Source organism: Candidatus Gracilibacteria bacterium (genome assembly GCA_041660965.1).
Lineage (GTDB): Bacteria > Patescibacteriota > Gracilibacteria > BD1-5 > JAGOOR01 > JAGOOR01.
Genome location: JBAZVH010000001.1, coordinates 538,359 through 653,701, shown reverse-complemented (window position 1 = coordinate 653,701; position 115,343 = coordinate 538,359). Strand labels below are relative to the sequence as shown.

Sequence of the window (115,343 nt, the reverse complement as noted above, 5' to 3'; positions counted from 1 at the left end):
ACGGGAAACCATTCGTCAGATAAATGAGGCCGATCATCACAAAGAACCCCACAAAAAGAGATTTTATAATCGTAAAGACTTCTTCGAGAATCCCCATCATTCGGTCGATAGCATACAGGCGTTGAAAAGCAAAGATGATTCCGATAATACCATAACTCACGATAGCAAGTCATAATAAATATGGTGTCTCCAGAGATCGTGCTGGGAGCTGAACGCCAGGAATAAGGTCAGTAGAGATACGAATTGTCCGAGCAATCCAAAACGCCAAAACGACAATGCTAAGTTCCAGAGGTATACGGACGAGTCAAAAGAAAAATTCGTGACGATGCATAAAAATAGTGTAAGGAAATATTTGACATATCAACCCCTAATATGATATGATGCAGCTATGACAGAAAAAAGCCCATATATGATGGCCGCCCTCCTCGGAAGCATGATGCTCATGATGAGTGCTTCGCTCGTCTTTTATGTGCCAAAAAATGCGGCAGATGCTGGTGTGATGAGTAGTTTTTTTGCGATGAATCTACAAAGAAAAAATATCTGAGATGATATACATACTCTCCCTTCAACAAATTATCCATACTTCACGACGGAACTTGGACGATAAAAAAATGACTGTAAGACTATTTCTGAATATCTGCCTGCAGTATTTGGAGTCGACGACGTATTTCAAGGGCTTTATCTGGATCATTGACAGTCTCTAAAAGTTCCTGCTTCAGGTTTTTGATTTCTTGTTCACGACTCACGATAACTTCTCGAGATGTTTGAGTATCCAGCGATTGAATCGCTGGTACTCCTGAATCTGTCTCATCAGTACGAATACTTTGTGAGGAGAGGGATTGTATATTATTTGATCGGGAGAAGAGTATGCCAGCAAAAACTCCGACAACAATCACAATAACAAAAATCAGTATGGAGGATTTCATTTTCATAAAAATATTATAAGGAATAGAAAAAAAATGCAAATCTATCGTATGACCACAAATTCAGTCCGAGAAATTTCTTTCCAACGAGGATCTTTTGCTTGGAGCAAGGCAAGTACCCCTGCATAATGCATAGCTCCATAGTGAATATAGATTTTTTGCGATGGTGTCGATTCGATAGTGCTCACTATATTTTTATTTCTTTCTCAGAGAATCACAGAAAATACAGGAATTTGCATCTCAAGTTGTGCGATGAGATCAGGACGCTCATAGACACGAAGAAGGATATTCATCGCTGCTCGTGAAAAAGCTTGAGCGATATATTTTTGCGATGAGTTCATGCGAGGATAATACAGCTCGAGTTGATGAAAGAGGTCTGTTTGAGAGGTCGTCGGTACCGAGATATTGGTACTTTCTGCAATACGGACAATGTCATCCGTTGAGATATCGACATTGGTACTCGGGAGAATAGCGGTAAACGCTTCCGGCGTCTGAGAAACCAGTCCAGCTACTTTCCCAATAGTGTCATACATTTCTGGAGAAATATCGGTACCGAGAAGTGTCCCGAGTTTTTCCAGATTCTCTGTCGTCCCAGGGCGCACTCCTTCATAAAAAAAGACATAGTCTTGACCTACTAACCGCTGCATATCTGCACGAATATCAGCATAAAAAGTCGGCGAAGCGATATGCATCATCGATTGAAAAATAACCGTTTTGTCACCGTTTGAAATAGTAATACGGGGGAGAGTCGCTGGAGCCCATTGATTGGTTCCAAGAACAATACCAAATATTCACCAGGGCAATAGCCAAATAACACATATGAGCCAGGCCCATCCACGGACAAATCATATCCAAAATCGCTTCATATAACTCTGTTCATATTTCCTCCCTATCAAAACATTTACCAATCCTACAGCAACTCCACCTCCGATCACAAGAACCGCTACGACAGGAATACTAATAAGAAATACGACAACACCAGCCCATGCTCCGAGTACCCAGCTGAGCCAGATATTTGCGAGAAGTGCGATCAGGAGTAGAAGAGTAAGAAACATAGTACTATAGTAAGGAGAAATCCCATTTTGCAAGAAAAGACACCTTTCAAAACAACATCTATTTTTTGAGATCCAGTACTCGATCGTCTTCCATTTTGGCACCATTCAGATAGATATCGACACTCCCCTCTCGACGAATATTGATTTTGGTTTTGAGTTGTTCGAGATAGACCCGCGGGGTTATGGAAGGATTTTTTTCAATGCTCGAAATAAAAGATTTTTGAAAATACATGCCACATACAAATGCTGCGAAAATACAAAAAGTCACCAGAAGAGAGGACCTTATTGTTTTCATTGGAGTGAATGAGCCAGGAGCGTATTTGCGAGGAGCATCGCGATAGTCATCGGTCCAACTCATCCAGGGACAGGGGTGATATCAGCTTTTGGAGCTATATTCTGAGTATCACAATCCCCAAAAAGATATCGTCTATCATCCATCTCTTCCACACAAATACCCACATCGATAACAAGGGATTTTTCATGGATCATATCGGCCGTGATAAGATGTTTCTTCCCGACAGCTGAGATCACGATATCCGCCTGAAGAGTATGCTCTTTGAGGTCTTTTGTGCGACTATGACACACGGTCACGGTAGCGCCAGCATTGAGGAGCATCATAGCGAGTGGTTTGCCAACGATAGTACTCTTTCCGATGACGACAGCTTTCTTCCCCGCCAAAACATTTCCTTCATTGTGTATTTTGTCCTTTGTATTTTGTATTGAAGTAAGGTACCATTCTATGATTTTTATAATTCCTTTTGGTGTGCATGGCACGAGACCACTCTCGTCGCCAGAATAGAGTTGAGTGATATTGGCAGCAGAAAAACCATCCACATCTTTGAGTGGATGAATATGATTAAAAACTTCTTGTGCATCAATATGCTGAGGAAGTGGTGATTGTACGAGAATGCCTGTCACAGAACTATCATTATTGAGTGTTTGGATTTCTTGAATAAGAGCATCCTCGGAAATAGTATTTTCAAAATGCAGGACCTCTCACTGCATTCCAGCGTCTGCACATCTTCGTATCTTATTACGCACATAGACAGCGCTCGCAGGATCATCTCCTACTACGATGACGATGAGTCGTGGTTGTGTTTGCAGTTTTTTCACATCTCAGGCAATGTCTGCGATAAGACTGTGAGCAAAAGATGCAATATCAAGAATCATACGTTAGTATTGTATAAGTTTTATCAAAAAAGGTATGCCGAGCGTCGCTATTACATCCAAAAGAAGAATAAGAATAATCGGAGTAATGTCGATAATGCCGATGGTAGTTGGGAGAATTTTACGGACAACAGCATAGAGCGGTTGTGTGATACTCACGAGCGGACCGATGATAACTCGTACACCGAGGATAGAAAGCCAACTCAAAAGAACATCGATGATAATACACCAATACAATACTCTTAAAAAGAAAGCCAGTCCAGAAATGATATAGAGAAATATGCTCGCCATAACTATACGAGATGCTTATCAACTAAGCTAACAAGATCCCCTTCTGATTGAAGCCCCACGACCTTTTCGACGAGTTGGCCTTCTTTAAAGAGGAGAACGGTTGGGATACTCATAATCCCATATCTTTGAGCGATACTCCCTGATACATCGACATCGAGTTTGCAAATATTTGCACGCCCCTCATACATTTTAGCGAGATCATCAATAATAGGAATCAGCCGCTGACATGGACCACACCAATCAGCATAAAAATCAACCAAAGTCACCCCGGAAGCAATCGTGCTATCAAAATCACTCGATGTAAGTACGTGCGCCATAAGAAAAATAATAAAGAATAAATACGAGGACGAGTATAATGCTCTTTCTCGAAAATGCAAACTATTTGGCACGTAAATTGGTTAGGTGCTAATATTTATTTCATTTTTGCTTTTTCGAAAAAAATTATTACCCTCGGATAATAACACTTTTATGAAAATCATATTTGTGACAGGAGGAATAATATCTGGTCTCGGAAAATGAGTGACGGCCTCATCGATAGGTCGTCTTTTCAAATCCTCTGGATATTCCGTCAATATGATGAAGATAGACCCCTATCTCCAGGTCGATGCAGGGACGATGTCTCCCTACGAGCATGGCGAAGTCTATGTGACGGAAGATGGTGCAGAGACCGATCTCGATGTCGGAAATTACGAACGATTTGTCGATATCAATCTCGATAAGGGATGCAACCCCACGACAGGAAAAATCTATCTGACCGTCATAGAAAAAGAACGTCGCGGGGATTATCTGGGGAAAACCGTGCAAGTTATCCCTCATATTACGGATGAGATCAAGAGAAGGATTCGTGAGCAAGCAGAAAAAGCAGAAATCCTGATTGTCGAAATTGGCGGCCTCGTCGGCGATGCTGAGAGCCCTGTTTTTATCGAGGCAATTCGTCAGATGCGAAAAGATATTGGCAAAGAAAATGTCTGCTATGTTCACGTCGTCCCTCTCCTCTATATGGAGGCATCTGGAGAATTTAAAACCAAGGCCATTCAGCTCTCCACACGACAACTGCGTGAAGCCGGTATCCAACCAAATATCCTCGTGACTCGTTGCTCAAAACCGATGCCACAAGAATTGAAGCCAAAGATTTCTCTCTACACCGATGTCGAAGAATCCGATATTATAGAAGCCCTCGATGCGAGAACTATTTATGAAGTCCCTCTTCTTTTTGAAAAACAAGGCCTCAAAGAAAAAATAGAAACCGTGCTCAATCTCCCAAAAACAACCACCAATCTCACAACCTGGAAACAATTTGTGGATAATATCATCACGCCAAAACAAGAAGTCCATATCGCTATCATCGGAAAATACGCCGAGCTGGAAGACGCCTATATGAGTGTCCGGGAAGCTCTCGTCCATGCAGGCGCCTATCACGCCACCAAAGTCCACCGACATTGGGTGAATTCTGAAGATATCGAAAAAGATGAGAATGTTCTCAAACAATTACAGCAAGAAGGAAAAATAGATGGACTGATTATCCCAGGTGGTTTTGGTTCACGAGGTATCGAAGGAAAAATCACAGCAATCAAGTTTGCACGAGAAAATAATATTCCCTTCCTCGGTATCTGCCTCGGACTTCAGCTCGCTGTGATAGAATTTGCGAGAAATGTCTGTGGTGTAAAAGATGCAACGTCCTCGGAATTTCTCCAACCCTGTGGAACCAATTTTATCGAATACTTGCCAGATCAAAATGATACAATCGATAAATGAGGTACCCTCCGTCTCGGACATCAGGAGGCAGAAGTAGCAGAAGGAAGTCTGATATATGCACTGTATGAGAAAGCAGGTCAATTAAAAAAATCAGATAGTGCCCCCTTGATAAAGGGGGAATCAAAGGGGGATTGAGAATGAAAAATGGGGGGTTCTGAGAGTGGGGAAACCCCCCCTACCCCCCCTTCTCAGGGGGGAATAATCTCAGACCGCCATCGTCATCGCTACGAAGTCTCACCAGATAAACACGATATCCTCCGTCAAAATGGTCTCGTCCTCTCTGGCACATCACATAATAGCAGACTTATCGAATATATCGAACTTCCTACTCATCCCTATTTTGTGGCAACACAGGCCCATCCAGAATTTAAGAGTCGACCAGAGAAACCACATCCCCTCTTTCGGGGGCTGATTGAGGCGGTGCTAAAACAGTCAATTAAATAATCTATGTTGGATCAAATTTATTCATACAGAGAAATGTGCGATCTTGAGAATGTTCAAACCTTGCAACGAGGAATGAACTTCAGAATGAATCCAAGATATTCAGTTATTCTGATGTCTCGGAGATCCAACGCGCCATATTCTGATAGCATTTCTGATGATGGCATCACTATTGAATATGAAGGCCATGATGAACCAAAAACATCATATGAAATGAATTGCAAATTGCTTGATCAACCCGAAAGAACCAGGAATGGCACTCTAACCCAAAATGGGAAATTTATTGCTGCAATCGCAAAATTCAAAAAATGATTATCTAATCCTGAGATTGTAAAAGTATATGAAAAAATCTTGCCAGGCGTATGGTCATTGAAAGGTTTATTTGATTTAATAGACCTCAAAGTTAAACATGATGGAAACAGAAATGTCTTTGTCTTTATCTTGAAATTATCAGACGAACAGGATCTAACAACAAACGAACATATTGACTTATCTCATACAAGACTAATCCCAAGTGAAGTAAAAAAAGAAGTTTGGAAAAGAGATAACGGTAAATGTGTATTGTGCAGTTCAACAAAAAACCTACATTTTGATCATGACTTACCATTTTCAAGAGGAGGTACTAGCTTAACTAGCAAAAATATAAGATTACTTTGTGCTAAATGTAACTTATCTAAATCAGATAAAATAGAATAAATCTTTCTCGTGACAAAACCTACTTTTCACTACCCTTGGTATCGATGATTTTGATGATACTTCGCTAGGAGAGCAAAGAGGATAGCTATACCCGAAACGCCCATAATTTGTTCTCCAGCAAACTTTTCTAGTGGTATAATTTGCTCAATAGTTTCGTGAGTTTTAGCAATTGCAAGTCCAAGTGCCATCGACAAAACCCCCATCCCTAAAATCACATTACCCGCTTGTTCAATTTCTGGTGAAGATTTTGGTGGCATAAAATAAAAATTAGCTATAATCCATCTATCATTTTATACGCGAAAAATAAATGTCAACCAACGACGATATTCAAGCTTTTTGAGAAGTTTCTCGTACCGTCTTTAATAGTCTTATTTACTTTTATTTCTTTCGATAAACCCACACTCATGTAATGCCCATCGTAAAAGTGACACGGTCGAGACACCCGCTCAAAGAGTGTTCAAAATTTCAGAATTTATATGTCATAATACTGCTTCCGCATTATCATTTTGAGCCAATTGTGAGAGGAGTATTCCTGCTACCAAAGTTGCCACGTAGAGAGCATATTCACGATTTGTTGGACGATATGGTGATCTCGATGGCTTCATGTCGGGTTTTGAAGGAAGGGGGATACGATAAGCATTATCACTTACTATATCATTATCACTTTCTTCACCAGAGAGTTGTTCTCATCGGGATTTCATTAAAGCAAGTCAAGCTCAGAACCACATTATCATAGATGAATATAAAAAATTAGATGTTGCCTCATGCAAAAAATGTGTACACTCTATCTACTGACTCCTATAATTTATAGATTAAAAAGAAATGTCAAGTGATGCTGAAAATATATCTGCTTTTTGAGAAGTCTCTCGTGCCCTCTTTGATGGCCACGATGAGGCAGTGTATTCAAATGAGTTTGAGTATGGGGTTTCTGAATCAGTCGTACGAAAAATCTGGGAACAAAATAAAGAGCCAGAGTGGATGCTCGAGAAACGCCTCGCAAGTTTGAAAGTATTTCAAGAAAAATCTCTCCCAACCTGGGGACCAGACCTCAGTAAATTGGACTTGTCTAAAATCTGCTACTATGCTCGGCCAGAAGGGGCCTCAAATGCTCTCTCATGGGATGATGTCCCAGATACGATAAAAAACACGTTTGAGCGCCTCTGAATACCCGAAGCAGAGCGCACGATGCTGGCTGGTGTCGGTGCACAGTATGATAGCGAGGTCGTGTATCACAATCTCAAGCAATCACTCCGAGACCAGGGCGTGATATTTGAGGATATGTCTGTCGCCGTGCATGAACATACAGAGTTGGTACAAAAGTATTTTATGAAATTGATTCCAGCGAATGACCACATCTTTGCCGCTCTCCACGGAGCCGTGTGGTCAGGAGGAACTTTTCTCTATGTACCAAAGGGGGTGAAAATATCTGAACCATTGCAAGCGTATTTCCGTATGAATGTAAAGTCTGGAGGACAATTTGAACACACGCTGATGATCGTCGAAGACGATGCAACGGCTCACTATATCGAGGGTTGCAGCGCACCAAAATATAATACGCCGAGCTTACACGCTGGTATGGTCGAGATATTTGTCGGCAAGCGTGCGACGATGCGATATACCTCGGTCGAGAACTGGTCGCTTGATACCTATAATCTCAATACAAAACGGGCGGTCGTCGAAGAAGAGGGTTATATGGAATGGGTAGGAGGAAATTTCTGAAGTGGTGTCACGATGCTCTATCCATGCAGTATCTTGAAAGGAAAAAAATCTCGCTGTGATCACCTCGGTATCGCTTTTGCCAATGCTGGTATGGAAGTCGATGGTGGTGCCAAGGTTATCCATATCGGAGAAGATACGTCGTCCAATGTGATTATGAAATCCCTCTCAAAGTGAGGAGGACTTTCCACCTATCGAGGGCTTCTCGATATCCTCCCTTCCGCACATAATGCTGTGAGTCGGATAGATTGTGATGCTCTTATTCTTGATAGTCTGTCAAAAAATGATACTATTCCTGATATCCGCGTCAAAAATACGTCAGCGATTTGCGCCCACGAGGCGAGCGCGGGGAAAATCAGTGAAGAACAGATGTACTACTTGCGCAGTCGAGGCATCGCCGAAGACGCTGCCAAAGCGATGATTATCAATGGATTTATTTCTCCGATAGTCAAAGAACTTCCTCTCGAATACGCCGCAGAATTGAACGCGCTGATTGCACTGGAAATGGAGGGAAGCGTGGGGTAGGGGAAAAGTTTAGTAGATTGTTACAAGTGCTTGAGTATGTATGTGTGTAAGTGCTTATGTAAGTTGAGGTATGGTTTTCCGAACCAATAACCTGTTCGCCGTGGCGAATTCCTACCTATGACTATAACTATCACTATTCTTTAATTGGTTACCAAAAAATCCTTTCTCTATCTTCTGCTCTAGCTCTATCTCTTTTACTAAATGTCCTCCTTCGATACCATCTTCCGCTGAAAAAAGAAACCTCCTGGTGGCAAAGAGACGGCTCATGAAATACTCAAAAAAAATACAGGAGGGAAAATTCATCGAGATATACAAGCAAAAAGACAAGAAATCATACTCACCGAAAAACACAGACACACGAAAAATCTCCGAAAAATAACAACTGGCGAAAAGATTTTCCGACTCCAGGAACACATCAAAAAATTCTGAAATTCTCTGGAGAAAAGACATATAGGAGTTATAGTATTACTCGTATTTTTGAGCTTTATCGTGTATGGTGTCTGATTCGTGATACGAACAGAGACAACCATAAAACTGATACAGTCCTCTCCAGGAAAATATATCAACATTGATATGCTCCAAAAAACTGTGCACGGACTCTGGCGAGATTATCAGATTTTATGACTCGTGGCTGATAATTCTCCGATTCCTCTCGAACCCTTGACGAGCTATGGGCAGATACTCAAAAATACGCGTCTCCTCATCTATCAGAGTGACTGAATCAGACAAATGATTCAGACTATGATCGGGTGGAAAAAAAAATCACAGCAGGAAAGTATTTTCCCACTGCTAGAAACATTATGGGTGATATCAAGTGATGGTATCAAAAATATAAAAACATTGATGAATTCTGCGGCAAAAATTGCACCTCTCGAGAGCTGATTTCAAAAAAAATACACACACTATATAAATTCTGTAGAGGCATTTCTGAAATACAAAAAGGTATGGTATGCGATCCTCGGAGAAGAACATCCGACTAAAATCCTGATACTCAATCAAAACAATGATGAGCTCAGAGCAGGAGGATGATTTCCTGGAACAGTGTTTCTCGTAGAATTTGAGAAATGAAAAATAACCAATATATCCTTTCATGATATCTATCAAATCGATCATACAATCACAGGATACACCCCTTCTCCAGAATGAATTAATCAATTAAAATCAAAAACATTTCCCGGAAAACCAATCGAGTTTCGCGTCAGAGATGCCAATTATTTCCCTACTTTCGCAGAAAGTGCCGAAGAGATAAATACGCTCCTAAAAACAACAGACATCGGAGAAGTCGCTCTCGTGATCGGCATCAATACATGACTTTTGACTGATATTATGAATCTGGTCGGACCGATGCAAGTAACCGGAATACCAGTCAAGCTCAATCAGAGCAATATCTCCCTCATACTCTCTATGCTCGTAGAGGCAAAAGAAAAAATCAGCTCAACACCAAAGGGAGTGATTCATATGTTATGATGAGCTCTTATCGATACTATTATCCAACAAGGCAAAACAGCGGATGTAGCAAAGATTCTCTGGAGACATATCGAAGATGGAGAGATCCTTCTCGCTTCTCCGGATAAAAAAACTCAGCAAGCCATAGATGATCTCCACCTCTTCGATACCTGGAAAGAGTATCAATGAGACTTCATCTACCCGATATTTACTTCAATCAGTAATAATAAAACAGACAGGATGATGCAACGAACATTTATCGTCAAACAAATCAACAGCTGTACACGCGAAGTCACACTCACACAAAAACATGGCTGGAATGTAGCAATAGAAGCTTCGGTCAAAAAAATGGCACATGATCTCGGTATCACTGAGAAACTCCCTGCGCTCTTGCCGATACAAGGCAGCGGGGACAATAAGCAATATATCAGATTTATACTCCCTGCATGAGCCACTCTTAGCTCTCGAGGGAAAATACGTCTTGAAAACGTGCAAACCAGATATCCTCACACCATTCTTGGTGGCTATATCACGACCCGACCAGGGGGAAATTCGACACTCAAGTTTCAGTACACGCTGCCAAAAGATCAGTGCAACACGCAGACAAAGTTCTTTAAACAAGCAGGACTCAAAGACACCATATTCCGCATAGAAAAAGATGGCAAAGTCCTCTCCGAACAATTTTACCAATAAACAAAAGTATGTTTTATTATACCCTCTTTGACACCCCTAAAATACTGACAAAAAAATATATCCAAAGTGTCTGAAGAGCACTCGAAGAAGTTACCAAGATCCCACAAAAAGGATCTATCAACATCATCGCAGTATCGCTTGAAGAGATCACTCGCCTCAATACTCAATATCGTGGGAAAAAATGAGCAACAGATATTCTGACTTTCCCCTACCTGGAAAGTGTGCAAACGGAAAAAGATATCGCAGGGGAGATCTATCTCTGTCTAGAAAAAATAAAGCTCTATGCGTCAGAGCGATGAACGACCTATAAGGAACAACTACAATACATCATCATACACTGAATGGTCCATATGATGGGGTATGACCATGAGAGGGAGAAAGACGCTCAAAAAATGGAGGAAGTGGAACAAAAGATACACACCATTCTCATGGAGAAGGGACTATAGTGGTGAGCAAAAAATCGTCTCCCTCTCTTGAAAATTCCTACAGAAAATATTTGACAAAGTGTAATAATTACTACTATTCATAGTGTCCACTTCGATTTATTTGCCATTGGTATATTTTTTGAAAGAACGCTCTATTTTTTATCATTTTTTATGATACACACTGCAAAGAATGCCATCGTTTTCGCTGTTATTCTTCTGACCGTTGGTATTTCTTTTGGTATATCCCAAACTGATAGAGATGGTGGTAATGCTAATAAAAATACTTTTGTTTGCAACAAAAACAAGGATAAAGAAACACGGGAATATCAGAAGAATCTCAAGGAGCAAAAACGTCTCGGAGACATACAGACACGTCTTCTCTCTGATCCCAATGTAGCCAATGATACTTGTAAGAAACTCAAGAAGAAAGAACAAGGCAAATGTCAGCAAGATGTGGCAAAATTACGCGATGTCACTCGTGACCTCGTAAAAACCAATCAAAGAATCAGTGAATATGAACTGTGTTATCTCACACCAAAGTGTGGAAGTGCTACCAAGGATGTATTTATTGCTCCCCCGTCGGAAAATCTCTGTGCTTCAGGAAGTGTCGTGATGGGCGTCACATTTGACCCAACAACTCTTGGATCAAATGGAGAAGGTATGTGGAAATGGAGATGTGGAATCGTCGGTTCATCAACAGGAGAAACATGCTATGCACAGAGCATTATGGTGTATGGATGGATAATCGGTGAATGGGGAACATGCTCAAATAGTATACAATATCGTACCACTCAATGTATAGAAACTTACTCTGGTCAGCCAGTCGATATATCCTATTGTGGTATACCAAATGAGTCTTCTCGTCCATGTGTTGTAACGAGTAAGACACAGATGCAATCCTCTCTCTTTGAGAATAATCCTATGGATGCAGCTAATGCACTTGCTAATATTGGTATTATCGCGAGTCATTTTGATACGCCTGAAAATTATGGACTCGATGAGGCAATCACTCGACAAGAATATCTCAAAATCATGCTCACTGCTATGAAATTATTACCAGCGAGGGGTTATCAATGCCAAAATATTTTTAGTGATATCTCAGAACCATGGGTTTGTGCCATAGCTGAAACCGCCCTTGCAAATGGGCTTATCTCACGACAAACCAATGAACAAGGGAAAACTCTATTTTGAGGAACAAACGCGCTCTCAGTGTATGAAATTCTCGTTCTCAATCTCAAGTCACAATGTATCGGGCTCTATGATAGTTCACTCGCTGGAGTTCGTGCTCTTATTAAAAGTCTCGGCATCATAAATGCTGACACGCTCATTATGACTTGAGGAGCGACTCGAGGAGATACCTATCTTTCTCTTGCGACATTTCACAATTATTTTAATCAGAGCATCACGACTGATCCGACTCTCCTTGATGCAAGTATTGTGAGCTGCTCTAAACGAATCAATGTGGTTATAGAAGATCCTTTCTGTATGCTCTTCCCAGATTTGTGTCAATAAATTCCCATATAAGAAAAGACTCCCAGAAATGGGGGGTTTTTCTGAGTCAAAGCTCCCATAATTGATGCATCTTAAGTCCTGGACTTATAAAAACTCACACAAATATATTGACAGGGTAAACATAGTCGTATAATATATGTGTTAGTTCGTGAGATAACCACTCTCTTGAGTATGAAACTCGCTGCCAACACATCAGTTCGTGAGCCAAACAAATCAATTCAGCCAAAAAAGACCGGAGCATTTATATGAGGAAAACTCAGCCAACTCAAGTCAACCGCTATAGCAGCTGTTGCAGCACTTGGATTGGCGAGTTCGGCGGAGGGGTGAGTAATAAAAAATATCACCTGAGCCCCAAACAGCACCGTCTCCACACCAACACTTGACCAATCTGTAAGTGGCGTGAGTGAGTTACACAGTACTACACCATGAATCAGTCAGATATTTGTAAATAATAATAGTCTTGACGGTATTTACAGTTCTACTATCCAAGTAGGGCTCAACGCTGGAGACGTCGGACCAAATGGTGGAGTACTCACTGTAAGTGGTTTTTACCAGATAGTAGCCAGCAGTGGAGCTCCAAGTGTTACTAATGATGCTAATGGTCGATTTGCTTATCATATAGTTGGAGGATCTTCAAATGATATTGTCACATTTGATGGTACCGAATCAATGAATAATGCGACTCCTACAATGACAGTAGCAATTAATTCCGGTTCTATTCCTTTCTCTTACGATATCCCTATTAGTGCTGGTGCTCAAACTGTCAATCTGATAAACTATGCCGATGCGACACGTGTATGAAATGCACAATTTGCTGTCTCGGGAGATGGCCCCACTCTCAATGAGGGGCTTCATTTTTCGTACACACCAAATACCATGCCTCCAAATCCTGATCTCAATGCTAACAGTATTCCAGATAAATGGGAATATGATAACTTCGGTATGCTGACTCCAGCCGATGGTGATCCTGATAAGGATGGGATGAGTAATTTCGCAGAGTATTGATTTCGTACTAACCCAACTGTTGCAAACAAAAGCCCTATTGTTTGCGAATTTGAAATCATAAATGGTGCACGGTATCTGTGTGTTACTTTCCCAAAGAATCCAGAAGCTACCAATCTCAACTATATAGTAGAATCATCCCCTGATTTACAAACATGGAAGAGTGATACGGTAACGGTTGCTCAGAGTGCTATAGAGGAAAAGGTACGCAGTATCATACCAGTAAATAATGCTCCACGATGATTTCTCCGAGTAAAAATAGAAACCAAATAATCTATACAATAAATATTTGACAGGTAAAATATATAATTATACTGTACTTGTCAGTAGTTTTACTTTATTTCTTTATCCTATGATAAATACACTTGAAAATAATTCAGAAACATCAAAAAAAGTAAGCGCTATCTCAGGATTGAGTGCAAAAATCGTTACAGCTCTTGCTGCTCTCGGTATTGCAACTTCTGCTGAAAAAGTGGAAGGGGCAACGGTACTTATTGGTGGTACACTTCCGAACAGTACCGTCTCCACACCAACACTCGATCAATCCGTAAGTGGCGTAAGTGAATTACACAGTACTACTCCATGAATTAGTCAGATATTTATCAACAACAATAGTCTTGACGGTATTTACAGTTCTACTATCCAAGTAGGGCTCAACGCTGGAGACGTCGGACCAAATGGTGGGGTACTTACCGTAAGTGGTTTTTACCAGATGGTAGCCAGTAGTGGAGCTCCGAGTGTTACTAATGACGCGAATGGTCGATTTGCATATCAGATAGTTGGCGGGTCATGAGCTGACATTATCGCTTTTGATGGTACTGAATCAATGAATAATGCAACTCCTACAATGACATTGGCAATTAATTCTGGTGACCTTCCCTTTTCTTATAATATCCCAGTGAATGCGGGAGCACAAACTATCAATTTTACCAACTACGCTGATGCAACACGTGTGTGAAATGCGCAATTTGCTGTCGCAGGAGATACACATCTCAATGAAGGACTTCATTTTGCATACGCGCCAAATACGATTCCAGAACCAGGAGTTGGGATCCTTGCTGGGGTGGCTGGCACACTCGCTCTTTTACGCAGAAAGAGACAAAATTAAGAGTCCAAGTAAGTTCAAAAATAATTGTAATATATAATTCACGCAAAAAATCCTTAGAGTCTCTAAGGATTTTTTGTTAGTTAATCAATCAATCCATTCTCAAGATCGTCTATATTTATTAACGCATCACAGCTTCATAAATCATAGTCATTGATAGAGTTTAAAACTCACGAAGCATTTTGAAGTGGGTCATCAGTATATTTGATAATATTTGAAGTGGATTCAAATTTAGTCCTAAGGATATATCAACCATTATTACACGGAGCATAATAATATCAACAGAAATCTTGGGTTGTAGCGTCAAAAAGACAAACCTCCCTGTTAACGCTATTTACTGTATCATACAAGGGGTCTCGGATAAGTTTTTCATTATTTGTGCTCGTAATACTGGCAATAAGAGTACTCAGATCAGGAGCATTCCCACTAACTGTTAAAGATGCTTGTATAATAGTTTCTATAGCTCTCAAATCTTCGATTCGTGTCGCATCCCTCGCTTTCTTCAAATACCCAGTATACGCTGAGAGACCAGCAGTCGCCAGGATAGCAATGATTGCCATCACGACCATGAGCTCTATCAATGTAAAACCAGACTGCTTGCGCATAACTTTTTATAAAAAGAAAAGAGAAAGAAGAAAAAATAAAAGAGCAGGATTTTTTGATTCTTTTATAAGAAAAAACAGTTCCTTTCTCGCTCTTTTGCTCTATCTCTATCTCTACCATCTAGGGGACTTTTTACGTCTTCCTATAAATTTTACTTATATTCCGAGAGAAGCAATACTTTTTTCTATTTTTCTTGGATGTATGGGCTTTTCTCGTGGTAAGAAAATTGTGATTTTTGAGTTGAGGTTGAGAGAGTGACGTAGATATGATGATACGATAAGAATCATCAGAAAAAGAAAAATAATTTTGACAGACTGGGTCTTTTTTCTACAATGCAAACGCGTTATAAATGCAGCAGAAATGAATTGTTATAAGAAAGTAATCCTTTCTATGCACTTTTATACTATGCCTATGCACTTTTTTGGAGGGATGGCAGAGCGGTTTAATGCAACAGTCTTGAAAACTGTCGTGGCGCAAGTCACCCTGAGTTCGAATCTCAGTCCCTCCGCCAAAATATATCGTAACTCACCTATCGTAGGTGGGTTTTTTTATTGAGAAAATACAGCATTCTCTTATTTCGTTTGGTAAAATGTTCAAAATCTCATATACTCATCAACAGCTTGAGGACACTAGTATTTCTCAAGATATAATTTCAATGATTTAATGGAATAGCTATGAGCCAAATCAAAACAAAATTTTCAAAAATAAAAATAGACTATTCGTGGTCTTTTTCTGATAAGACACGCAAAGATACAGCTTATGCCACACACGGATATCATCGTTATCCCGCAAAATTTATTCCTCAAATAGTTTCTCGCTTGGCTGATAAATATACAAAAGAGGGGGATTTAATTGTTGATCCTTTTGGTGGTTGTGGGACTACGCTCGTTGAGTCAAAAATTAAGGGAAGATGTTCAGCAGGGGTTGATATAAATCCTGTTGCAGTCTTAATCACAAAAGCAAAAATTACCCCAATTGATCCAAGTAGACTTGAAGAAGCATTTGCCTCCTTAAAGGTAAAACTGGATACATATAGTGAAGATACAAAGGTAAAAGCACCCGAACATAAAAGGATTGATTATTGGTTCAAACCTGAAGAAAAAAGAAAACTCGCTTTCATTTTTGCAGAGATTTCAAAGCTTGATGATCAAGATATGAGAGATTTTTTCTTCTGCGGATTTTCAAATATTTTAAAGAACTGTTCTATATGGCTTCAAAAGAGCAACAAGCCAACAAGAGATATGGATAAAAAACCTTCTGAACCAATTTCAACCTTTTACAAACAAATAAAAATGATGATGAGAGGGAATGTAAAACTTTACCAACTATTAAAGGAGAATGATTATCTGCAAGTACAGAGCAAAATTTATTGTACAGATGCTCGGACAATTCCTATAAAAAATAATTCTGCGAACTTGATCATTACTTCACCGCCTTATGTTACCTCTTATGAGTATGCAGATTTACACCAATTAACCGCTTTGTGGTTAGAATATACAAAAGACTTGAGCCATTTTCGTAAAAGATTTATTGGGACATCATATCATAATAAAAAAGATTTGGTCTTGAACAGTGAACTTGCTGAAAATATAAGAAGCGAACTCCAAAAGAAAGATAAAAAAACCGCCGAAGAAGTTTCGACCTATTTTAGTGAAATGAATCAGGTTTTTTCTGAAATGAAAAGGATCTTAAAGAAAGGTGGGAAAACCTGCATAGTTATCGGTAATACGAGCCTAAAAGGCGTAGAGATATTGAATGCTGAAGTTTTCACTGAACAATTACAAAATCTCGGTTTCAAAATATCGGATGTTATCAAGAGAGAGATTCCGTCCAAAAATCTACCATCAGTGAGAGATGAGAAGACAGGAAAATTTGCAAAAATAACAGATAATAACAAAATATCGGCATATCCGACCGAATTTATTTTAATAATGGAAAAAATATGACTATAAACGATCTCATTGTGATTTACGACTCGAAAAAGAAAAAATATGGCATTGAGGCATACAGACATATTTCCAATGTCTTAATGGAAGCAAAAGAACAACACAAAATAGATTTCACAGGCGGTGACCATGAGCAATCTTGGCGAGCTTTCAAGGGAAAAAATCTTGAAAAACTTATAGAATATATCATCACAGACGAGGTGAATGCTTTGGGGTTGCGAGTTGTAAATGGAAATAGTCTCGAAAGAACCAATGGATCAAATCTCCCGAAAGAATTGAGTTTAGTAAAAAGAAACTTGATTGTTGATTATGGAGAATTTGGCTCACACTTACCTGATGTTGATTTGATAATTTTTAATCCACAAACGAGTAAAGTTATCGCTGTTTTATCAAGCAAAGTTACTTTGCGAGAAAGAATCGCTCAAACAGGATATTGGAAAATCAAACTTGCTTCTGACGAAGCGACAAAACATATCAAAGTCTATTTTGTAACACCTGACGAGGATGGGACGCTTACAGTTAGAAAACCATCGAAGAAAGGCAGGGCGATTGTTGAGATAGATACCGATGGGAGTTATGTTTTGAGCGAAACGAATATTGAAGAAAGTAATAAAGTGAAAATGTTTGATAAGTTTATCGATGATCTTAAAAAATTATTGCATTAATTTAAAAATATGCCAAATTTTAACTTAAATGAATTAAGACGAGATACTGTAAACAATAATCGCTATGAAAGGCGTTTGGCTAAACTTGTCTCAATGAATCAAGAAGTAGACAGAATTAAGGCTGTTGTAGAAAGTGCCGTTGAGAATACCCAAAAAGGACAAAAATCTTTTGTTATTTATGGCGAACCGCAAAGCGGAAAGACAGAAATGATGATTGCTTTAACAGCAAAACTCCTTGATGTTGGTTTTAAGATTGTAATTGCCTTACTTAATGATAGTGTCCAACTTTTGGGACAAAATCTCGAGCGCTTTCAAATATCAGGTCTTTCTCCTTCTCCAAAAAAGTTTAGTGAAATTCTACCGCCCGAAGTAAAAATTGGAGACCATCAGTGGGTTATTTTTTGTAAGAAAAATTCAAAAGACTTACATAAACTTATTCAAAAGCTAGATGGACACTCTAATAGAGTAGTAATTGATGATGAAGCTGATTATGCGACACCAAACTCAAAAATAAACAAAAAAGAGAAGAGTAAAATAAATGAACTAACAGAAAAATTGATTGGTTCGGAAGGTACTTATATCGGTGTTACAGCAACACCCGCTCGTCTTGATTTAAACAAAACTCATCAAAATCAAAATGAATTTTGGATTGATTTTCAGCCACATTCAAATTATACAGGGCAGGACATATTCTTCCCTGTTTCTACAGAAGATTTGCCATATAGACTAACTTTTTTACCGGACGCGGGCGATTACCCAAAACATTTACGAGAAGCATTATTTAGCTTCATAGTAAATGTGGGATATTTAAACTCTGTTGTTAATGACCCAGAAAAGAATTACTCCATGCTTGTTCATACAAGTAGCAAGAAAGCTGACCATACGGTTGACTATAAACAAATTGTTAAAACTTTTGAAGTATTGAAGGACGATAAAGATTCAAACCACGAGGCATACTTTAAAAGAATATGGGAAATTGCCAGTGCAAGATACCCAGAACATGCGAACGAAATAACAAAATACGCCATTGGCCACATAGACAGAAATAACATTGTTGTAATGAACAGTGATAAAGAAGTAAACGCGGCGGACAATCGGACGGCGACTGACCCCACCGCACCCTTTACTGTGGTTATTGGTGGAAATATTATTTCCCGAGGAGTTACCTTTAATAATCTTTTGTCTATGTTTTTTACAAGAGATGTAAAACATAAATTACAACAAGATACTTATATTCAACGAGCTAGAATGTTTGGCTCGCGAAATGATTACTTAAAATACTTTGAGTTGATAATTCCTAAATCGCTTTATTTAGATTGGCAAAAATGTTTCATTTTTCATAGATTATCTCTTGAATCAAGAAAACAAGACAAGCGAACACCTGTATGGCTTGACGGCGAAAGAATTACTGCTGTTTCGGCGGCAAGTATTGATAAAACGAATGTTGTCGTAGATAAAGGTGAAATGAGTTTTGAGCTTTTTAATTTTGATACTGAAAATATTGAAGAAATTTTAAAGCAAAATATAAAGCCAATTCAAAAAGTAAAAGCACTTTCTGAACTATTTGGGAAAAACTGTTTACCTGATTATCTGATTAGTTACATAGAAGGATTTTGCCCGCTTGGGGATGAATCACTAGCAGTTCACTCTCCGAAAAGTATATCCGGATATACAGAAAAAGAGGGAGAAATGGACAAAAATACTATTACACGTGCAAAATGATTTATTGGTGACAGGGAAATGGAATTGATAAAGTATCCTAATGCAATTCACCATATAAATATTCTTTATAACGAATTGGGGAAAGCTCGTATTTTCTATAGATATAGAGGTAATATCCGTTTTCTAAAAACTTCCAAACATGATTAAAGAATTTGAATTTTACCATGGAGCTGTTTTAGCAAAATTGCTTCATGAATCAGATCAGAGTATAACAATCGAACCCTTTCCGAGTGAAAGCAATGCTTCTTATGTTGTGAACAAAAACATAGGTCTTTTTATTAAGCATTCAGCTAAAAGGATGTCTCCTTGGAGATTTAGTTTCGCCCAAGAACACCAAAACGAGATTCTGGAAATGAAAAATAAGTTGGATGAAGTTTTTTTGTTATTGGTTTGTGGAGAGGATGGGATTGTATCATTAAGTTTTAACGAACTGAAAAGTCTTCTTAACGAGACACATGAGCCAGTAGAGTGGATAAGTGTTGCTAGAAATAAAAAGACACACTACACAGTAAAGGGTTCTGACGGTGCTCTTGGATATAAAATTAGCCACAAGGATTTTCCAAGAAAACTGTTTGAAGTAGAAACAAAAAACATCTAGGAATCGAGCAACACATTTTCCTGATTTTTAAAAATTGTATGATATGCAAATTGAATCAACAACACTCTGGGATTTTCCTCGTCAAAATTATGGCGAAAAACCTCATGGAAACAACAAATACAATGGTGTAACGCCCGCCTTTGTCATTTGGAATTTGCTCCAAAGGTACACAAAAGAGGGTGATTTGGTCGTTGATCCAATGTGTGGCAGTGGGACAACGATTGATGTAGCTAAAGAATTAAATAGACGAGTAATCGGTTATGACCTAAATATTGTTCGCCCAGACATTATCAAAAACGATGCCAGAAAAATTCCACTTGAAGATAATTCAGTTGACTTCTTTTTTATCGATTCTCCTTATTCCGATAATATTAGATATTCTGAGGATGGGCGATGTATTGGCAAAATTTCTTGTGAGAATATTGAATTTTATGATGAACTTGAAAAAGTGGCATCCGAAGGCGCAAGAATTTTAAAACCAGGGAAAGTGATAGCATGGGTAATCGCAGATCAATGGATTAAAAAAAAGTTTACTGCAACAGGTTTTCTTATGTGGCAGAGATTAGAAAAATATTTTGAGTCAATTGATATTGTCTGTCTGACGAGACACAACCAGACATCAAATACTTGACTTTGGCACAATAGAGCGAGACAATACAATTTTTATTTACGGGGTTTTAAATATTTATTTATAATGAGAAAGCCTAAGATTCTAAACAGATAGCAACTAAAATGAAAACCTTGGACCGAAAAACACCGCCAAAATATATAAAAAACTCATCCTAGATGATTTTTTTATTTCTTTGAAAAATATAGAGACACCGTGTCTGCCCTGCGAGCTCGTATTGGTAGACAGTTTCGAGGATCAATCACAATTTTCTCGCCATCTGCTCCCCATCTTTTTGTTCTTCTTCAGAGTAGATTTTATAGAGAATGATCTTCCCATTTCTTTTCAAAAAAGGCATTGACCAAGGCAAGATATCGCTCATATACGCTGTCGCTCGCGAGACCACATAATCATATTTTCCCGCATAGTCCCTATTTTTTGCGAGGATTTCCGCTCGCTCCTGAAGAGCTGAGATATGCTGTAATCCCAGTTCCTGCACAAAATAATTCATCGCTTTTACCTTTTTCCCGACACTATCGAGCAGTGTCATCTGGAGTGAAGGTTGGATAATCTTGAGAGGAATACCGGGGAATCAACCACCTGATCAGATATCGAGTATTTTTCATTCTACATTCACAGCGCGAAGAACGGCTAGAGAATCTATAAAATGCTTTATGATAATCCCCTCCTCATCACGAATAGCGGAGAGATTCGTATGAGAATTATATGCGATAAAGAGTGTAAGAAATCGTCGAAACAGGGCTTCTTCTGAGACAGAGAGTGTCCAGTTATAGGAAGCAAAAAGTGCATGGAGATCCATACAGACACTCTATGTATTTTGGAGGAAAGACAACTATTTTTTCTTTTTGAGAAGATCACGGATCTGAGTCAATAATTCCTCCTGTGTCGGTCATTTTGGTGCTGGTTTTTCTTTTTTCTTGAGCTTATTCATCGCCTTGATAACGAGAAATATACAAAATGCGACAATGAGAAAATCGAGAATTACCTGAAGAAAAGTACCATAATTCAGGGTAACAGGGGGACGAGCCAAGGCGCCATCAGTAGTAGCCAATAATCATTCTCTGAGAATGATTTTATAATCTGTAAAATTCACTCCCCCCGTAAGAACCCCGATCAAAGGCATAATAACATCCGTGACTAAAGAAGTTACTATTTTACCAAACGCTGAACCAATAATGACTCAGACAGCGAGATCGACGACATTGCCACGCATAGCAAATTCTTTGAACTCTTTTATTATAGACATAGAAAAAATTAAGAAGAGAGACGTATTGTATCCTTGCAAAAAGAAAAATCAAGACAGAAAACCGTTGATTATAAAAATAAAACTATACACTAGAATAAAACTCCTTAATTGATTTTTGAATGATAAATAAGAAGCTCATTTCTTTTGTTTTACCTGTCTACAATGAAGAAAAAAATATTCCTTATGTGTACGCCGATTTACTGGAAGTTCTGAGTAGGGTATCAGAGAACTATGAGTATGAGATTATTTTCGTCAATGATGGAAGTCGAGATAAGAGTTGGGAAATAATCCATCAAATTGGGTTGCAAGATAAAAAAGTAAAATGACTCAACCTGTCACGAAATTTTGGGAAAGAATTGGCTCTCAGTGCTTGAATTGATGCAGCAGGAGGTGATAGTGTCATCACGATGGATGCTGATGGTCAACACCCTGTGGAAAATATACATGATTTTTTGCGATTCTGGGAAGAAGGGTACGAGATCGTATACAATATACGACCAGAAAATAAAGGTGCTTCCTGGATAAAGAAATTATCATCAGTTCTTTTTTATAAAATCTTCAATTCATTCTCAGAGTTTAAACTTGAGCCAGGGGCAACAGATTTCAGGCTGCTCGACAGAATAGTCGTCGATGCGTACAAGCAATGCGGAGAAAAAAATCGTATGTATCGATGACTGATTGATTGGCTTGGTTTTAAGAGGAAAGGTGTGGTATTTTCGAGCACAAAACGGCTCACCTGAGAAGCGAGCTATAATTATAGAAGACTGTTAAAATTAGCCGTGAATAATCTCACATCATTTTCTTTTTTTCCCTTGAAATTTGTATGATTTATAGGTGTACTTATAACGTGTTCTTCTAGTATATTACTCGTATTCCAGGCACTTGATAAGATAGGGGTTATACATATGCAATTCAGCAATCTCGGGATCGTCATAGTCATAAATACGATGATGATGGGTATCGTGATGATATCGCTGGGATTACTCGGGCTCTATATAGCCAATATCAATGAAGAATCAATTCATAGACCTATTTATATCGTGAGAGAAAAAATAAACTAAAATACTTGATTTTTTTCAGCAAAGACCGTAAAAAGAAAAGATAATCTTTTTGACTTATCGGGTATCTTTTTTACAATACAGGGGCTTTGTTGGGGATTCGCCAAGTGGTAAGGCATCGGACTCTGACTCCGACACCGGGGGTTCGAATCCCTCATCCCCAACCAATTCACCTTTTGAGGGATTCTCACCAAGGATCGAATTACTCGCTATGCCATTCAAGGCATAGCTCCCATCCCCAACCAATTTATACACTAATACTCTCTTATGAATGACGAAACAAATGAAATAAAATCTCCCTGAGATGAAAAAAGTGCTGGTTTTTATGGTATCAAAAGTGATCTCGTAAACGTCTCTACATACTGAAAAGAAAAAATTACCTTCAATCCAGAGCGAGGAGGCATCGTATTCTTTTGCCATGATTGCAATGCTATCGTCGAAACAGAACGGCTCGATGCAAAAAAAATGAAATTTACCTGTAAGGTATGTAAAGGAAAAAAGATATCGTATGGCACAGAAGAAAGTCTCAAGGAACACTATAAAAGACTCCTTTCAAGGAGATAGAAGGACACAGGACATCGAGAAAGAATGATGGTTATCAACTTTTTACCGAAATATAAACTTTCTGTAAAAAAGATTTGCTTTTATAAATTTGCTCGATACAATGGGTGTACTAATTAATTCTATTAGTACATTTAATTTTTAATATTTTCTATGAACGAAGATAAAAAGGCAGCTCTCCAGGCCGCGCTCAAAATGATCGAAAAACAATATGGCGCTGGAGCCGTGATGGTAATGGGTGAAAAAGTCCATATACCTATCGAGATGATATCGAGTGGGAGTCTGAAATTGGATGAGGCCCTCGGTGGCTGATATCCAAAGGGGCGTATCGTCGAAATATTTGGACCAGAATCCTCTGGTAAGACAACGCTTGCACTCCATGCGATTGCAGAGGTACAGAAAGCAGGAGGAACAGCGGCATTTATCGATGCTGAACACGCACTCGATCCACAGTATGCTGCGAAGCTTGGTGTGGATATTAAGGCACTTATTATCTCTCAGCCAGACTATGGTGAACAAGCACTCGAAATCGTCGACGCTTTGATTCATTCAAATGCCGTCGATATTATCGTCATCGACTCTGTCGCAGCATTGACGCCAAAAGCAGAGCTCGAAGGATCTATGGGTGACTCTCATATGGGTCTCCAGGCACGTCTGATGTCTCAGGCGCTTCGAAAAATAACAGGGGCTATTAGTAAATCTGGCTGCACATTAATTGCTATCAACCAACTTCGTATGAAGATAGGGGTGATGTTTGGTAATCCTGAGACCACAACTGGTGGTAACTCTCTCAAGTTTTATGCTTCTCAACGAGTTGATATCAGAAAACGTGCGGCTATCGAGGAAGGAACAGGCGATGATAAGAAGATCCTTGGAAATATCGCTCGAGTCAAAGTCGTGAAAAATAAGATAGCTCCTCCATTTCGTGAAGCGGAGATAGAGATTATGTACAACGAGGGTATCAGTAAACTATGAGAAATTATCGATCTCGCCGTCGAAAAAGGACTTATCAAAAAATCTGGAGCATTCTACACACATGGAGAGACAAAGCTCGGTCAATGACGAGAGAATGTGAAGCAATACCTCAGAGAAAACCCTAAACTCATGACTGAACTCGAGAAAGCCATCCGATCTGGGAAAGTAACGGAAATAAAGGTGACTAAAGAGGGAAAATAAAGAAAAAATATGAATTCCGACCAAAAGATTGAAATCTGCAAAAAAACGAGAGAGTACGCTCAAGAATCTTTATTTAAGGTGCTTCAGGAAATTCTAAAAAACAATCTATTACTGTCAGAAGCTGAAATTCGAGATAGATGGATTTTTGAACTACGGAAAAATAATGACATTTTCAAAGAGGGTTGGTATTCTCCACCACCTTATGGAATTGGTATCTTGATTGGAACCGATGAAGATGGAGAAAAAAGTCGTCTCAACTATCAGAGTCTCAGGTCAGAAGATAAATGGCCGCGAAAAAATATTCAACTCAATACTAACAATGGTATCATGTATGCCTACGCTTCTCCCATAGATAGAGAAACGGGTATAATTGGGGATTTTGGGATTACGATTTACTTTGGAGAAAAACAAGAAATCATCAATCATCTGATTGTATGTCATGAGATTGTTAGACAAGTATTTGATTACGTGGAACCAGGGCTTACATTTTCTGAAATTGCGCAATATATGAAGGGGTTAATCACTTCGCATCATCTTAACAATGAAATCGAGTGCAAAACTAGTCCCTCAACTGCAGATGATGTAGGGCACACGATTCCTTTCATTATGGAAGATATGACCGAACAAGAACAAAAAATACTCAAACGTGGGGATCATGATGAGATACAAAAAATGATAAGTGAAAAAAGGATATATATACGAGCTTCCGAAGACCAAATCGTAAAAAACGGCATGGCCTTCACTATAGAACCAAGGCCAAGAGTCATGAATAATTCCAATATTCCCATGGTGTCCTTTCATTCAATATGTGCAATACATAAAAACGGCACAAAAGAACTGATTACAAATTTCGATACAATCTTTAATTTGATTGGAATGAAATATATTAAATAAATAGAATTATGAAATAAATTATCGAGTGAATTATATTGCATAAATAATGAAAAGTCATAGACTATTTTCATTCTTGAACACGAAATCATGAAAAAACTATTATTTTTAATGCCAGTTATCGCAGCCGGATTTTTATTGACGGGGTGTACTCATGCTAACACCGATAGTAACTACCTTGGAAGCGAATACAATGGAAATTATGTTTGGGGCTGAGCAATGAACTTAGCTTGGAATGAGCTCAATGAAAATATTTTACATGAAAAACTACAACTGAATACTGACGATAAGATTGCCTTAAAAATGGCAGAAAAGTTTAATAATCCAATATTCACTAAAAATGATTTGGACGATAAAAGCTACTATATAAAAAGCGGATACGGCCAAACAACCGTTGATACTATCAACAAAGAATCTAGGAAAAAATTCCCCAGCAAAAGTTTTAAGGATTTAGAAATACAGTTATTCCCATTGGACATTATTTCTTATGCATACTTCTTGAAAGAAGTGCAATACAAAATACCTTTTACGAAAAAAGATGTATTATTTGAGAACCAAAAAGTAAGCGGATTTCATTTAGGGAGTAGGGATCAATACGAGAATTTAAGAATTATTAATTATGATAATGATGACAAATTCATCATCGCATTAACACTAAAAGATGCTAATGACCAGCTCATTTTAGCGAAATGATATGATATGACCGATCCAGATGCGATAGCTCTTGCAATAAAAAAAGGTGATTTTACATCATTTTATGAAAATTATTATATAAATTCCTTTGAGGCTCCAAAATTAACACTCGATTATCATAGAGATTATGAAGAATTTTTACATAAATTATTGAGGAATAATGGATTTGAGGGGTATGAGATATCTCAAATGTTTGAAAATATCAAATTTAATATGGATGAAAGGGGTGCAAAAGTGGAAAATGAAGCAGTAATAATAGGTCTAGAAGTAAGCGCAGGCCCACGGGGAAAAACACCACAACCCGCTAATTTTTTACTCAATAAACCTTATTGGGTGATTATGAAAAGGGCAGATTCGGATAATCCTTATTTTATGCTCGGTATCAAAAATACGGAATTAATGGAAAAACAATAAAACCTTGTCGAACCTCCTGGCTGTATTTTCCCAGAAGCTCTGTTCTCACAATCCTACAACTCTTTCTTCATCCATTTTACTACTTAATACTTCCCATGTCCTCCTCCTCTGTCAAAGATATTCTCTCAAAAACAAGTCAACAATTTGGCTTGTTGGATGATGACCGGAAAATGGCCTTCGCTCGTGAAATGAGTGGATGGAAAGGATGGAGAATGGCTTTTACTGGCAAACTTAAGGTCGCCGATTTCCGCACAATCGTAGAAGGAAAACGTCTCATCTATCAGCAACAAGAGAAAAAATAAATCTAAAGATTATTTTTCTCTATTTTTGCACCAATGCTTCGTAGCCCTGCTGCAAAACTTTCGTATCCACGTTCGATATGAGAGACATTTTCGAGTATAGTCTCTCCTTCTGCGATCATGCCTGCTATGAGCATCGCTGCACCGGAACGTAAATCCCAGCTTGATACCTGTGTTCCACGAAGCGGAGTCTTCCCAAAAACGAGTGCCTCGTGTGGATTGAGAAGAGCAATATGTCATCGCATTTTTTCGAGTTCAACGAGCCAATTCAGTCGGCCTTCAAAAAGTACTTCATGAATACGGCTCATCCCATCTGCCTGCGTCATGAGAATGCTCGCGGGAGACTGGAGATCAGTCGGAAAACCAGGATAGATGTTTGTCTGCAATTCAGTTGATTTCAATGTTTTTGTTCGATACACACGTAGTGTCTCTCAGATAACTTCATATCGGACACCCATTTTAGCGATAACAAAAAGAAATGCTGTGAGATCAGCGATACGAGCCCGATGAATATCGATATAGTCTCGTGCTGTCAGAGCTCCGATAACTGCCAAAGTACCTGAAACAATATAATCCCCTACGACTTCTCATGACATCTGCGAAGCAAGCGGTGCAGGTGTGATAATGATAGTATGATCATATCGGAGAGCAATATGCGCCCCCGCGAGACGCAAGACATCGATTATATTCATCACATGTGGTTCATAGGCAGCCAGCTGAATGGTGGTTGTCTGAGTACGAGCGAGAGCTGAGAGAAGAAGGACGATAGTGCTTCCCACAGAAAAATACGCATTAACCGCTATTGCTTCTCCATTATCATGCCCTGAAAACGAGAGCATATCATCAATCTGTGAATTTTCGTATCAAAATTTTCTGAGTCCTTGGACGATGCCATCAATCGGTCGTTTTCCGATGCTACACCCCCCAGGATATCGGAGTGAAACATTTCCAAAACGCGCTAAAAGTGGAGGGATAAGATAGTAGGTCGCACGAGCTGTTTTAAAAAGTTCTCGGTTAAGACCTTCAAGAGAGAGATTCGTATTATCAATGGTCAAAATATGATCAGAAAAAGATACCTTTGATCATAAGCTTTTCAAAATTTCACACAGGAGATGGACATCAGAAATATCCGGGACATTCGTCAGTTCGGCATGTTCAAAAAAGAGCGTAGAGGCAATCATTGGTAAGGCAGCGTTTTTTGAGCCACTTACCGCGATTTCTCCTGAGAGATCAACTCACCCTGTAATAGTATAGGTACTCATAGTGTTTGGTGCTATGATAATAAGATTTTTTGGCAATATGCAACCACTAGAGTTCTGAAAAGATAGAACCTTCTCCTGTATCTTTTTGAAGAATAAACTTTTTATGGAGTTCTTGAACACTATTTTTGATAGCCGCAATACGATCTTTTTCAGTCTCCAAAAAAACATGTGGAAGTGTATGAAGATTTTTTTCAAGGAGTATATACTCAGAATGTGGTTGTTCTTCTATAGGATGAATAAGATGAGGACTTTGTGCAATGAGCTCAGTCAAGCCCACTTCAAGATGATCCAGCATCCGCTTCATCAGTATAATCAGTGAATGCTCCACATCCTCACGATCTTCCAAGATCACAAAAGAATGCATGTGTTCATCGGGAATATCAAATATTTTCTCGACCAGTCAGAGAATAATATCAATAATAACTCCCTGCTCTTCATTCGTTTTATCACGTATTTCACCAGTCTTTATCACATCCAAGAGACCATCTTGCAGAGTCCCCCAATTTTGAAAATAGAGATTTTCATGTCCAAAAAGTATGATTTTGAGACGTGATTTATAGTCGCGATGAAGAGAGCTTTTTTCTACCACATCCAGCACTTCTCGGATTTCCCGATCAATCACCTTCTTTTCGATAAGGAGTTCGAGAAAATAATCTTCGAGGGCATTGTCAGATCCTGTCTTATTTTTGACAAATGTGTTCATATGTATAGTCTATCAAATAAAGTACTGAATTGCAAATATTTATGCCGGAAACTCCCCTTATTACACATCTCACACCAGTACTACAGAATTTTCTCAAAAGTATGAAAATCTCTTGAGAAAAACGCTCAGTGCCAAATATATCCTGGAGTACAGCGCAAGGAATTCTGCAAAATATGGAAGGAATAGATATAAAAAATATCCTGGAAATAGGCCCAGCAAATGGTTTTTCGACGATGATATTCGCTCTGTGACACCCGAAATCCCATATCACGAGTGTGGAATTTTCTCGCCATGCATTCGAAGAATTGCGCTACAATCTTGCTACATTCTCCAAACTACAAAACCAGGAAATTCAAGAAGGAATTCCAGCCGATTTTGGACGAAAAGTCACTTCCGATATTTTTCAAGAGACAATCGGAAGTTTCTCAGTGTATTTTTGAGATGCAAGAGAAGTCCTTCCCTATTTTCAGACAGGAAATCCAGAAGCACAGTGCAAAAAACCAAAAAGCACGCTCAACATCCCAAAAAAAACATTCGAAGTCATCTTTATCGATGGGGCCTTTCGTATGACACGAGAATTTTATGATCTCTCAGTACCACTCCTCAGTCCTGGAGGGATCATCATCATCGATGATGTCATCAAATATCGCTGGAAAATGGATGGTTTTTATGAATATCTGGATTCACTGTGCGTAAAGTATGAAGTGATTCAGACCGATCCGGATGATGGGATAATGGTGATAAAGACATAGTGGTCCAATGCCCCCCATCAACACAAACAGAAAAGGGTTTTTAGGACAGCAACTGTCTGAGCGGGATGAATCAAGTATATTCTTGAATTCAGTCTATAGCGAGTTTTGCTGTCTTAAATGCTTTTGGTACTTTTGGCACCAAAAGTACAAAGTGCAGCCAGGAATTGGAATAGTTTTATGATCTGGATCCTGAAACAGTCCGTCTAGGCGGACAGGATGACGAAAGATTCCACCTCGCGTCCCGATATATCGGGACTTGGCTGGAATGACGGAATCAGTGTTATATCACAAACTGCCCCTTCTCATAAATAATTTTCTGGGAACCATCTAGGAGAGTAGCTGTGACAGTGCGATCGGTCGTACTCATAATGTCTGTATGAACGACACTATCGTTGTATCCTCGATCAATCCATTCTTCTTTTGAAGTATTGGCAATATCACCTGTAAATGCGTCCTTGTACGCCATTCAGAGAGCAAGGTGCGTATTACCAAATGGTCACCCAACATTTTCATCATACAGTGTCTCACCCATAAATTTGGTAATTCTAGATAATCTGGAATCCGTAAGAGAAAATTCCCCTGCTTTATTCGCATCTTTTTGAGCAATCATCTGTTTGAGGAGGGCTTCATTTTCAGTTGCCTTCGACTCAATCACGAGTCCATCCTGAAATCGTAATTCTATACCACGGATAATACTGCCTTGATACGAAAGTGGCATATTAAATCGTATCCACCCATTCGTACCACGCCAGTCAGGACTGGTGAAGACTTCAAAACTCGGGATATTGCATCCACGACCTGCGAGCCACTTTCGATCACTACCAACTTTTACCGTAAGATCCACATCCTCACCCAGGACATGCACGGATTGAATTTGAAGAAGATTGAGTTTTTCTGTGAGCATATGAAGTGTCTCAGTGACTTCTTGCCAGCGCTGAATAGGATGCTCATCGTCCAAGAAACAAGCATAAATAATCTGATCCCAGTATTCCTCTAAGCTCATACCCGCAAAAGCTGCCATCGCCTGTGTTCCGTACATCCCCAGCGTCCATGTGAGCTTCCCTTGATTTTCTTTATTATTCAGAGCTTCACGATAGGGTTTAATCGTGGCAAATCGTTTCATTATATGCTCTCCATCAATACCGAAAAGCTCATATTTTTCTTCCTCGGCTATGATAAAGAGACGGTGATCGATATCTTCTACGGTACCGAGTAATCTCTTCATCGGACGGTAGAGAAGCTGTGATACATTCGCATGCTGAAAAAACGAACGTTGCAGCCCATCAGGCACAATCTCTACCACAGGATGCCCCCCTGCCTGCAAAACAGTGTCATGGAGGGGTTTGAGAATCGAACGTGCACATTCGGGCACAGAAAGGAGTACGACATCACCTGGCTTGATTCCGGTACCATTACCGAGAGCAAAATTTATGAGGACATCAGCATAACGCTCGAGAATAAGAGAAGAAGGAGACATAAAAAATTATTTATAGATTTCAAATACCACTGGCAATGCTTTTCTGCTCCCAAAATTCAGCTCAGGATGATCTGGGTTGCGGTGTGCCACCGAACTTCCCCCATCGAGATTAAAGACAGTAAGAGTGTCATATTCACCACGGAAACGAGACTCTCGGAGCACAGTATCGCGTACTTCAGCGAGTGTTTCTGGTTTTATGAGGGTGAGGAACCAGAGGTTTTGTATTCCATTTTTCTCAAATAACACCATAATGGTACGATTATGAGGACTTCCCATATACGTTCTCGATTCGAGATGTTGTTCGATGATCCCCTCTCGAGACGAATAAATCATCGGGCCTCCTTGAAAAGCGAGTTCACAAGTATTGAGAAGACCATCAAAGTAGACACTATTCAACCAAAAAGAAATTTGCTGTTTCGTATCAAGGCAAACTATATGGGTAATGTGACTGTCATCATAGATCATATCCGACCAAAGCACACCACCGATCCAGAGGAGTCCAGAATGATATTTGGTATCCTCTTGACGAGAAAAATAAGAACCATTTACGAGTGTATTTTTTGTACCGGAAGCGAGCGAACCAATTGTAGGTGTAGAGATAGGATTGTAGAGAATTCCAAACCCCTTTGGTGCATGGGTCCAGATAGCCCCCACTCCATCATCAAATATCGCCTCTGATGTGTCAAAAGAGTCAGTGAATAATTGTCTCCGAACAGATTCGTAGAGTGCATTTTTTTGAAGTGATTCTGCAGTATTTGAGGATATCATCACATTTTGTAGTTCTACCAATTTCGTATGAACAAGGAGTTTGAGTTTTTCGGCACGATCCGTCGGGAACGTAGCCAATTTTCTCTCAATAAGTTGTGTAAATCGTATCGCTTGTTGGGTTGTAGTAGCATCAGTCGTGTATCCAAACACACTTCAAAAAGTACACAATATACAATACAGAGCACAAAGACAAAACAATCGGTGTGATAAAAAGATTTTTTTGAGATGAAACAACATGCTCTGATAGTATAGAAATACACCAAGAAAACAACTTTTTTGCAAAAAAATACCCTTCCAAAAATGGAAGAGTATATATCAAACATGCTTTATACTAAACAGAAACTGCATCAACAGTCACAAAGGTGGAACGCACTTGCTTTCCGTCAAATCGAGTGCGTCCTTTTTCATAAAAACGAACGACACCTTCTGCAGTTGCTTGGAGCGTGAAATCTTTGCCTTGGAGAACGCCAACACCAGGAAATACTTTATTGCCTTTTTGACGAACGATGATATTACCAGGGATAACCTTGGTACCTGCGTATACTTTTATACCACGTCGCTTTGATTGTGAATCGCGACCGTTATTTGTGGAGGATACTGCCTTTTTATGTGCCATATATGATTAATGAAGAATGAGAAATGATTTTATTTTTTATTACCAGGAGTGTTCATACGAGCAAAACGAGCATTCACTTTATTTGCGTCAGCATTTTTGTAGACATCCATTTTCTTTTTGAAAGCAATACCAGTTTCTTGAGAAGCATCAATAAGCTCGAGAGCAAGAGCTTTCGCAAATGGAGTACCCTTTTTAGACTGCGCTGATTCCTTGATCCATTTTGAGGCGAGGAAGAGCTGACGGCGAGGAGCGACATCTCCAGGAACCTGGAAGATAGCACCACCGATACGTCGTGGTCGAACCTCGATATGAGGCATCACGTTTTCAAATGCTTTGTCAAAGATAGCTTCAGGATCCTTATTCCCTTTTTCCTTGATAAGAGAAAAAGCGTCTTCGAGAAGCTGCTGAGCAAGCTTCTTTTTTCCACCTTGCATGATGTAATTAACGAATTTTTGTTTCTGAGTGAGTAACATAAGAGAAAGAATTATTTTTTAGGCCGTTTAGCACCGTAATTACTGCGTGATTGTTTGCGGTTAGCAACTCATTGGGTATCGAGTACTCATCGGACGATATGATATCGCACACCCGGAAGATCCTTTACACGGCCTCCACGGATCATCACTACTGAGTGTTCTTGGAGGTTGTGTCCTTCACCACCGATGTAAGCGATAACCTCATAACCATTCGTCAGACGTACTTTTGCGACTTTACGAAGAGCCGAGTTTGGCTTTTTTGGCGTCATCGTGTAGACCTTTGTACAGACTCCTCGTCTCTGAGGACCAGCGATAGGAACATAGACTCGTTTGAGGTTGTTTTTGATAATCATCAAGGCAGGAGATTTACTCTTGCGAACCTTCGTGACACGAGGTTTTCGGATAAGTTGTTGAATGGTAGGCATGGGAAAAGTTTAATACGTTTAATGAGTTTTATTTGTTTAATTGGTTTATCGTTTAGACCATTGAATAGCTTTACGAGCTTTATGGAGGCCTGGCTTCTTACGCTCAACCTTTCGAGCATCACGAGTGAGGAGACCATGTTCACGAAGCGCTGTCTTGCATGTCTCATCGATGAGAACGAGGGCTCGAGAGATACCATGAGCGATAGCTTGGGCTTGAGCACTTTCACCAGAGCCACGGACAATCACAGAAAAATGATAATCCCCAGCACCTGCGACCTTGAAAGGGGTGTGAACCAAAGAAACGAGATCAGTACGAGAGATATACTCCTTGAGTGGACGATCATTCACGGTTGACTCACCTTTTCCAGGAAAAAGACGAACCTGTGCAGTTGCTGTTTTACGACGACCTATGCTATACGTGTATTCCATAATCTGATTAAAAAGAAGTAGGTGTTATATTTTCTGGAGTCTGCGCCTCATGACTATGCTCTGCTCCTTGAAATTGTTTGAGACGAAGAAGTATATCTTCTTTATGACTATTTTTTGGGAGCATACCAGCGACAGCGAGACGAAGTGGTTCAAAAGGTTTTTTAGTCTTGAGATCACCAAGAGAAATAGTCTTAAGCCCACCCATATATTGAGAATGAGTATAGTACAGCTTTGATTGATCTTTACGACCTGTTGTGACGATCTTATCAATATTTGTCACGATGACATAATCACCATTATCAATATGGGCAGAGTACGTATGTTTTTCTTTGCCAGTGAGTTTTCGTGCAATAAACTGTGCCAGACGACCAAGTGTCAGTCATTCAGCATTTATGAGATACCATTTGCGTTCGATTGTATTTGGGAAAAGTGTTTTCATAGAGAGATATTTATACGACGAGTTCGAGGGTTACGAGCATACTCGCATCACCTGCACGATATTTCAGTGGGGTCATTCTGGTAAATCCAGACGTTCTTTGCGCGCTTTTTGCGACTTCGAGAGCCGCCTTGCATGCCTGTTCTGTGTAGAGAGACTCCTGAAGACCACGGATAGCATTCATCAGATCTTTTTCTTGTCCAAGTCGAATAAGCTTGTGGATAAGAGGAACAACTGCTTGTGCTCGTTTTTTTGTCGTAGCCACTTTTTTGTGGATAAAAAAGCTGCCAGCAATATTTCGAAGTACTGCATCACGATGATTCGCGTCGCGTCCATTGAACTTCAGATGTTTTTTTGATCGGTGTCGCATAGGGAGAAAAGTTTAATAGGTCTAATAAGTTGTTATTTTGTACTTTGTCTTTTGTATTTTGTATTAATATTAGTCGTCTCAAAGAAGTTTTTTACCCTCTTTTGCAAGAGCTGCTCTGACTTCGTCCATAGCTTTTTTCCCAAATCCTTTGATAGATGAGAGCTTGGCTTCTGTACATTTTTCGAGTTGTTCGACAGAGAGGATATTACCATTCACGAGTGCATTGAGTGTACGAGGCGAGAGTGCGAGGAAATCAATATGCGTAAAGTTTTCTTTGTCTTCTGTTGCCTGAGCATCTTTGCGTTCTTTGTCACGGAGGAGTCGAGAATCGCTCATAAATGAGCTCTCGATCAACACTTCTGTATCACAGAAAGAGTCAAAATACGAACGAAGCATTTGAGAACCAAATTTGAAAGCGCTTTCTGGAGAAATAGTTCCATTTGTTTTGACAGTGATACTGAGCTTATCGAGGTCAGTCATATCTCCAAAACGTTCACTCGTTACTTCTGTGCTCACGTTGAGGACAGGAGAAAAGTTTGCGTCGATCAAGAGAATCATCACATCATCATCCTCTTTTTTGAGAATTTCGATAGATTTGTAGCCCACATTCTTTTCGACACGAATCTGGATATCGAGGTCAAACCCATCTCGATCAATTTCTGTAATGTAGAGATCTTTATTGAGAATCTCGACACCACCAGATGTTTTGATGTCTGCTGCTGTGACTTTCCCTGCTTTGTTCTTTTTGAGATTGACCCATACGATACCTTCATCTGATTTTTCGAGAATGAGATTTTTGAGATTGAGCATAATATCTAAGATGCTATCTCGTACGCCAGGAAGCGTCGTATATTCGTGGCTGATACCACCTACCTTGATACCCGTGACACGAGTGCCAGGGATAGACGAGAGGATCACACGACGAAGCGCGTGTCCGAGAGTCATACCATACCCTCGTGGAAGAGGGGCAATATCAAAGATGGACTCCTGTGAAAATTGCGCTTCTGAAATTTTTTGTTCAGAAACACGAGGAAGACCGATGATAGTGTGGAGAGTGTGCATGAGAAAAAAATAAAAAGAGAAAAACTACTTAGAATAAAATTCGATAATTTTCTTCATATCAAGAGCGATGCTCTGATCAAAGTCTGTGGTCTCTGGAAGACGTGTAACAGTGATTTTGAATTGTTTTGGGTCTGCGTCTATCCAATCAACAGATGATACTTTTCCTGATTGGTTTTTTGTGAGAAATTCTTGTGATTCAATCTGAAGAGTTTTGTAAATAACCGTGTCTTTGAGTTTTTCACGAACGGTGATAACATCACCTGTCGCCACTTGGTACGATGGGATATCGACCTTGTGACCATTGACCGTAAAATGAGCATGATTCACAAATTGGCGAGATTGCATGATTGTACGAGCAAAGTTTGCCTTGAGTACGACGACATCGAGGCGAGTCTCGAGAAGCTTTTGCATATTCTCGAGAGTATTTCCTTTCATTCGAGATGCTTTTTTAAAGTAATTCGCAAATTGTTTCTCAGAAACACCGAACATACGCTTTGTTGCTTGTTTTGCACGGAGCTGTTGACCGTAGAGATTCATACGACCAGTATTCTTCCCCAGCATTTTTCGCTTAGAATCATTCAAGGCATATTTTTCACTCCCGAAGAGGTTTTTACCTTCTCGGCGACAGAGTTTCTTTTTTGGACCAGTATAACGCATAGAATAAATTAAAGTTTACGAATTTTCTTTTTCTTGGTCCCATTATAAGGAACCGGTGTCTCATCGACGATGCTATCGATCTCGACTCCAGCAGCAATAATCGCTCGAAGAGCATTATCACGACCAGAACCGACACCTTTTACCTTGACATGCGCTCGTTTAAGACCGTAGAGACGGAGCGTTTCTTCGAGACATTTTTCCATAGCCATAGTCGCAGCGTACGGAGTTGCTTCACGAGCACCCTTAAAACCTGCACGACCACCACTATGCCATGTGAGGACATTGCCATCTGTGTCAGACACGCTGATATGTGTATTGTTATAAAGTGCAGAAACACAGATAACACCCTGTTCTACAGTGCGTTTGGTTTTCTTTGATCGACGAAGTGTTTGAGCCATAGAGAGAAATTAATTAAGCGGCAACTTTTTTGTTAGCAACAGTATTCTTCTTGCCTCGTTTTGTACGAGCGTTTGTTTTCGTTCTTTGCCCGCGAACAGGAAGTCATTTTTTATGACGAACTCCTCGGTAACAGTTCATATCTTGAAGCGTCTTGATATTCGTCATAATCTCGCGTCGGAGATCTCCTTCGAGTGTATGTTTTTTGAGCTCATCTCGGATAACACCGAGTTCTTCTTCTGAGAGTGTTTCTACTTTACGTGATGCATCGATTTTTACCGCTGCAAGAAGCGCACGAGAACGAGTAACACCGACTCCATATATAGAGGTGAGTGCTACCCAGAGGTGTTTATGATTTGGAATGTTGACTCCGAGAATACGTACCATAAGAAAAAGAATATAAATTAGCCCTGTCTTTGATTAAAACGACGATTTTTTTTGTTAATAATACGGACATACCTTTTGGTATGGCTTTTATTCCACCGTACGACTATGACGTCATTACGTGGATCTCGTTTTTTTATTGATGGACGAACTTTCATACAGATGAAACATTATGACGATAAATAATTCGACCTTTTGTCGTATCATAGGGCGTAATCTCGATATCGACGATGTCTCAATTGAGAATCGAGATACGACACTTACGCATATGACCAGAAATATAGCCGGTAACTATCATAGTATTTTCTCCCAATTCTTGGCCAGCAAGAGAGTCAATCTGTACTCGATAATCACCATTTGGGAGAGACTCCAGCACGGTACCTCGGGCAGCGATTTTTTCTTCTTTTACCATGAGTTAGGAAAACATTTTATGATATGTGGCGGCATTGTATAAAAAAAGCTTTACTTTGCAAATTTTTTTTATCAAAAAATAAAAAAACAATTCTGGAAGAGAGAAAGTATCCTGTAGAACGTAAGGTAATATCCTGATTGTCAAAATACTCTCTTCTTCTCGAAGTGCCTTTTCTTTTCCAGAATTGTAGGATTGAACAATTTTCTTATTCAACATCAGGAACCAGCGCATGCGTCGAATGCACTTCTGTCACATCAGAGACATTTCCTTCATAGTATTGCTCATCGACCTCGAGATTGTTATTGAAGTATTGGAGCGTAGGAATACGGCGACCGACGATAACGTTGGATTTGATATCTTGAAGCGGATCGATACGCTTTTTAGAAGAAGCATCGACGAGGACTTTGACAGTTTCCTGGAATGACGCTGCAGAGAGCCATGATTCTGAATGAAGCGATACTTTCGCAATACCGAGAATCAATCTCTGCCCAACTGCCTGACGTTTGTGCTGTGTAACCAGTATCTTATTAACATCATTGAAGGCGCCAATATCCACCGTATCTCCCTGGAAATATTCACTATCTCCTGGCTCTATAATAGTGACTTTTGAGAACATCTGGCGGACGATACAGCTGACATGTTTTGCATTGACGGTCTGACCTTGAGAAGCATAGATTTCTTTGACGGCTGCGACGATATAGTCTTGTGCTCTCGCAGGACCTGCGATAGCCATGAGTTCATCGACATCGATATCACCTTCGCAGAGCTTGTCTCACTTGTGGACAATATCACCCTTTTCGACAGAGAGTTTTCGTCCAAAAGGAATAGAATATTCGAGCGTTTGTGCTTCGACGTCTGAGATAGAGATGATACCATTTTCGATTTTCGAGACGACACCACTGAGACTCGCAAGAATCTTGTGTTTTGTCTCGAGATTCACTGCAAGAATTTGTTTAACTTTGATGGCATCACCTGTTTTTACACGTTGCTCAGAATCATGAGGGATATAATACTCCCGAGTTTCTGGATGAAATGCCTTGATAAAAACAGTTGAAGAAGTTTTGGTGTGTTCTACTTTGATAACGTCTCCATCGATATGGCTCACTTTCGCGAGGTATTTTGGTGTACGCGCTTCAAGGAGCTCTTCAACTCGTGTCAAACCAGTCGTGATATCACCTCCTTCTTTTGCGACTCATCCTGTATGAAACGTACGCATCGTCAGCTGTGTCCCTGGCTCTCCGATGGATTGAGCCGCGACGATACCGACAGGAGCTCCTATCTCCACAAGACTGTTGCGGGCGAGGTCCATACCATAACATTGCTGACAAACTCCTTCATGCGTTTCACAGTTCAGCATGCTACGAACCGGTATAATAGAAACATCTGAAGCGAGAATAACCTTGAGAAGTGTCTGATCGATGATAGCACTTTTCTTTCCAACAACTGTTCCTTTTTTATCGAGAAGGTCCTTTGAAAGAATCTTACCATAGATACGTTCTTCAAAATTTTCTCCGAAAATACCTTCTGGTTTTGCTCGGTCTACTTCTTCAAAATGGAGCGTTCCACAATCATTTTCACGAACGAGGATATTTTGTGCTGCATCGACGAGACGACGGGTCATATATCCAGACTGAGCTGTTTTAAGAGCCGTATCTGCCTTACCTTTTCGTCATCCGTGTGTCGCAATAAAGTATTCCAATGACGAAAGTCCTTCTTTAAAGTTTGATTTGATAGGCAGTTCTATCGTCTTGCCTGATGGAGAAGCGACGAGCCCCTTCATCCCACAGAGTTGTGTCACATTTCCCCAACTTCCTCGAGCTCCCGAATCGATAAAATGATAGATATGATTTTCTTTGGGAAAGACTTTTTTCATGGCAGTCTCGATATCATTTTTTGCTTGGCTCCAAACACGGATAGACTGTCCGTATCGCTCTTCACCTGTTAAGAATCACTCATACGCCATCTTTTGGATCTCACGAACCTTGATCGTCGCAGAAGCAATAAGCTCCGATTTTGAACCTGGCGTGAGCATGTCGCTTTCAGAGATAGACAGTCCACTCATCGTCGCATATTTAAATCCGATATTTTTGATTTCATTGGCTACTTTCGCGGTCACGGTCGTTCCATACGTCTCAAAGATATCTCCGAGAAGTTTTGAGAGCTGCTTCTTATTCATCGTCACATTTTGGAATGGATATTCCGCCGGAAGTGCATGATGAAAGACAATGCGCCCATAGGTCGTCGTCGGACCGTCTGCTATCAGAGGTACCCATCCACGCACACGAAGTGGTGTATGAAGTGTGATATTCCCCTGTTGATAGGCAATACACGCATCATCATAGGAGGCGAGCACTTTTACTGCAGCGCCATGTGAATCTTCTTTTGTGAGATAATAACATCCGAGAATCATATCCTGTGTTGGAGAGACGATTGGTTCTCCATTACTTGGATTGAGCATATTTTCTGATGTTGCCATCAGTTCTCGTGCTTCTTTTTGTGCTTCTGGTGTGAGTGGGAGATGGATAGCCATCTGATCTCCATCAAAGTCCGCATTAAACGCCACACAAGTAAGAGGATGGAGCTGAATCGCTTTTCCTTCTATCAAAACTGGCTGAAATGCTTGGATACCAAGTCGGTGAAGCGTCGGAGCACGATTCAAAAGAACATACTTTCCTTCGATCACTTCTTCGAGAGCGTCCCACACTTCTTTTTCATTATCTTCGATAATTTTTTCAGCATGTTTGACGTTAAACGCATATTCTCGCTCGATCAATTTACCGATAACAAATGGTCGGAAGAGAGTAAGCGCAATAGTCTTTGGAAGACCACATTGATCCATCTGAAGTTTTGGACCGACGACGATAACCGAACGAGCAGAATAGTCCACACGTTTACCGAGAAGATTTTGTCGGAATCGACCTTGCTTACCCTTGAGCACATCTGTGAGTGACTTAAGTTTTCGCTTATTCGCCATCGCATATCCTGAGCGAGAGCTTCGAACAGATCAACTAATGAGCGCATCAACTGACTCTTGGAGCATTCGTTTTTCATTCTTCAAGATGACATCTGGTGCGCCGAGCTGAATCAATTTTTTGAGACGATTATTACGATTGATGACACGACGATAGAGATCGTTCAAGTCTGAACTCGCCATACGTCCACCATCGAGCTGAATCATCGGACGGAGATCGGGAGGCAGGATTTGAAGCGCTTCCATAATAAAGTCTCGTGGATGCTGTTCACTCGAAAAGAGATCGATAGAGAGACGAAGCTTTTGGAGCAATTTTCTTTCTTTTGATTTTGGCGCTGATTTTATTTCCTTTTGGAGTGACTGAATCATAGTGGCCAGCTCGATGCGGTCGAGAAGCTTACGAATAGATTCTGCACCGGTTCCTCCCGCAAAAACTTGTGGAAATTTTTCATGGAGTGAACGATAATCAAGCTCTGAGATGACCATTCCGACTTCGAGAGATTTGATTTTATCACGAATACTCGTGTATTCTTCATCGAGTTCTTCGAGATGTTTGACGCAGTTATTTTCGAGTTCTCGAACAGCTTTTTCCTTGATCTCACCTGCTTCATGCTGGAGTTTTGCCTCATTGAGCATACCAGTGAATTCTTTTTGCATCTCAGTACGAGTCTGTTTGAAGCGATCTTCGAGAGACGAAAGAGCATCACGGCGAAAATCCTCCTGAATATCAGTAATCACAAACGCTGCAAAATAGACCACTTGATCGAGTTTTTTAATCGGGATATCGAGCATCAATCCGACACGACTTGGGACAGACTTGAGATACCAAATATGAGCCACAGGAGCAGCGAGTTCGATATGAGCCATTCGTTGCCTTCGAACCTGAGACGTCGTGACTTCGACACCACAACGCTCACAGATAATCCCTTTATAGCGAATTCTTTTGTATTTTCCACACGCACATTCATAGTTTTTTCGTGGTCAGAAAATCTGCTCACAGAAGAGACCCCCTCGCTCTGGCTTTTGCGTTCGATAGTTAATGGTTTCTGAGATAAGAATCTCTCCATGTGATTGGCGGAGAATATCTTCTTTTTTTGCGATACTGATAGCGATACCGCGGACCTTATTGAGGTTTTTTCCAGCTGTCACATTTTGCTTTCCAGCATTTTTTGAAATCGCAGAATAATCCGTGATACGGTCATTGAGGAAATCTGTCATCTCATCTGTCAGATAGGGATTCAGATTATCTTCGAGCAGAAAATTATCCACCTCCTCTGGTCAAAGAAGATCATCAAGAAGGGCCTCTTCTGAGACAGACTTTTCTTCATCCTCTTCTGGAAGAAGTTCAGTTTCAAGAAGGTCAGTATCCTCATCAGAGAGAAGATCGGCATCGAGGTGTATCTCTCCATCGATATCCTCTTCAGGAACTGGGATAAGAATATCATCGTTTTGAATATCTTTTTTTTGTGCAGTCATAGAAAAAAGGGTGAGAAAAAATTATTCAGTTTCAGTGACAAGATTTCCGGCAGCAGAGAGGGTCTCTACTTCGCCCATACGATCAGCATAGATTTGTTTTTGGATATCGAGATCAGGTTGTTCGAGGAGGTCCATCTTGAGTCCCAGAGCTTGGAGCTCCTTGATGAGGACATGGAATGATTCTGGAACACTTGGTCGTTTGATCGGTTCATTTTTGACAATAGCGCGATAGGACTGGGTACGCCCTGTGATATCATCTGATTTGATGGTGAGAATTTCTTGGAGAATATTCGCAGCGCCATATCCCTGGATAGCCCAGCATTCCATTTCTCCAAATCTCTGTCCTCCATTTTGAGCACGTCCTCCGAGAGGTTGCTGTGTCACCATAGAGTATGGTCCGACTGATCGCGCATGAATCTTATCTTCGACAAGATGATGCAGCTTCAGCATATAGACTGTTCCGAGCATGGTATGTTCTTTGAATGGTTCGCCAGTTTGTCCGTCGTAGAGCTGTACCTTTCCTGATTCATCCATTCCAGCATCTCGCATGAGTTGATGAATAGTCTCGATACCGATACCATTGAGGACTGGTGTCGCAACCGTGATACCGAGCTGGCGCGCTGCCTCTCCGAGATGCGCTTCGAGCACTTGTCCGATATTCATACGAGAGACGACTCCAAGTGGATTTAATATAATATCGACTGGTTCACCAGCAGCCGTGTGAGGCATATCTTCCGCTGGCACGATACGAGCGACGATACCCTTATTTCCATGTCGACCCGCCATCTTATCTCCGACTTCTATCTTTCGCGTCTGTGCCACCATCACTTTGATTTGTTTGAAAACACCATTCGCGAGATTGTCACCTTCTTCCTTTCGAAGTGTCTGTACTTCGATGACTTTTCCTCCACTCCCTGACGGCATATAGAGAGAAGAATCTTTCACATCTTTTGATTTGTCACCAAAGATAGCTCGGAGGAGTCGCTCTTCTGGAGAAAGCTCTTGTTCACCCTTTGGAGTGATCTTACCGACGAGGATATCGCCTCATTTTACGAAGGCCCCTACTCGTACGATACCATCTTCATCGAGGTCACGAAGTTTCACAGATGATACATTTGGGATATCAGCTGTGGTGCTCTCTGGTCAGAGTTTTGTCTCACGGACATCCATCGTATATTCTGCGATAGAAACGTGTGTGAAATAATCCTTTTCGACAATATCAGCATTGAGAATAATCGCATCTTCAAAGTTGTAACCATTCCAAGGCATGTAGGCGACACGGAGATTACGCCCGAGAGCGAGTTCGCCATTTTCCATAGAGTGCCCATCTGCGAGGACTTGTCCGATACGAAATTTTTGTCCATGAGAGACACGAGGGTATTGGTGGACCTGCATATCGTGGTTTGATCGTTCAAATGTTATGAGTTCGTAGGTTTTCTTTTCTCCATCGGCATAGAGGACTGTGATATGTTTTGCATCGATACCGAGGACTTCTCCGTCATCTTCTGCGATTACGCAATATCCGCTCTTTTCGCCAAAGACTTTTTCATTTCCAGTTCAGACAATAGGAGCATCGGAATGCACGAGAGGTACTGCTTGGCGCATCATGTTCGATCCCATCTCCGCACGAGTCGCATCATCATGTTCCAAAAACGGAATCAACGATGTCGTCTCGGAGACGATTTGTTTTGGAGAGATATCAATATGTGTGATATCACGAACGTAGACGAACGTTGCATCGGTATTTTGACGAGCACCGAGTCGAGTTTCTGCGAAATTTCCGAATTCATCAATCGGAGAATTGGCTTCAGCAATCGTAAAATTACGTTCTACATACGCGTCCACATATTCATACCGATCAGTGAGATATCCACGAACCAGGACGTCTTTTTCTGGATATGATTTTTTCAAAAGTTCCGCATGCTCCTTTTTCATCAATACTTTTTCTGGGACAATGACTTTCCCTTTTTTATCCAAGAGATCTTCGAGAGTGATACGATTGATCGCTGAGACGCCATCATTTGGGACAAAGTGGGCGATTTCACGGTAAGGTGTCTGAATAAATCCATGTTTATCCACACGAGAGAATGAGGCAAAATGCAAGACAAGACCGATATTTGGACCTTCTGGTGTCGCAATAGGACAGATACGTCCGTATTGTGTTGGGTGGACATCACGAACTTCAAACGATGCACGTTCACGAGTCAAGCCACCAGGACCCATCGCTGAAATACGTCGCTTATGAGCGAGCTCAGAAAGCGGATTACTCTGATCCATAAATTGTGAAAGCTGTGAGCTCGCGAAGAATTCTTTGACAACAGCTTCGACAGGACGGTGGTTGATAAAACTTCGTGCGCTGGATTCACTGAGATCAAGAACAGTCATACGATCCTTCGCAATTCGCTCCATACGAGCGAGACCGACGAGAAATTTTTCTTGGATGAGTTCACCAACTGAGCGAATACGTCGATTATCGAGACGATCGATATCATCGGGTGTCGCTGTTGTATCCCCGATATTGAGTCGAAGAAGATAACGAATAGTTTCGATAAGGTCATCATTGGATATAAATCGACCATCGCCTTCGTAGACATCACTGACACCGAGTTTTCGTGCTATCTTGAGACGAGCCACTTCTCCGAGATCAAATCGCTTTGGATTGGCAAACATCGTGCGGAATAAGTCCTCAACTCGCTCATCCGTACCGAGATCACCCGGACGAATCAATTTATAGAGTGTATGCCATGCTTCGACTTGTTTTTTTGTTTTATCCTTATCGATCGTTGGTTGGATATATTTTGCGATGATATCTTTATCATCCTTGAATGCTTTGATAATCATGGCGTCACTCTCGATACCGAAGGCACGTAGGAGTGTCGTCGCAGTCATTTTTCTTTTTTTATCGATACGAACCGTGATAACTCATTTTTTGTCGACAGTAAATTCGAGCCATGCTCCTTTTTTTGGTTTGATTTTCGCTGTGTACACACCTGCATCGGCTTCGAAGGAAATACCATCCGCCTTGATAATCTGATGCACGATAACCCGCTCAACACCATTGATAATAAAGGTGCCCTTTTCTGTCATCACAGGGACGGCACCGAGAAAAACGGTATCTTCTTTGATTTCTCCAGTCTCTTTATTGAGCATCTGGAGTTTTACACGAAGATATGATTCGTAGTTGAGATTTTTCCGACGACATTCTTTGGGCTGATAACGAGGTGCTTCTATTTCGAAGTCTTTAAAATGAATCTCAACACGCTCTTCAGAAAAATCATGAATAGGAAACATCCCCTCAAGAGCTTCTCGAATACCAAAATCAATAAATTTTTTGTACGAATCGAGCTGTGCTGCGATCAGTTCTGGCATTTCAAGGATAGAACGATCCTCTGTATAAAAATGTCGTCCTGAGCGAACATACAGAGCTCCATGCGTCGGAGTTTCCTTGATAGGCGTCGCGACCTTGCGTGGTTTTGCGACGAGAACCGCTTCTATTTTTGTTGGAGGGGTCGGTTTCTTTTTTGCGACAACTTCTGGTTTTGTTACTTTTTTTGTCGTAGATTTTGATCCTGTCGAAGGAACTGGCTTCTTTTTTGTAACAACTGGTTTTTTAGAAGAAACATTTTTTTTCACTTTTGGAAGAGGTTTTTTCGCCACTGGCTTCTTCGGTGAAACAATTGGCTTCTTTTTTGCAAGAGTTGGTTTTTTAGAAGAAACATTTTTCTTCGCTACTGGCTTCTTCGATGCAACAATCTTTTTCACGGGAACCACAGGTTTCTTCGCTACTGGCTTCTTTTTTGCCACAACTGATTTTTTTGTCGTAGATCTTGTCGGAGGAGGAGATTTCTTTGAAGATAGTATCTTCTTAGGAACCACCACCTTCTTCACTTTTGGAAGAGGTTTCTTCGCGAGAACAACTGACTTCTTCTTGGTAGGAATATGCTTTTTTGCCACAACTGCTGGCTTTTTTGGCACTATCTTTCCCACTTTTTTAGCAGGTTTTGTACTCTTTGCGGGAGCACTTTTTTTGCTGTTAGAGACCTTCGCTGATACAGTAGTGCCTGCTTTTTTAGCAGGTTTTGGGGCGTTTTTCGCAGACATAGCGTAAAAAAAGAAGATAAAAGACACAGAAAAACCGCATAGACAAGCTATACGATATACACGGAGAGGTTATCTAGTAGGTTCGTGCACGAAAAGGCAGGGGATATGTAATATGGGAGCTAGTATAGCGAGTTTTTTTGAAATGCAAGTTTTTTTCTTTTTTCTTACAAAAAATATCTCACACCATAAAAAAAGTACTTGTTTATGCTAAAAATTACACCGTGAAAGTGTCCTTTGGGAAGATCTGTTTCACGACACCGACGATATTGATATCATCATACTCCTCGAGAATCAGATCTTTATGATTGGAGTTATACGATTGCAGGACTTTTTGTCCGTTCACAGTATGGATCTTTTTGATTTTTGGTTGGTTATTATGGACGACGAGGACCTTATCACCTGTATCGAAACTACTCTGCACATGAATCAAAGCAAAATCACCAGACTGAATAAATGGCTCCATGGAATCCCCTTTTGCACGCGTAATAAAATACTGATCCAGCTCTGCGGTATTGATAAGATTTTTCTCGATAGGGAGTTTTTTTCGTGGATATTCCTCGAGGATATTTTTCCCAGCATTTCCACACTGTGCAAATCAGAAGAACGGTAGAGCAAGCTGGTTCGTATCTTCATACCGCTTCAAGACTTGGTATCCTCAGAAGGGGTTCTTGGAAATATATCCCCTATTTTCGAGCTGCTCAAGTTTATCGAGAACCTTCTGGGGATGATCGATACCGATAGCGTTTCCGATATCCATCAGGGTGGTCGTATATTCCTGGTTATCGTGGAGAAATTCGAGGATATCCCTGTGGCGTGAGTCGAGAAATTTCATAGTGGAAGGAGAAAAGGATATTTTCAGATTCCATTATATTCAGTAAAATCTTGAAAGCAAATCTTTTTTAGAGAAAGTAGTTTTCCTGTGAAAAGTTGAACCGTAAGCACTAATTAAATTTACAGTGGCTTCCGAAAGATAAATAAATGCTCATGCATAATAAGAAGGAAATTATTTTCCTGTGATTTTTTCATATTCTTTTGTCTCTGCAAGAGAAAACATACAATCATATTTTTCTCCTTCTATTTTCATACACCAAATTTCATCAAAACTTGTATCAAGTAAACATTCACTTGTATGAATGAGGTTTCGGTATGCTTCTTCTCTTGAGTATCCTGTAGCAAAACCTATCACCTGCATATTCTCAATATCTGGTTCTGGTTCCTCGGAATCTGGTTGATAAGTATATCACTCAAAAGTCACGAATATGAAATGACTCATTTTTTTATATTGCTTGGTATAAATTGAATCGAGAGACATAGAAAAATCGTTAAGAAATAAACGATCATGATCTATGAATTTTTGGAAAAAGATCAAGAGTAAGATCTATTTAAAGATCAAAACTAGAGTTTTTTATAAATACCATTCTCTAATCTTTCGATATATCAATGGACGATAAGTTTCTGAAGTTGTTGACGAATTTTGTCAGGAATATGATTGTTTTCTGGATGAAGTTGGGATAAATGAGATTTAAATTCATACATATCTTTTAGAGAAAAAGTATCTTTTCAAAGCATATCGATACATCGCATCACATCGAGGAGCCAACCCTTTGTTTCTAGATTTCAGGTTTCTTGAAGAAAACTCGTCTTGTTCCAATTTTCTAGTACCTGTCATTTGCTCAAATTTTTACCTTCTTTTACATAAAATATTTTTCCACTTTCTGGAATCGGATCTAGGAGAATATTGCAACCAATCCATCCTGCTCTTTTAGCTGTTAGGGATAGGGGTTTTCTTTCTTCTATAATTGCTGGAGTAAAATAATGTTTCGGCACGACAAAGAAATTAAATACTTCGTATTCTTTTGTATAACTCAAACCAAAGAAATTTGGATTCTGAGAACTCTTCAGTCGTTCAATCATAGTCCTGTATGCGCCATCGGTAATCTTCTTTCAAAAAGTTCATTTCTTGGATTTTAACTCAAAATCTTCTTGGCAACTTTTGCAGAAAAAATCACCAACAGGAGTGTTGTTTGGATATTGTTCAAGCGATTGTCAGCAAACAGGGCAAAAAATATTTTCATGTGTCCATGCCTCAGTTATAACTCGCACTTTTTGTGACGAACTCCTATGATTTGTGAGACTAAAATCGAGAAAAGACATGTTGTGATTATATTCATTCCCCACTTTTCACAATAAAAAAATCCCCATTGCTGGGGAAATTTTACAGAAGTCATAGTAACAGTCATAGTCATAAGAAGAAATTGTTGGTTCGGACAACCCTCAATGCATCAACTTAGTAAACTTAAGAACTCAGTAAACCTAGTAAACTTTCGTTTACTATACTGTCTCCACTGCCGGAGCCGTAAACAGGAGCTCCTTCATCGGATCATAGAAATCGAGATTTTCTTCACCGACGATATCGGTCATTACTTTGATAAGCTCAGACAGTTTTACTTCTTTTTGAATACCCGTTGCCATATCTTTGAACTGGCAAACACCTCGTCGTGCTTCCATAATACCGATGATAGCGACATATCGTGCATTGAGTTGATTGGCCTTTTTCAGCTGCGTCTTCATCGAAGGAGACCCAAATGAAGCCGATACTTTGAGCCCACGATCACGTGCTTCGATACTGAGCGGAAGAGCGATTTTTTTCGCTTCCTCGCCGACTTGGACAAAGTAGAGATCGAGGATATCTTTATTGATAACAGAAAGTCCGGACTCCTTCATAGAGTCGATAAGACGTTCCACACCCATCGCAAAACCGACGGCAGGAACAGGATTTTTTGAGCCAATGCTTGTCGCAAGTCCATCATAGCGTCCACCACCACAGTAGGCGTCTTGTGTGCGACCAGAATTATCGACACATTCAAAGACAACATCGCAATAATAGTCGAGCCCACGGACCAGGGTAGGGTCTTCGACGTACGGAATTTTGAGAATATCAAGATACTCTTTCACGGCTTCGTAATAGGCAATTGTATCTTTTTTGAAGAAGGCCTTCAGTTGAGGGGCATACGGAAGAATCTCACGGACATCAGGATTTTTTGAGTCGAGCAGACGAAGAGGATTTTTCTCGACACGTGCCTGATCTATCTCGTCGAGAAGATGAGATTTTCCACGGAAATACTGCTGGAGCTCACCAACATACGCCTCACGTTCTTTTGTGTTTCCGAGAGTATTTATCTTGAGTGTAAACTTTTCTCCCAGTCCACAGTCCCGAAGGATTTTGACAGCCATATGGATATTTTCGGAGTCGAGGACAGCATCTCGTTCGCCGATAATCTCAGCGCCGAGCTGATGAAACTGTCGAAAACGCCCCTTCTGTGGTCGATCATAGCGAAAATGCGGCTCTATGTAGTAAAGATACACGGGCTGTGGTTCTTGAGAAAAATTTTCGAGATACGAACGCATGACACCAGCCGTGGATTCTGGTTTGAGGACCAGGTCACGACCTTTTTTATCCTTAAACTCGTAGAGCTCTTTGCTGACAACATCCGTCTCGAGTCCGATAGAACGGACGATGAGATCGCGCATTTCCATAACGGGAGTGGAAATACGAGTAAACCCAAAGTGTCGAAAAATATGTCGAGATACTTTTTTTATAAACGTGTAATAGCGCTGTTGCTCACCAAACCAATCTTGTGTGCCACGAACTTTTTGCGGAATTTCCATAAGAAAAAATAAATCCTTGCTCTAAAAATAAAGGATAAAATAAAAAAGAGTATTGAAAGAGTATATCGAATAAATGCTTGAAATCAAGATGGAATATAAAAACATAAAAATAATTCTTCACACAATCCTCACAAATCAGGACTAGTCAAGGAGGAAAAATCTCCTATACTGGGGAATATGAAACGACGGTCTATTTTTAGTGCGCTCATTTTGAGCCTTTTCTGCGTATTGCCCACTTTTGCTGAGACAGCTGTAGCCGTTCCGGTCAGTGCTCCAGTGGAAGATGTGTATGATTTTGCAAAACCTGCAGTATGAGAAGTAGCACCCGCAGTTACTCCAGAAGAAATTGACACAAAAAAAATCGCCGTAGTTCCAGAAGAGGATGTCGCACCTTCCGATGAAGCACTTCTAGTGGATGCGCAGACACTTATTCGTGACAAACTGATCGAAAAATACCAAGCACGTCTTGATAAAGTAATGGAACAACTCACAGAAAAACTGGCTGGAGTATCAGCGGAAGTACAGAGACAAGCCCTCACAGAAGTGCAGGGACGTATCACAGAGAAAAAAGCTCTCATTGTAGCAAAAAAGAATATCGATCCTCTCAAGCGAGATATCACTATCGCCATCCTCGACCATATCACCCTACGTATCGAAGGTATAATCCAGCAATCAGCGCATCAAGTAGTGACGACTCCAGTCTAAAAATCTCATCAAATATAAAAACCCTCCTAGAAAAGAGGAGGTTTTTGATGCTCAAACAAAAAATACAAAGTACAAAATACAAAATACAGAATGGAGGAAATAATTTTATTTTCTCGCTATCTGGAAGAGAGAGTCCGAGAGCAAATACTGTTTGAGCTATGCTTTCTTGATAGTCAGAAATGGGGTTTCGGGGGACAAACTGTTTGAGCGGGATGAATGCAGATATTGTGACGAATGGAGAAAATAGCGAGTTTTTGTCCCCTGAACGCTTTTCGTACTTTTGGCGCCAAAAGTACAAGAAGCTCGCCAGGAGTTGGTATAGGCATAAGTTTCACCTGGATTCCACCTCGCGCTCGTGCCTCGCTTGGCTGGAATGACGGGCAAATCTTTTACTTTGTATTTCTTTTAATCTTGGATTGTTACTCGAACAATTTCTACTTTTTTGAATGGGCGATCACCACTATCGGTAGGAACAGAAGCGATGATGTCGACGATATCAAGCCCATTTACGACCTGTCAAAAGACAGAATGCTTTCCGTCAAGCCATGCAGTCTCTTCGGCATGCACGATAAAAAATTGACTTCCATTCGTATTGGGACCAGCGTTCGCCATGGAGAGAAATCATTTTTTATGAGAAAGCTCTGGATGAAATTCATCTTCAAATTTTTCACCATACACACTTTCCCCTCCTCGACCAGTACCAGTCGGGTCACCTCATTGGATCATAAAATCTCGCATCACACGATGAAATATCGTACCTGTATAGTAGCCACGTTGTGCGAGTTCGACGAAATTTTTTGCTGTCCTTGGGACTTTGTCTGCAAAGATTTCGAGCGTGATATCACCATGGTTGGTGTGAAGCGTTACGGAAGGATTTTGTGGCATATATATAAGGAAGGAAATAGTATGAAAGATACTACGAAAAAAGAGGGAAAAACAAGAGGAAATGTTTTGTATGTATTTTTTCTCTATTAAATACTTTTGTCAAACCTATAGATACTGAAACCGTTGGATTATGCAGAGGTTTCTCTATACTGTCGATATCCTGTGTGTCAAAATATATCTCTTTTGAGACACATCGTATGGGATACACTCCAGATTATCACACAAATCTATGCCAACGAAAGTAAAAGTCCGGCAAAAAAGCTCCATAAAGCGCAAAAAAGAAAAAATCATGAACCCACGACGTCAGGGAAAATTGTTGGCTATATACACATTTTTTACAGTGCAAAGACCATGGAACAGTCTATGGGGTAAGAGACCCGAGATGCTCTCATGGGCAGATGGTATCATGCATTTTTTAGGGAAAATACATGATTTTTTGACGGCGCAACGGTCATTTGATGGATTTCGAAAAATAACGAAGAAAAGACACAGTATCCATAAAAGTACAACACGTGAACAACATATTGAGATAGGATGATGAAACATGGTGATAAAATGGTTCAATAAACACATCTATCTTCTTATCGATATCGTATTTTTGATACTCATCTACTCTTTCCTCTTTCGCGGATTAAAGATGGAATGGTTTTTGCGTGATATCACACCCATTGGATGAGATGTGCCCTATCATTATGCGAATTATATGAATCTCAAAGAGATTCTTCTTCCTCATTTTCAGATCACCGGATGGATAGATGCGAGCTATGCTGGTTTTGATGTTTTCCAAAATTATCCTATTTTTTCTTTTTTACTGATTTACTTTTTTGATTTTTTCATGGGCTCGTGACTTGCTTTTAAGACAGTCCTCATGATGGGGTCTATATGTCTCCCTCTCATACTCTATCTCACACTTCGTGGCATGAAAGTGGCAAGACCAGGACCTCTCTTCGGAGCAATTCTTTCCTTGGCATATCTTTTTCATGATAGTCATTTTGCATTCGGAGGAAATTTACGAAGTGTATTTTCTGGAGAATTTTCACATAGTCTCTCAATAGCATTCCTCGTCATATATTGTGGTTTTCTCTATGCATCTTTCGAGGATAAAAAGTATACCCCTCATGCGATTATTATGCTGGCGTTGGTCGGTTTCACACATCCTCTCTCATTTGCTGTTGCGATATTTTTACCCTTCTGGTTCTTTTTTAAAAATCATAGCCCCGATACTGAGGATGCTCCTCTTGTTGGACCTACTCGATCAACAGTATGATTTCTCAGGGATGGACTGACTGGCTTCAAAATAGTCCTTATTGGAGGTCTTTTATTTTCTAGTTGGGGAATAGGATTTTTGACGAATAGTATCTATCGAAATATGCAGGGCCCGGGAAAGGGTTATATATGATATTGATGGGGCATCAATACCTTTAGTTATTTAGTTCCAGACCTCCTTCTTCCTTTTGCTCTTCTATTTTTTATACTCATACTCTATTATATTTTTCATACAAGAAAGATTGCTACTGTTCAAACATTTTTTTTATTTTGATTCATCGTCTCAATTGGGTTTTTCTTGAGTAAATTTATGGGGTCTGCGATACGATTCTTACCATTGGTATATCTCTTTGCTCTTCTTTTTATAGCAACAAGTGTGTGACATATATACCAGCATATATTTCACAGCAAGCTCCGCCAGATACTCAAAAAATGTGCCTATGTATTGGTGATTCTCTGTCTTGGGTGTATCTATTATTTTGCTTCCTCACATCATTTATTTGATCGTTATAGAGGCACCTCTGGTTATAATTTTATGGGGGCTGAAAGTAAATGAGAATGGACATCGATCTCAAAAACGGCTCAATTTTTGTCAGAAAATTTTGATACTCAAACTGAAACAAAAAAAGATATTTCAAATCCGCCAAGAGTTTTTTCGCTGTTTAATGGGGATGTGCTCAGTGCTCTATCACACGCAACCATCTATGACAGCTTATTTTCTGGATCAATGTTTGCAGAACAAGGTGTGACAACTTTGAGAGAAGTGGAAGGGGGAAAAATCACTCTCGAAAAATTTTGGGCCACTCTGGAACTCAGTAATGTAAAAGTGGTGGTTGCACCAAAAGTGCTTTCAGATCGCTTAAAGGATTCTCCCTATTTTACCTACCTCACGACCTTTGATCAGCTCACACTCTATGTGACAAACAATACCACAGATACCTATGTAGTGCCCCTAAAAAACAAAGTCACCTCTATTTCTGATCTCAATACATGGAAAAAGACGAGCAAACAATGGTACAAAGAATATACACCAAATGCATCATTTATAGTCTACGATCCAGATGAAAAAAAGAACAACACTCTTCCATTTATGAAATATGATCCAAAGAATCGAGCTTCAATTCCGTATGATAATGACTGCCAAGTACAAGAATTCGTACGACGCGAAAAGATAGATATTAGCACCAACTGTATAGGACATCCTCTCCTGATCAAATATGCCTATCATCCAAACTGGCAAGTAAAAGGTGCGAACGGTATATACCTTGCAACACCTGCCTTTATGGTAGTGACCCCAACGCAAGAGCACGTCACAGTATATTTTGGAAAAAGAGCATATAATTATGTGGCGTATCTCTCTTTATTGCTCGGCATACTCCTCCTCATATTCCACCAAAAGATAGAATACGCTCTCCAAAAAAATGCACTCAATTTTTATGCTAACCACCGAACACTCTTTCAAAACTGAGATTATTTCTTGGAAAAAACAAAAATAAAAAAAAGCTCAGTATATATGGTACGCTCTATGCTGGCGTATAGTGTGCCTCTCTTATTGATGCTGAGCATTCTAGGGTCGATTTTGTTTATCTACGCACACAAATAGGCCTCTCAAACACTCTATCTAAGCAGCGACATTCGCCCTTGCAAAAGCAATATTTACCTTTGCTCGTTCGAGACTTGTTCCTATATAGAGCTCTATTTTTCAGCCCAGAACAGCTTTTTCTTCATCTGTAATTTTTTCATTCCAGAGGGTCTGAAATTCAGCATCTCATTGGCATATTTCGATAAGGAGCTTTTGTTCTTTCTTTGCTTTTTGCGCCATTTTTTTTACGAAATCATGTCCTACGCCATGTTCACTGTGTCTCCAAGCATATTTTCTGAGGATGGCTACAAGTGCTTCGGTAGGACTCTTGCGAACTCAGTCAAGATTTGCGGCCATTTGCTGTTCTCGGATGGTGAGCTGATCGAGCTCTTTTAGGGCACGAGCAAATGATTCATATGTTTCGGCTATCATCATATTTGGTTGATAGCGGGCCTGGACTGATCATCGGAGATCGCGCTGAAAATCTGTGGTAATCAGAGAGTAGAGCACGCGCATGCCTGATTCTACGACAGCGAATTTACCAGCGATATTTTCCCAATGGATAGGATTATTTTTTCCTGCATCTGCGGAAGATCCACCGAGTCTTTTTTCTGCATCCATGGAAGTCACTTCTGCAATCTCGGAAGAATACAGCAAACGCATATCATTCGCAAAATCGGCGAGAACACCCATCAGTCATACGATACTATGTCAGACATCTGAGAGTCATTCTTTTTGTACGATTTGCGTTGCTGTGAGGTCTGGCTTGAGTCAGAGTCTGGCAAGTGCTTTTTCTTCGAATTCCATGGCCCTGTCTTTTCCGATAACTGTTCCGACACTGGCTTGGGTGCCGACTATGCCACTTACTTTTCATCTAAGACTATCAAAGCTTATATCACACTTGCTCATTCGTTCGGAGAGACGCGCTGCATACCCAACGAGAGTAACACCAAAAGGCACAGGAGAAGTGTGCTGAAAGTGTGTCCGTCCAACCTGTATCGCTCGTATCTTCCCATCATCGCCTGGGGTGATAAATTCTTCTGCAATATGGAGTATTTTTTCTACAACAGAGACGACGAGTTTTCGCATTTTTTCGTTCCATGCCTTTTTGAGCAAATAAGAACGAGCAGTATCGAGAATATCATACGAAGTCGTGCCTGGATGGAGCAGGGATAGAATATGCTCATCTGTTACACGGCCCATTTCTGCGAGGACAGCGAGCTGGTCAGGTTTCGTTCCTGTTGCTTCCAAGAGGGCGATATTGAGGACGTCTATATTTGGTAGCGCACTTTCGAGTGTTCGTAGGTCTTCAATGGTCGCTTCAGCTCCAAAATCTACACGAGTTGCGAGTAATACTCTCTGCACTTCCACGCAGGCCAGCCATTCTGCTTCTGCGGAGAGATAGGGTGTGAGATCTTTCTGAGCATACTTCCCATCATCAGGGCAGACGACTCGGAGTTGAAATTCTTTTACTGCCCTTTCTTCCAAGGTAAGATCTCCGGCAGGGTAAGGATTGGTAGTCATACAATGATGATTAAAAACGATTTTTCTAATGCTCGGAAAATCCACGAGCTTCCTTATCTGGAAGAGTATAGAAGGTGATACCGAGCTCTTCACATTTTTGGCGCACATGAGCATCTTGCACAGATCCAGACGTGGCAAATAGAGTGGTGATGCGAGCTCTTCCCAGTGCCTCGACTCAATCTGAAAATGGGAAGAAGCTATCACTATACGCAACAGCTCATACTACACTATGCCCAGCATCAGTAGCTCGTTTGATCGCGAGTTCCACGGCTCCTACTCTATCCTGTTGACCGACGCCATTTCCGATGAGTTGACCATTTTTTACGATGGTGATAGTATTGCTGGTTGAGCGAGAACCTATCGCCCATGCAAGTTGTATATCCCTCCACACATCTGGTGAAGGCGTAGGAACAAACTGACCAATAGTGGGGATAAATTTTGGTGCATCTTGGAGCAATACGCCGTCACGGATAGCGCGTATTGACTGTGTCTGAGGCACACGCACTCATCCTGATACCAGATGTGGATTGGTGATAAAACGACATTTCCCATTTTTTCGAGCAGCAAGAGCTATCGCATCAGTATCAAAAGATGGTGCGATGATTTCATCGAGCAGACGTTTTTGACCATCAGGCATGCCATGATGCAGGAGGGCATCCATGATTTCTTCAGTGACAGGAAATGAGAGTAAAATCGCTCCACCAAATAGAGCACGTGTATCACCGGTAACCATATTTTTTACGGCTTCAACGGGATTCTCATGGACAGCAGCACCACACGTATTGCCATGTTTTGCGCCGAGGGCGATAGCAGGAATTTTTCCATCATGACTCATGGTCTGTTCTATTGCTTCGAGATATGCCACAAGTCGAGAAATATCAGTGAATCCGACAAAGCTGGGTAGTGTCCCCTCGATAACCGTAAAATTTGCGAGGCCGAGAGGATTTGCGACGTTGTCTTCATCGGGAATAAAATAGGCGTATTTCTGATGAGCATTTTCTCCATATTTGAGACGGATTGGTTGGTGAAAATGGAGCGGATTTTCTGGCGTTATCTGGCGAAGATCTCAACCATTTTGTTCATACTCTTCGTCGGCTTCTTTTTTTGCAAGATAATAAGCAATGGCAGTGTCATAGTGTGCTGTGTGGGCAAATGCCATTCTCGCAAGTTTTTTACGTGTTGTTAAGGGGGTTTTTCCAGCATGAGAATGCAGATCAGCGAGTACTCCGTCATATTGGGCTGGACTCGTAACAATAGTGACTTCTGCATGATTTTTTGCAGACGATCGGACCATCGCTGGTCCACCAATGTCGATATTTTCGATAGCATCTTCATGAGTGACATCGGGCTTTGCTATAGTAGCTTCAAATGGGTAGAGATTTATCACTGCCATATCAAATGCTTTGATATCATACTGTTCCATGACGGCATCATCAATCCCCTTTCTTCCGAGGAGACCTCCATGAACCTTTGGATGAAGTGTCTTCACTCGACCGCTCATCATCTCATCATAGCCAGTATATTCAGAGACATCCGTGATATCAAACCCCGCATCTCTCAATGCTTTTGCCGTTCCTCCAGTGGAAAGTATCGTGAGTTCTCGACCGTTAGCTTTTTGAACGACCTCAAGTTTTCTCATAAAATCAATGAGCCCTGTTTTATCTGATACAGATGCCAAAACTGTAAATATCTCTGGTTTTTTTTGAGCAGAAAGAGACATAATAAGATGAATAAATAAAGGACTATGGTGAATTATAGTCCTTAAATACTGAAATCAATTTTTAAATAAAAATCTCTTCAATACGCTGTGGATTCGAGGAATGATTTTAATTTCGATGGATAGGACGACACATCGATTCAGCTCAAGGAGAGAGGAATGTGAGTGCCGATGATGAGCTTATGCTAGAAAATTTTTAATATTTTGTAATCTTTTTCCGAAAATGACTCGCCTGCCTGGATACGGAGGAGGGTCTCTGTTTCATACGCAAATGATTCTTGCCCCTGTATCTCTTCTAGATCATAAAAATCGATACTTTCGCATTTGTGGGGCTCAAGATTCTTCAGTGTTCAGACATATTTAAGAATATCCATATAGATATTAAAATAGGTCCGATCAGACCCAACAGTATGGACAATATGTACTATCTTGAGATCCTCCTCTCATACGACGATATCCAGCTCTTCTCGGAGCTCACGAATCAGGGCTTCTTTCATCGTCTCAGTACCTTCCAGATGTCCTGACGGAAGCTGATACATACCATCTCGAAAGCCAGTATTTTGTCGTTTTTGAAACAAGATCCTCCCCTGTGGATCACGTATGATACCAAATACTGCTGAATAAAAAGTCGGTTGACGCATAGGAGTATAGTATGTATTTTTCGAGAAAAAGCACAAAATTTTTCTATACTTCAATATATTTTTTATGGTTTTCTGTTTATATCCCCTCGACGAGAAACATATCAATCATGGGTAAAAATATTCTCATTCTTAAATTCTGCACATGCTTTTCTAAAACCCCGCGTTCATAGAGATGCAGGAGTACTTTCGATAAGACCAGGATTAATCTCTGGATCATTACGGTATTTAGTCATAAATACTCGCACCAATTCCGATCTTTTACCTTCATTTGACCATTCTCGAATAAATTCATCACCGCAAGGAAGATTGAAAAAAATAAAAAAGGCATATAAAAAATGGAGCTGATTGGGGCGAGGTTCAGTAAAATCAAATTTTTCAAAACTAGGTAATCTATCAAAATTGACCTGCTTCATAAGAGCCGCTAAAATCTCAGGATCGATTCCTGTGGATCGTATATCCTGCATAAGTGCCTGATACATCTCTCAAAATCTCACTTCAGCAAAAGGAAAATCATAATGCTCTGTGGGCGAGCATTTGTCTCAAAGAGCTCTATCCATTTTTTTCATATTGGCAACTTCTTTTGCATCACGCAAAATATATTGCGCTAATCTTACAATGGATACCTCAGAAAAGGCGTAGGAGAGAGTTCAGAATCTTGGAAATTTTGAGTTTCACTTATGTTTCAAATAATGTTTTACAGGGTCATTCCACATTTCCCTATTTTTCATCACCATATCTTGATACGCCCTAGTATGCTCGAGTAGTCCTCTCACATTTATATCTAATCGCCTTTTTACGGCTGTTTTTGCTACATATTTTGCCATTCATATTGGGAGTCATATGTTTTGGCAACTCTGGGTTGTGGCTTGTAATCTTCCCAAGACTTTGTCTACTCTCCCTCTAGATTTTTTTAAGAATTTACCCAATTCATCGGGAGTAAAAGCTTCCTGAAGAAGAGGGAAATCTGGTAATAGTTCGTTGAGTGCATCTGGCATATATTTTATTGTGTCTCGTAATCTTTGAAAAAATAAAACACTATCACTATAGTGTTTTATTATAATTGTCAATGGAGGCACCACCCGGAGTCGAACCGGGCTACGAAGCTTTGCAGGCTCCTGTATAACCGATCTACCATGGCGCCATGCATTTTGCGAAGCAAAATGAAAGAAGAAATAATAAAGAAGAAATAATAAAGACAGATTTCTTGTTTATCTCGGGGATTATAGCAAAAGGAGGTCTTTTTGCAAACTTTTCAAAATACTGAGAGCTTTCTCTTGTTCGATAAAAAGTGGGCTCGTCGCAATCGTGATAATATCCGCTTTTGCAAGCCAATAACGAACCGTAGCGAATGTTTCATTCTCATCAAATCCTTGAGAAAAATAATCCAAATCGAGATCGACAATTACCGAACCCCCCTTTAATTCCCCCCTTGACAGGGGGGCAAGAGATACACATTTTTTTAATTGATTATTTTCCCAGATAAAGGCATTCACCCCTTCTCTGTTTTCTCCTGTTACCATCAATGCCTCAGAAAAAAGTCATGTCGCGAGTGCTGGTACGATAAAATCCGCAATAGTGAGGACAGTATTGGTATAGTCCTCAACTTCCGACAAAGTACAAAATACAGAATTCAAAGTACAAAATGAAGGATTTTTTTTGTTTATATCGTTTTGTATTTTGCTCTTTGTATTTTGTATTGGCAATACCGTAGGTGTTGCCAAGTCTGTATGTTGGTCAATATGCACGAGGAGCCCACCTGTTTGAATACATCATTTTTGAAGTGCTTCATACCAAAAAGTAAAGGCATGATTATGATTATCACAGATCCAGGTTGGTACACGAGCATTTTTGAGAAAGATATGATGTTTCAATCATGTTGCTGATCGAATAGCACCATCAACAATGGTCTCAATAGCGGTATGTTCTCAGATTTTTACATCGTCTAAAGTACCTTCGATAAGATCAGGCACATAAATTTTTGGGCCCTTTCTCACTGCATAATCCAGACGATTATTACTCACGGGTTCGGTAATAAAAAATCCAGAAGAATAGATGGACATATGAAAAAAGTATAGGGTAGATTTGTGGAATTCCAAAAATATCTTTCTTATATGAGAAGAGAAATAGAGGAATTGTATTTCATGAGACCCATAAAAAATTTGCAATTCAGAGAAGTGCTGGATATAATACAAACAGAGTTACGCACTACATTACCATTTTTTACTCCAACTATGAACTATATCATCCTCAAAACTATCATCGATTCGACCATCCAAAATTATAATCAAACCAATCCAACGCAGACTGTTACAGAAAATAATGTCTCAATCATCAATATGACTGCCAAGGGTATCGATATACTCATCCGATGCCCTCATACGCATAAGGATATCCGTATTCATGCGGAAGTAAATTTTATGAATTGACCACAGCCAACAAATTTTACTATCTCAGATAGTAGTGTCGCGATGACCACAAGACAAATAGATGATAACGATGTCACAGCGGTCCATAAAGCTCTTCAATCAAACACAAGTCTCTCTGATCTATTCAGAGAATAATCTCTTCGCATGCTCCAAAAAATACGAATTGTCCTCAAGTATACTCTCTGGTGGATAGTGGTTGTAGGATGTATTTGGCTTATCGGTGCCATCCTTTATCCACTCTTTATCGAACAATATAATTCGATGGCACTCAGAAAATATACAAACGCTTCCGGAGAAATCACACTACAGATTCCCACAGGACAACAAACACAACTTGATACGCTAGCGGATTGAGCCACACAAACAGTCAGTACAAAAATATCCAACTTTTTTATGCTCTTCAAGGAGGTACTCTCAAATAACCAACCAAAAAAGGAGGTTATCTATAAAAAAGATAATGCTTCGGGAATCTATACGGGACAATAAATAAAAAGAACTCTGTTTGGCATTTGTGAGGTTTTCGCTATACTCCTCCTATGTGAAAAAGTTATAAAGATCTGATATCGAGTCATCCCGATTTTCCCAAGCAATGAGTGATCTTCCGAGAGATTTCTCCGCTTCTTTTTGATGTAGAAGCCAGAAAAAATATCATAGAAGAATTTTGAAACTTTATGAATGGCAAGAATATTACCGCGATTGCTGGTATCGATGCTCGCGGATTTCTTCTCGCATGAATGTTGGCTGAGAGATTTCAGCTTCCTCTCGTGATGATACGTAAAAAAGGGAAACTTCCCGACGAAACGACTTTTGAAGCTTCCTACGAGCTCGAATATGGAGTAGCAACCCTCTCAATGCGAAGAGATATTTTAAAATCAGACGATATCGTATTCATAGTCGATGATGTCCTGGCGACAGGAGGTACGCTCCAAGCAGCGATTGAGCTCATCAGAAACTGCGGAGTACAATCCATCTACGTCGGAGTTCTTGTGGAATTACTCTTTCTCAAATGAAGAAACAAATTATCACCAATAGATATTTTTTCAACCATTCAATATGACTAAAATACTTATTATCTCTGCTCTAGCAGAAGAGATGGCGCCTATCACTCAATATCTCGGACTCGCACAAACGATGAAAGTAGGAGATATCATAGAACACGAGGGGTATATATTTGCCGTGAGCTCTGTCGGTAAAGTCAGTGCCGCCATGATGCTCACAAAAGTACTCGAAAAATATGATATAAAATCAATTATCAATATCGGGCTCGCGGGAAGTCTCTCTCCGCACCTTGCCTTTGGCGATGTCGTGATAGCTGAGCACACCGTCGAACACGATGGCATCATAGAAGGCGATGATGAAGCACAGAAAAGGATCTATCCTCTCTTCGCACTTACCACCGTCGAACATCCCGAACTGAAGCGATGAATCCTGGTCACTGGTGATCAATTTATCAATTCATGAGATGTAAAAGAACTGCTTCAAGCAAAAGGAGGACAGCTCGTTGATATGGAATGAGCCGCTCTCGCAAAAGTCGCACATCACTATAAAACGCCACTTGTCATACTCAAGGTCATCTCTGACCACGCTGATGAAGGTGCTGAAAAGGATTTTGAAACCAATCTCCATGCTGGCGAACGAGTCGTCAAACATTTGCCTTTTATTTTAGGATTTCTCAGCCAAAAATAAAACTTCCTTCATTTTGTACTTTGTATTCTGTCTTTTGTATTATTAATCTCACTATGGAACGTATCGCTTCATTCTCTGTCGACCATAACCACCTTGCTCCAGGTATGTATCTCTCTCGAGAAGACACAACACCTTCAGGTGATATCATACGAACGTACGATATCCGGATGAAATCTCCAAATCATGAACCAGTACTCAGTATCGGCTCTGCGCACACGATTGAACATCTCGGAGCTACATTTCTCCGAAACGATATAATCTGGTGAAAAAAGACCATTTATTTTGGTCCTATGGGATGTCGAACAGGTATGTATGTGCTTTTCTCTGGTAAACCAACTGGAGCAGAGGTCGTTGAAATTCTTCAAAAAATGTATCAATGGATTATGGAACTTCCAGAAGATTATCCAATCCCATGAGCAACAGCAGCAGAATGCGGAAATTATAGGGACCACGATCTCAGAGATGCAAAAAAAGACGCTCAAAAATTCTTCCAGAGCATCAAAGCTGAGAAAGAGTTAGGAAAATATAAATATTTATAAACCTGCAAGAGATAACTACGCCGATTGTTCCATTTCTTTCATGGCAGTCACCGCTCCAGCTATGATATCGTACATAACCCATGGACCAAGAAACGCAAGTGAAGAATAAGCAGAGACAAAATTGGCACCGCTTTTAACTGCCTGATACCCAGTTCAAAATCGCTCTTTTCTTGTGTTGCCTGTTCAGAGACCACCCGATGCTATAATAATCATTTCCGGTGGCGCTATTTGTCGTACTAATTTCACAGTGCGAATCATTTCAGGAAATATCAACGCTCAGCTAAGCCCTCATTTATTCTTCCCGATTGGTGTTTGATCTTTGAGTCCTTGGTTTGGCGAAGTATTGATACATGTATATCAGGAGACAAGATGGCTCGTGGCAGCTATCACTCTATCAAGGGCTGCCAGATCCAGATGTGGAGGGAGTTTGAGTATCACAGGTACACTAAACATCCCAGCCTCATTTATTCATTCATGGATAGCAGTGAGTGTCAGTACAAGGGATTCCATGCTCTCGCCAGAAAAAGCCTGCACTCAGCTTCATCATCATACATTTGGACAGGATACATTATATTCTATAACCTGAGCAAATGGAGCTGTTTTTCGAGCGAGCTCCTTGGCTTCTGCAGGTTTATCTATCATAGCTGTTGCTGGGGCATTGGAGATATTAATAATAAAAGGTATATGGTGTATACCGAGTGTATCTCTTTCATAGGTCAGTTGTGCGACCCACATATCAACACCGGGGCCATTGAGTCACATAAAGTTTACAATTGACTGTGATCGCTCATCTACAAAAAGACGTGGTTGGTCCATATTACCCAACAGAGGAGTGGGAGTAATGCTACCAAGCGTTACGGCTCCTATTGGAAGTGCACGAAGTACCTCCTCTGGTTTACCATCGTGCATTTTGACAAGACCACTTGGGATGAGAAAAGGAGACGTAAAATGTGCATTGCCTATTGTAAAATCTAATCATTGATTGGCTAACCAATTATCGAATTTCTTATTTCACAAAATAGCATGACAAAGACCTGGGAAATGCGACAAAACTCGTCCTAAATCCAGACCAAGTCCGTGGGCTCTTTCTGGATTTTTCTTTGCTCGAATAATCGGTCTCCCTATATGCCTATATCCTGCTATCAATGCTGCACGAGGTAATTGTCATGGATAATCATTCATAGAATATAGTAAAATTAGATTCTTTTTTCTTGGATCAATATTCCTTTTAAATTATATTTTCTAATATTACTTTATAAATAATTTTGTCAATGATATTGCGCATGAAACCATAAAAAAAACCCTCCATTTCTGGAGGGTTAATTTTTTGCGAGATGTTATCTCGAAAGTCCTGGCACCTACCTACTCTCGCACTCTCAAGGAGCACTACCATCGGCACGACGGGGCTTAACTTCTGTGTTCGGAATGAGAACAGGTGACCACCCGCGTTAAAGGCACCAAGACACTCGAGACAACATTTTCTGCGAAGCAGAAAATGAGCAGAAGAAATAGCAGAAGATAGAGAAAGGAAAATATTTAAAATATCCTGTCTATGGCTCTAGCTATAGCTCTGGCTGTCAGAGTTCTATACACTAAGAAAAAGATGTGATGAGTAAAGAGCAGTAAATAGTATTAAATGCACACAAAAGCGAATAAGAAATACAAAATTAGACCGTTAGTATCGCTCGGCTGAAGACATTACTGTCCGTACACCTGCGACCTATCAACCTCGTATTCTCCGAGGGGTCTGATATCTCATCTTAAGGTGAGTTTCCCACTTAGATGCTTTCAGTGGTTATCTCGTCCGAACGTAGCTACCCAGCGTCTGTGCCAGTAGGTCTGACAGCTGGTACACCAGAGGTTCGTTCTTCCCGGTCCTCTCGTACTAAGGAAGAGTCCTTTCAAATATCAACGCTCACAGCAGATAGGGGCCAAACTGTCTCACGACGTTCTGAACCCAGCTCGCGTACCGCTTTAATTGGCGAACAGCCAAACCCTTGGGAGCTTCTTCACCCCCAGGATGCGACGAGCCGACATCGAGGTGCCAAACCATGCCGTCGCTGTGGACGCTTGGGCATGATCAGCCTGTTATCCCTAGAGTAACTTTTATCCGTTGATCGACACCACTTCCATGCGTGTGTGCCGGTTCATTTTCACCGTCTTTCGACTCTGATCGACTTGTAGGTCTCTCAGTCAGGCTGGCTTGTGCGAATACACGTCACGTCCGATTTCCATACGGACTAAGCCAACCATTGCGCGCCTCCGTTACTTTTTAGGAGGCAACCGCCCCAGTTAAACTACCCACCAAGCACTGTCCCCCGTCCACATTCTACGATAAATGCTTCGAGAAATCTCCAAGTAAAGAGATATCAAGAAACAAACGTAAAAGTAGTTAGTATCGAGTAGTTAGTATTTAGTATAACGCAATTGCATCATACTAACGACTAAAAACTAACGACTAAGTACTCTTTCGTTCGATGAAAGAGGACGGGGTGAGTGTAGTAAATCATAAAGGGTGGTATTTCACCGTTGACTCCAGAGGGACCAAAATCCCTCCATCATAGTCTCCCACCTATCCTACGCAACATGATTCACGACACAATACCAAGTTATAGTAAAGCTTCATAGGGTCTTTCCGTCTTGCTGTGAGTAATCGGCATTTTTACCGATATTGCAATTTCACTGGGTCTATGCTTGAGACAGTGCTCAGATCGTTATGCCATTCGTGCGGGTCGGAACTTACCCGACAAGGAATTTCGCTACCTTAGGACCGTTATAGTTACGGCCGCCGTTCACCAGGACTTAAATTCAGAGCTTGCACTCCTCCTCGTGATCTTCTGGCACTGGGCAGGCATCACCCCCTATACATCGGCTTACGCCTTAGCAGAGAGCTGTGTTTTTGGTAAACAGTCGCCTGAGCTCGTTCGTTGAACCCACTTGCATAAAATATACAAATGGGAGTCCTTCTTCCGAAGTTACGGACGCTATTTTGCAGAGTTCCTTAAGCATAGTTATCCCATACGCCTGAGTGTACTTACACTTGTCTACGTGTGTTCGATTACGGTACGGTTTTGTCTACTAATATAGGAAGCTTTTCTTGGAACCAAATTATTGTAGGACACAGATACCAGCCTTGCCGAAGCAAAACGATACCAAGCTCACAAGCTTACCCGAGGGATTGCTTGCGAGAACCCAACCATTGCGGGTCTCCAATAACACGATCCGTCACAACCTATACACATATAGAATCAAAGTTCAGGAATATTAACCTGATATCCATCAGCTGCCCCTATCGGGTTGACCTAAGGACCGACTCACCCTGCCATGACTGCCATGGGACAGGAAACCTTAGACATTCGGCGATGAAGGTTTTCACTTCATTTACGTTACTCATACCAACATTTTCACTTCCCGTACCTCCAGCAAACCTCACGGTTCACCTTCTTCGGCATGGGGAACGCTCCGCTACCACGCATAAATTATATTTTACACATCTCCAACTTCGGTTTTCAATTTAGCCCCGTTGAATTATCGGCGCAGAATCACTCGACCAGTGAGCTGTTACGCACTCTTTAAAGGAATGGCTGCTTCTAAGCCAACCTCCTGGCTGTCTGAGTAATTCCACTTCCTTTACCACTGAATTGAAAATTAGGGACCTTAGTTAGGAGTCTGGGCTGTTTCCCTTTCGACTACGGCGCTTATCCGTCGCAGTCTGCCTCGTATACCATGCATGAGGGTATTCGGAGTTTATCAGGAGTTGCAAAGGTTATTCACCTCAACTAGTCCAAACAGTGCTCTACCCCCCTCACAAGACATATACGGCTATACCTAAATATATTTCGCGGAGAACCAGCTATCTCCAGGATCGATTAGCTTTTCACTCCAACCCACGAGTCATCCAATAGACTTGCAGCTCTAAATGGTTCGGGCTTCCATGCTAATTTCTCAGCACTTCACCCTGCTCATGGGTAGCTCTCCTGGTTTCGGGTCTAGTGTACGTGACTGAGCGCCCTATTAAGACTCGCTTTCGCTTCGGCTCCGGATGTTTCTTCCTTAACCTTGCCACATACAACTAAGTCGTTGGTCCGTTCTACAAAAAGTACGCGGTCACAAAAAAGGATTGCTCCCTAATGCTCCCACTCCTTATCAGCACACAGTTTCAGGTTCTATTTCACTCCCCTCTCGGGGTTCTTTTCACCTTTCCCTCACGGTACTAGTTCGCTATCGATCATCTATAGTATTTAGCCTTGGATCATGGTCGACCCAGATTCGAGCCGGATTTCACGTGTCCGACCTTACTTGAGGATATATTGCAACGCGTTTACACACTTTCGAATACGGGGCTTTTACCCTCTTTGGCTTACCTTCCCAGGTAATTCTTCCTCGTGGAAAACAGATTGTCTACTTTACAGATTGTAGTAAATATACCTCGCAACACCTCCATACCAACGGTCTGTCCTTACAGTATGGGGGTTTAGGCTGTTCCCGTTTCGCTCGTCACTACTAAGGGAATCTCGTATTTGATTTCTTTTCCAGAGCTACTTAGATATTTCAGTTCACTCTGTGTCCTCCCCGCTCATTTTTTACCAACAAATCTGCAATAACATTGGGATATAAAAACCTCAAATTACTGTTTAACTTATTAGCAAAAAAAGAGCGGGGTCACCATTAAAATGGTGGGGTTTCCCCATTCGGAAATCCTGATGTATGACGCTTCTTAACAGCTTCACCAGGCTTATCGCAGTTTAGTACGTCCTTCTTCGGGTATAGATGTCAGGGCATTCACTGTGTGCATTACTGTAGTATTTCTATCATCGCTTTTGTGTACACTCTTCACTTACTTATTGCTTTTTTACTCATCACAACTTTTTCTTAGGGTATGTACAAGAGCAATGCTCTTATAATAATCAGTATATAAAGAAGGTGAAGGTTTCAAAAAGAAAAGAGGTAGTCCATCCGCACGTTCTCGTACGGATACCTTGTTACGACTTAAGCCCAGTCAATATCTCTACTATGGGCCCTCATATTACTTAAGGGACTTCCAGTAGGTACATCTTCCATGCTTTGACGGGCGGTGAGTACAAGACCCAGGAACATATTCACCGTGACATATCTGATTCACGATTACTAGCAATTCCAACTTCATGCAGGCGAGTTGCAGCCTGCAATCCGGACTGAGATCGGCTTTATGAGATTAGCATACCTTCGCAGGCTAGCGACTCTTTGTACCGACCATTGTATCATGCGTGTAGCCCCAGACATAAGGGCCATGCTGATTTGACGTCATCCACACCTTCCTCCTGATTAACTCAGGCAGTCTCATTAGACATAATAACTAATGACATGGGTTTCGCTCGTTAACGGACTCAACCGAACACCTCAAGGCACGAGCTGACGGCAACCATGCAGCGCCTGTCTTAGGATTCCCTTGCGGGCACCCCCATATCTCTATAGGGTTTCCTAGATATCAAGTCTGGGTAAGGTTCCTCGTTCAGTATCGAATTAAACCGCATGATCCACTGCTTGTGTGGGCCCCCGTCTATTCATTTGAGTTTTAGCCTTGCGGCCGTACTACTCAGGCGGATGACTTAACGCGTTAGCTACGGCACTGACCCCGCTCATTTTTCCACTTTCTTGACTAAACATAAGTCAAAAAATGAGCGGGGCCAACACCTAGTCATCATAGTTTAGGGCGTGGACTACAGGGGTATCTAATCCCTTTCGCTCCCCACGCTTTCGTCTCTGAGTGTCAGTAGAGCCCCAGTATGCTGCCTTCGCTTTTGGTGTTCTTTATGGTGTCAACGGATTGCACTCCTACTCCATAAATTCCGCATACCTCTTGCTCACTCGAGAAAAGCAGTTTCAGAGACAAACACGGGGTTGAGCCCCGGTCTTTCATATCTGACATACTTTTCCACCTGCAGACGCTTTACGCCCAGTAATTCCGGATAACGCTTGGGACCTATGTATTACCGCGGCTGCTGGCACATAGTTAGCCGTCCCTTATTCCTCAGGTACCGTCATTATCGTCCCTGAGAAAAGAAGTTTACAATAACAAAACCTTCATCCTTCACGCGGTGTCGCTCCATCAGACTTTCGTCCATTGTGGAAGATTCCTCACTGCTGCCACCCGTAGGTGTATGGACCGTGTCTCAGTTCCATCGAGACTGGTCGTCCTCTCAGACCAGTTACCCGTCATTGCCTTGGTGGGCTATTACCCCGCCAACTAGCTGATAGGATACAGGCTCTTCCCCGAGCGCATTGCTGCTTTACCCAGCACCACTTTTAAGCATCTACCTTAATTCTCTTGAATAATTCTTGCTTTGTTCGTCCATGTCACTTCAGTTTTTGTTCTCTGCTAAAAGCCAATTCTTTTGTAAGAAATGCCTCATAATAGAGTACAATAAATGGAGCATAGGGACGAGTAGAAGGATTTTTTCAAGTATTATGTGATTCGAATCGCTTTTTCAAATCAGAAGAATAACCGATATAGAAAAAATCGGAATCCTTTTGACTCTGTAAAACATAAACGTAATACATAGGTGAAAAGTAAATAATTAAAAGTGGTGCTGGGACCATCCGGTATTAATCCATCTTTCGATGGGCTATCCCTGACTTGGGGGGAGATACCAATACATTACTCTCTCGTTCGCCACTCAGACCGAAAAATGTCATACTCATCCAGGCAAGCCCTTCAAAGTAATCCAAAGTAGTCCGCGTTCGACTTGCATGTGTTAGGCGCACCGCCAGCGTTCATCCTGAGCTATGATCAAACTCTTTAAAACTTATTTGAATATTTTTATTCTATATTTAACGTGCCGAAGATGCACGGAAACCTCACCTTCTTTATATACTGATTATGTAAAAGAGCAGTGTAATCTCCTCAGCCGTGAAGCTGAAGAAATGACGAGGCGTAATATAGAGAAAAAAATGCTTCTGTCAAAAGTTTTTTGGAAAATCTCATTTTTATCTTTAAATACAGAAAAACTCGGCAAAAATAGAGGCATTTTTTGACCAATTTTTGGAAAAACTGAGAGGCATTCATAGAATAAGTGATGCTTACTAATCGCATATTCGGAAGTTCGAGACAAAAGTGAACACATTTTGTATACAGAAATACCTCTCTATAGAAGATAAGTACGGCTTTCTCTCTATCTTGATACTCGGAAATGAGAGTCCGAGAGCACATACTGTTTGAGCGTCCTGAAGAACAGAAGAAAGTTGCTGAACTGGAGAGCGAGTTTATGTGCTTTCGGTGGTTTTGCAGTACTTTTGCCATCAAAAGTACGAAAAGGAATTAGTAATTGAAACCTGGATCCTGAATCAAGTTCAGGATGACGGAATCAGGCGGATGGATTCCACCTCGCGGACTTCGTCCTTGGCTGGAATGACGGAATCAATCCGCCTAGACGGACAGGATGATGGGAATGAAGAGATTTTTGATTTGCACTTTCTGGTAAAAAGATATATAATACTGCTATGTGACTTAATTCTAGTGATGAGAGCTCAGAAGGGCTCTGAATGGCGACCAAGGTTGCAGAACAAAGTGAACAACAGCGCGATGCTGCCGTTGCGGCTCTTGCGTGAATACAGAAAACCCAAAAAGATGAGAAAAAAGCTCATAAATTTGACATCCTCCTCTCAGAACTCGTAAAGGTACTTCTCCAGAACCAAGTGTATGATCATGTCATCAATCAGCTCGTGCCACTCCTCAATGCACGTTGTCCATCACATATTCTCCTCGGGTACCTCCTTCCTCTCTCCGATGATATGCTCGTGCGTGTACGCAAAGAGCTCGGAATGGAAGATGCTATACTGCCTGCTCGATTACAATTTACCGAAAGAGTCTCCTACCAAGAACCACTCGATAACACCATCGCAAAACATCTCAACATCTGGATGGATACTGTACGAGGATGTATCACGATAGATCCATCGCAGACATCAACCAAAAAAGTACAGGATATGATCAATGCGACCTACGAAGAGGAACTCGTGAAACTCGTCGCGCATGTCCTCGTACACTTTCTGTATGATAGATGAGTCAATATCCAGCCAGCCGATGCGGCACGTGTCGCACGTGGTATTATCAAAAAAATGATTCTCCTCGTACAGGGTATCGCAGTTGATGAATTTTTTGCAACGCCCGTGGAAGAGATGATAAAAGAGTTTTAACCGCTACAAAATTCTCCTGTAAAATAACCAGCATGGACATGTGAAAATCCATGTTTTTTAAAGACGGCAAGAAAATTTGGAACAGAGGGATAAAAAAGTCGGGCATTTTGTTGTCCTGTGATACTATTATAAAAAAGTTTTTTTTCTATGTCTTCTCGACTTCTTTGCGCATTGCTCGTATGATCGATGCCTATCAGTTCTCTGGTCGACATAGCTATGCCGTATTTATCTCAATAATGGACAATAGGACTCGCAGAAAGGACGGTAATCGAAGATGCTCATACTTCTAAGAGCATATCGACAATAACCTGCATGGTCGTACCACGAACGATGGAGTCATCGATAAGGAGAATCCTTTGTCATCGAATGTGTTCAGAGTCTATGATAAATTTGTCTCGTACGATTTTTTCTCTTTCGACTTGTTCAGAAGCCATAAATGATCGTTCGGAATGTGACTTTCTCGTCATACCATTTGGTCCTGAACCGTCCATCCCGAGAGCAGCACATACTCATTGTCGCATAATATTGGCACCATTTGGGACGGCTACTACTCGATCAAACTCCCACTCTGGATGAGTGTGACAAAGCTCTTGAGCCGCTGAAAAACCAAGATCAAAACGTACTTCAGAATTATTGACTTCATAAAGACATGATTTATTTCTCGCAAGATAGACAAATTCGAATACATCAGGGTGCTGTGGGGTGGGTTCACTCAAAAGTGATAGTGGTTCCCTTCATGGAAACACAATAGAGCCATTTGGGAGCTCTCCTCTATACTCATATCCTATCTTCTCAAAAAAATGATTCTCTGATGCAAAAATATAACTCTGTCACTTTTTTCAGAGTGCGAGCGGACGAATACCAAAAGGATCTTTAAATGCAAAAACAACTCATCAAAATACACCAATAACAGAATATCCCCCCTGAAATACTCTGAGAACTTCTCTCACAGCTTCCGTGATGGCATCATAGATACTGACTCGACAAGATGTATGAGGAGCGGACTCAAGGTAATGGAGCAAAAATCGTGCTAACGTCTCAGTATCTCCGTCAGTTTGAAACGTATACCCGCTCATACACTCACGACGAATTTGTACATGATTAGGAATATTTCCATTAAAGAGGATCTCAAGTCGTATATTATCATGCCCGATTTGAAATGGTTGAGAATTATGAGGATTATGGGTACCACTCGTTTTATACCGCGTATGCCCAAGTGCTATCGCGGATCCTGAAACATCATCCACACTTCCCATAAGTTCCACCTGTTGTAAAAATCGTTCGTCTACTTTGCGTGCTCGCACGACATTTCGGAGTATGCCATCATAATACATCAGTGCGCCTACTGCATCCGGTCCTCTATGCCTGAGCCCCTCTAAAGCCACTGCCAGTGAATGAGCGGCTTCAGCAGAATGATCGGTGACAATAGCAACAATTCAGCACATGGCAACATCTTATATGAATTTGTGACAATTCAAATAAAAATTTTCTCTCCTACTCTTACTACGCAAAATACATTTTTTTATTTTTCTTGTGCCAAAGCGATGAGCCGGTCCAGAAGTTCTGAATACCCGATACCTGAAGCTTCCCAAAGCTTTGGATACATACTAAACTTGGTAAATCCAGGCATCGTATTGATTTCATTGAGATAGCAATCTCCCGTCTCTCGGTCAACCAAAAAATCAACACGAGACAGTCCTCGGGCACCAACCGCTTGGAATGCTTTTTTTGCCAGGGATTGAAGCTCCGCAAGCATTTCAGGAGAAATATTAGCAGGGATTTGCAAATCAGCACCTCAGTCGGTATACTTTGACTCGTAGGAATAAAACTCATGTTTGATATCAGGCATGATTTCTCACGCAATAGAGACGACTGGTTTATCATTACCGAGAACAGCCAGCTCTATTTCTCGTGGACGATTGAGTCCTTTTTCAACCACAATTCTTGTATCATAAACAATCGCCTCCTCAATAGCTGCAACGAGCGCTTCGGAAGATTTTACTTTGGAAATACCGACAGAGCTCCCCATATTTGCTGGTTTAACAAATACTGGATACCCGAGCGCCTCTATTCATCCGATAACAGCAGTTTGATTTGTTTTCCAATCATATGCATTAAAAGCATAGAATGGGAGCTGTTTCAGTCAAGCTTGAGTAAAAACAGCTTTGGAATAAATCTTATCCATACCAACTGCCGAACCACCGACACCACTTCCGACATACGGAAGTCCTATCATATCAAGGAGTCATTGAAGCCGTCCGTCTTCGCCATAAGGGCCATGAAGGACAGGAAAAACAACATCAACTCACATCGCACGAAAGTCCGGCAGAGAAGTTCATTCTGCTATTTCTTGACCACCAGAAAGTATGTCGAGAGCCGTGCCACTCGCTATCCATCGACCATTTTTTGTGATAAGAACGGGGATGATATCATATTTTTCATGATCGAGAGCACTGACGACTGAACGAGCAGAAGCAAGCGACACTTCATGTTCACCACTTTGTCCACCGAAGAGAACGAGAACGCGAATTTTTGACATAGAAAAAGTATTAAAATACTCCAGAAAGTATAGTAACACCCAAATGAAAGCAAGAAAAAAGAGGGTTTATTTGCAAAAAGAGGTTCGGAGTGTTATAATAGACGCATGGATACTCTACAAACACTGCAAAACTTCTTGCAACAGTATGATTCCCTATTTCCAGCACTTCAAATACTTCTCGTAGGCATCGTGGTCAGTATAGGGCTCTATCTGCTCACAGAGTGGGTATTCCATATTACTGGTATAGAAAAAATGCTCCTCAAGATTTTTGGGCAAAAGACACATATTGGACAGGACTCTCTGCCAAGAGCTATCGGAAAATATATCGCTATCTTTGTCTTTTTGCTCTTTCTCAGAAGCTCAGTAAAAGCAGCAGGATATCAAGAAATAGAAGAGTTCCTTTGACGGGTGTTGGACTATTTACCACATTTACTTCTCGCACTGCTTGTCACATTTTTTGGAATTCAGTCTTCGGGGACCACCTATACTATCATCTACAATGCACTCCGTTTTGAAAGCAAAAAAACAGCCACACTTCTTGGCAATATCTGACGCGTTGTGATACTCTTTTTCACATTTAGTATTGCGCTAGGGCAGATAAATTACGGAGTAGAAATTGTTCCACCATATCTTATCATCTCGATTCTTATCGGTGTCGTGGCGGCTGCCAGTCTCGCATTTTGACTTGCTTTTGGACTCGGATGACGAGCAGCAGCGATGAAGATCATTAATAATTTTTTGATGAAAAAAAAGACACCAATAAAAACACCAGAAAAATCTCCAGAAAAAAACTTGAAAAAATAAATATATCTCTATAGTACACGATGTCACGTGCCCAGGTGGTGAAATTGGTAGACACGCAGCCTTGAGGTGGCTGTGCCGCAAGGTGTGGAGGTTCGAGTCCTCTCTTGGGCACCATGTAAGAATTCTAAAATACTCACGCAAGTGGGTATTTTTTGAGGACGAGAATCCGAAGTGGAGAAGCAAATTTTTAGTATGTTTATTGAGACTCCTCTGAAGTCAGAAAACAATACTCTGGTTTTGGATCACATCCTCCTGTTCTCTCTGCCCAGTCAGCTGCCTTGCTTGCGAGGAGGAAGAGTTCTTGACGGAGGATAGAGCGATTGGGCTCAAAAGTATCCCAGGTGCGCGAGGTGAGACCTTCTCGGCTTGCTCGATCAAAGAGGGTTGCCTGCCAATCATTTCCTGCCGGAAGAACCATACAGACAGAGTTCATTATCATCGCATATGCTTCTGCACGGGTGACATCACGGTCAGGTTCAAAGAGGGTTCTCTCTTTTGAGATGATGCCATATGTGAGAGCTGTCTCAGCGACATCCTGTATCCAGGGTGCTTGACCAGTGAGTCCGATATCTTGGTAGATATTAAGATAGGCCGATGGTGGTATAAAAGTTATGGGTTGCCCTTGGACTTTTTTCATTTTCACTGCAATACCTGCGATTTCTTTCCGAGGAGCGACGTCTTGGAAGCGGTAGTCCTCTTCTGAGGATTGTTGGACGATAAATCATTCACAGACAACACTATCACGGAAGAGATCAAAGGTGGAGAGATTGAGACCGAGGTTACAGCTACGATAGTAGGGTTTCGTTTGTTTGGTTTCACACTGATTTTTGTAGACGTCTTCGGTGATAACTGTCGCCCCATGAAGTGCTTGAAGTTTAGTGATGATAGTGGGGTCTTCTGAAGCAAAGAGGAATGCTTCTCCGGGGATGGTATTGTGGACTATCGTGGTGTCTTCAGTGGTTCAGGTGTTTGGTGGAGTATCTTTGGTGGTGTTGGTGTTTGGTGGAACATCTTCAGTGGTGGGGGGTGGAGGGGTAGTGTCCGGTGGTGGAAGGATAGATGCTGAGTTCGCAAAAGTGACTGAGATAGTATGGTGAGAAACTATATTGCTAAACGTATACGTTGTGATTGGTCATTGTGAGATGTTATCAGCGAGAACATCAGCTACGTGATATCCTGCATCTGGAGTCATGATGTATATGAGAGCGCCCCCTTGGTAGACAGAGGTTGAACCGCTGGGACTGATGGATCCATTTGCTCCTGCAGAAGCTGAGATGGTCATAAGTGATATACTGTTGCTTCTACGCCTTGATGTTGTTGTAAAGCTCCACGCAGTTGTCGAGGCAATACCAGCATAACTATTATCTGCAGTATCATCGAAAGCTGTTGCATCCACGAGGACATAATACTCTGTGTTATTTACGAAAGTATCTGTTGGATTAATGGTAATCGTCGTCGTGCCCCCTCCTGTTACAAGAGCGGAATCAACAGCAATAGTTTCAACGGTAGAATTATCTGATGTTTTCTTGATGGTGATATTGCCAGTACCGATAGTAACTGGTTCATCGAAGGTCATGATAAGATTGTCTGTAGTTGAGATATTGGTTGCGTTGTCTGCTGGAGAAAGAACTAAGAGAGTTGGATTGGTGATGTCTGGTGTTGTAAAGCTCCACGCAGTTGTCGAAGCAATGCCAGCATAACTGTTACCTGCAGTATCATCGAAAGCTGTTGCATCCACGAGAACATAATACTCTGTAACCTCCCCAAGTGCTGCTATCGGATTGATAGTAATCGTCGTCGTGCCTCCTCCCGTAACAAGAGCGGAATCAACAGCAATAGTCTCGACGGTAGAGTTATCTGATGTTTTCTTGATGGTGATATTGCCAGTTCCGATAGCAACTGGTTCATCGAAGGTCATGATAAGATTGTCTGTAGTTGAGATATTGGTTGCATTGTCTGCTGGAGAAAGAACTAAGAGAGTTGGATTAGTGATGTCTGGTGGTGGTCACCCTTCTCCTATTATAATATCTTTGTTAGCGGCTAGGTTTGTCGCTGGAGCAAAGTTTGTCATAGTATTACTCGCTGCATCTGTTATGATGCCACTGATAGTTTTGACCGTGAGACCACCTGTACTGTCACCAGTTTGTACAGTATAATCACAGGTGCCCGTCGTACTGCCGGTGACAGTAAATGTACAAGTTCTGTCTATCGATCCCGTTTCAAGAGTAACTGTAACATTATCTGTTGAAGTAACTGCCTCAGAGAAAGTAATATCGATATCAATGACTTCGTCAGTAGAAAATGTTCCATCGGCGTGATGAGAGGAAACATTGGTAATAGTGGGTGCCGTTGTGTCTATAGTGAAGGAGCGGTCTGCCGCATTGGCTACTACAGTAATAGGTCATACGATGGTAAGCGTGGGAGGGGTCACACATCCCGTGGCTCCTGAGAGTGTTACACCTGTGACAGCACCTCCACTTACACTGGCTGTCGCAGTAGGAAGTATCGCACAGAATCCACCAGTCACTATAACAGCGGGGGCCGAAGTGTACCCAAAACCTCCTGTAAGCACTGTTGCTGTTGTGCCAGTATTATTTGATTTTGCTGTAGCAAATGATGGTTGGGCAATCGTCAGCGTCGGTGCTACACTACACCCTACTGCGCCACTTAATGTCACGGCCGTTACAGCTCCGCCGCTAATAGTAGCAGTCGCTGTTGGACGAGTCGAACAGGTACCAGCGTTTGTCACTGTAACAAGAGGTACATCACCATAGCCAGATCCACCGTATGAAACTGTTGCAGTCGTGCCAGTAGCATTTGATGTCGCAGTAGCCGTACTACGACTTGCATACGAATCAACGGAAGATACCTTGAGAACATGAGTTCCTTCTGAAAGTCCAGAGAAGGTACTGCGAACATCATAATTTTTTGTTCTCCATACAGACCAATAATCAGATTCAGCAGAGAGATACAGAGAATCCCCGGTACTATCCCAAGCCACACCTTCTGGCATTTCATCAAGATGATTACCAGCACGATCATTACGCATACCAATCGCTATTTCATTCAGTACTGTGCAATTCGATCGGTTTGATACGTCTATTTCTATTACCTTGTCTGCTTGATGAGAAATCGCATAAAGTCTATCTACAGAGGGGACATAATCGAGACCAGATACATCGGCATAGGTGGTTGCCCCATATTGGACATTGCTTTCTTGGAGGAGATAATCACGTAGGTTGATATTTGTACATATTTCCACATTAGATGCATTAGGTGCTGTTGCGAGAGTAACCTCATACATACGTGGTCGAGTACTTTGGGTAGCCTGTCATTCCATAGCGACAAAATATGTATCTGTGTTGGAATTGTAGGCGATACTCTCTAGGCCGTCATTGGAACCAGCAGCAATGTCCGTTTCAAAATAGGTACTATTATTCAGAGTCGCGGCACCTGAAGATGGGATTACAACTCGGAATATTCTCAAATTAGCCGTATTGTCTTCCGTTGAAATCATCAATGTATGGTTATATCCACCGCTTCCATTAGAAATACTCGAAACGAGAGTAATATCTTCGATATCTCCACAAGATGAACAGGTGATCTCACGAACTGTGACTCATTGTCGGGTTACCTCAGTGATACGATCTCGGCTGTTATGAACAGTAAAAAATGTATCAGTTGTAGGGACATACACTTGACCAGACAAATCTGTCTGAGTTAAATCAAGGTTGGTTTTAGCCTGGATTTGATACAGACTTGTGCTCGCAAGACTATAATCACCATAACGAGTAGGGGTTGTAAATTCGGATATAAGGACGCCAAGAGGTGTCTCGAGTCGAAATGTCGTATATGATGCATTGACTGAATCGTTCACATCTGCTTTTGGAGCAATAGAGGTAGTATTGATGTATGAATTTGCACCAGGAGTAGGTGAAAGAAGTGTCACTTTGTATGCCGGGGTTATTGAAACTGGCGTTGTTGCTGGGCCGAGAGCACCACTATTACTCGCTTTAACTCGAAAAACATAGGATAGGTCATTGGTTAATCCTGTTACGAGGGCAAAAAGATTGGTCGAAGCTCCATCATTAAGAGTAGTCCATGTAGTTGGTTCTGAAGAAAGTTTGTATTCTATGACATAGTCAGTGACAGTTCATGTTGGAACAAGCCAGCTTAGATAGACTTTTGTATCATACGGTATAGCTGTGAGAGAAAGTGGTGTTCAGGGGGCATTTGCTGGTGGAGTTATCGTATCAGCCGTAACAGCAGTATTCTCATCAATAGTCACATCACTCGAGGTAGTTGTCTTGATTTGGTACACACCTGTGGATCCTGCAGTATCAGGATTTTGGACATGAGAGAGGATAAAGCTTTTTGCGCCAGCAACTGAGCTTGTACCGCCTGTACGAGTCAGTGTAACAACATTGGAAACAATGGATGCAGAAAGAGAACCATCAAGACCAGAGAGACTCGATGCTGCCGTGGCTCATCCTGAATTAAACGTAAATCCGCTTCAGAGAGTCGTAGGGAAAGTGATGACGATTTTACCATCAGCAGGAATTGCATCAAGAGTCGTAAAAGATACGGTGACATCACCAACCTCATTCGCAATCAGAGAAGCTGGTTCGACATTGATAGTCTCAAGAGGGCCAATGGTATATGCTTCTGGTTGATTGTAGGTTGAGAACGAATCAATAGTTGATGTATAAGAAGCATTGATCCAATTCGCACTTCGTACAATTTTTGAAACACGAACCTCATCAATCTGACCATCAAAATATCCATCAGGTGTTGCTCTACCATTATTGCGTCATATTTCTGTGAACTGCGATCCCGTGACTTCCATGCCACAGTTCGGTCCAGCAGGTGTCCCAACAGATACTCCATTTTCATACAGTGCCATGTTTGACGCACCTCCTGTCTTATCCCAAACAGCACCAGCATAATACCAGCCACCAGCGAGACTCGGTGCAGCATCTGCAACGACATTAAAGGTTCCATTGCCGGCCATTGTTGATCATCCGCCACCCACTATAGGCGTCTGAAGAGTCGCAGGACACTCGATACGAAAAGCAAGCTTGCTCCCCTGAGCTGGAGCTGCCGCTTCTGTCCCGAGCATAAGTCTCCATTCTCACATAAGTGTGCCTGATTGGTCACGAGAAAAGATATATTTTCCATTTACATCAGCTGCAAAGGAATCTGGATTATAAAACACCTCTACAGTGCCTGCATCGAGTGTACTGCCGACACCTTGCGGTATCATACCATCAGCAAATTGTGCATACTGAGAAGAGCCATTTAATTCGAGAGCATCTCCGACAATACCAGTAGCAAGCGTAGGAGAACCAATGGGGCTCGCATTCGTGGCATTGGTCGTAGAATCAATGATGGAAGTATTGCTTTTGAGATGATGTATAGCAATATAATTACTATCCCAGACTCATGTTGGATTGGCACCAACAGGTGCTGCTGGATTATTGTAATACATATAGATATAGTCTACTATTGAAGACGCATCAATCTGGGGTACTTTGACCCAGAGTGGTGAGACGCCACCTGTGTTCCATTTTTCTATTTCATAATTCAGTACTGTTATTCCATCTGCATCTACAAATCGGATATCATCTCCTCCTGTCAGAAAATCTGAATACGTAATTCTTGGTTCATTGAGAGCTACGAGGACAGGGAAATCGATGAGATTTTCTGCACGAGAAGCATTATTGAAGACAATCTTGATACGCTTATCCCAGGCATCATCATACCAGGGGTCACCAGCGGTACCCGTAATAAAGCTCCACGCAGTTGTCGAAGCAATACCAGCATAACTGTTACCTGCAGTATCATCGAAAGCTGTTGCATCTACGAGAACATAATACTCTGTAACCTCCCCAAGTGCTGCTATCGGATTGATAGTAATCGTCGTCGTGCCTCCTCCTGTTACAAGAGCGGAATCAACAGCAATAGTCTCGACGGTAGAGTTATCTGATGTTTTCTTGATGGTGATATTGCCAGTACCGATAGTAACTGGTTCATCGAAGGTCATGATAAGATTAGCGCTCAGACGAATACCTATCGCATTATCGAGAGGGAAAAGAGTGGTAACAGTTGGATTTGTGATATCTGCCATTATCGTGTCAGCAGCGACAGCGACATCTTCTCCGATAGTCACATCACTCGAGGTAGTTGTCTTGATTTGATACACACCTGTGGATCCTGCAGTATCAGGATTTTGGATATGAGAGAGGACAAAGCTTTTTGCGCCAGCAACTGAGCTTGTACCGCCTGTACGAGTCAGTGTAACAACATTGGAAACAATGGATGCAGAAAGAGAACCATCAAGACCAGAGAGACTCGATGCTGCCGTGGCTCATCCTGAATTAAACGTAAATCCGCTTCAGAGAGTCGTAGGGAAAGTGATGACGATTTTACCATCAGCAGGAATTGCATCAAGAGTCGTAAAAGATACGGTGACATCACCAGACGCACTCGTGTAGAGAGATGTGGGCTGTACATTTGTAGAATCAAGCGTGATGATTGAGTTTGATTCAGGTGAATTATAGGTAATAAAAGTGTCGTTTTGTGTTGCATAACTTGCAGATGCTTGTGCGTCTGAATAGGCAGTATTTGCGATTCTGAACTCATCTATTTGTCCATCAAATTGTCCATTACCAAGCGCATTATTCATTCCAAGCTTTACCGTATTGGTATTATTCACAAGAACCATGCCACACTGAGGAGATGCTATCCCTGCCTGTAATATACCATTTACATACATCTTCATACTACTTGCCGTATCATCGTCCCACGTTACTATAACATGGTACCATCCTCATGCGTTCGTCACCACAGCATCACTTCGTATGATGTTATTTTGTGTTGGCACACATTCGATTTGATAAGTGATTTTCCCTGTATTGGCACCTCCGGTAGTATCGACATACAGACGCCATTCCCCGTCCGATGCTCCACTGATAACACGAGACAGCAGATAGCGATTCGTCGAAACTGTCGTTGTCACATTATCGGGATTGAACCACATCTCCACAGCACCATTAGGTAGATTACCAGGGAAATTGAGCCCTAGATCAATATTGTTTCCTGTTGTGAGCACGCCATCGAAATCAACTCCATTCCCTATTTGTGCTGTTACTGAATTACCAGTAACCATACTGCCAGATGCAGTACCATCTCGATTATTAGAGGTACTGTCTTGAAATTGAGGAGATGAACCAGCGGGATCTTCCCGAAGATGTTGTACCGATTGATACCCAGTACTCCATGTCCCATTTGGATTAGCACCAACAGATGCTGCTGGATTATGGTAATACATGTAGATATAGTCCGTGTCCGAACTTGCATCAATCTGGGGTACTTTGACCCAAAGTGGTGAGACGCCACCTGTGTTCCATTTTTCTATTTCATAATTCAGTACTGTTATTCCATCTGCATCTACAAATCGGATATCATCTCCTCCTGTCAGAAAATCTGAATACGTAATTCTTGGTTCATTGAGAGCTACGAGGACAGGGAAATCGATGAGATTTTCTGCACGAGAAGCATTATTGAAGACAATCTTGATACGCTTATCCCAGGCATCATCATACCAGGGGTCACCATTATCTGCATGGGCAATAAAGAAAACCACAAAACAACACAAAGCCCCTATCAGGTAGAAATATCTTTTATGTATTTTCCCAAGATGCATAGTACAATATTGATGTTAGAATGTTCGTACTGGTAAATAGTTTATATTTACAGCAAGTGGCGAAATACTCATAAGGGAGAGGAAGCAAATCTGTACGAACCGAAGCAACTTTTTTATCATAAAATAATGGTGGGGAATGGTGTGGGAGAATGTACGCGCGTACAGTATAGTGAGGTTTTTTGAGAGACAAATGATTTTTGGAGACATATAAGTATTGTGATACAATACTTACAAAATACATTTTAGCGATTTAGCATATTGACATCATATTTTTGTATGGTAAAATATGATTATGAAAAAAGCTTCTGAACATGGGTTACGATATTTTGGGATAAAAAATATTCGCGTATATCATCATATACACCAGTTTATCCGCTATCTCACCGTATGAGGTATTATGCTCAGCATCAGTCTCTTCATCGTATGAGTATTTACTGGAATTTTTTGATTACATTATCTGACATCTTGTGGCATCGCATTTATTTTGGAATCAATAGCAGCATTTTATATTAATAGATATTGGACTTTTGGATCAGACGTATCCTTCCGACATGGCTATCCTCGATTTGTGACTATCGCTTTTTATAGTACCGTGATAGTACTCTTGATAACGTATGGTCTCACGGACTATTTTGCATTAGAATATGTCTGGGCACGTACCATATCTACCATGATTATGGGCGTCTGTGGGTATTTTCTCGATATGCGTGTCGCCTTTAGGATGCTGTAAAAAATCCAGTCATTCCGACACGCCCTCTTCGAGTACGAGCCTCAGAGTCGAGGACCATTTTTAGTCTTATTATTCCGCCCCCTCATGAACGAGGGGGAGTTTTTTGCCAATTTTTTCTTGCACCACAGAAATGGGGTTTCGGGGGTAAGGTATGCCTCGTATGGCATAACGATGTCATGGAGTTTGAGCCACTAACTGTCTGAGTGGGATGAATGCAGACGGTAAAATGAAAAAAGAAAATAGCGAGTTTTTGTCCCCTGAACGCTTTTCGCACTTTTGGCGCCAAAAGTGCAAGAAGGCAGTCAGGAATTGGAATAAGTATTCAGAAATAAATCCCCCTTTCTTCATTTTTCTTTCCTTTACCCCCTTCAAGAATGGGGCATAAACAAAAAACCGCCAAAGGCGGTTCAGAAACAAATGGTGCCGAGGAGTAGAATCGAACTACCGACACAAGGCTTTTCAGGCCTCTGCTCTACCACTGAGCTACCCCGGCAAGGGTGAAAGTTTATATGGGCTTTTCAGGCCTCTTCCGCCTAGGCGGATACCCCGGCGTGCGCGAACACTCTATGAATTTTCTCTCTTTTGCAAGAGCAAAATTTTAGTGTTTTATCTTGATCTGCCCAAACTCAAGCTCCACAGGCGTATCACGACCCAGGAGATTCACGGTTAATTTGAGCGTTCCTTTCTTTTCATTCACTTCGATGATTTTTCCTTCACTATTTTTAAATGACCCCTCAAGGACTGTCGCATAATCACCGATTTTAATTGGTGTTTTATATTCTGCATTCTTCTCATCTACCATTCCCTGTATGCGGAGAAGCTCTTCTTCTGAGACAGGAACTGGTATCGTCCCAGCACCGAGAAATCCTGTCACATTTGGAGTATTGCGGACGACATACCATGATTCATTATTCACGATCATTTTGACGAGAATATATCCTGGAAAAATATTTTTTTTCTGTTTTGTTGTTCCGCCTCCTTTTTTCAGTGTAACGACATCATGCAAAGGGACGAAACAATCCAGGATAGATTTTTCGAGATTAAACATTTCACGACGTTGCATGAGCGAAGTACGTACATTTTCTTCAGTACCAGAGATAACACGGATAACGTACCATTCTGCTTTTGGAGTGAAGAGTTTTGACATGAAAAAAGGATAAAAAATAGGAAACTATTGCTGTGCAGGAACTGCCTCAGGAGCCTCAGTTGGTGTCACGGTTACAGTTTTGCCATCTGCTGTGGTAGCATCGACCTTTAGAGGATCTGCATTGATCACAGGAGACCCAGAAATATCAGCTTTTGTGGTGGTATAATGAATTCGATTACGTAATTCTAAAAATGCATTACTGAAAACCAAGGTCAAAAGATACGTAAAAACAGTCATACCCGCGATGATGCTGACAACGATTTGAAAAAACTTTTTTGTTTCTACGTGTGTAGGCCATACCACGTGCTCGAGTTCTGCTATTGAATCTTTGAAAAAATTTGCCATAGGAAAGAGGTAAAAAGTGAAAGGAGTATAGAAAAAATACCAAAAGAGTCAAATTTTGTCGAATTATACATTTTTTGAAACAACAATATGTGTAGATGAACGTTTCTTATTGGTTTTATTTTTCTCTACCCCGTATACATTATAGTATAGAGCTGGAATCGAGTACAGTGTCAAGATGGTGGCAACAACTGTTCAGCAAATAACCGTCCAAGAAAGTGACCCCCAAAATGCATCTTGGAACGCAGTAGGCAACAGACCGAAAACCGTTGTGAGTGCTGTCACAATCTGCGGCATCATACGGGTTTTACCCCCATCGATAACCATGTCATATGGTGACATACCCGCATCACGATTACGATTAATCTTATCAATCAAGATGATAGCATTCGTAACTACAAGCCCCATCAATGAAATAAACCCAATACCCATCGGCATATTATATCACACGGAACTATTAAAGAGATTGACACACCACAGACCGATATTTACACCGAGAAGCCCGAGAATAATAGTGTAGAGAATAATCAGAGGCATCGAGTATGAATTGAAGACAAAAACCAAAATCACAAAAATAAGGAGCACAGAAGTAATGAGTGCAGTAGCAACAGCTACGAGAAGCTCTCTATTTGCCTCAAACTCTCATCATTTTTTGTAGGTAATACCTTCTGGGAACGAATAAGAAGCAGCAAAATTATTCAGAGCAAGTAACAAATCTGCTGCTTTATACCTATCTCGAACATCCGACTCAACAGAAATCGTCAGATCTGAATCTACTCTTCTTACCTCTACGAGTGCATTTCGAAATTCATATTTTACAAGTGAAGCAATGGTTATAGGACCATTTTGTGTCTGAAGTATTTGTGAGAGAATTTGATCAATATCGAGATTATCATAGTGGGCATCGCTCTTAACAATAATATCAATATCTTCATCATCAAGAGTCACACTTCCCGCCTTGACTCCTCGAACAACATTGGATATTTCTGAGTAAATCTGAAGTGGGGACAATCCAGCGGCAGCAACACGATCACGGTAGATACTCATCACGATTTCTCCAGGACTATCCTGACTCGTATTATTCACATTTTTAGTACCTGGGAGCTCCTTGAGATAGAGCTCAAAATCACGAACTACTTTTTTCAAATCAGATAATTGATCCGTCTCTGATGCTAACAGCTTGATACTCACAGGGGATCCAGTAGGGGGACCATTTTGTTCACTTTTTATCGCAACTTCAAGACCATTGGTCAGAAGTGGTGTGAGTTTTTCGAGAAAGAGTTTCTCCATTTCTTTACTCTTTCGTTGTCAGAGTTTTTTACGTTCGATGGTTGGAGTGAGTTCAACATAGATGCTCAATGTATTATCGAGAAATTTAAAGGTTGAAAATTTTACCTCAGGAAACCCTGTGATACGATCCTCCACGGTGATTCATCCCGCGCGTGTTTTATCCAAAAGAGCATTTCTCTCCGTACCAGGTGGAGCTGAAACAGTGATAAAAACAAATGGAGAATCGTCAGAAGGAAACAAGCTCCCTCCAGTTAAACGAGGCGCGAAAAAAATAAATGAAAGCACGGTCAATATAACAGGGCCCCATATGAGCATTCGTCGTCGAAACATAGTATCCATCCACCACTTCAGTGTTCCCTCATACCATACCTCTATCCTTTCCAAAAGAAGCTCTCGATACGTCTGACTCTCCGATGGACGTTCTTCTTTTTCTTTTCTTTCTTCAGCGAGAAGTGCTAATTCTTCTGGTGGCATATGAAGCTCCACAAAAGGACTTTTGATATACCATTTTGTATTTTTTGTAATGCGAACAAAGAGAGATGAATTGGTAGAGAGTGCGAGAAAAAGAGTCGCGAGCAGTGTAGAAAATACAGTAATAGGGATGTAGGAGAGAAATTTCCCGATAATACCTGGTAGCACCATCATCGGCACGAATACAATCAGTGTCACCGCCGTACTCGATATAACAGAGAGCTTGAGCTCATTGATAGCGAGGAGGACTGCCATACTCGGACTAAATCAAAGACGAGTTTTTTTGGTAGTTTCTTCGATAATTACCAGTGTCAGATCGATTGCAATACCAAAGGAGAGTACCAAAGAAAAATTGGTCATAAAGTTGAGCGAAAGACCGAGCCAGTTGAGCGTGAGAATCGATATCAAGAAGGCAAGAGGGATGGAAATAGCTGCAATGAGTGATTCTTTGATACCAATAAAGAAAAAGACACACCCAAAGACCAGAATGAGTGTCTGAACTGCATTCCATCCAAGATTGGAATAATCCTCTGAGATAATCTCTGCCAGATCAAAACCATACTCAATATGCCACTCAGGACCAAAACTCGCTACCTGTACTTCCAAAATCTTTCGTACTTCTTTTGCCGTTGAGAAAACACTTTTTCGTGGTTGTTTATTGAAAGTCATCTGCACAAATGGCATATCAATACTATCGCCCTGATTCATTCTCTCTTGTGCAGTGTTTTTCCAAGTACGTTTGAGAGTCGCAAATTCACCGAGCGGGACCGAACCACCATCGGCGATATTGATTGGTATCTTTAGGAGAGCTTCGAAGGATTCAATATCGCCTTCAATACGGAAATCATAGGATTTGGTATCAAGTGTAAATGTGCCAATAGGGAACGATTGATTATATTGGCGAATAATATCAGCTATCTTTGCAGGAGATATCTGGAGAGCAGCCATCTTAGCACCATGAACAATTACCTCTAGTTCTGATGCATCACCTCCATCTATTACAACGGTCTCAATATTGTATTTCCCTTCAAATTTTTTCTGGATATCATTCGCCCGCTTGAGCAGGACATCTCGAGAAACATTTTTGTCTGTATTCGAGAGGAAGACCGAAAAGAGACGCTGACTTTCTGTACTTATTTCATTGACAGATGGGTCTGTAGCATCCGTAGGAAGATCTGCCAAACTCACGCCATCTTTGATTTGTTGAACCAATTTATCAGTATTTGCCTCTGCCTTGAGTGTTACGACAATACTTGAAAAACCTTGTCGGCTCGAAGAAGATATGGTGTCAATACCTTGTATATTCTTGATTTGTTTTTCTATACGTGTCGTAATGAGAGTATCGATATCTTCTGGTGAAGTTCCCACATACGCAGTAGAGATAGAAACGAGTCAGAATTTGATATCCGGAGAGCTCTCTTTTGGAATGGAGATAATCCCAGAAAACCCAAGAACAAAAATCAAAACCACTCCCATAATACCAATACGATAGTTGCGTACCCAAAACCCATAAAATCAAGAAAGAAGTTTATCGCGGAGAGAAGACATGGAGTGCGAGAAGGAGATTAAAGAGAGTGATGCAAATTAAAAAAGCACAAAGCAGAAAGAAAAAAGAAGGAATAATCGGTTCGGAAACCTATAACTTATAACCATAAACTATTAACTATCAACGATTAACGATTAACGAGTCTATTTTTTTCGTAAGACAAAATCGGTAGGATTAAAATTCTTTAAATCAGACAGAATAATCTGTGCCCCATTTGGTAAGTCTGAAAGAATTTCGATTCTATTTCCCCGAAGTGTTCAGAGGACAACACTTATTTTTTTGATAGATAGCACGCCTGTTTCGTCCGTCACCAGAGTAGAGATTTCTCCTTGCCCAGGAGCCAACAGGGTCACGGCAGTAATAGGGATAGTTGGAAATGGTGATGTCATAGGTATCTCTACAGTAGCAAAATCACCAAATACTGATACTGGATCATTGATGGCAATAGTAACAGAAAAATTCAGTCATTGATTTGAGATAGGACTGATACTCGCTACAGATCCTTTGAGGACTTCACCGCGATAGTTCACAGAAACCTGAGCACTAACCTGGAGTTGATCTAGCATAGCACTCTCAATAGTAATTGTGCATTCTGCATCTTTACTGGCGATCTCCAGAATCTGTCTTCCAGGTGTCACATCTTCTCATTCATCCACTTGGATAGTTCCTATCACACCATTCACAGGAGCCGTTACTGTCAATCGTTCAAAAAGACTCTGAGCACTTCGAACACGAACAGATGCTGCTTCAACAGACTGGGCTCATTGCTGGAGTGTGAGATCATGCGTTTTTCGCGTTGTTTCATACGCATTCTTTGCAAGCTGCAACCCTGTTTCAGCGGCACGAAGTGTATTTTCTACGGTGATCTTTGTTTGAGCCAATGTACTGGCACCATTATCAGAAGCCAGCTTGACTGCTTGCTCTCGAGCGAGACGCTCATTTTCATACGTTGCGAGAAAGGCCTGAGAGGTATTGAGAAAAGAAACCAATGCTGTAGAAATACCACTATACTGGGTTTGATAACCATCAATAAGAGCTCTCTGAGTAGCAAGTGTCGCAGGAGGAAATAGAGTAGCATCTGTTACAGAATTGATCAGTACTGTTTCAGTAGCTGCTAAGAGGGAGTTAACAAGCGTATGCGCTTTTTGTAATTCAGTGACACGATCCAAAAGTGGCAGTGTCGCATCTAGAGACCATTCCTTGTATGTGAGCAATTTTCTGAGGATATCTTCTGCCACTATCTTTTGTTGACTATCCTTGGCTGATAAGAGATATTCGTATGAATCGTTGAGAGTTTTATTTTGCTCAGAAACACCGAGGAGTGTGTCAGAAGTATCCAGAACATTGGCGAGAAAGGATTGGAAATTTTGAAGCTGATTTTCATAGCTTGTCTCATAAGCATCCAATTGCTGTTGTTGAGAGGCGATAAAATTCGCCAACTCCAATTCAGCTTTTGAGAGAGGTGTCGTCGTATCTCACGAAGTACCAGATTCAAGTGCTGTAGCATTTCTTTCGGCTTGATCGAGCGTTTCTTTCATGCTTACTTGCGTAGCGAGGAAATCTTTTTCTGCTTTTTCGTACGCAATTTGAGTGCTTGAAAGAGCTTGTCCGAGAGACGCAGAGGTGGAGGTCAACATAAGTCGAGCATTTTGGAGAGCAATCTGGGCCTCAGCAAGTGAGTTATCGGCAGTACCATACATATCTTCTAATTGCACAAGAGTTTGACCGGCCACGACGGTTTGTCATGGCTGTACCAAGAGACCACTTACCCGACCACTCGCCTGAGCAGTAAGCTTTACTTGTGTACCTGCTTTTATGATAGCAGTTTTTTCTACGAAAGCACTCTTAGAAAGTGCGGAAGCCAAAACCACCTCTATGTCATATGGTTTTTTGGAATTTTCTGCCACACCTGATGCGCCACATCCAGTCAGTAAGAAAGAAACTATCAATAAGAGAGAAAAATATTTTTTCATATAAGAGAAATTAGTGTTGAATTTCATTTTGCATATATGCCATAAATTCCGCCATATCGTCAGTCTTTATCATACCAATAGCTTTGCCATGCTTCGTTACCACCATAAGTGAATCTCATGGTCGGATATTGAGCCGTTCTCGTACCTCCTGAGGAATCACGACCTGTCATTTTGTGCCGACAGTAACTGTCGTATACATTTTCATATCGCATCCTGAGGTGTGGAGTTTCTTTGGTTTCATAAAAGTATGATTAAATATACCAAGTATGACTAAGTATACTGATAATGCTGACCTGTCAAAGGATTTTATTGAATTTCTTGGCGTATTTTCTCTGCAATTGCAGCCATCGCCTCTGGAGACTCTCTGTGGGCTCTCGAAGCATCCAGGTCACCATCTCGAAAAATCGGAATTAGGTGAAGATGAAAGTGGTCTGGGACGCCAAAACCTTCTGTGAGAAAGCTCACTCGTGGACACCCTGTCGCTCGCTGAATGGCTGGTCAGATACTATTTTTTCCGACTAAGAAAATATGTGTCATTAACTTATCAGGCAACTCCAAAATATGTCCAATCTCTTCTTTTGGAACAACGAGAGTATGCCCGAGGTGATGTGGATCTATTGAGAGAAAAGCAAAACACAATTCATCTTCGTATATTTTATAGCATGGGATTTCGCCACGGATAATTTTTGTAAAAATGGAGGACATAGGAAAGAGTAAAGTGCTTTGATTATACTAAAATCTTTTATTTTAAAAAAGAAAATAAGAATTACTAATCAGATTTTTCTCTTGCATAAAAATATCTCATCTATACTATGAAGCTAGGTATTACAACGATATTCCAAATATACTTATTATTCTTTTTTATATATTTCTTTATGCAGGTATGCCTCATCACACCATTCCCCTGAACAACAGATCGTTTTCAAAAAAATAGCGGAGTAGCATCGTACAGCTCTTTTCTTGCGGAAGCTCTTGAAGAAAAAGGGTGTCATGTAAAAATATACGCTCAAACAGATAAAAATACTAAGAAGAGGCATATCTTAAAAAATAGAGAGGTATTTCCAGTCTGGCAACCATCTCTTCTATGACTTTTTCACCTCTTAAAGAGGATATGGACTGATTCTAACCAAATCGTACATATTCAACATGAATTCAATATGTTTTGACAGGAATTATGTATACCATTTACACCTCTTATACCCCTTATAGCAAGAATTTCATGAGCTCGTGTAATAACTACATTTCACGGAGGGCTTGGACTACAACAAATTGATAAAACATTTGTGAGAGAAAATGGCAAAAATATCTCTCCATGCATCGTAAGATTTGTGTTCCGATATATTTTCTGACTCTTTTCTATCTTATCACACCATATTATTGTTCACGAAGAATTTCAGAAACAAGAACTCATAAATGATCACGGAATTTCTGAAAAAAAAATTTCCATCATTTCACATGGAGTACCCAAAGCAGTTGAAATTATCCAGCAGGCCAAGGAGAAGCTTGGTCTCCCAAAGGACAAAAGGGTTCTTCTATACATGGGATATGCGGCAAGATATAAAGGACTTCCCGAATTATATGATTCCTGCAAGAACTATGTAGAGAGAAATAATGATACCATATTTCTGATTGGGGCATGAGTAGCTCCTCGTCTAGAAAATAATGATATGTATCAAAGTTGGTACAATGGTCTCAAAGAAAAATTTCAATCTCTTGGAAAAGCTATTTATTGGTTAGGTTTTGTAGATGGAAACATGATTTCTCTTTATTATTCCGCTGCCGATGCCGTACTTTTTCCTTACTCTCGTCGACTCGCCGCCAGTGGACCGATGGCAATCGCAATTGGATACGAAAAAGATATTATCCTTTCAAGTATTCTACAATGAGACAAAAAATACAATCTTGATTTTAAGAATATCACACATACCAAGGAATTAAAAAGATTACGGACTTGGGATATAGTGGCTGAGAAAACATTGGAAGTATATTCCAAATAAAAACACCCCCAAAGGGGTATTAAAATTTCAAACAGAAAAATGGTGGGTGATACTGGATTCGAACCAGTGACTTCTTCCATGTCATAGAAGCACTCTAACCAGCTGAGCTAATCACCCGTTTCGCTATGCTCAAGTAAACAGTAAAAGAAAAAGAAAACAGGATGGATTGTTATTTTTACTTGTGAATCTCTTTCTTAAATACTCGCTCGAGCAGAATGTGATTGTAGGAAAATTCAATGAATTGCAAGTCAAAATACTTCCATTTGATTCTAAGAGCGCCACAATCCGATCGTCCTCTCCTGTTCCAGTGTGAGTTTTTTTGGCATACGGACATCGATTTTGAGATAGAGATCTCAGATCTTTCTCCCACTTTTTCGGCCTTTCCCTGTGACTTTGAGTTTCGTCCCTGGCTTAGTACAAGCAGGAACCGTTATCTTAAAACTTTTCCCACCATGTTCGATAGAGAGCTTCATACCGAGTAGAATATCCCAAAGTGGAATCTCCACCGTTTGTATGATATCGAGATCTTCTTTTACTGATTGAGAATATGCTGAACGTGTACCTCTTGTATGCCCTCCGAGACCTCCGAGAATATCACCCAGGTCAAACTCAAATGACTGGGATGAAGCACGTCCTCAGCCCATATTTCAAAATATATCACCAAAATCAAAACTATTAAACCCTTGTCATCCGGAACTGTGTCTTCCGGCTCGTCAAGCGCCCATATTCCCAAAGTCAGTATTGCCAAATGTATCATATTGTTTGCGCTTCTGTGTATCAGAAAGCGTCTGATATGCTTCATTGATTTCTTTAAACTTTGCTTCTGCTTTTTTATCACCCTGATGACGATCAGGATGCCATTGCATCGCGAGTTTTTTATACGCCTTTTTTATCTCAGCTGTGGTGGCTCATTTAGTGACTCAAAGAGTGGTGTAATGATCTTGTTTCATGACAGAATTTTATATAATTCTGACCGAAATGCAAGAAGTGTTTTGGGCGAAGACAAAGAGTTTTTATGGTCTATTCTTGGAATATCGAGATTTGCGCCAAGAAATTTTATATAATAAAGAATTAAAGATTGTCAATTCATTTTTTTTCATATACTGCAGGAAAATTGATAGTAGAAAGAAAAGGTATATACTCTCTTCGTGGTAATCCATTTCTGATTTTCTTATTTATTTCCTGTATGAAAAAACCCTATGTCCTCATCGTCTGACGTCCGAATGTCGGGAAAAGTAGTCTCTTCAATGCGTTTGTGGGACGAAAAATCTCTATCGTGGATGAAGAAGCAAACACCACACGTGATATCATCGAATACCCTATGACGGACTTTGCTACAGGATTTCAGTGGACCATCTCGGATAGCGGAGGACTCAATTTTGGCTCATCACATCAGATCCTCCAAGATGTGAATAAGCGTGTCAATGAATGTGCCGAAGAAGCGGATCTCATCCTCTTGATAGTCGAATACGATCATCTCACCGATATCGATGACCACATCATCGCTACTCTTCGAAAAACCGGAAAACCTATCTGGATTGTCGCAAATAAAGCTGATAATGCTGCACGAGAACAAGAATCATATCATCTCCTCTCGACAGGATTTCCTGTCTATCCTGTCAGTGCTTCTCATCGAAAAATCAACGACCTCGAAGAAGCGGTCGTAGATTTTCTCAAAAATAAATTTCAAGAACAAATCACTGCACCAGAAGACGAGGGTATCAAAGTCGCACTCGTCGGAAGGCCAAATGTCGGGAAAAGTAGCACATTTAATGCACTCATCGGCTATGATAAAGTCGTCGTCTCACCAGAAGCCGGAACCACTCGAGATGCTACCGATACACAGATAAACTACAAAGACCATATCATCACCATGATTGACACGGCTGGATTTCGAAAACCAGGGAAGGTCGGTATTCATAATGTCGAGAGCTGGTCAGTCCTCCGTACCAAAGCGGCCATCGAGCGAGCAGATATCTGTGTACTCCTGATAGACTCCGTGGAATGAATCGTCCAACAAGACAAACACATTATGGCAGAAATTCTTGAGCAGAAAAAAGGCGTGATTATTATGGTCAATAAATGGGATCTTTCTCAGGCAAAAACCGATATGGAGCTCGATCTCTTTCATAAGAGGTACCTCGCCTACCTACAACGTGAATTCGCATTTTGTCCTTGGGCAATGACAGTATTCGCTACAGCAAGTGAAGGAAAAGGAGTCAAAGAAATCCTCGATCACGCTATTGGTATCTACGCGGAAAGACATAAACGTATCGGAACAGGAGAGTTTAATCGATTTTTGACTCGTACCGTCCTCGAACATGCACCACGTGGAAGCCGAAAAATCCATAATCCTCGTGTCTACTACGGGTCACAAGTCGCAGTTGACCCACCAAAATTTGTCATCAATGTCAACAAATCTGAATCCATTCATTTCAGCTGGAAACGATTTCTCTCAAATCAAATCCGAGAAGTGTTCGGATTTTATGGAACACCTATCGAGCTCGAGTATCATGGGAAAAATCCTGATGAAAATCCCTACAAACCAACAAAAGTGATGTCGAAAGCCATCAAAATACCAAAAAAATAAACACTATGCCACATACTGGCAGATGAAAATAAGCAAAAATTTTGAAAAAAAACTATCATTCATAGTATAGGGGCATTATTTTTTACTCTTTGCGCCATGCAAATTTTTGAATCTTTCGATGCCATCATCGACCTTCCTTATTCTGCCTTTGAAAAGAAACTCACGAAACTCGAGGAAGCATTTTCTGGCTTTTCTATCGACGATATCCACGAAGATTCACTCGATGAATATTTTGGGAAGATTAAGGGGGAATTCAATGCTCGGACAATGGACAGTGCAAAGAATCGCCTTGCGGTACTCGGATATATCGCTCACTTTGACACACTGGTCGAAAAATATTTTCCAGACTATATTGCTCTATTTCAAAAGGTTTTCGAAAGAGAAGATTTTGAGATCATTGCTCCGGTCGCTTATACATTTATCGAACATCTCGACGAGATACTCCGAGATTACACCCATCGTCTAAGCGATCCCGATAACTATCCTTCGTACACGAGCTATATCCAAGAAGTCATACGTGAGAGTATGATAGGTCTTTTTTTCTGGCTTCAGGAACGAGAATGAGAACAAGAAAAGAAGAGTGACGAAAAAGACAAAAATACTGATATTGCCATCAAAATGAGCACTGAAACAGAGAATATGGAACTCCGTTTTATCCGACAATGTCTCGAACTCCTCGGCGAAGGAGTGCTCGAAAAAATATTCTTTGATTTCGAATACCCTATTCGGATATCTCCTTCTCATCCTGATCTTCAGCTGATTGGGCGGTATGAAAAGAAAGTAACGACTCGTTGAGATAAGATTGCTTGATAAAACCTCTGAAGTCACTACACTGTCACTATGTCTGGACTTCAGCAACTTTTTTTCGCACGATATCTCGCAGAGTGAGATACTATGCAGGATATATTTCATAGACATTTTCTCGCCGTTTTTCCAAATATCTTTTTCTGGCTTGTTGTGCCAGTTGTGGGAGTTTCATGGGGCGTCTATACTTGGTTTTATCCTGGAATTGTTGAGACACCTTTTCTCTGGCTTTTTGAAGGATATCTTTTTTTGATGTTTATCGTCGTGCTCTACAAAGTCATAGATTGGTATGCAGACGCATGGATACTCACAGAGCGAGGTATTATAGATGTCCGATGGTCACTCTTTATGCTCGACACCACCTTTATCGAATATCATGATATTTCCTCTATTCAATTTTCTCAAGATTCATTCTTTGATAAAATGTTTCATTCTGGAAATGTCACACTCCATAAGATGGGAGATGAGATACATATCACATATATGTATCGACCTGATGATATCGTCGAGGCCATCCAGAAAAAGCTTCACTCAGAGCACAGCACACATCATGATGATAAGACAACACCAGAAATGCATATTTATGTGGATGGTTTTCGACAACAGCACGAGATGGCTCGGTATAAAGATGGTTACCGTTATATGCCTCGCACAAATAACGAAGAAGATGCTTTCGTAGAAAAAGTACGACAGCAGAAAGGAACCATCGATCTCTCTGGGGCACCCTCAGAACCGATACAACCACCAGAAAAAAACAAACGTATACATCATTAAAAAAACCTATGGCACCGCTGAGCCCTAAAGCAGAGCTCATAAAGCTCGAATATTCCCTTTCTCTTTCCCAGAGAACATCAGAATGACTTCTAAAATACAAGAAAAAGACACAATGTGATGTCAAAAAAATACTTTGGGAATGTGGATTGCAAATTAGACTCATTGATGATTTTACTCAAACAGAGGCTTTTAATTGTCTGGGGAACGATCAAAGATACCTCCTCAATCAACAGCAAATGAATGCTGAAAATATCTACCATGAGCTCTCTCAAAAATAAGACATTTCCTTTTGAGATTATTCTCACGTGGTATAAAAAACACTGACGCCATGACCTGCCATGGAGACAGATATATCATCTCTCTGACAGAGAGAGACTCTATCATGTCTGGATTGCGGAAGTTATGCTCCAACAAACACAAGTAGACAGGGTTATCTGATACTATGATCGCTTTCTTGCAAAGTACCCCACTATTGGATCACTGGCAAATACCACCTATGAAGCACTCTTCCCCTATTGGCAAGGACTCGGATACTATTCTCGTGCTCGGAGAATGATAGAGCTCGCAAAAATCATCGTCAAGAAATACGATGGTATATTTCCAGATGATTTTGAGCTTCTTCGAAAACTGCCATGAATCGGAAAATACACCGCTCAGGCACTGCTTGCTTTCGGATATAATCAACCAATACTTGCTCTCGACGCCAATCTCCAAAAGATTTTTTCGCGATATTACTTTGGAGCAAAGTCCAAAAAAGAGAAGAGAGAAGAGAGAAGAGAGAAAAAATGAGGAATATTACATGATTTTAATATTCTAATTCCCCAACTTCAGAAACAAATCAAGAAAGAAAATATTTCTGGGGTAGATATCAATAATGCTCTGATGGACTTCTGAGCTTACACGGGCAATCTTTCTCCAGAAAAGCTAGAAGACTACCCTCTTCCAGAATGTCGGTGGTTTCAAACTGGATGAACACTGGAGATACGGCACAAAAAAACAATAAAAAAATCTCCCCCCTCAAGCACTCAAGCACTCAAGCACAAATGATATGTCTGCCTCGTCTTCCTCCATGAAAATCACAAAAAATATTGGAGCAGCACCAGACCACATTATGAACCTTTTCTTATCGAACCGATTGGAAAGGATGACAGAAAGACAATTCAAGATTATTTTTCTGCTACATTTGGACTCGAGGTATCTGTTCGCCCAAGTTTTGGGAATGCAAAATTAACCCCAGAACGAAAGGATTTTACTCCGGGATTAAGGATCCAAAATCTCGGGGTTTTATGGGTAAAATTGTTTCATGCACAGATTCAGACTGGAAAAATAGCACTTCTAGATTACACAAAAAGTGAAAAAGAAGATTGGGTAAAAAAGGTACTTACTATTTCTTAAGAGTGACAAAGATCATTTCTCCTGAAAGAAGCCATCGATCTTCTGCAAATTCTGTACCAGCAATAGTATGAATGACGAGACGAGAAGCCATCGATCTATTTCACAAAAAAGTACGTATATACTGAAACCGAACACCATCTGGCATACCTCCACTTTTCACAATATAGGCGTAGACCTTTTCTATTTCATTTTCATAGAGGAGAACGAAAGTGCCTGGTTTTTGTGCCTCTTGAATAGGCACTGTTTTAGAAGTGTAAACTATAGGCGCAGGAGCATTGTTAGTACCCTTGACCGAGGAAGGACTCGGTGGAGCGCTCGCCAAAGACGGTACTATTGTATCAGGAACAACCTGAAGAATAGGCGGGAGTGGCTTAATGACAACTTTTGGAGTACACCCCCCCGTCGCGTCTCTCCAGAGATCAAATTTTGCCGTGATAACAAAAAGATCTTGTCGTAACATGGGTGCCTGTGGTTGAAAAGTGTCCCAATTTCTTGTGGTAACATTGTATCGTTTTGCTGTTGCGTACACTCGTTCTTCCCAGGTAGCATACAGTCGATCATCTAGTTGAGCCATACAAACAGACTTCATCAGCATGGCAAATGTTTCTGCACGAGTGGATACAGTATCAGGATGAAAGAGGATATTTTCAGTCGAGATAAGACCTAAAATCACACCCTTTTGAATTGTTGTTACTAACCATTCTGGCTGTCAATCAAGCCCAATATCGAGGAAGTAAAATGAGCGAGGTGAGGATGTATCAGCGACTTGTATTGGTTTTGACTGAGATGAGAGACCCAGAAGTCCTCTGCGAACAGCGACACTCTTATCTTTGAGAGCTAGTTCAACAGCGACACCGAGGAGCTCTTTGCGAGGTGTATGTTTTTCATATTCATAGTGTTCTTCTGTGACCCGAGGTGCAATCAGAGCATTGCAAACAAGATAATCTTTGTAGTTTCGAAAAGTGGCTTCAGAAGTAGGGATTATGCAATCAGGGCGAGATGGCGTACTCTCCTTATCTCATCATGGTGGTGCAGCATCGAGAGGAGTATCTGTACCAGTATTTTCATTCACTGTTCTGGGTGGTACTATTATTGGTGGAACAACTGGTGGTTTGGGAGGGACGACAATCGCTCATCCACCCCCACCTCACCCACCTCACCCACCACCCCCACCTCACCCGGAAGGATTGGCAATCAGGATTGAATTCGTACAAGGAGTCACCGCTGAATTAGTGGCTCACGAAGTCACCATCAGCGAAGCAGTTTTGGTACCTGTAGAGGTATAGGTTTTAGTGATTGAGGGAGTAGTACCTGTGAGCCCATCAGTTCCAGACCAAGTATACGTATAGGTTCCATTACCATAGGAAGGTATGGCTATCCATGTCATATTCTGACCAGTCGTTCCTTGTGTCGCAGACGCAAAACAAGCGACGACAGGTGGCACAAAAGGCAATCCCTCAGATATATCAGAAGCACCCGTACAACTGGGATCAGAGGGATAATCTACCAGGCCATCCCCATCATCATCGATACCATTATAACAGGCGGGAATAGTGCGAATCACTAATTGAAATCTGACCTGACCAAACACTGAGTCACCAGAAAAGCTCAAAATCATGGTGATGATGCTGACCATAAAAATACTGATACCTGTGACCAGTATGGCGATTTTATGATGCCTCTGAAGTCGATGAAATCGGAGTATCAGAAATGCACGAAACACAGAAGCACGGGCCCGAGAAAAGAAATTCTTGAGAAAAGGTTTTTTTGATGATGTATTACGTCGATGAAACATCGGAAGAAGTAAGAGGATCTACTATAATAGGTTGAGGATCTAACACATCTACCGGTAGAACAGAATCAGTAATTGATGTCTCTGGTATTAACGGCACTGTAGTATCTTGAGGCAGGGATTGAGGGGGTGGAATAATTTCAGGCAAATCGGTGTCTACAGGAACAATATCCGGTGATATGTCTGGGACATCTATCACTGTTGTGACAGGTGCAGTATCTTCTGTAGTAGAAATAGATTCTTGGAGAGGTATACTATTCGCATCTTCTGTTACAGGTATACTGGTCTCCTCTATGGGCGACTGCGGTATGAGAGATTCTATGAGTTCTTCTGGAGTATCAGGAAGAGGTGTTGTCTGTATATCTTCGAGAAATTGAATCATAAACTCTTGTGATGGATCACGTATGGGTTCCACGGGGATAATGTGTGGGGCAGATGTTTGTGCTTCTTCATTGATGAGATTGAGCTGACAAATAACGGACGATTCTTCTTTGCTTTTATGAGTAAAAATAATAGGTATTGTAAAATCCCCAGAAAGAGAATTATCCTGTTTGTTCACTATAAGCTCAAGTGTTGTCTCTTTCCCTCTGAAATTATAGAGATAATCATTGTTTTTTTCAAACCTCACATCAATACCGTTTGGTAGACTGCCTATTTCAGCATCATATGCAGCCAAAAGTGACGTCCCATAAAATTTCACAGAGAGAATAGAAGTAGCCACATCTGATATATCCGTACGAAAAATATCCACCTTGCAGGTATGTTTTGCTGTTGGGTCAACGACCACATTTTCTGCAAGTCGTCGAGTAAAAACACTATTTTCTGCCAAAAAGACTGGATCAGATTGTGTTGCGGTATCTCATACAGGTATATTATCTGTAGTCGGATCCTGGACTACTGCTGGTTGCCATGGTTCTGGCTCTGAACCTGGAGGAGTGAAAATACTATTTTCTTCTACTTCAACAAGTAGAGTGGTTGGTGGCTCTTCTGTAGTAGGAATATCTTCTACTACCTCTTCCGTGGTTTCTTCTGGGGCAGCATCGAGAGGGTTTATTGCACTTTCTGGAAGTGTTAGATCTACGACATTTTCTTCTTGGACATCTTGCGATGTATCTATTACGCCCTCTTCCAGAGGGAGGATTTTTGGAAGCACAGAAGTATCATCTGTGCCTGGAACAATGACATCTCATGGTACTACTGGCGGTACTACATCTTCTACAGGAGGAGTATCTGAGATGATTTCTTCAGGAATATTTTCTACCACTGGTTCAGGTACTGTCTCTACGACAGAAACAGGCGATTCTGAGACGATTTCAAGTACGACCTCGTCAGCAAAAGAAACAGCAGAAATACTGAGATAGATGAGGAGAAAGAGAGATGTAGAGATTTTTTTGAGCATAGAAAAATAGTTAACTTGCCACGACAGAGAGCGTCATATTGATATCATAATCACTGGCAGCTCCCTGCTCAGCAGGAATTTTTTGGCTCACAGCGACTCCCTGAAGATGCCAATCTCACACATCGCTTGACCCCGCAGCAGCCGTAAGCAACGTGATACTATCTACAGAACTCTGCACAAAAGCATTTGAAGATCCTTTTGTAATATTGGTCGTCACACACGACAGACACACGCCTGTGGCAAGTGTCCCAACAGAAGGATCGACTGTCATTTGTCCGCCAAGAGCATCAGCATCAGCGCCATCTGTACACCCCGCCGTTGTAGAATCATTGAAATCATAATCAGATAGAGCTCCATCCCAAAAAGCAGTGGGAGCAGAAGCAGCCAATGATGCCACCCAGCCATTATCAGCAGCATCAGGATTCTTGATATAAATACGCTGCGTCGTCGTGCCAAATGCCCCTGTCGCTGTCTGACAAGTAAAGCTAAATGGCGCCGCCGTAAACGTCACAGCAGGACTCCCCACTGTCACATACGAACCATCTACAATATCGATAGTGAGCGTTCCGGCATTGATTGTCTGAGCAAAGTTTGACGTCGCGGAAGCAAAAACAGACAACGAAAGACTGCTCGAAATGATAACAACAAGTCCCAGAGCGATAGGGATATTGAGCTTTTTGAGAAGAGAGGAAGAAAGATATGTATTCATAGAATAAAAGGATGGAAGTAAATATTCTTCCTTATTACATCATATTTTTATCCTCAGGGCAACCGTTCTATCAAAAAGAGCCCCGAAGAGCTCTTGATGATTATAATGAAGTATATGTAATATATCTATACCGCGACAACGGAGAGTGTCATATTGATATCATAGTCACTCGCAGCCGCTTGTTCAGCTGGTATTTTTTGACTAATAGCGACTCCTGAGAGTTTCCAATCTCCGATATCATCAGATCCGGCAGCACCAGAGACAACAGTCACGCTATCGACAGAACCTTGCACAAAAGCATTTGAAGATCCTTTGGTAACAGAAGTGGTACCACATGTTGCACAGGATCATGTTGCTAATGTGCCCCCTGAAGGATCCACGGTCATTTGACCACTAAATGCATCTGCATCAGTCGTCGCACCATCATCGACACACCCAGCAGTCCCTGGATCATTGAAATCGTAATCACTCGCAGCACCATCCCACACAGCTGTCGGAGCAGAAGCTGCCAATGAAACAGCCCAACCAGTATCAGATGCATCAGGATTTTTCACATAAATAAGTTGTTCTGCGGCACCAAATGTCCCAGTTGCAGTTTGGCAAGAAAAGCTAAATGGTGCAGCCGTCATGGTGACACTTGGACTCCCAACCGTCACATAAGAACTATTGACGATATCCACCGAGAGTGTTCCGGCATTGATAGTCTGTGCAAAGTTTGACGTTGCCGAAGCAAACAGCCCTGTCGATGTGACACCGGCAGTCAAGACTACGAGTCCGAGTGCTGTCGTGATATTCAGCTTTCGGAGGAGCTTGTTTGAGACAAGATTTTTCATAGAAGAAAAGAATTAGAGTGATGGAATCATCCATCGTGCTCACATTACATCATACTTTTATTTCTTTGTCAAATATTTTGCAAAAGAAAATATATATTCCTTTCTCTAGCTCTAACTTTTGCTCTATCTCTATATCGCCACTACCGTCAGAGTCATCGCAATCGAATAGTTATCAGTTGACTGTTCTCATGGTATCGTCTGAGAAATGGCGATTCCTGTAAAATCCCAATAACATCCAGTATCAGCCGTACCAGCAGCCGTGAGTAACGTAATGGAATCCGTCACTCCTTGTGAAAATCCAGCAGAGCCTCATTTTGTAATACCCGTCGTGGAACATGTCCCCCCGAGGGTCCCAACCGAGGCATCGACATTCATACGACCTCAGAGACTATCGGCATCACCGCCATCACCAGCATTGGCAGTAGGATCATTGAAATCATAATCATTGGTGCCATTCCAAAAAGCCGTATTCCCAGTATTGGCTGCAATACTCGCCGACCACTGAGCATTGCCGGTTGAATTACTTACACGCATCTTCTGTGCTGTCACGCCAAATGTCCCTGTCGCTGTCTGATACCCCAGAGACATGACAACACTATTCATCTGCATAGAAGGGCTCCCAACAGGGGTACCGCCGCTATCCACGATATCGACCGAGAGTGCGCCGCCACTCGAAGCAGTAGTAACCTGTGGAATCGTCGTATAGGTACTGAGTGCTGTCCCATCTGATTTTACCATACGAAAACAATAGGCCGTATTCGTCGGAGCACCATTATCATAGAGGGCAAAATCCCATTTTCCATCCTGCCCATTGAGGATCGAGGCCTGCGAATTGGAGAAATTATTCAGTTCTTGATAGGATTGATTGACGATGGTTCGAGCACTATCTGTGGGATCATTGGCATTTGCTGTCAGGGATGCTTCATCAGCAGGTGTCGTATTATTTTTATAGGCAATCACGGTCGAGGCGGTCACATCAGCATAGGTTTCACCACTAAATGCTGTATCACAGGTTCCCGATTGTTGCGCAAACTGGAGCTTAAATGGTTGTCCATTGGTTAATAAGCCATTTCCATCGACACGAAGCAAAGTGCGCAAACGAAAAGCATCCCCAGCCGCAGAGAGTGCACCGGCAGTATCCTGTACTGCAAGTGCAGTACCGACATCGGTAGTATCAGTATTGGCAAAAAATCGATACGCCTGCTGGGTATAGGTCGGGAGAATATAGCGTTCACCTGCAACCGCTACTTTTGTCAGAGGAAGGGCTGTACGAGCTACAGGCCCACTATACATCGCTGCTGCTGTTCACCAAGTTGTACCACCACCAGTAATGCGGTTTTCTGTTATATCCAACGAAGCAGACGCTGAACTCTCATAGGCTGTCATAAAAAATGCACCACTATTGGGTTGAGCATTGAGTGCTACATAATCCGTATCATCACCCTGTGTAGTCGCTGTGCCCCACGCCCCAGCTGCCCAGCGTTTTCGAGAGAGTGTCGCACTATCTCACCAGTTCAACCATGCAACATTGGCACTTGATGCATGCGTCTCAAAAGCTATATCAAAGATACGACCGGTGATATTTTCTACTGTCGCTGAATGCTCAGCATGCACCGCACTCCATGCAGCACCATCCCAGATAAAGGTATTGAGATCGGCACCGGCATCAACAGCTCAAAACATAATTTGATTTGAAGAAGCAGTCGGATTCTGGGCCAACCTCAGCCAGTTTACTACTCAACCATTATTTGCATTGGTCACACCAGTTACAGCGCCTAGTGTCGTGCCAGAGTAAGTACGGTACCGAAAAAAAGCAGTCGCCACCGTCGCAAATCACCAGGCAAACATAATATCTCACGAGGTTTTTTCATAAGCGACGTCGATGGCCTCTTTGGTGGCTATCGAGGCGGTTGTTTCCCAAGCGGCTGATGTCCCCATATTATCCCAGGCACTCCCAGTCCACCGCATACCATAGACGTCTGAGTTAGCATCCAAAACAATCATAGCAAGTTCATCAGTACCTGGCTTCGCAGCGAGTTTGATGTAGGCAGGAATACCTGTTGTCGGAATATTGATATCCACAGGACCAGCCCAAGAAGTCCCATTCCATATCCAGTAGTTAGGGTCTGCCGTACCATCACCTGTTACCACCAAGGCATCGCCTGAACTTTCTTCATAAACAATATCAAATCACCGGTATAATGATTGTATATCTCGGTCACCGTTTACATTGGAGGTAGTATTAAGAAGTGCTGCACTTCACCATCAGCCAGTAGCCCCGTTCCACACCTGAGCTTCGACACGACCGTTGTTTCAAATTGTTGCCAATATAGCCTCATCTCTTTTCGGAGAAGTCTTGAGCACGCCATGCCGGAGTTCACCATTGGTTCACGAGGCGGCCAGTTCAGAACCCCATGCACTTCCTGTCCATCGTCGATACCGGGGGTAAGTAGTACTGTCTTCTGTCACATATACCCACATTGCCTCGGTTGAGCTATTATATTTTTGGACATCCTGTGCCATACGGAGCACTCAGAGATTGCGGCGGGTAGGACCTGCCCACATCTGAGCAATGGCTGACCATGTTTGACTTCCTCCTGTCAGATGGGCTTCTCGGATATCATCTGTCGCCGAAGTATCGTCTTCATAGACTCCTGCTAAAACAGCACCATTATTGGGCTGAGCATTGAGTACAATACCCATATTATCATCCCCCATCGTCGTCGCTGTCTGCCATGCAGACGTACCACCGTCCCAGAGTTTACGAGACACCGTAGCACTATCTGACCAGAGGAGCCAAGCATCATTTGGATTCGAGCTGTGTGTCTCAAAAGTGATATCAAAATCCATATCAGCAGCAGCATTTTCTGTAGTGGCACTATGCTCGGCATGAACGGCACTCCAGGCAGTACCGCTCCAAATAAAGGTATTGAGATCGGCACCGGCATCATGCAGTCCTATCATGATCTGATCTGAACTTGCTGTCGGATTTGGAGCGAGCTTGATCCACCGGGCAACTCAACCCTGATTTGCATTGGTCACATTGGTCACAGCACCAAGGGTGGTCCCCGAATATGTACGGTATCGAAAGTGTGCTGTCGCTACGGTTGCAAATCACCATACAAACATGATGTCTCACGAGGTTTTTTCATACGCGACATCGATGGCTTTCATGGTAGCAATAGAGGCAGTAGTTTCCCAGGCAGTAGCCGTCCCCATATTATCCCACGCACTTCCTGTCCATCGCATACCATAGGTATCCGAGTTTGAGTCGAGAACAATCATTGCTAGATCATCAGCACCTGACTTGGAAGCAAGCTCGATAAAATACGGTACACCAGTCGTCGGAATATTGATATCCACTCCTGATGCCCAAGACGAACCATTCCAGACATAATAGTTCGGATCAGCAGTACCGTCACCCGCCACCACAATAGCGTCTCCGGACGATTGTTCATATTCGATATCAAAACCACGGTAGAGAGAAATACCATTTGGATTCGTAGTGCTCACATTCGACAATACCGTCACACTTCACCATGATGTCCCATTAAAGACTTGTGCTTGGACTTGTCAGTTGTTGGTGAGTGCCACCAAAATAGCTTCATCACGGGTGGGAGCATATTTGAGCATCATGTGATAAATCTCTGTGCCATTAAATGGTGTAGCCGATGTCTCAGCTCACCATGCAGAACCATCCCAGAGTCGAACCTTGGGAGTTGAAGTACCATTGAGCGTATCATAGGTCATCATAGCATCCGTGGTACCATTAGCGTAGGCATGTGGAATTTTGGGAACTACGAATTCATTGATAGCGGTATCTATCACATTGCTATTTTTCTGGGCATGGTACATCACATCGACGATATTTCCTTCTCGCAAATGCTGAATAACTCCTTCAAAAGGCATCCCAGAAAAAATAATCGAAATAACCAAATAACTGACAAACAGAATATGAAAAAAATGCTTAATTTTTCTCATATTGAGCAGTACTTATATAGTCATAACCCGTTTGAGAAATATCCTTTAATACCTGCAATGCTCGATCATGTCAGATATCATTGTAATCAATCATCACTGATATCAGATATGGTCTTCACTCTACATAGACTACTCCAGAATCTGATATCACTTTTTCATCTACATTTTCTCAGATTTTATGAGAAAATTTGACCGTATCTGGAACACCCTGACCTAGATATTCATCATAGGATGTTCTAGCGAGGATATCAAGCAAGAATTGTGAAGAGTTTGGATCGAGGTAAGTAGCCGCATACAGTGCTCGTATCAAACGGGTATATTCCTTGGAGCTCATTTTCCCTTCTTCATTAAAGAGGTCTTCAAGACCCAATTTTATCAAAACATCCTGGAGATCATCAAATGACATATTACGGTACAGGATACGGTACGCCGTATTGTCAGAATTGAGGAGCATTTCTTCTAAAAGTTTCTGAATAGTTATCGTGCTCCCGATGGGTCGTTTGTGCACATCTCACCAGTTAGTGTCTCTATCATCTTTCATCATCACGAGTTCGTTGGAGAGGAACCATTCGCCTCGTTCTACCTTTTTCATGACCGCCATCGCAAGAGGTACCTTGATGAGTGACGCAGGGAGGATACGGAGATCTGGATTGATGGAAATATTGGCACCCGTATTGAGGTATTCAAAATAGAGTGAGATAGAATTAGGTCCATTTTTCTCAATAATATCTCGGAATTTGAGTCGTATAGGTTGCAAAGTAGTGATGATGTTTTTCTCTTCCATGAAATGCCTCATAGGATCAAGAAGCGGATATTTCGCAACAAAAGCGGCGAGAGAAGAGGACTGAAAGAAAAAGAAAATACCATACAATGCCAACGCATTGAAGACAAAAAATGTCACGAAAAAAATACCGAACTTGCTCTGCAAGAATCACGCAAAAAGATGTTTATGTGATTTTCACACCATACAGCACAAGATATGTTATTTTTTGATTCTTTTGATGGTTCTCGGAGTTTTTACAGTAGATTTTGCCTCACTTGCTGAAGAACTATACATAGGTGGCACTTTGAGTGTATCCCCTATTTTGAGAGTATATGGGGGCTTCAGTTGATTGACTTGTGCAAGGAGCTTCCATGAAACATCGTATTCATTTGCCAGTGTCACAATATCTGTTTGTGTCATAAGTGTATGTGTCACCCAATGCAGACGAATCCATTCTTTGCGTTTTTGAGCGAGACGAACCAGGTAGACTATTGCCACAATAAAGAGAAGAAGAATAATCTCAATAGCCAGACCTGCCAGAGTCGGCATACTCCAAAACCAGAGCGCTTTACTCCTGAGTGTTACAAGTTTTTTATCTGTTGTGACACCCACAGATGCTTCTTTACTCGCATCATATTCTACCGTAAATTGAGAACGATAGAGACCTCCCCAAAATGGATGCTTGATTTCAAAGCTCCAGTCAGAAATGTCGCCTCGAAGAATAGGGTATTGACCACCATGCTTGATGAGAACAGGACCAAAGAAATAACGAGTCGTCACACGAGCATCGGCATCGATAGAGACATTGCCAGTATTTTTGACTTGCGGATGGAGCGTAAACCCCGTCTCAGTACGTTCGAGGGTAAATCCTGCTATTTCGAGTTTTCTTTCAAGGTCTCCAGGAATGGTGATAGCCACACGGATTCCGGTTCGGACTGAGAGACTCATGCCGGCTTGGTCTTCTTTTGGCGCTGGTTTCTTTTCCTGGATAAGGATACATCCATTATGCTCTCCGACACTCGCATTTTTTGGAACAGTAATAGTAAATGGTATGACTTGATTCGTACCAGGATCTAGAGTGACTTCTGTTTTTGCGAGCTCTATCCATGCTCCCACATCTTTTTTTTCTTCAGAAAATTGCTTACATGCAAAGGCCCCATCGGTTGATGGTGTCGAATCGCCTCCATAAATAAGAAATGTCTTTTTTTCTTGAGTGTTATTGACGACTTTGACACCTTCTTTTTGTGTGATACCTGGCTCAAGCGTATGAATAAAGATAGACTCTGTACGTGCATTATCTTCTCGTGGATAGGCAGGACGACCCCCGAAACCACCATATTCAATAGCTTCCGCCGAGAAAGAAGTAGCAAGAATTACAGAGGCAATTGTTATACTGGCGAGACGGGAAAAATGAGATACCATAAAAAGGGATTAAGAATTGTCTTTAGTATAGGAAAAACACAGTAAAAAAAAGAGTACTAAAAAGAAAGAATAGAAAAAATACTTGCTATGCAAAAAAAAATAATACTGATATAAAAAAATCCTCCCCAGAAATGGAGAGGATTTAAAAAATAATTTGGAAGATTTAACTCGCTACAACTGAGAGTGTCATATTGATATCATAATCACTGGCAGCAGGAGTTTCCGCTGGGATAGACTGGCTCAAAGTAACGCCCTGAAGTGTCCAATCGCCCACATCTTCAGAACCAGCGGCAGCAGTTAAGAGAGTGATGCTATCTACCGTTGCCTGATTAAAGGCACTTGATGACCCTTTGGTAACACCGGTAAGCAAAGTAGCTGTGCGTGCACCAGCAGCGAGTGTACCGCCAGAAGCATCGACGGTGAGTTGACCATTGAGAGAGTCAGCATCACCACCATCAGTACAACCAGAAGTGGTTGGATCATTGAAATCAACATCAGTCCCTGCGCTATCCCAAAAGGCAGTTGGTGCAGAAGCGGCAAGTGAGGTGACCCAGCCACCATCGGCTGCATCAGGATTTCTCACATAAATTTGCTGTGTTGCTGTACCAAATGTCCCAGTAACTCAAGCAGTTTGACAAGAAAAACTAAAAGTAGCGGGAGTAAATACTACAGCTGGACTTCCAACAGTAACATACGAACCGTCTACAATGTCGACTGAGAGTGTCCCAGCATTGACTGTAAATTGAAAATTGGATGTCGCTGCAGCAAAGAGGGCTGTAGAGGAAGCACCAGCAGTCAAGATGACAAGCCCAATGGCTGTAGTGATATTGAGTCTACGGAGAAGCGAATGAGTTTTCATAAAAGAATGAAAGGAATAGGTGATGAAAATTCATCAGTGCTCACATTAAATCATACTTTTATTTTCCTGTCAAATCTTTTACTAAAGAAATAATACAATCTTAATTTGCCGTTACGGAGAGAAATAAATTGAGTGCATAATTCTCTGAGGAGAATTGATTTTGAGGAATAGTCTGCGTCACAGTGACACCTTGAAGTAGCCAGTCAGCACTATCACTCGATTCAGTCGAAGCAGAGAGGAGTGTAATGACATCTGTCGTTCATTCCTCAAAAGATGCAACAGATCAGAGCATGACACCTCCTGTTTGGCAAGAAACAGAACACACGCCAAGTGATAGATCCCCAGTAATAGGACTCACGGTCATTTGCCCAGCAAAGGTATCTACATCAGGTCAATCAGTACAACCGGAATCCATAGCATCATTAAAGTCAAAATGTGCTTCATCTCCTTGCCAAGTACTCTGTGGCGATGCAGCAGAAAGAGTCACGACCCATCAATTGTTGGCAACACCAGGATTTTGGATATAGATTTTTTGCGTCGTCGTGCCAAATGTCCCTGTTGCTGTCTGGCATTCAGAAGATTGAAATTTCTCCCCCATATCAACCATAGGGTCAGTAACTGGTTTAAAATCACTGTCTACCATTCCAACAACGAGAACTCCAGGATTGATAACCATACGAAAATTCGCCGTTGCAGAAGCGAGAACAAATGTGCTCACACTCAGAAGAGAGGCAACAAGGAGCAAAGCACACAAAGCAGTCGGAATATGGAGATTTCGAAGAAGGTGGTGGTGAATATGTCGTGGGCGATACCGATACATACGATGTATGAGGAAGTGAAAATCACTTGAACATACACATTAAATCATATTTATATTGTTTTGTCAAATACTGTTATCCAGAAACATACGTATCAAATAGACCTCCTGTCCGCGATACATGGAGTCAGGTCTGATGAGGATGAAAAATTTTAACATCAGGATTGTTAGGATGGATGGGTATCTGTGAAAATCGTAACTTTAAGCCATTAATATGTCTTTCGATGCGCTCCGCTGCGTTATTTACAGGACGACTAGACAGACTATCTAGATCATCGTGGATACCAGAACGTGCTGCACGGATTTCTGCATGAGTAGGATTATTCATAAAAGCCCGTAAAAGACCAGGATGTGGATTAGCATTGCCTGCTACAAGTCCAGAAGCACAAGACAAATCCTCTCGAGAAAGTTTTTCATATCATTCTTCACTTCCATGAAATACCTGAAAACCAGGGTATTGATCTTGGAGCGACAAGAGCCAAAGAAAATATTTTAGTATTCAAGAGGAATCCTTGAATCACGCTACTCTAGGATCTGTATCAAGACAGGAACGAACAAATTTTTTATCCGCAGGAGGAAACGTGGGCAGATTATACAAAATAAGTCGACTCGCGGGGTCAAGACACTCCATGACCGCACGAAACCGAGCCACATTGTCTCGAGTATGATTGAGCCCTAATACGAGATGAGTAATACCGAGTGCTTGGGCGATATTAGCTTGTTCCCCTACCATAGTATCTCATCCAAGCAAACCAGCATAAATCCTAATATTCTCTGGACAAGCATCACGTATTGATCTCAATATAGATCAATATTGTAATGGTCAAAAAACTGGTCCTTCCCCCGTAGTACCACATGCTAAAATACCAGAAGCCGCTTCCCTAAACGTGGCTAACAAAGCACGGTAAGCATCATGGAATTCTTGAGGAACTCAATGAATAACATGCCGAGTACAAGTAGCGCCGTCTTCCCCCTGACAGATAATATCACCAGTTAGTGTTTGAGGGTCAAGTTGTTGTAAGGCATTTTCTGAAGGAATACCACCAGGAGTCACCACTGGTATTATGAGTTGTTTCATACCACTAAATTATGTTATAGTGGTTATAGATTATAAATATTATGATATTGTCAACTAAATATCCTTCATACTCTCAACACCTGAGACGATTTCTGAGATTTCTTTGGTGATAGCTGCTTGTCGAGCTTTGTTGTAAATCAGGGTGAGTTCTTTCACTTTTGTCCCAGAGCTTTCACGAGCATTTTTCATCGCGACCATACGAGCCGCATGTTCACTCGCTTTTGCCTCGAGAAGCATCTCATAGAACATGAGATCGAGAATCAATGGTACAATCGCATCAGCAATAATTTTCTTTGATGGTTCGAGTTTGTACTCTCCTGTTTGTGTCATTGGCGTGATGAAACTACCGGTTATTTCCTCCAAGAACGAACTGAGTTTATCTTTTGAAACAGGGAGAAATGGACGAGTCACTGCTTTTTGAGCAATCGCAGAAATATAGAAACTATAGATGACTTTTACTTCAGTATATCCTTCTGCGAGAAAGAGCTCACGAAGCCCTATAGAAATAGTTTTGACTTGTTCTGCTGTTGGATCGTCTTTAAAAATACTAGAATAGTCTGCGATGAGGCTATTACCTGTGCGAGTGACAAATTCGCGAGCTTTTTTACCAATAGTCACAAAATCAGCCGTTGTGCCAGCAATTTGTCTGAGCGCTTCACGGAAGACGTTGATATTATAGGCGCCACAGAGTCCTCGATTGGATGTCACAACAACAACTAAGGTTTTGAGTTCCGAGTTCCGAGTTCCGAGTTCCTCTCAAATAATTCCTACTTTCTTATCTCTTCTTTCTTCTTTTTGCTCTTGATTTTCTACGTATGGACTAGCACTAATATCATCTGCTACACGAGAGAATATTCCACTCGCTTCCATAGCGAATGGTCGCGCACCAATAGCGATATCAGCAGCTTTTTTCATTTTTACCGTTGAGATCAGCTCCATCGCGCGAGTGATTTTCCCCGTGTTACGGACTGATTTGATTCGGTCTAGGATTTGTTTACCTGCTGGCATATACTATGTGAATTAATTTTTAGATTGATAATTGAGCTCGTAATCCTGGTTTATAAGAATCTTGGTTTCTGTGTTGATAGCTTGACGCAAAACCTCTTTGAGACTAACAATATCATAAATCACGATTCTATCACTATCAATAAACATAGGATTTCCATTAGGGTAAAAATCTTGAACACCATCTCCTTGCATGCTATAGATATATTTATCATCTATATAAAAAGACAGGACTTCTCCTTGATTTTCTATTGTGTCTCCAAAAAAGGTGATTGATTGAACTTCTCTAAACTGATCCTTTTTCGTAATAAAAAGACCGTAGGGACTGTCTCATATATCTTGTCTTTTAGAAAAGATCATTTGCTTATGATTAGGCGTCCAAACGGTTTGATAAATAGGACCTCCGACATATTCACTAGAAAATGTTTCTCATGTTTGCACATTTACCAATTCTGATTGAGGCACACTATATGGAACATTCCCGGGGGTTTGTTTTTGCCAAAGTATACGAAGTTCATTTTCAAGCTTTTGAAGTACCACATTTATATCTTTCTCGGGAGAATTAGTAATATTCACTTCTTCCGTAAGAGCTGAAGGATTTTGTGCAATATCAGGTTTTCTTATGATAGAACAAGCTGAGAAAACGAGCGCACTTGTTGCAAAAAGAAGGAAGTATGTGATGAATCGCATATTTTTAATTAAGTAAGTTCTGATTTCACCGCATTAATAATCATTTCGAGTGCTTTCTTTGGCTCATCTTCGAGTTTTCCAGACGTTCGGATTGATTCGAGGATAGTACCTTCTGCATCGAGAGCAGAATAGAGCGTTTCTTCAAATTTCTTGATATCTTTGAGAGCAATAGTATCCAAAAATCCTTTTGTGCCGGCATAGAGAACACACACTTGTTTTTCCATCACAACTGGAGAATAGACATCTTGTTTGAGGAGTTCTACCATTCTCTGCCCTCGCTCGAGCTGAGCACGAGTTTCTGGGTCAAGGTCTGAGGCAAATTGTGAGAACGCTTCGAGTTCACGGAATTGAGCCAAGTCGAGTTTGAGTGTACCAGCTACCCCTTTCATCGCTTTAGTCTGAGCAGATCCGCCAACACGAGATACAGAGAGACCAACATTGATCGCAGGTCGCACACCAGAGTTAAAGAGATTCGTCGCGAGCATGATCTGTCCGTCTGTGATAGAGATCACATTCGTTGGAATATACGCTGAGATATCGCCTGCCAATGTTTCAATAATTGGAAGAGCGGTCATAGATCCTGCGCCCATAGCATCATTGAGCTTCGCAGCTCGTTCGAGGAGTTTACTGTGGAGATAAAACACGTCTCCTGGATAGGCCTCACGTCCTGGTGGTCGTCGGAGGAGGAGAGACATTTCTCGGTACGCATTTGCGTGTTTAGAGAGATCGTCGTAGATGATGAGGGCGTGCTTACCATTGAGCATGAAATATTCTGCCATTGCACAACCAGTATAGGGAGCGAGCCATTGCATCGCAGCAGGAGCAGATGCTCCGGCATTGACGACGATAGTATAATCCATAGCGCCTGCCTTTTTGAGTTCTTCTGTGATACGGACGACTTTTGCATCTTTTTGACCGATAGCTACGTAGACACAGATCATGTTCTGACCTTTTTGATTGAGGATAGTATCGATAGCGATCTGCGTTTTTCCTGTTTGTCGGTCTCCGATAATCAGCTCTCGTTGACCTCGACCAATTGGTACGAGGGCATCGATGGCTTTGATACCGGTCTGGAGTGGTTCATGAACTCATTTTCGGCTCATAACTCCTGAAGCGACACGTTCAGTAGGATATTTTTCGAGATTTTTAATTGGTCATTTACCATCGAGAGGATTTCCGAGAGCATCGACGACACGACCGATAAGAGCATTCCCAACAGGAACCTCCATCACACGACCAGTTGCCGTCACGGTCTCACCTTCTTTGATAGATTTGAAACCAGAGAGGACGACGACTCAGACAGAGAATTCTTCGAGGTTTAGCGCGACACCGACGGCGCCGGATTCAAACTCAACCATCTCGTTATAGGCGACACCAGAGAGCCCATCGACTCGTGCGACACCATCTCATACGGAGACGACGACACCAGTCTGTACTTTCTCAGGGGTCATATCCAGATGCTGGATTTGTTTTTGGATGTCCGCGAGGACGCTGTCAAAGGAAATAGAGGTCATAAAAGGGTAAATTATTTTTTAATGTCGATTTGATTGAGTGAGAGCTCCACCATCTCATCTCCATACATCATCCGCACGCCTCCGAGAAGGTTTGAATTGAGGGAGAAAGTAGGTTTTTGAGCATCAGGGAAAGTCTTATGAAATAGAGAGAGAAGGTATTTTTCTTCACCCGCTTCAATATCCTGCCCGACCACAATAGAGCTTTCTTTGACTCCATTTTGGCTACGAGCAAAGAGTTTTTCTGCACGAGTACGAGATATCTTTCGGAGTTTACGAAAAATACCAATCGCACGGACGAGCTTTCTTCTTTCTATCGGATTATCAAGGTGTGGTATTTCGAGTTCCATGAGATAGGTTTAATACGTTTAATTGGTTTAATTTGTTAAATAAATTCCTTCATTTTGTACTTTGTCTTTTGTACTTTGTATTATTTAGAAACGACTTCATCAAGATGCGCTTTCATAAAGTCTTGTCGTGCAGTATTGGATTGCCCGAGAAGTTTCTTGTTGAGAGAAACAGCAGCTGTCATCACACCTTCTTTCATACGTTTTGAGAAATTTTGTTCGAGGACAGTGATTTCGCCTTCAGCTCGTTCGCGAATTATTCGTGCCTGTTCTGTCGCTTGATTGAGGATATCATCAGCATGTTTTTGAGCATTCTTTGCTGCATGTTCTCGCATTTCAAATGCTTTTTTATGAGCTTCTGAGACGAGCTCATTCGCTTCTTTTTCAGCATCCGCTCGGATACGAGCCACTGTCTCGTGGACTGCAGCGATTTCTTTCTGATTTTCCTCCGTTTTTTCTACGAGCCGGAGATACGGGTCAAAGAGAAACTTTTTGAGCACAAAAAGGACGATACCCAGGTTAATCACCTGAATCAGCATTGATCAAAAATTAATTCATTCCATAGGAGAAGGATTACAGGATTACCAGAAAACAAGATTACGAGATATGTAATAGATACTCTACGCGCACCATCTGGTTATCGAATTATCTGGTTTATCTTTTTTATTTAACGAACGCGAGGATAACAGCGATGATACCGAGACCTTCTGCGAGAACCATAGGAAGGAGGATACCACTGGTGATATCGCTCTTAGCAGATGGATTGCGGCCGATAGCAGCAGCAGTAGAATAA

The 115,343-nt window shown here is 41.3% G+C and carries 105 protein-coding genes, 6 tRNA genes and 3 rRNA genes (2 of these 114 cut by a window edge); 41 read left to right on the top strand and 73 right to left on the bottom strand.

The genetic code is table 25. The annotated features are described in order from the left end of the window. Positions 1-331: the start of a sugar transferase gene (locus WC753_03220; protein ID MFA6080465.1), read on the bottom strand. Its footprint begins 1,085 nt before the window's first position; only the first 331 of its 1,416 coding nucleotides appear in the window; its start codon is at positions 329-331; the stop codon falls past the left edge of the window. 57 nt (positions 332-388) lie between these two features. Here WC753_03220 and WC753_03215 point away from each other — a divergent pair, with 57 nt between their 5' ends. Then, on the top strand, positions 389-607 hold the full coding sequence (locus WC753_03215; protein ID MFA6080464.1) for a hypothetical protein: 219 nt from the start codon (positions 389-391) through the stop codon (positions 605-607). A gap of 16 nt (positions 608-623) precedes the next feature. Here the strand turns inward: WC753_03215 and WC753_03210 are convergent, their stop codons facing one another. Genes WC753_03210 through trxA form a run of 6 tightly spaced genes read right to left on the bottom strand, consistent with a single transcriptional unit; the run spans position 624 to position 3,753 of the window. After that, positions 624-932 carry a hypothetical protein gene (locus WC753_03210; protein ID MFA6080463.1) on the bottom strand — a complete coding sequence of 103 codons (309 nt, stop codon included), beginning with the start codon at positions 930-932 and terminating at the stop codon, positions 624-626. Positions 933-967: 35 nt separating this feature from the next. After that, on the bottom strand, positions 968-1,978 hold the full coding sequence (locus tag WC753_03205; GenBank protein ID MFA6080462.1) for a hypothetical protein: 1,011 nt from the start codon (positions 1,976-1,978) through the stop codon (positions 968-970). A 58-nt stretch (positions 1,979-2,036) separates the two neighbouring features. Beyond that, positions 2,037-2,210: a hypothetical protein gene (locus tag WC753_03200; GenBank protein MFA6080461.1), complete on the bottom strand. Its 174-nt coding sequence runs from the start codon at positions 2,208-2,210 to the stop codon at positions 2,037-2,039. Positions 2,211-2,260: 50 nt separating this feature from the next. Beyond that, positions 2,261-3,148 carry a bifunctional 5,10-methylenetetrahydrofolate dehydrogenase/5,10-methenyltetrahydrofolate cyclohydrolase gene (locus WC753_03195; GenBank protein ID MFA6080460.1) on the bottom strand — a complete coding sequence of 296 codons (888 nt, stop codon included), beginning with the start codon at positions 3,146-3,148 and terminating at the stop codon, positions 2,261-2,263. A 3-nt stretch (positions 3,149-3,151) separates the two neighbouring features. Then, positions 3,152-3,436: a YggT family protein gene (locus WC753_03190; protein MFA6080459.1), complete on the bottom strand. Its 285-nt coding sequence runs from the start codon at positions 3,434-3,436 to the stop codon at positions 3,152-3,154. A gap of 2 nt (positions 3,437-3,438) precedes the next feature. After that, positions 3,439-3,753, bottom strand: a complete 315-nt coding sequence (gene trxA, locus WC753_03185; protein ID MFA6080458.1) for a thioredoxin — start codon at positions 3,751-3,753, stop codon at positions 3,439-3,441. 151 nt (positions 3,754-3,904) lie between these two features. Here trxA and WC753_03180 point away from each other — a divergent pair, with 151 nt between their 5' ends. Both WC753_03180 and WC753_03175 read left to right on the top strand, forming a co-directional pair. Beyond that, positions 3,905-5,635, top strand: coding sequence for a CTP synthase (locus tag WC753_03180; GenBank protein ID MFA6080457.1), 1,731 nt, complete (start codon positions 3,905-3,907; stop codon positions 5,633-5,635). A gap of 3 nt (positions 5,636-5,638) precedes the next feature. Continuing rightward, a complete protein-coding gene (locus tag WC753_03175) occupies positions 5,639-6,328 on the top strand; it encodes an HNH endonuclease (GenBank protein MFA6080456.1) in 690 nt (229 codons plus the stop codon). 29 nt (positions 6,329-6,357) lie between these two features. Here the strand turns inward: WC753_03175 and WC753_03170 are convergent, their stop codons facing one another. Beyond that, positions 6,358-6,585 (bottom strand): hypothetical protein, encoded by a 228-nt coding sequence (locus WC753_03170; GenBank protein MFA6080455.1) that lies wholly within the window; start codon positions 6,583-6,585, stop codon positions 6,358-6,360. Between the two features lie 111 nt (positions 6,586-6,696). Next, a complete protein-coding gene (locus WC753_03165) occupies positions 6,697-7,029 on the bottom strand; it encodes a hypothetical protein (protein MFA6080454.1) in 333 nt (110 codons plus the stop codon). Positions 7,030-7,150: 121 nt separating this feature from the next. Between WC753_03165 and sufB the strand changes: the two genes are divergently transcribed. From sufB to WC753_03135, 6 genes are all read left to right on the top strand, one after another. Then, the gene (sufB, locus tag WC753_03160; protein ID MFA6080453.1) at positions 7,151-8,569 is read left to right on the top strand and encodes a Fe-S cluster assembly protein SufB; all 1,419 of its coding nucleotides are present in this window, start codon (positions 7,151-7,153) and stop codon (positions 8,567-8,569) included. A 201-nt stretch (positions 8,570-8,770) separates the two neighbouring features. Further along, positions 8,771-10,708, top strand: a complete 1,938-nt coding sequence (locus tag WC753_03155) for a DUF4012 domain-containing protein (GenBank protein MFA6080452.1) — start codon at positions 8,771-8,773, stop codon at positions 10,706-10,708. Positions 10,709-10,716: 8 nt separating this feature from the next. Further along, on the top strand, positions 10,717-11,154 hold the full coding sequence (gene ybeY, locus WC753_03150; GenBank protein MFA6080451.1) for an rRNA maturation RNase YbeY: 438 nt from the start codon (positions 10,717-10,719) through the stop codon (positions 11,152-11,154). 150 nt (positions 11,155-11,304) lie between these two features. After that, positions 11,305-12,645 carry a hypothetical protein gene (locus WC753_03145; GenBank protein ID MFA6080450.1) on the top strand — a complete coding sequence of 447 codons (1,341 nt, stop codon included), beginning with the start codon at positions 11,305-11,307 and terminating at the stop codon, positions 12,643-12,645. A gap of 171 nt (positions 12,646-12,816) precedes the next feature. Further along, on the top strand, positions 12,817-13,920 hold the full coding sequence (locus tag WC753_03140; GenBank protein MFA6080449.1) for a hypothetical protein: 1,104 nt from the start codon (positions 12,817-12,819) through the stop codon (positions 13,918-13,920). A gap of 79 nt (positions 13,921-13,999) precedes the next feature. Next, positions 14,000-14,755 carry a hypothetical protein gene (locus tag WC753_03135; protein ID MFA6080448.1) on the top strand — a complete coding sequence of 252 codons (756 nt, stop codon included), beginning with the start codon at positions 14,000-14,002 and terminating at the stop codon, positions 14,753-14,755. An 80-nt stretch (positions 14,756-14,835) separates the two neighbouring features. Here WC753_03135 and WC753_03130 read toward each other — a convergent pair whose 3' ends face one another. Next, positions 14,836-15,357 carry a prepilin-type N-terminal cleavage/methylation domain-containing protein gene (locus WC753_03130; protein ID MFA6080447.1) on the bottom strand — a complete coding sequence of 174 codons (522 nt, stop codon included), beginning with the start codon at positions 15,355-15,357 and terminating at the stop codon, positions 14,836-14,838. A gap of 421 nt (positions 15,358-15,778) precedes the next feature. Between WC753_03130 and WC753_03125 the strand changes: the two genes are divergently transcribed. The 6 genes from WC753_03125 (at position 15,779) to WC753_03100 (ending at position 21,010) form a co-directional block, all read left to right on the top strand. Further along, positions 15,779-15,866: transfer RNA gene (locus WC753_03125), tRNA-Ser, on the top strand. Positions 15,867-16,029: 163 nt separating this feature from the next. Further along, positions 16,030-17,307: a DNA methyltransferase gene (locus WC753_03120; protein ID MFA6080446.1), complete on the top strand. Its 1,278-nt coding sequence runs from the start codon at positions 16,030-16,032 to the stop codon at positions 17,305-17,307. Beyond that, positions 17,298-17,966 carry a BsaWI family type II restriction enzyme gene (locus WC753_03115; protein ID MFA6080445.1) on the top strand — a complete coding sequence of 223 codons (669 nt, stop codon included), beginning with the start codon at positions 17,298-17,300 and terminating at the stop codon, positions 17,964-17,966. Before WC753_03120 ends, WC753_03115 begins: the two co-directional genes overlap by 10 nt. 9 nt (positions 17,967-17,975) lie before the next feature. Continuing rightward, on the top strand, positions 17,976-19,835 hold the full coding sequence (locus WC753_03110) for a Z1 domain-containing protein (GenBank protein MFA6080444.1): 1,860 nt from the start codon (positions 17,976-17,978) through the stop codon (positions 19,833-19,835). Next, a complete protein-coding gene (locus WC753_03105; GenBank protein ID MFA6080443.1) occupies positions 19,828-20,286 on the top strand; it encodes a hypothetical protein in 459 nt (152 codons plus the stop codon). The genes WC753_03110 and WC753_03105 overlap by 8 nt, the downstream gene beginning before the upstream one ends. A gap of 43 nt (positions 20,287-20,329) precedes the next feature. Continuing rightward, positions 20,330-21,010, top strand: coding sequence for a DNA methyltransferase (locus tag WC753_03100; protein ID MFA6080442.1), 681 nt, complete (start codon positions 20,330-20,332; stop codon positions 21,008-21,010). Between the two features lie 58 nt (positions 21,011-21,068). On the opposite strand, the gene rsmG is transcribed toward WC753_03100, so the two are convergent. Together rsmG and mscL are read right to left on the bottom strand one after the other, a co-directional pair. After that, positions 21,069-21,713 carry a 16S rRNA (guanine(527)-N(7))-methyltransferase RsmG gene (rsmG, locus tag WC753_03095; GenBank protein ID MFA6080441.1) on the bottom strand — a complete coding sequence of 215 codons (645 nt, stop codon included), beginning with the start codon at positions 21,711-21,713 and terminating at the stop codon, positions 21,069-21,071. A gap of 33 nt (positions 21,714-21,746) precedes the next feature. Next, complete coding sequence (gene mscL, locus WC753_03090) at positions 21,747-22,160, bottom strand: large-conductance mechanosensitive channel protein MscL (GenBank protein MFA6080440.1); 414 nt, start codon at positions 22,158-22,160, stop codon at positions 21,747-21,749. Between the two features lie 119 nt (positions 22,161-22,279). Between mscL and WC753_03085 the strand changes: the two genes are divergently transcribed. From WC753_03085 to WC753_03055, 7 genes are all read left to right on the top strand, one after another. Further along, positions 22,280-23,221 carry a glycosyltransferase family 2 protein gene (locus WC753_03085; GenBank protein ID MFA6080439.1) on the top strand — a complete coding sequence of 314 codons (942 nt, stop codon included), beginning with the start codon at positions 22,280-22,282 and terminating at the stop codon, positions 23,219-23,221. A gap of 90 nt (positions 23,222-23,311) precedes the next feature. After that, positions 23,312-23,385, top strand: a tRNA-Gln gene (locus WC753_03080). 100 nt (positions 23,386-23,485) lie between these two features. Further along, positions 23,486-23,782, top strand: a complete 297-nt coding sequence (locus WC753_03075; GenBank protein MFA6080438.1) for a hypothetical protein — start codon at positions 23,486-23,488, stop codon at positions 23,780-23,782. A 150-nt stretch (positions 23,783-23,932) separates the two neighbouring features. Next, a complete protein-coding gene (gene recA, locus WC753_03070) occupies positions 23,933-24,955 on the top strand; it encodes a recombinase RecA (protein MFA6080437.1) in 1,023 nt (340 codons plus the stop codon). 9 nt (positions 24,956-24,964) lie between these two features. Next, complete coding sequence (locus WC753_03065) at positions 24,965-25,849, top strand: M24 family metallopeptidase (GenBank protein ID MFA6080436.1); 885 nt, start codon at positions 24,965-24,967, stop codon at positions 25,847-25,849. A gap of 108 nt (positions 25,850-25,957) precedes the next feature. Beyond that, entirely contained in the window at positions 25,958-26,953 is a 996-nt protein-coding gene (locus tag WC753_03060; GenBank protein MFA6080435.1) for a hypothetical protein, read from the top strand. 95 nt (positions 26,954-27,048) lie between these two features. Beyond that, on the top strand, positions 27,049-27,255 hold the full coding sequence (locus tag WC753_03055) for a hypothetical protein (GenBank protein MFA6080434.1): 207 nt from the start codon (positions 27,049-27,051) through the stop codon (positions 27,253-27,255). Between the two features lie 2 nt (positions 27,256-27,257). On the opposite strand, the gene WC753_03050 is transcribed toward WC753_03055, so the two are convergent. After that, on the bottom strand, positions 27,258-28,550 hold the full coding sequence (locus WC753_03050) for a UDP-N-acetylglucosamine 1-carboxyvinyltransferase (protein ID MFA6080433.1): 1,293 nt from the start codon (positions 28,548-28,550) through the stop codon (positions 27,258-27,260). 10 nt (positions 28,551-28,560) lie between these two features. Next, positions 28,561-29,217: a hypothetical protein gene (locus tag WC753_03045; protein ID MFA6080432.1), complete on the bottom strand. Its 657-nt coding sequence runs from the start codon at positions 29,215-29,217 to the stop codon at positions 28,561-28,563. Between the two features lie 101 nt (positions 29,218-29,318). Here WC753_03045 and WC753_03040 point away from each other — a divergent pair, with 101 nt between their 5' ends. Then, positions 29,319-29,969: a class I SAM-dependent methyltransferase gene (locus WC753_03040; protein MFA6080431.1), complete on the top strand. Its 651-nt coding sequence runs from the start codon at positions 29,319-29,321 to the stop codon at positions 29,967-29,969. 280 nt (positions 29,970-30,249) lie between these two features. Here WC753_03040 and WC753_03035 read toward each other — a convergent pair whose 3' ends face one another. The 20 genes from WC753_03035 to hisS all read right to left on the bottom strand — a co-directional run bounded on the left by WC753_03035 (position 30,250) and on the right by hisS (position 50,091). Next, positions 30,250-31,446, bottom strand: coding sequence for an aminopeptidase (locus tag WC753_03035; protein ID MFA6080430.1), 1,197 nt, complete (start codon positions 31,444-31,446; stop codon positions 30,250-30,252). A gap of 6 nt (positions 31,447-31,452) precedes the next feature. Continuing rightward, positions 31,453-32,364 carry a hypothetical protein gene (locus WC753_03030; GenBank protein MFA6080429.1) on the bottom strand — a complete coding sequence of 304 codons (912 nt, stop codon included), beginning with the start codon at positions 32,362-32,364 and terminating at the stop codon, positions 31,453-31,455. A 181-nt stretch (positions 32,365-32,545) separates the two neighbouring features. Further along, positions 32,546-32,830 carry a 50S ribosomal protein L27 gene (locus WC753_03025; GenBank protein ID MFA6080428.1) on the bottom strand — a complete coding sequence of 95 codons (285 nt, stop codon included), beginning with the start codon at positions 32,828-32,830 and terminating at the stop codon, positions 32,546-32,548. Positions 32,831-32,859: 29 nt separating this feature from the next. Beyond that, complete coding sequence (locus WC753_03020; GenBank protein MFA6080427.1) at positions 32,860-33,303, bottom strand: 30S ribosomal protein S7; 444 nt, start codon at positions 33,301-33,303, stop codon at positions 32,860-32,862. 11 nt (positions 33,304-33,314) lie between these two features. After that, positions 33,315-33,728 (bottom strand): 30S ribosomal protein S12, encoded by a 414-nt coding sequence (rpsL, locus tag WC753_03015; GenBank protein ID MFA6080426.1) that lies wholly within the window; start codon positions 33,726-33,728, stop codon positions 33,315-33,317. Positions 33,729-33,773: 45 nt separating this feature from the next. Continuing rightward, positions 33,774-34,157 carry a 30S ribosomal protein S9 gene (gene rpsI / locus WC753_03010; protein MFA6080425.1) on the bottom strand — a complete coding sequence of 128 codons (384 nt, stop codon included), beginning with the start codon at positions 34,155-34,157 and terminating at the stop codon, positions 33,774-33,776. 7 nt (positions 34,158-34,164) lie between these two features. Then, the gene (gene rplM / locus WC753_03005; protein ID MFA6080424.1) at positions 34,165-34,596 is read right to left on the bottom strand and encodes a 50S ribosomal protein L13; all 432 of its coding nucleotides are present in this window, start codon (positions 34,594-34,596) and stop codon (positions 34,165-34,167) included. A gap of 10 nt (positions 34,597-34,606) precedes the next feature. After that, positions 34,607-34,963: a L17 family ribosomal protein gene (locus WC753_03000; GenBank protein ID MFA6080423.1), complete on the bottom strand. Its 357-nt coding sequence runs from the start codon at positions 34,961-34,963 to the stop codon at positions 34,607-34,609. Between the two features lie 69 nt (positions 34,964-35,032). Next, positions 35,033-36,025, bottom strand: a complete 993-nt coding sequence (locus WC753_02995) for a DNA-directed RNA polymerase subunit alpha (GenBank protein ID MFA6080422.1) — start codon at positions 36,023-36,025, stop codon at positions 35,033-35,035. 24 nt (positions 36,026-36,049) lie between these two features. Then, positions 36,050-36,682 carry a 30S ribosomal protein S4 gene (gene rpsD, locus WC753_02990; GenBank protein ID MFA6080421.1) on the bottom strand — a complete coding sequence of 211 codons (633 nt, stop codon included), beginning with the start codon at positions 36,680-36,682 and terminating at the stop codon, positions 36,050-36,052. An 8-nt stretch (positions 36,683-36,690) separates the two neighbouring features. Beyond that, on the bottom strand, positions 36,691-37,080 hold the full coding sequence (gene rpsK / locus WC753_02985; GenBank protein MFA6080420.1) for a 30S ribosomal protein S11: 390 nt from the start codon (positions 37,078-37,080) through the stop codon (positions 36,691-36,693). Between the two features lie 13 nt (positions 37,081-37,093). Beyond that, positions 37,094-37,465 carry a 30S ribosomal protein S13 gene (gene rpsM, locus WC753_02980; GenBank protein ID MFA6080419.1) on the bottom strand — a complete coding sequence of 124 codons (372 nt, stop codon included), beginning with the start codon at positions 37,463-37,465 and terminating at the stop codon, positions 37,094-37,096. 17 nt (positions 37,466-37,482) lie between these two features. Beyond that, positions 37,483-37,620, bottom strand: coding sequence for a 50S ribosomal protein L36 (locus tag WC753_02975; protein ID MFA6080418.1), 138 nt, complete (start codon positions 37,618-37,620; stop codon positions 37,483-37,485). Next, positions 37,599-37,874: a translation initiation factor IF-1 gene (infA, locus tag WC753_02970; GenBank protein MFA6080417.1), complete on the bottom strand. Its 276-nt coding sequence runs from the start codon at positions 37,872-37,874 to the stop codon at positions 37,599-37,601. The genes WC753_02975 and infA overlap by 22 nt, the downstream gene beginning before the upstream one ends. Positions 37,875-38,079: 205 nt before the next feature. Next, complete coding sequence (gene rpoC / locus WC753_02965) at positions 38,080-42,321, bottom strand: DNA-directed RNA polymerase subunit beta' (protein ID MFA6080416.1); 4,242 nt, start codon at positions 42,319-42,321, stop codon at positions 38,080-38,082. Between the two features lie 21 nt (positions 42,322-42,342). Continuing rightward, on the bottom strand, positions 42,343-46,422 hold the full coding sequence (locus WC753_02960) for a DNA-directed RNA polymerase subunit beta (protein MFA6080415.1): 4,080 nt from the start codon (positions 46,420-46,422) through the stop codon (positions 42,343-42,345). A gap of 214 nt (positions 46,423-46,636) precedes the next feature. Continuing rightward, the gene (locus WC753_02955; protein ID MFA6080414.1) at positions 46,637-47,254 is read right to left on the bottom strand and encodes a S24 family peptidase; all 618 of its coding nucleotides are present in this window, start codon (positions 47,252-47,254) and stop codon (positions 46,637-46,639) included. 171 nt (positions 47,255-47,425) lie between these two features. Next, positions 47,426-47,734 (bottom strand): hypothetical protein, encoded by a 309-nt coding sequence (locus tag WC753_02950; protein ID MFA6080413.1) that lies wholly within the window; start codon positions 47,732-47,734, stop codon positions 47,426-47,428. A gap of 83 nt (positions 47,735-47,817) precedes the next feature. Next, entirely contained in the window at positions 47,818-48,576 is a 759-nt protein-coding gene (locus tag WC753_02945; protein ID MFA6080412.1) for a DpnI domain-containing protein, read from the bottom strand. 177 nt (positions 48,577-48,753) lie between these two features. Next, complete coding sequence (hisS, locus tag WC753_02940; protein ID MFA6080411.1) at positions 48,754-50,091, bottom strand: histidine--tRNA ligase; 1,338 nt, start codon at positions 50,089-50,091, stop codon at positions 48,754-48,756. Between the two features lie 177 nt (positions 50,092-50,268). Here hisS and WC753_02935 point away from each other — a divergent pair, with 177 nt between their 5' ends. After that, on the top strand, positions 50,269-50,796 hold the full coding sequence (locus tag WC753_02935; protein MFA6080410.1) for a hypothetical protein: 528 nt from the start codon (positions 50,269-50,271) through the stop codon (positions 50,794-50,796). Between the two features lie 405 nt (positions 50,797-51,201). Here the strand turns inward: WC753_02935 and WC753_02930 are convergent, their stop codons facing one another. After that, positions 51,202-51,681: a peptidylprolyl isomerase gene (locus WC753_02930; protein ID MFA6080409.1), complete on the bottom strand. Its 480-nt coding sequence runs from the start codon at positions 51,679-51,681 to the stop codon at positions 51,202-51,204. A gap of 183 nt (positions 51,682-51,864) precedes the next feature. Here WC753_02930 and WC753_02925 point away from each other — a divergent pair, with 183 nt between their 5' ends. Continuing rightward, positions 51,865-52,053, top strand: coding sequence for a hypothetical protein (locus WC753_02925; GenBank protein ID MFA6080408.1), 189 nt, complete (start codon positions 51,865-51,867; stop codon positions 52,051-52,053). 10 nt (positions 52,054-52,063) lie between these two features. Next, on the top strand, positions 52,064-54,550 hold the full coding sequence (locus WC753_02920; GenBank protein ID MFA6080407.1) for a hypothetical protein: 2,487 nt from the start codon (positions 52,064-52,066) through the stop codon (positions 54,548-54,550). A gap of 18 nt (positions 54,551-54,568) precedes the next feature. Here WC753_02920 and WC753_02915 read toward each other — a convergent pair whose 3' ends face one another. The 6 genes from WC753_02915 to WC753_02890 all read right to left on the bottom strand — a co-directional run bounded on the left by WC753_02915 (position 54,569) and on the right by WC753_02890 (position 60,471). After that, positions 54,569-56,053, bottom strand: a complete 1,485-nt coding sequence (locus WC753_02915; protein MFA6080406.1) for a lyase family protein — start codon at positions 56,051-56,053, stop codon at positions 54,569-54,571. A gap of 25 nt (positions 56,054-56,078) precedes the next feature. Further along, on the bottom strand, positions 56,079-57,773 hold the full coding sequence (purH, locus tag WC753_02910; protein ID MFA6080405.1) for a bifunctional phosphoribosylaminoimidazolecarboxamide formyltransferase/IMP cyclohydrolase: 1,695 nt from the start codon (positions 57,771-57,773) through the stop codon (positions 56,079-56,081). A gap of 182 nt (positions 57,774-57,955) precedes the next feature. Beyond that, on the bottom strand, positions 57,956-58,411 hold the full coding sequence (locus WC753_02905) for an NUDIX domain-containing protein (protein MFA6080404.1): 456 nt from the start codon (positions 58,409-58,411) through the stop codon (positions 57,956-57,958). Positions 58,412-58,473: 62 nt separating this feature from the next. Then, entirely contained in the window at positions 58,474-59,406 is a 933-nt protein-coding gene (locus tag WC753_02900; GenBank protein ID MFA6080403.1) for a hypothetical protein, read from the bottom strand. A 72-nt stretch (positions 59,407-59,478) separates the two neighbouring features. After that, positions 59,479-59,552: transfer RNA gene (locus WC753_02895), tRNA-Cys, on the bottom strand. Between the two features lie 79 nt (positions 59,553-59,631). After that, a complete protein-coding gene (locus WC753_02890; GenBank protein MFA6080402.1) occupies positions 59,632-60,471 on the bottom strand; it encodes a UPF0489 family protein in 840 nt (279 codons plus the stop codon). 171 nt (positions 60,472-60,642) lie between these two features. Here WC753_02890 and WC753_02885 point away from each other — a divergent pair, with 171 nt between their 5' ends. Genes WC753_02885 through WC753_02865 form a run of 5 tightly spaced genes read left to right on the top strand, consistent with a single transcriptional unit; the run spans position 60,643 to position 63,062 of the window. Then, positions 60,643-60,972 carry a hypothetical protein gene (locus WC753_02885; protein ID MFA6080401.1) on the top strand — a complete coding sequence of 110 codons (330 nt, stop codon included), beginning with the start codon at positions 60,643-60,645 and terminating at the stop codon, positions 60,970-60,972. Positions 60,973-60,981: 9 nt separating this feature from the next. After that, the gene (locus WC753_02880) at positions 60,982-61,323 is read left to right on the top strand and encodes a hypothetical protein (protein MFA6080400.1); all 342 of its coding nucleotides are present in this window, start codon (positions 60,982-60,984) and stop codon (positions 61,321-61,323) included. A gap of 50 nt (positions 61,324-61,373) precedes the next feature. Further along, a complete protein-coding gene (locus WC753_02875) occupies positions 61,374-61,898 on the top strand; it encodes an adenine phosphoribosyltransferase (GenBank protein MFA6080399.1) in 525 nt (174 codons plus the stop codon). Next, complete coding sequence (gene mtnN / locus WC753_02870) at positions 61,891-62,523, top strand: 5'-methylthioadenosine/S-adenosylhomocysteine nucleosidase (GenBank protein MFA6080398.1); 633 nt, start codon at positions 61,891-61,893, stop codon at positions 62,521-62,523. Before WC753_02875 ends, mtnN begins: the two co-directional genes overlap by 8 nt. 53 nt (positions 62,524-62,576) lie before the next feature. Further along, a complete protein-coding gene (locus tag WC753_02865) occupies positions 62,577-63,062 on the top strand; it encodes an S-ribosylhomocysteine lyase (GenBank protein ID MFA6080397.1) in 486 nt (161 codons plus the stop codon). A gap of 15 nt (positions 63,063-63,077) precedes the next feature. On the opposite strand, the gene WC753_02860 is transcribed toward WC753_02865, so the two are convergent. The 4 genes from WC753_02860 to WC753_02845 all read right to left on the bottom strand — a co-directional run bounded on the left by WC753_02860 (position 63,078) and on the right by WC753_02845 (position 69,847). Beyond that, complete coding sequence (locus WC753_02860; protein ID MFA6080396.1) at positions 63,078-64,244, bottom strand: hypothetical protein; 1,167 nt, start codon at positions 64,242-64,244, stop codon at positions 63,078-63,080. Positions 64,245-64,411: 167 nt separating this feature from the next. Continuing rightward, positions 64,412-64,524 (bottom strand): 5S ribosomal RNA (gene rrf, locus WC753_02855). Positions 64,525-64,717: 193 nt separating this feature from the next. Further along, positions 64,718-67,870, bottom strand: a 23S ribosomal RNA gene (locus WC753_02850). Between the two features lie 132 nt (positions 67,871-68,002). Further along, positions 68,003-69,847 (bottom strand): 16S ribosomal RNA (locus WC753_02845). The 16S, 23S and 5S rRNA genes sit together here, the layout of an rRNA operon. Before the next feature lie 409 nt (positions 69,848-70,256). Between WC753_02845 and WC753_02840 the strand changes: the two genes are divergently transcribed. Further along, positions 70,257-71,237, top strand: coding sequence for a hypothetical protein (locus tag WC753_02840; GenBank protein ID MFA6080395.1), 981 nt, complete (start codon positions 70,257-70,259; stop codon positions 71,235-71,237). On the opposite strand, the gene WC753_02835 is transcribed toward WC753_02840, so the two are convergent. Both WC753_02835 and WC753_02830 read right to left on the bottom strand, forming a co-directional pair. Next, on the bottom strand, positions 71,234-72,682 hold the full coding sequence (locus tag WC753_02835) for a phosphoribosyltransferase family protein (GenBank protein MFA6080394.1): 1,449 nt from the start codon (positions 72,680-72,682) through the stop codon (positions 71,234-71,236). The two genes, WC753_02840 and WC753_02835, sit on opposite strands and share 4 nt — an antisense overlap. A 77-nt stretch (positions 72,683-72,759) precedes the next feature. Next, complete coding sequence (locus WC753_02830; protein ID MFA6080393.1) at positions 72,760-73,776, bottom strand: D-alanine--D-alanine ligase family protein; 1,017 nt, start codon at positions 73,774-73,776, stop codon at positions 72,760-72,762. A 105-nt stretch (positions 73,777-73,881) separates the two neighbouring features. Between WC753_02830 and WC753_02825 the strand changes: the two genes are divergently transcribed. After that, the gene (locus WC753_02825) at positions 73,882-74,580 is read left to right on the top strand and encodes a hypothetical protein (protein MFA6080392.1); all 699 of its coding nucleotides are present in this window, start codon (positions 73,882-73,884) and stop codon (positions 74,578-74,580) included. Between the two features lie 29 nt (positions 74,581-74,609). Then, a tRNA-Leu gene (locus WC753_02820) sits at positions 74,610-74,694 on the top strand. Between the two features lie 82 nt (positions 74,695-74,776). Here the strand turns inward: WC753_02820 and WC753_02815 are convergent. Beyond that, on the bottom strand, positions 74,777-82,285 hold the full coding sequence (locus WC753_02815; GenBank protein MFA6080391.1) for a DUF2341 domain-containing protein: 7,509 nt from the start codon (positions 82,283-82,285) through the stop codon (positions 74,777-74,779). Positions 82,286-82,577: 292 nt separating this feature from the next. Between WC753_02815 and WC753_02810 the strand changes: the two genes are divergently transcribed. Beyond that, positions 82,578-83,015 (top strand): GtrA family protein, encoded by a 438-nt coding sequence (locus WC753_02810; GenBank protein MFA6080390.1) that lies wholly within the window; start codon positions 82,578-82,580, stop codon positions 83,013-83,015. Positions 83,016-83,433: 418 nt separating this feature from the next. On the opposite strand, the gene WC753_02805 is transcribed toward WC753_02810, so the two are convergent. The 7 genes from WC753_02805 to WC753_02775 form a co-directional block, all read right to left on the bottom strand. After that, positions 83,434-83,508: transfer RNA gene (locus WC753_02805), tRNA-Phe, on the bottom strand. Between the two features lie 105 nt (positions 83,509-83,613). Continuing rightward, positions 83,614-84,162, bottom strand: a complete 549-nt coding sequence (nusG, locus tag WC753_02800; GenBank protein ID MFA6080389.1) for a transcription termination/antitermination protein NusG — start codon at positions 84,160-84,162, stop codon at positions 83,614-83,616. Positions 84,163-84,186: 24 nt separating this feature from the next. After that, on the bottom strand, positions 84,187-84,507 hold the full coding sequence (secE, locus tag WC753_02795; GenBank protein MFA6080388.1) for a preprotein translocase subunit SecE: 321 nt from the start codon (positions 84,505-84,507) through the stop codon (positions 84,187-84,189). A gap of 63 nt (positions 84,508-84,570) precedes the next feature. Then, the gene (locus tag WC753_02790) at positions 84,571-87,813 is read right to left on the bottom strand and encodes an efflux RND transporter permease subunit (protein ID MFA6080387.1); all 3,243 of its coding nucleotides are present in this window, start codon (positions 87,811-87,813) and stop codon (positions 84,571-84,573) included. A gap of 141 nt (positions 87,814-87,954) precedes the next feature. Continuing rightward, complete coding sequence (locus tag WC753_02785; protein ID MFA6080386.1) at positions 87,955-89,784, bottom strand: HlyD family efflux transporter periplasmic adaptor subunit; 1,830 nt, start codon at positions 89,782-89,784, stop codon at positions 87,955-87,957. A gap of 10 nt (positions 89,785-89,794) precedes the next feature. Next, complete coding sequence (locus WC753_02780) at positions 89,795-90,025, bottom strand: AbrB/MazE/SpoVT family DNA-binding domain-containing protein (protein ID MFA6080385.1); 231 nt, start codon at positions 90,023-90,025, stop codon at positions 89,795-89,797. 65 nt (positions 90,026-90,090) lie between these two features. Further along, positions 90,091-90,489: an HIT family protein gene (locus tag WC753_02775; protein MFA6080384.1), complete on the bottom strand. Its 399-nt coding sequence runs from the start codon at positions 90,487-90,489 to the stop codon at positions 90,091-90,093. A 170-nt stretch (positions 90,490-90,659) separates the two neighbouring features. On the opposite strand from WC753_02775, the gene WC753_02770 reads away from it, so the two are divergent. Further along, a complete protein-coding gene (locus WC753_02770) occupies positions 90,660-91,781 on the top strand; it encodes a glycosyltransferase (GenBank protein MFA6080383.1) in 1,122 nt (373 codons plus the stop codon). A 40-nt stretch (positions 91,782-91,821) separates the two neighbouring features. On the opposite strand, the gene WC753_02765 is transcribed toward WC753_02770, so the two are convergent. Beyond that, positions 91,822-91,898: transfer RNA gene (locus WC753_02765), tRNA-Val, on the bottom strand. Positions 91,899-92,050: 152 nt separating this feature from the next. After that, a complete protein-coding gene (locus WC753_02760) occupies positions 92,051-92,731 on the bottom strand; it encodes a DnaJ domain-containing protein (protein MFA6080382.1) in 681 nt (226 codons plus the stop codon). Between the two features lie 236 nt (positions 92,732-92,967). Here WC753_02760 and der point away from each other — a divergent pair, with 236 nt between their 5' ends. The 5 genes from der (at position 92,968) to WC753_02735 (ending at position 97,344) form a co-directional block, all read left to right on the top strand. Next, positions 92,968-94,371 (top strand): ribosome biogenesis GTPase Der, encoded by a 1,404-nt coding sequence (gene der / locus WC753_02755; protein ID MFA6080381.1) that lies wholly within the window; start codon positions 92,968-92,970, stop codon positions 94,369-94,371. A gap of 96 nt (positions 94,372-94,467) precedes the next feature. Then, entirely contained in the window at positions 94,468-95,184 is a 717-nt protein-coding gene (locus WC753_02750; protein ID MFA6080380.1) for a hypothetical protein, read from the top strand. A 27-nt stretch (positions 95,185-95,211) separates the two neighbouring features. Continuing rightward, a complete protein-coding gene (locus WC753_02745; protein ID MFA6080379.1) occupies positions 95,212-95,949 on the top strand; it encodes a hypothetical protein in 738 nt (245 codons plus the stop codon). Between the two features lie 8 nt (positions 95,950-95,957). Further along, on the top strand, positions 95,958-96,227 hold the full coding sequence (locus WC753_02740; protein ID MFA6080378.1) for a hypothetical protein: 270 nt from the start codon (positions 95,958-95,960) through the stop codon (positions 96,225-96,227). Further along, a complete protein-coding gene (locus WC753_02735; GenBank protein MFA6080377.1) occupies positions 96,208-97,344 on the top strand; it encodes a hypothetical protein in 1,137 nt (378 codons plus the stop codon). The genes WC753_02740 and WC753_02735 overlap by 20 nt, the downstream gene beginning before the upstream one ends. Here WC753_02735 and WC753_02730 read toward each other — a convergent pair. From WC753_02730 to WC753_02655, 16 genes are all read right to left on the bottom strand, one after another. Continuing rightward, positions 97,334-99,139 (bottom strand): PKD domain-containing protein, encoded by a 1,806-nt coding sequence (locus WC753_02730; protein MFA6080376.1) that lies wholly within the window; start codon positions 99,137-99,139, stop codon positions 97,334-97,336. The two genes, WC753_02735 and WC753_02730, sit on opposite strands and share 11 nt — an antisense overlap. After that, a complete protein-coding gene (locus WC753_02725; protein MFA6080375.1) occupies positions 99,123-100,535 on the bottom strand; it encodes a hypothetical protein in 1,413 nt (470 codons plus the stop codon). Before WC753_02725 ends, WC753_02730 begins: the two co-directional genes overlap by 17 nt. A gap of 10 nt (positions 100,536-100,545) precedes the next feature. Next, positions 100,546-101,244 (bottom strand): hypothetical protein, encoded by a 699-nt coding sequence (locus tag WC753_02720; protein MFA6080374.1) that lies wholly within the window; start codon positions 101,242-101,244, stop codon positions 100,546-100,548. A 125-nt stretch (positions 101,245-101,369) separates the two neighbouring features. Continuing rightward, on the bottom strand, positions 101,370-102,077 hold the full coding sequence (locus tag WC753_02715) for a hypothetical protein (GenBank protein ID MFA6080373.1): 708 nt from the start codon (positions 102,075-102,077) through the stop codon (positions 101,370-101,372). A gap of 129 nt (positions 102,078-102,206) precedes the next feature. Then, a complete protein-coding gene (locus tag WC753_02710; GenBank protein MFA6080372.1) occupies positions 102,207-105,986 on the bottom strand; it encodes a hypothetical protein in 3,780 nt (1,259 codons plus the stop codon). Between the two features lie 58 nt (positions 105,987-106,044). Continuing rightward, positions 106,045-107,025 (bottom strand): serine hydrolase, encoded by a 981-nt coding sequence (locus tag WC753_02705; protein ID MFA6080371.1) that lies wholly within the window; start codon positions 107,023-107,025, stop codon positions 106,045-106,047. Between the two features lie 15 nt (positions 107,026-107,040). Continuing rightward, on the bottom strand, positions 107,041-108,243 hold the full coding sequence (locus WC753_02700) for a DUF916 domain-containing protein (protein MFA6080370.1): 1,203 nt from the start codon (positions 108,241-108,243) through the stop codon (positions 107,041-107,043). Between the two features lie 163 nt (positions 108,244-108,406). Then, complete coding sequence (locus tag WC753_02695) at positions 108,407-109,102, bottom strand: hypothetical protein (protein ID MFA6080369.1); 696 nt, start codon at positions 109,100-109,102, stop codon at positions 108,407-108,409. Positions 109,103-109,202: 100 nt separating this feature from the next. After that, on the bottom strand, positions 109,203-109,922 hold the full coding sequence (locus tag WC753_02690) for a hypothetical protein (protein MFA6080368.1): 720 nt from the start codon (positions 109,920-109,922) through the stop codon (positions 109,203-109,205). A 73-nt stretch (positions 109,923-109,995) separates the two neighbouring features. Then, positions 109,996-110,997, bottom strand: a complete 1,002-nt coding sequence (locus tag WC753_02685) for a dihydrodipicolinate synthase family protein (GenBank protein MFA6080367.1) — start codon at positions 110,995-110,997, stop codon at positions 109,996-109,998. A gap of 54 nt (positions 110,998-111,051) precedes the next feature. Beyond that, complete coding sequence (atpG, locus tag WC753_02680; protein MFA6080366.1) at positions 111,052-112,005, bottom strand: ATP synthase F1 subunit gamma; 954 nt, start codon at positions 112,003-112,005, stop codon at positions 111,052-111,054. A gap of 12 nt (positions 112,006-112,017) precedes the next feature. Next, positions 112,018-112,692, bottom strand: a complete 675-nt coding sequence (locus WC753_02675) for a hypothetical protein (protein ID MFA6080365.1) — start codon at positions 112,690-112,692, stop codon at positions 112,018-112,020. Positions 112,693-112,700: 8 nt separating this feature from the next. After that, a complete protein-coding gene (gene atpA / locus WC753_02670) occupies positions 112,701-114,206 on the bottom strand; it encodes a F0F1 ATP synthase subunit alpha (protein ID MFA6080364.1) in 1,506 nt (501 codons plus the stop codon). An 11-nt stretch (positions 114,207-114,217) separates the two neighbouring features. Beyond that, entirely contained in the window at positions 114,218-114,553 is a 336-nt protein-coding gene (locus WC753_02665; protein MFA6080363.1) for a hypothetical protein, read from the bottom strand. Between the two features lie 80 nt (positions 114,554-114,633). Next, on the bottom strand, positions 114,634-115,113 hold the full coding sequence (locus tag WC753_02660) for an ATP synthase F0 subunit B (protein ID MFA6080362.1): 480 nt from the start codon (positions 115,111-115,113) through the stop codon (positions 114,634-114,636). A gap of 100 nt (positions 115,114-115,213) precedes the next feature. Continuing rightward, a protein-coding gene (locus WC753_02655; GenBank protein MFA6080361.1) for an ATP synthase F0 subunit C crosses the window boundary here: on the bottom strand, positions 115,214-115,343 show its end. Its footprint extends 164 nt past the window's final position; 130 of the gene's 294 nt are visible here — the last part of the coding sequence; its start codon lies off the right edge, out of view — the gene reads right to left on this strand; the stop codon is at positions 115,214-115,216.